This is a genomic window from Micromonospora sp. NPDC047812, assembly GCF_040704175.1.
Taxonomy (GTDB): Bacteria; Actinomycetota; Actinomycetes; order Mycobacteriales; family Micromonosporaceae; genus Micromonospora.
In genome coordinates, this window is record NZ_JBEYRY010000014.1 from 1 (window position 1) to 115,343 (window position 115,343).

Consider the following 115,343-nt stretch of genomic DNA (forward strand, 5'->3'; position numbering starts at 1 on the left):
GCCGCAACTCGTGCCGATCCGGGTGGACCTGGCCGCGCTACGTCGAGCCGGCGCCGATGGCGTGCCGCCGCTGTGGCGGACGTTGGCCGGCGGCTCCGCCCGCCGGACGGCGACCACAACCGACACGCCAGTGGACCTGACCACCAGGCTGGCCACTATGGGAGTCGAGGAACGCCAGCGGACAATCCTGGAACTGGTACGGACACAGGCCGCCGTCGTACTCGGCCATCCCGACCCAGCGACGATTGATCCGGACAGCGCATTCCGCGAACTCGGCTTCGACTCGCTGACCGCGGTGGAACTACGTAACCGACTGGCCACCGCGACCGGCCTGTCGTTGCCGGCCACGCTGGTCTTCGACCATCCCAGCACCGGAGCCTTGACCGATCATCTGGTGAACAAGCTGGCCTCCGCCGTGAGTGCCGGCAGCGACCGCAGTACCGGAGCCGAATCGGCCGGCTCGGGAGCCGTTCGAGTGTCGAACCTCGCGGAGATGTACATGCAGGCCGAGGTCGACGGCAGACACGACGAGTTCTTCGACGTGATCGGGCGATTGGCGAAGCTCCGCCAGACGTTCGGTGTGGACACGGCCGACGAGGCGGTCCGGCCTCCCACACGGGTCGCCACCGGCGACGGCAAGCCCAAGTTGTACCTCTTCACCCCATACGTAGCCCCGGCCAATTTCCAATATGCGCGGCTGGCGTTGGCCTTCCAAGGCACCCGTGACGTGTCGGTGTTGCACCCGCCCGGCTTCCATGCCGGTGAGAAACTGCCGGAGAACATCGAGGCGATGACTCTCGCGTACGTCGAGACAATCATCCGAGACAACGCGAACGGCGAAGAATTCGCACTGGGCGGCCACTCCAGCGGTGGGCTGATCGCCCACCGGGTTGCTGCCAAGCTGGCGCAGATGGGCGTGGCGCCAGCTGGCGTCATTCTGCTCGATGCGCCCTCGCAGGCGGACCTTCAAACCGTATCGGAGGACGGGCCGCTGTGGCGAAAGCAGATTTTTGAGGGACTCAGGCGGACTGGCGATGACGGCGATGACAGCTGGGTCTTCGCGATGGTCCATTACCTCTCCTTCCAGTGGTGGCCTGCGGAGCAAATCGAGATACCGACGCTCCAGGTCCGTGCATCCGAACGGATCAGCGGACCGGCAGACAATAACGACTGGATGTTCACCTGGAGCTACGCCACCACAGTCACGTTGGCAGATGTGCCAGGAAATCATGTACAAATAACCGACCAATACGCTTCGGTGAGCGCGTTGGCGGTCAATGACTGGCTCTCCCACTCGCCCGAGAAGCGCCCAGCGTTCGTAGACTACCGGGGGTCGAAGTAGATGTGGCCCTCCCGAGCTCAATCAATTCTAAGCGAGCTCAATGGGCTCAGCTTTGCTGAGCCACCGAATCCTGACTCGGGTGGGGGACCACCAACCCGTTCGAAGTTGACCCGGAAGGTCGCCTTGTGGGTCGAGGATCCGCAGGTGACAGAGATGATGTTGGTGAGCACCTCCCGCCGGGGTTTGACCCAGCGAGTGACTGACCTCGGGGTCCTTTCCGCGATTTGTCGGCCTCCGCCGGTGGGGGGCCTGTCTCGCCAAGAACTCCTAACTTTGGGTGCGTTGGAGTTGGCGCCAGCAGATGAGGGCGCAGGCGAGGCTGAGGAAGGCTTCGTGCATGTCGTCGCTGATCTCCCAGCGGATGCGGAGGCGGCGGAGCCAGTGCAGCCAGGCGATGGTGCGTTCCACGATCCATCGTTGGGTGCCGAGGCCGGAGCCGTGGGGCGTGCCGCGTCGGGCGATGACGGGGTGACGCCGCGGGCGCGGATCTGGTGGCGGTGGTCTGGATGGAGTCGTGCCTGTTCCCGCCGGTCAGCGTGACCGCGAGGGGGATGCCGCCGACGTCGGGGATGACGTGGTGTTTCGAGCCAGGCTTGCGGCGGTCGACCGGGCTCGGACCGGTTTTGGGCCGCCCTTGAGCGCCCGGATGTGGGAGCCGTCGATCACCGCCCTCGACAGGTCCAACTGGCCCGCGCCCCGCAGCCGGGCCAGGAGCACCTCGTGCAGCCGTTGCCACACCCCGGCGTTGTTCCAGTCCCGTAACCTGCGCCAGCAGGTCATCCCCGAGCCGAACCCAAGCTCTTGGGGTAGGTACTCCCATGGGATCGCGGTGTAGAGCACTAGCAGAATCCCGCAGAGCACCTTCCGGTCATCCAGCGGCTTACGCCCCGGATACCGACTCCGCCTCGGGGGCGGGGTGGCAGCAGCGGCGCGATCTCGGCCCACAACTCGTCCGAGACCATCCACGGCGGTTGCTCACCCCTCCTCACGTTCAGACGAAACGACCCTCACGTCCAGTCGGTTACGCCGAACATCATCAAGTTAGGACCTCTGGGGGTGTTTCCGGCGATCTTGGTTAGTAGTTTCAGCGGCGGGGAAGCGGTCGCTGAAGGTGATGGCGAAGGCTTTCAACGCGGGTTTCCAGCGCGGCCGAACCACCCGGGCGGTGTCAGTGCCGAGCCGGACGGCCATGCGCTGGGCCGGTCCCGTGGCGGGTTGACCACGAAGCTGCACCTGGGCTGCGAGCAGGGCCAGAAACCCCTCGCCATCGTGCTGACCGCCGGGCGCCGCACATCTACCAGCAGCGCCACGCCGTGGAGTGCGGCATCAACCGGCTCAAGCGCAACCGAGCCGTGGCCACCCGATTCGACAAGCTCGCCGTCCGCTACGAAGCCACAATCCACCTCGCCGCCATCAACGAGTGGCTGTTACCGACTTCGACACAGGCCCTAAATGGACCTACTCGACGGAGCCCACCCCTATGTCCCGGTACTCCCCGAGCCACCCCGTCGCGCGATGGTCGCCCCGCCAGGTGAACACGACGACGCCCAGGTCTCCGTCCCCGGGCGGGAAGGTAGTGCCCGCCGTGCCCCGGCGGATCGGCTCCGCGCGGTGGGTGCGGCCGGCCCAGACCGTCACCACCGCGCCGGAAGGACCGGTCGCGACGACGTCCCGGCCGGAGACCGCGATCGCGCATCCAGTGGCCCGCTCGTACAGCAGCTGCCGGTAGGCGCTCTCCGGCAACCGGCAGGCGCGAGGCGGCCTGCCGGGCGGCCAGTCCGGCGCAGTGTGGCCGTTGCCGACGGCCGCGTGCCAAAGCTCAGGCACCGCGTCGGCCAGATGCACGGGCGTGGCCATCAGCTCGCAGATCCACAGGAGCCTGCCCGCTCCGCGTGGCGGCCGGCAGCGCCGCCACCTGACCCGGCGGCCGAGGTCTCCGGCGACCACCGCGACCCACGGGTGGACCGTGCCGAGCAGGCCCTGGCTCGCGAGCCAGTGCAGGTACCGGGGAGCGTCCTCGAGGATGGGATAGATCGCGGCGTACGGCATGCCCGCGACAGTGGTGACGCTCTCGCCGAACAGCTCCGGCGCGTTCGCTACCGCGAGCAGGGCAGCCTGGGCCAGGTCGCCGCGCCGAGGCTCGGGCAGGTCGGTCGCTGCCGCCGCGGGCTCCGTCGGCGGGCCGGTCGGCCCGACGCCGGAGTTGATGATGCCGGCGACCGCGTTCCTGGCATCCTCGGGCACGGCGACCTGCGCGAGCTTGGGTACCAGCGTCGCGACAGTACGGATGAGCGCGCGCTCGGCCTCGGCGGCGCTGGCGGGTACCGGTAGGTCGTTCAACGTCCGGCGCAAGTGGTCGCATACCGTGGCCGGGACCATGAGCCGTGCGGTGAGCTGGCCGAGGTCGGTCGGGGCCAGGAGCGTTTCCTCGAGGTCACTCCCGGCGTCTGCCGGTGTGTCAGCGACCATGCCCGCGTCGGCGAGGAACTGGATGGCCTGCCGCAACGGACCGAGGCTGCGACGGCCCTGCTGGTGGGCCAGCGTCCGGACCCACCAGCGGTCAGCCGCTGTCCGCGAGGTCACCTCCTCCCGTACCACCTCACCGAGGACATGGTCGGGCAGGCTGGACTGGATCTGTGACCGCACCACGTATCCCTCGGTCAGCCGTGCCTGCCAGGCCGGCCGTTCGCCGTCGTCGACGATGAGGAACGCCCAACCTTGGTCCTCACCCGCGCCGACCCGTCCGGCGCGGCCGAACATCTGCTGGACGGTGGCCACGTCCAAGCCGTCCAGCCCGACCTGGGTGTCGCGGACGACGACAGCGCGCGCGGGCAGGTTGACCCCGGCGGCCACGGTCGGCGTGGCGACGAGGACGTCGAACTGCCGGGCGCGGAAGGCCGCCTCGGCGTCCCGCCGGTACGGCCAATCCTTGTAGTGCAGGCCCACGCCGGCCTGGCCGCACACCATGTGCACCTGCGCGGCATCGTCCGGCCTGACCCGGGTGGTGTCCACGCCCCGGCTGGCCGCGAGCAGCAGCGCGGTCCGGCGTACGTTGCGTTTGCTGCCACAGAACACCAGCACGCTGCCGCCGTCGTCGGTCACGAGGCGGCTTATCACGGTCGCCAGCCGGCTTCGGGCGGCTTCCGTCACGTTCCAGTCGGCGTGCGCCGCGACCGCGGGCAACTGCCAGGTCAGCCGGCTGGACCGCCACGTCAAGTGCAGCAGCCGGGCCCGCAGCCAGACCGCGATCTCCGCCGCGTTGCCGACCGTGGCCGACAACCCGACCACCCGGATCGGCGGCTGGGCGTCGCGCATCCGGGCCAGCATTGCCTCCAGCGTGGGACCACGAGCGGGATCGCCGAGCAGATGGATCTCGTCGACGATCAAGCAGTCGACCTCCGCCAGCGCCTCCCGCAGGGCCGAGCTGCGCGAGACGGCCTCGAACTTCTCAGTGGTCGCCAACCACAGATCGGCCTCCCGCATCCGGTCCGCGTCGACGGCGTACTCGCCGGAGAGGCGCTCGACCCGCACCCCCTTTGCCTTCCAGGCCTCCAGGTCGTGGTTGAGCTCATCGGTGAGCGAGCGTTGGGGTACCAGCCAGACCGCCTTCCGGCGCCGCAGGAGCACGCTCTTGAGCGCGGCGGCCATGCCCATCACCGTTTTGCCCGCTCCCGTGGGTGCGACGACGAGCAGGTTCTCGTCGCCGTCGAGGATGGCAGGAAGCACCTGTGCCTGGGCCGGGTTGAATGTCGGGTACGGGAAGAAAGGGGACAGGGTGGGCGGCAGCAGGCCGTTGGTGGCGACTGGGCCGGCATCCGGTGATGGTGCGCCGTCGTACGCCTGCCACATCAGCGCGAAGGCGTCCCGCGCGGCTACTGCGGCGGCGCCGCTCGCCCGGCTCGGCCGTCGGGTGGGGCCACGCAGCAGCGCACACGGGTAGGTGATCGACTGGAGCGACCGCTCAGACGGATCGTCTGGGAGGCGGCGGATGGCCTCGTCCTCGACGAGGTGCGGGACTCGCCGCACCTCGGCACCCTCGGCGGCGAGCTTGTCCGCCAGGACGGTGAACCGCGGATCAGCGGGGAGCAGGACGCGGACGTCGGTGCGGTCCGTGATGGGCGGCAGGGGCAGATCCGGGTCGGCGATCTTCATCCACAGCAACCCTCGGTCGCGAGGACCGGCCCGACTCGTCCCGCCCACCGTTGTTCGCCACGCCCTCACCGCCGTCGATCCGGACCGTCGAACACCCTACCGGTGGGCCCGCGGTCGGCCGGCCGGCGGGTGCTCGGCCGCCACTCTCGCCAGGCGGCCGCCCTGGGATCATCTCCTCCGATCACGGCCACCCGCACCTGGCAGCACGGAACGGTCGTCGAGGTTACGGCGGTCCGGTCGGCGAGCCTCGGCGGGTCCTCGATGCGGTTGAACCGCAACTTGTGCGTGGCGTCGGCCGCCGTGAACGTGGCGGTGTCGAAGGCCCTTTGATCGACAGCCGTAGCTTGCTCCCCGCGCGCCCTGCCCGAGCAGCTGTGAGCGATAACAGGACCGCAGCCGATCGCATCCGCAGGAGCGATCCGATCCGGCTCGCCGAGTGTTTCGTGAGGCAGCGGTGGCCGTATGGCTTGTTCGCCCTCAGGGATGGGTGCGTCTTGGGGCTTGGAGATTGATGATTCGCTACGTCTTGACGAAGGCGATGTTATCGCTCACTCTCGATGTCGAGGCTGAGTGCGGCCGTGGCTCACCGGGCGAGCCCTCGCTGGTCGATCTCGCGATCATGACGTCCCCCCAGGGCATGCGGACGTCGCCTCAGGACATCCGCTGGCGACAGCGACCGGACTGCCGGTGTCGGTGCCGTCCACCTCACTGACCGTCCGCGAGCCGCGCCCGCCGTTCCGGACCGGCTTCCCGAGCCAACTGGCACATCACCACCACCGGTATTGATGACTGGATAGGAACGCCATGACATCCAAGAGAACCCTGCTGTCGGCGATGGCCCTCGCCGTGGCGCTGACCGCAGGTATGACGGCGACGCTGGACTCCACGGCCAGTGCCGGGACCACCCTGAAAGCGTCCGCCGCCGAGAAGGGTCGCTACTTCGGCGCGGCCGTCGCGACGGGCAAGCTCTCCGACAGCCAGTACGTCGGCATCCTCAACCGCGAGTTCAACAGCGTCGTCGCCGAGAACGAGATGAAGTGGGACGCCACCGAGCCCCAACAGGGCCGGTTCAGCTACACCGGCGGCGATCGTCTCGTCAGTCACGCCCGGGCCAACGGCATGAGCGTGCGGGGTCACGCCCTGCTCTGGCACGCGCAGCAACCGGGTTGGGCGCAGAGCCTCTCCGGTAGCGCGTTGCGCAACGCCGCGATCAACCATGTCACCCAGGTGGCCACCCACTTCCGAGGCCAGATCCACTCCTGGGACGTGGTCAACGAGGCGTTCGCCGACGGTGGCGGCGGCGGACGGCGTGACTCCAACCTGCAGCGCACGGGCAACGACTGGATCGAGGCGGCGTTCCGCGCCGCCAGGGCGGCCGATCCCGGTGCGAAGTTGTGCTACAACGACTACAACACCGACGGCGTCAACGCGAAGTCGACCGGTGTCTACAACATGGTGCGGGACTTCAAGGCCCGGGGCGTGCCGATCGACTGCGTCGGTTTCCAGTCCCACCTGGGCACCTCGCTCCCGGGTGACTACCAGGCCAATCTGCAGCGCTTCGCCGACCTCGGAGTCGACGTGCAGATCACCGAGCTCGACGTCATGAAGGGCTCCAACCAGGCCAACATCTACGCCGCGGTCACGCGCGCCTGTCTGGCCGTCTCGCGCTGCAACGGCATCACCGTGTGGGGTGTGCGGGACAGCGACTCCTGGCGCGGCACCGACGACGCCCTGCTCTTCGATCGATCGGGCAACAAGAAGCCGGCGTACACCGCCGTTCTCAACGCCCTCAACGAAGGTGGCAACCCGCCCTCCACGCCGCCACCGGGCCTTCCGGTGGACACCAGCGCCTGGTATGTGCTGGTGAACCGGAACAGTGGCAAGGCGTTGGACGTGTACAACCTCGCGACCAATGACGGTGCACGGATCACGCAGTGGGCGCGGAACAACGGCAACCAGCAGCAGTGGCAGTTCGTGGACTCGGGTGGTGGCTACTACCGGTTGAAGTCCCGGCACTCCGGCAAGGTGTTGGACGTCTACAACTTCTCCACCTCCGACGCCGCGGCGATCGTGCAGTGGAGCGACGGCAACGGCACGAACCAGCAGTTCCGGCTCGCCGAATCGGCCGGAGGTTACGTGCGTGTGATCAACCGCAACAGCGGCAAGGCCGTGGAGGTGCAGGGCGCGTCCACCAGCGACGGGGCGAACGTCGTCCAGTACACCGACTGGGGCGGCAACAACCAGCAATGGCAACTGATCCGCATCGGTTAGCTGGTCTTCCGTTCGGTGGCGCGGACGGCATCCGTTCGCGCCACCGAACGCGGGCAACCGGCCAGGGACGTGCGCCGGTGGCCGCATCGCGCCCGTACGACGAACACCGTGCTGACGCCGGACGTCGGCACGCACACCAGGCCATCCGCGTGCGTTCCGCTCACGGGTGACCCCGACCAGAGGAGTGGACCATGAGTGCCATCGGTGCGGCTCGTCCCGCCCTTCCATCGAGACGTCGCTGGCGGTCAGGCCTGGCCGCAGCGGCTGCGGCGGTCATCGCGGCCGGCACGTTGGTGGCCGTGGACGCGGCCCCCGCGGCCGCGGCGACCGTGGACACCAGCGCCTGGTACGTCCTGGTGAACAGGAACAGCGGCAAGGCGCTGGACCTCTACGCCTCGGCCACCAACGACGGTGCGCGGATCAGCCAGTGGACGCGGAACGGCGGGGCGAACCAGCAGTGGCAGTTCCTGGACTCAGGTGGCGGCTACTACCGGCTGAAGTCCCGGCATTCCGGCAAGGTCCTCGATGTGCACAACTGGTCGACCGCCGACGGCGGAGCGATCGTGCAGTGGTCCGACACCAACGCGACGAACCAGCAGTTTCGGCTCGCGGACTCGGACGGCGGTCACGTCCGGCTGATCAGCCGGCACAGCGGCAAGGCCGTGGAGGTGCAGGGCGCCTCCACCGCCGACGGTGGGAACATCGTGCAGTACTCCGACTGGAACGGCGCCAACCAGCAGTGGCAGCTTGTCCGCGCGGGCAGCGACGATCCGCCGCCGGGAGGCACCGGGTGCGGTAGGGCCCCGACGCTGTCCAGCGGCACGCACACGATTCAGAGCAACGGCAAGAGCCGCTCCTTCATCCTGCGGGTGCCCGCCAACTACAACAGCAACAACCCCTACCGGCTGATCTTCGCGTTCCACTGGCGCGGCGGCACCATGCAGGAGATCTCCTCGGGCGGCACCAGTGGGACGGCATGGTCCTACTACGGGCAGCAGGAGCAGTCGAACAACAGCGCGATCCTGGTCGCGCCCCAGGGGATCGGCAACGGCTGGGGCAACGCCGGCGGTGAGGACGTCACCTTCGTCGACGACATGATCAAACGGATCGAGAGTGACCTCTGCGTCAACCCGAGGCAGCGGTTCGCCCTCGGCTTCAGTTGGGGCGGCGGCATGAGCTATGCGCTCGCCTGCGCGCGGGCCACTGTCTTCCGGGCGGTCGCGGTCATCTCCGGCGCCCAGATCAGCGGGTGTAGCGGTGGTACGCAGCCCATCGCGTACTTCGGGCTGCACGGCATCTCGGACAACGTCCTGAACATCTCGCAGGGACGTTCGTTGCGCGACACGTTCGTCCGGAACAACAGTTGCGCCGCCCAGAACCCGCCCGAGCCGGGGCCGGGCAGCCGTACGCACGTCACGACCGCCTACTCCGGTTGCAGGGCCGGCTACCCGGTCCAGTGGGCCGCGTTCGACAACGGTCACCTGCCCGGGCCGGTGGACGGGACGTACGCCGAGAGTGGCGTCACCACCTGGACCAAGGGTGAGATCTGGAGGTTCTTCGCGCAGTTCTCGTGACGCGGACGGGTCAGGCGGCGCCGGCTCCCGCGATGCGGGGGCCGGCACCGGCTGACCCCGGGTCGGTGGCGTACCTCCTGGGCCGCGTCGCGAGCGCGGCGGCCGTCGGCGCGCCGTGCGTCGGCGGCTCCGTGTACGCCTCCGTGGACTGCAACGGCCAGGCCAACCAGCAGTGGAATTCAACGCCAACGGCACGATCACAGGTGTGCAGTCGGGTCTCTGCCTGGACGCCAACGGCGCCGCGACGGCGAACGGCACGAAGCTCATCCTCTGGTCGTGCGACGGTGGCACCAACCAGCAGTGGCAGCTGCGAAGCTGACTTCCGAAACGTCGCGGCCGGTCAGCGCTGGGTGGTGACGGGGGACCGCCACCACCCAGCCCACCGTCGGTCCGCTCAGGCGCGCGACCACTGCATGCCGGTCGCCGAGGTGCACGTACGTTGCTCGAGCGCGGCGCCGAGAGCGGTGGAGCCGCCGATCACGCCCAGACACTTGTTGCTGTTGACGTTCACCAGTTCGTGGTAGCCGCTGCCGGTCGATCGCCAGGTGAACACCTGGTTCAGGCCCTCGTGGCAGGTGTACTGGACGATCCCGGCGCCGTCGGCCACCGAGGCGTTCAGGACGTCGACGCACTTGCCGCTGTTGACGCTCTGCAGCCGCACCGCCCCGTTGCCGGCGTCGAGGAAGCGCCACTGTTGCCAGGTCGAGCCGTTGCCGGTCCACTGACCGATCACGGCGAGGTTGTCGAGGTTGGGCTGCTGGACGTCGACGACCTGCCCACTGTTGCGGTTGGTGATCCGGTACGACGGCGAGGCGCCGCCGCCAAACTGCCACCAGTTCACGTTGAACAGGTTGCCGCTGCCGCCGGCGAAGCGCAGGTGGAGGTCGTGCGTACCGGTGGCTCCGCTCACGCCGCACGTGGTGTTCGTCCAGTTCTGCCAGCCGCCGGTGCCACCCACGGTGCAGGTGCCGACGAGCGGGCCGCTCGCACTGTCCAGCCGCACCTCGATGCGACCTCCGCTCGTGCCGGAGGCGACCCGGGCGGTGAAGGACGTGGCACCGGCGCCGAAGGCGACCCCCTTGACCTTGATGGTGTCGCCGTTGTCGATCCAGCCGACGTTCATGCCGCCCTCGCTGGACGCTTCGGTCTCGATGCCGGACCCCCAGGCGATCGTCTCGGCCTCCTGCCGGGTGTACGGGTTGAGCGTGCCGACCTGAGGAGGGCCCGCGGTGGTCATGTCGATCGTGGGAAAGGTGCCGTCGGTGTTGTAGGTGAACCGCTCCACCGCGACGGAGCGGGTGTAGCCGCCGCCGCCGGGCAGTGCGCCGTTGTGGTAGAAGAAGTACGACCCGCCGTTGAAGTCGATGACACCGGCGTGGTTGGTGAAGCTGCTGCCCTGTCGGGGCATGATGGTCCCGCGGTACGTCCAGGGTCCCGTGGGGCCGGGCGCGGTCGAGTAGGCGATGAACTCGGAGCAGCACTCCGCCGCGAAGACGTTGTAGTAGAGCCCGTTCCGCTTGTAGACCCAGGGGCCCTCCTCGTAGAGGGTCGGCCGGCTGGGGTTGCCGGTGCGGGTGCCGTACCCGGCGGTGCTGAGCGGGATCTGGGTCGCCCCGCCCGAGAACGAGATCATGTCGGGGTTGAGCCGCACGTACCACAGGTTCGGGTTGCCCCAGTACAGGTACGCCTGGCCGTCGTCGTCGACGAAGGCGTGCGGGTCGATCTCGCCGTTGCCGACGAGTGGTCGACCGAGCGCGTCCCGGAAGGGACCGGTGGGGCTGTCCGCCACCCCGACCCCGATGACCATCTGCCCGTTCGAGCGCTGGCGTACGGGCACGTACCAGTAGAACTTCCCGTTGCGGGCGACGACCTGGCCGGCCCAGGCGTTGGCGTCCGCCCAGGCGAAGGTCGCCAGGCTCATCGGTACGCCATGATCCGTCCAGTTGACCATGTCGGCGGACGAGTACACCCGCCACTCGCGCATCGTGAAGTAGGTGGAGCCGTCCTCGTCATGCCCGGTGTAGACGTACACCCGGCCGTTGTGCACCATCGGCGCAGGGTCAGCGGTGTAGATGTTCTGCACGAGCGGATTGTCGGCGCGCGCCGTACCCGGCAGCACAGCGACTGCGCAGGCGAGGCTCGCGATTGCGGCGACCACGCGCCGGAATCTCCGACGGGCCCGGCGCGGAACTCGTGGTTGCACGATGTACCCCCAGATTGTCGAGCTGTTTCCACTGGTCGGTGAGGCCGGCCGGGTGGGACGTGCCGTCCACCCGGCCGGCCTCAGGTCAGCGGCCGGAGGTCATACCCGGCTCCACCGCTGGTTGGCGTTGCCGTGGCAGGACCAGAGAATCACCGCCGTGCCGTTGGCCGTGCCGCCGTTGTTGACGTCGAGGCAGAGCGACGGGAAGCGGACGTTGCTGACCGTGCCGTTGCTGTTCAACGTCCACTGCTGGTTGGTGCCGCCGTTGCAGTCCCAGATCTGCGCCCGGGTGCCGTTGGCCGCGCTGGTCGGGACGTCCAGGCACTTGCCGAGGATCCGCAGCGTCTGGCCGTCCTGGCTGATCTGCTGGTTGGCGTTGCCGTGGCAGTCCCAGATCAGGGTGCCGGTGCCGTTGGCGGTGTTGGCGTTGTCGACGTCGAGGCAGCGCCCTGCCGACTCGCTGCGCAGCCGGAACGTGGTCGGGGGCGGCGGGTCGGTGGTGCCGCCGCCGCTGACCCGGAACACCACGGTGCCGTGTGCCGGGACGCTCGCGGAGATGCTCCCGGTGGTGGTGGAGGTGGTGTTGGTCCACGCGTCGCGCAGGGTGAACGAGCTGCCGGTCTTGCCGATCGCCGCCGCGGTGGTGGCGATCGTCGTGGTGGAGCTGCCCTGGTTGAACAGGGCGACCGCGACGTCACCGTCGGCCAGCCGCTTTGCCAGGATCCGCCGGGTGCCGTCGTTGGACACCTGGACCGCCTGGCGTCCGAGCGGGTCCTGGTTGATGGCGACCAGGTTCTGGTTCTTCAGGATCGCCAATGTCGCCGCGTTCGCCGAGCGCAGGTCGTTGCCCATCATGAGCGGCGCCGCCATGATCGACCAGAGCGCGAAGTGGCTGCGCATCTCCGTGTCGGTCATGCCGCCGTTGCCGACCTCCAGCATGTCCGGGTCGTTGAACCCGCCCGGTGCGGCGTAGCCGGCCAGCGGCACGTTGACGTCGACGATGTTCTGGATGCCCATCGGGTAGCCGTTGGTCTGGCCGGTGTTCCACGCGTTGGTGATGTCCTCGGTGGTGCGCCAGAGGTTCGCCACGTCGCTCCAGTTGCGCTGCGGCCCGGTCTTCTCGTGGATGCTGTTCGGGTTGATGCTGTAGACGATGGGTCGGCCGGTGGCGGCCAGCGCGTCGCGCATGATGCCGAACCGCGCCACCTGGTCGTTCATCGTCCCGGTCGGCGAACACCAGTCGTACTTCAGGTAGTCGACGCCCCAGGCGGCGAACTGCCGGGCGTCCTGGTACTCGTGGCCGAGGCTGCCGGTGGAGCCGGGGAAGGCGTCGAAGTACTGGGCGCAGGTCTGCTCCAGCGGCGCCTGGTAGAGGCCGAACAGCAGGCCCCGCGCGTGCAGGTAGTCCCCGAGCGCCTTCATCCCGCTCGGGAACCGCTCGGGGTGGGCCTGCAGGTTGCCCTGCGCGTCCCGGTTGGGGTTGAACCAGCAGTCGTCGACGACGACGTACTTGTACCCGAGGTCCCGCAGGCCGTTGGTCACGATCGAGTCGGCCATCTGACGGATGAGCGTTTCGTTGATGGAGCAGCCGAAGGTGTTCCAGGTGTTCCAGCCCATCGGCGGGGTGCGGGCGACTCCGTTGTTCAGCGCATGCGCCGGCTGCGGCGCGACGACACCGCCGGCGAAGGCGGTCGCGGCCGCCACCGCCAGGACGCCCAGGACAGCGGTCATCCATCTCCTGCGTCTGTACACGTTGTTCCTCCTTGGGAGCTCCGGCGTCGGCGGTCGGTAGCCGGTGCCGTGACTGATCGGTACGGCGGGGACGGTGGTGCCCGTCCGTACTCGCGGCAGGTTGCTGTGTGAGGGGCCGCCCGGCCACGCGCGAAGCCGAGGCGACGGTGCCCTGGTCGCGTCGGTCGCTCCGCTGTCGCCAGCCCGGCGGCTCCAGCCGCGCTGCCATTCTGGGATGACGGGACAATTGCAGAGATGTTATCGCTCACATCAATCTATGTAAATTGGTGACAGGCGATGTCCCTGGTGGATCGTCCCGCGATGACGGGCTGAGGCGGCTTCTCCGCAGATCACCATCACTGTGATCGCGAGTGCCGGATCGGGGTGCGGGGCCGGGCGCCCCGGGAAGCGGCGGCTCTGCCCGAGGTTATGCCTTGACTAAGGGCGTGTTATCGCTCACAGTCGATGGGTCGGATCGCTGGCCGGCTCGGCCCGCCAGACCGAAGATCATTCCCCTCGCGGGTCGTCCGGGCTGCGCCTCCTGGGCAGGGGCGCACCGACCTGTCAACGATCACGACGCGCCGCGGACCGGACCTGGGGACCACCTCTACCGCGCGCAACACGCCGACCCACCGGATCCAGGGTCCGACCTCGACGGGCACCATCGAGCTGGACTACTCCGCCATGCGCGACGGCGACCCGGCCGGCTTGGCGATGCCGCGCGACACCTCGGCCTGGACAGGCGTCAAGCGGGACGACGGGGCCACCCGCGTGGTCATGGCCAACGGCCTGACCATGGGCACCGGCAACCTCCAGCAACGTGTCGTCGCGCAGCAGTTCCACCGCGAGGTCCAGGCCCTCCAACAGCAGCCGCGGCGCGAGGCTGTGACGTACGTCCGTCGCCACGCCGTACGTCGAGCACGCGGGCGGATTTCGCGATCGCGATCGGCGCCTGTCCACGTCGCGACCCCCGCGTACCCCTGGAACGGGCCATCCGCGCGCGTCTCTGGCGGGACGCGCGCGGATGGCCCGTTCCCCACCGCTTCTAGATGAACCGCCAGCGCTGGTCGGCCGACCCGCTGTCATTGCCGAGCACGACCTGCGCGCCCTGGCTGCCGGAGCCGCCGCTGACGCCGAGGACCCGGCCGCCGTCGGCGCACTGGATGCGGAAGTAGGCGTTACCGCCGTAGCGCAGCCGCCACCGGTGGTCGGTTGCGCCGTTGTCGGCCCACTGCACGATCCGGGCGCCGGCCGCGGCGGAACCACCCTCCACGGCGAGCACCTTGCCGCTGTGCGAGTTTCGTAGGCGCAGGTACCCGGCGGTGTCGACGATCGCGGTCCACAGATGGTCGGCGGTGCCGTTGTCGCCCCACTGGATGACGAGGCCGCCGTCGGCGGTCGACATGTTCTGCACGCCGAGGACGAGCCCACTGGCGAGGTTCTGGATCCGGCGGGCGCCGTTGGGCAGGAAGCGCCACTGGTTGTCCAGCGTGCCGTTGTCCTGGTCCTGCACCGCCTGGGCACCCTGGCTGACGGAGCCGTCGATGATGGCGAGGAGCTTGCCGGTGTGCGTGTTGCGCAGCTTGTGCGTACCGTCGCCCACGTCGACGACCGACCAGGTGTGGTCGGCCGTGCCGTTGTCGGCCCACTGGAGGATCCGCGCGTTGTCGGCGGTGGACATGTTCTCCACCCCGAGGACCTTGCCGCTGTTGACGTTGCGGAGTCGGATCGCCGAGCCGTCGACCAGCAGCTGCCAGTCGTGGTCCGCCGTGCCGCTGTCACCCCACTGGAGGGCGAGCCCGCCGTCGGCCGTGGACATGTCGCGGATGCCGAGCACGAGACCACTGGCCGTGTTGGCCAGCCGGAAGCTCGCGACGGTGCCGTCGGCCGTCCCGCCAGCTCGCCAGTACACCGTGTAGTTGTGTCCGTGGGCGTCGTAGAACGGCCCGAGGTTGACGGTGACGCCGTTGGCGACTGCGGTGAAGGCCAGCGCGCTGCTGCTGGTGCGGGTGATCGAGCCGGTGGTCAGCGAGGGCAGGTCGCTCAGGGCGGTGTTGCCGTAGTTTCCGGAGAGCACCACCGGTCCGTAGGTGACCGCTTGGACCGCCGCGTTGTCGTTGGCGGCAACCATCATGACGCGCATCGGCAGTCGGACCGTGACCGTGTCGCCGGAGGCCCAGGATCGGGTGAGGTTGGCGTAGCTGCCCGGCGTCGCGGTGACGTTCTGCGGCGTGCCGTTGACACTGACGGTGGCTCCGCTCGTCCAGCCCGGGATCCGGATCCGCATCGTCCACGAACCGCCGACCGACCCGGTGACGGTCAGGGTGGTGGTGTCGCCGACCGGGTACGACGTGGTCTGGGTGACCGTGATCGCCCGCTGTGTCCAGATGAGGACCGATGGCATGAACAGGTTCACGGTCAGTGTGGTGTCGTTGTGGAAGTAGATCGAGTCCATCAGCGTGGTGTTGGTCTCCACGCCGGTGCCCTGACAGCACCAGAACGAGTTGTGGTCGGTGCTCCAGGTGCCGCCACCCCACGCCGGGCCGACGCCGCGACGGCCGCCCGGGTTGAGCGGGGTGAAGTAGGTGACGTGCCCGTGGCTGTCGGCCGGGTTCTGTTGGCCGATCATGTGGTTGAGCAGCGCACGCTCGTAGAAGTCGAAGTAGGCCGCCCGGTCCGGGTCGAGCAGCCACAGCTCCCGGGTCAGCTTGAGCATGTTGTACGTGTTGCAGGCCTCGCAGGTGTCCGCGCGCAGGTACCCGGCGATGGCGTCCGGTGCCCGGAAGTGTTCGGCCTGGCTGTTCCCGCCTATCACGTAGGTGTGCGCGTTGACGGTGATGTTCCAAGCGTTGCTGGCGATGTCCCGGTACCGGGTGGTGCCGGTGGCCTTGTACTCGCGGACGGCGCCGATCCACTTGGGTACCTGCGTGTTCGCGTGCAACCCGTTGAGCTGGTCGGAATTGGCGGCGAGCGGATTGAACACGGCGTTGTGGTCGAAGCGCTGGGCGGCGGTGAGCCAACGGGCGGTGCCGGTCTGCTGGTACAGGTCGGTCAGGACGGCGTTCATGCCGCCGAACTCGGTGCCCAGCATGGCTTGCATCTGGCTGGCGGTGAGCCGGCCGGTGCGCCAGTCGACCCATCCGGCGAGCGCCAGCAACACGTCGCGGGCCTCGGTGTTGCCGATGAGGCGCCAGACGTCGAGCAGCCCGGCGAGCGTCTTGTGGATGCAGTAGTACGGCACGTTGCCGTTGCTCAGCGTCCGTGCCTCGAGCGCGGTGAAGTCCGACTCGGGGAAGCCGGACAGGTAGCCGGCGTTGAAGCCGGCGGCGCCGTTGTTCGCCTGGCACTTCGCCAGCTCGGCCACCATCTGGTTGGCCCTGTCCCGGCAGGTGGTGTCCCCGAGGACCGCCCAGGCCTGGGCCCATGCGGTCAGGAGGTGCCCCTGCATGTGGGTGCGGAAGGGGAACGTCGGCGCGTCCCACCCCCCGTTGGGCGTGGCACCGGCGGTGGAGAGCCGGTGGTTGGCGCGGAAGTTGTAGAGCAACCGGTTGACATCCACGAAGCGTAGATAGTTGAGGGTGCGGTTCTGGTTGTCCTGCCAACGGCTCCCGGTCAGCCTGACCTGGCCCGGCTCGAACGCGTGGGCGGAGACACCGATGTCGGCGCGGGCCGGGGGCAGGGCGGCACTGGCGGCACCGGCGAGGGCGGGGCCGGCGGCGCTCGCGGCAGCGGCTCCGCCGGCTGCCTTCAGCAGGGTACGACGGTTGACGAAGGGGGCGGGCATGTCGGCCTCCGTTGGTGGTGGCGGGGCGGTGGGCTCGCGCGGCAGCGGGATCCTCACGAACAGATCCGGAAGGTGGCGTCCTGCCGCCTGCCCCGGCTCCTCGCGGCGGCATCCGGCGGTGTGCCCCTGGTGCGACGGCGAGGCCGATGGCGGGGTGGCCGCGCCGGCTGCACTGGGCGAAGCGCGTGCCAGGCGTCTCGTCTGCCGTGGGAGCGCATCGTGTGCGGTCCCCACGAGCACGGTCGGGCCGGCGGCACTCCGCCGATCCGTCAGCGGCAAGGCAATGGGTAAACTTCGATGTTATCGATAACATAGCGTCGGCCTCGGGCTCGCGCAAGACCTGGTAGTGCGCTGAGGCGCCGCACCCGGCCCCGTGGCGACGGTGAAGCACCTGAGCGCATCGCTGCCGGTGGCCTCTGCGGGGCCGGTGCGGAGGGCGTGTCGGATCGCCCGCTTCGCTGCCACGCCCGGGTGGCTGAGGTCGCGCCGACGGCGATGTGTTTCCGGATGCTTCAACGACCCACTGCGTTAGCGATAACAGTGACCTACAAACGACGGGTCGCGGGTCCTCGATCGCCGATGCGGCGACGACGTTCCGCTCACCTCACCGGGGTTCCCCGGCCGGCGTCGTCGTGTGCGACCGGAGCACCGTCCGGGCCAGGCTCGCCCGGTTCGACACGCCGAGCTTGCGGTAGATCCGGCCCAGGTGGGTGTCGACCGTACGGACGCTCAGGAAGAGCCCGTGTGCGACCTCCACACTGGTCATACCGCGGCTCACCAGCTCGGCGATCTGCCGTTCACGCTCGGTCAGCACGGCCAGCGGGTCGCCACCCGTCGTTGACGCGTCCGGGACCAGGCGGCTCTGCTGCCGGCGAACCCGTTCGACCAGACGGGCCGAACCACACTGTTCGGCGAGCGCGGCGGCCCGTCCGAGCCAGGCGCGGGCATCGTCGGTGCGGCCGGCGTCGACCAGTACGGTTCCCGCCGCCGCCATCGTCCGGCACAGGTCCAGGTCCAGTCCCCGACCGGCGAAGCATTCGACCGCCTGCTCAGCGGCGGCCAGCGCCGGGCCGGTTTCCCCGCGTGCGGAGTACAGCCGCATGCGGGCGCGCATCAGGAATCCCTGACGGCTGACGGAGAGGTTGCGTACCGAGGCCTGGGCCAGGTCGACCCACCGGCTCGCGTCACGCTTGTCACCCATCCGCAGCGCGGCCATGGACAGCGCCTCGTACCACCGGGACCGGTTCGGCGGGGCGATCCGTGGCATCTCCGGGCCGCCGAGAGCGTCGAGCATCAGCCGACGCCCGCGTTCCGGCTCCGCCACCTTGATCAGCAGGTCCGCGAGGAGGCAGCGCACGATCGCACCCTCGGCCGGCCCCTGGTCCCGGATCAGGGCGAGGGCCTGATCACCCAGGGCGATCACCGCGGCGGCCTCTCGGTCGAAGTCCCGCCAGTACCGTACGAGCGCGAGAAGCGCGGCGACCGCGGCCCAGGCCGTCGACGCGCCTTCCGGTTCGAGCAGTTCCGCAGCTTCCTCCAGGGTGCGGCCGGCCCGGTCGAGTAGTCCACGCTGTAACTCCACCGCCCCAAGCGAGGTCAGGATGGCGGGAAGGATGAACCATTGTCCGGTTCGGCGGGCCTCCTCGGCACCCCGGGACAGGTGCCGATGCGCCTCGGTGAACCGGTGCAGGGCTTCCTCCGTCGAGCCGACCAGGTAGAGGGCCGGCAGGTTGGTGACGACGCTGCTGTCGGGCGTGGTGTCCACCAGATCGGCCGCGATGTCGGCGGCCCGGTCCGCGGCGTCGCTGTCCGCGGCGAGCAGGTGCGCCATCGCCGTCTGGGCGACGGCGGCCGCCTCCCCGAGCCGGTCTCCGTGCTGCCGGGCGATGGTGGCGGCCTCGCGGGCGTTCAGGCGGGCGGCTTCCTGATCGAGCCGGTCGAGGGCGAGCGCCGCCAGTTCCGTGTGCATGGCCACGGCCGTCGAGGGAGTGGAGGGATGGGTGCCGTGCAGCGCGGCCAGCCCCTCCCGGATCAGGGCCGACGCCTCGGCGTGCCGGCCCTGGATCCGGCGTACCCGGACGGCGACCGCCATGGTCGAGGAGAAGTCCCGGCCAGGCAAGCGGATCACCCGGGGCAGGAGGGTGTGCACCAGTTGCTGCACGTCGCATCGACCGCCGCGCAGCAACTGGGCCCGCAGGGCCAGCACCTGCGCCTCGTACCAGCGGTCGTCGCCCTCGGGCAGCAGTTGCAGCGCGGCCTCCAACCACTCCAGCGCATCGGCCGGTGCGTCGTGCATGGTGCTCCGCGCCGCGTCGATCAGAACGGGCAACTGCTCAGGACGGCCCGTGTCGAGGGCCCGGGCGATGTGATGGGCGCGCTGGGTGACCGGAGCGCCGCGAGCCAGCAACTCGGCCTCCACGCGCCGGTGGGCGGCGAGGCGTTGGCTGGGGCCGATCTGCGCGTAGACGAACCGACGGACGACGTCGTGCCGGAACGCGAAGCGCGGCAGCAGCTGCACCGGGCGCATCAGGTCCAGGTCGGTGAGGGTGTCCAGGGCGGACAGTGTCTCCGTGACGTCCAGTCCGGCCACCGCGGCGAGCAGGTCCGCCGGACCGGGGGTACGCAGCACGGCGGCCGCCTGGGCGACCCGCAGTTCGCGGTCGGCGAGTTCGGCCAGCTCGCCGAGCAGGATGAGGTGTGCGTCGGTCATGGCCTCCGTGTCTGCGGCAGCCAGCAGTTGCAGGTAGAGCGGGTTGCCGTCACCCTCGGCGTGCAGTCGGGTCAGGTCCGGCCGGTCACCGAGCAGCTCGCGGGTCTGGCCGAGGTCCAGTGGACCTAGTCGGTGCTGGGTGAGCTGGCCGCGTGCGGCCGCCCGGGACAGCACCGCCGCCGCCCCACGGGACAGTTGCCGGTCCCGGTAGGCGAGGACCAGCAGCACCGGCGCCGTGGTGGTCAGTTCGATCAGCTGCTGCATCTGGTCCCGGTGGGCCGTGTCGAGCAGGTGCGCGTCGTCGAGCAGGACAAGGGTCGGGTCCGCTCCCACCACGACGGGCGGACCGGTGCCCGTCCGACCGGTGGCGGCGACCACCGTGAGGGTGCGCGCCCTGCCCTGCGCCGCGAGGGCGGAGATCAACGTGGTCTTGCCGATTCCCGGTTCTCCGGCGAGGGCGACGGCTGCGCCGGTTCCCGCGTGCAGGTCGTCGAGCTGACGACGGAGTGCGGCGAACTCCGTCCGGGGCAGCGGGTGACCGGTCATCCGACCGGACTTCGGTCGAGCTGGTACGAGCCGGTCGGCCGGGGTGGGCGTCATCGGACGGTGTCGCGGGACGGCCGCTGGCTGTGGGTGCGGAACCGCAACCCCAGTGTGATCAGAAAAGGCCGTTTATCTGGCATTACGGATCCTTAGGGGGAAGATCCTCTTTGGGGATGTCGAGTACACAAGGCGGACGCTTCATAGTCAACAGCCCACCGCACTCTTCGATCCGGCCAGATCTCGAGTTGATCGGTCCAGGTGTAGTTTCCCGGCGGAGGAAGGATTGCCGTCGATCTGGCGCTGGGGTAGAAAGCGTCGATGGAGACCGCGTCGATGTGGTCCTGACGCGTTTCGCGCTCATCGAGCCGGGGTCGGGGCCGTCCGGTGAGCCAACGGGTCGACTCCGCCAGCGGTCGGGGTGATCGGCGGTGCAACGCCCCGCACACATCCCTCCCGCCGCCCGGCACCATCCGGAGAAGTACGCAACCGGCTACGCAGCCGGCGCCTGCCACCGAGTACGTAACCGGACCGGTAGTTGTGCGGACGCCTCTCACGGACACGGCTGCGAGTGTCGGCAGACACGCGTCACCGACCTCCACCAGGAAGCGGTCACGGGGGAGAGGAGAGAGGATGATCGGCACCACGGTCGGCGAGACGCCGGCGCTGGGCGTACGCCGGGTCGGGCCCGTCACCCGAGCGCCCGAGGTCACCGTGGCGCCGTACGCGATGGTGCGGATCGCCGGTGTCACCCTCCCGGAACCGTCGGCCGTGAGCGAGGAGTTCCGGGGCGTCGCCGCCCGCCTGCTCGAGCTGACCGCACGCGCCGAGCGAATCGCCGCGGCGCTCGCCGACGTGCTGCACGAGCAGGTCGTCCGGGCCGGTTCCGACCAGCGTCGGGCGCTGCTGGCCCTGCGCCGCGACGTGCACAACGGGCGCAGCCCGTCGGTGGCGTCGCGCACCCGGCTGGCCGGCTGGACCGACCACCTGCCCGGCCTGGCGTCCTGGCTCGGCCTCCGCGACGACATCGACCGGCACACCGCGGAACTCGACGCCCTGCTCGCGCCGGCGCTCGCCGCCGACCGGGTTGCCCTGGCCGAGCTGTGCCGCGCCGAGGAGCTGTCCCGGGCCGTCGCGCTGACCAGCGCGGACCTGCTGCGGGCGCTGCACCGGGCGGCCGAGCAGGGCCCGGCACCCGACGACCGGGCCCGCAAGTCGGAGGCCACCGTGCTCCGGTACGCGATGCGGGCGGCCACCAGGACCGTGCCGCTGTCCTGGTTCACCCGGGTGGGTTGGGGCCGCTGGGACGGGCCGGTGCCGGACGCGACCGGCTCCCCGGAGGTGGTGGCGGTCGCCAACGCCGACCGGGCCACTCTGTCCGCCCTCGTCCACGCTGTGCTCCGGCACCCCGACCGTCGCGGCGATCTGCCCCACACGCTGGCGCCCGGCCTGTGGGTGGACGGGGCGGCGATCCGGCTGCGTCGGCAGACACAGGCCCCCGACGCGCCATCCGGGGTGCAACGGGAGGAGGCGCTGACGCTGCCGCTGACCCGGGCGCTGCGGCACCTGATGGGTCTGCTGGAGCCCGGCGGGGTGGCGACGCCGCACCAGCTCGCGGCGGAACTGGCCACCCGGCTGCCCCGTCCGGCGTCGCAGGCGTCCGCAGCGGCTCGGGCGTACCTGCACGCGCTCGTCGAACAGGGCGTGCTCCGCCCCGCGTACCCGGTGGACCCGCAGGCCGTCGACGGCCTCGCCGCGGTCGCCGACTGGCTGGCCGGGATCGGCCTGGCCGACGTGGCCGTGTTGCTGCGGGAGATCGATGCCAGGACCACCGCGTTCGCCGGTCTCGACGCGACCGAACGGCCGGCGGCCCTGGCCGGGCTACGCTCCCGCTGGGACGCGGCCTTCGCCCTGCTCGGCGCGGACCGCACGGGTCGTCCGCAACCCGTCACCGAGGACGTGACCCTGGTCCGCCCCGTGGGCCTGGGCCGGGCCCACGGCCGGGACCACCGGGGCACCCTCGCCGCGCTGACCCCGCTCTTCGAATTCTTCGACCAGCACGCGGTGGTCCGCCGCCTGGCCCGGGACCGCTTCGTCGCCCGCTACGGCGTGGGCGGCCGCTGCGGGTCGCCGACGGAGTTCGCCGAGGAGTACGGTGCGATCTGGCAGGCGACGCGCCTGGTCGGCGTCGACGGCGCCTTGGACCCGACGCTCGACCTCGCCCCCGGTGACGAGCTGCGCGAACTGGCCCGGCTCCGGGCCGATGTGGTGGCCGCGGTCACGACCGACGACGACGGGAACCTGACCGTCCCCGACGGGCTGCCCGACGCCGTCGCCCCCAGGCTGCCCCGTTGGCTCACCAGCCGACCCGGCTCGTACGCGGTCTTCGGACAGTCCTGCCACGACGGCGCGTCGTTCTGTGTCAACCACGTGTACGGCGGCTGGGGCCGGTTCACCAGCCGCTTCCTGCGGCAGCTCCCCCCGGAGGCCGAGACGGCCGTCGCCGCCCAGCTCCGGCGCCACCTCGGCGCCCGGGTGGCCCAGCTCCGCCCAGTCAACGGGTTCAATGGCAACCTGCATCCGCTGCTCGTCGGCGACGAGATCGCCGACGACCGCCGCCACGGAACCCTGGTTCCGGACGACCTGCACCTGGTCCACGACGTCGCCACCGATCAGGTCCGCCTGGTGGTCACCGCCACCGGTGAACCGTTGGACGTGATCTATCTCGGGTTCCTGGTGCCGCTGATGCTGCCGGAGCGCCTGACCAGCATGCTCACCGACGTGGGCACGGGATCGGTCGGACTGGGCGGGGCCATGGCGGCCCGACAGGTCCGCCGCACCCCGGTCGGCCCGGTCTGGTGCCGGCCCCGGCTGCGGTACCGGGAGGTGGTCCTCTCCCGGGCGGACTGGCGGCTCTCCGCGGACATCGTCGCCGCCTGGCGGGCCGAGCTGGACGCCCGGCCCGCTGAGGTGGGGCGTACCGCCGTGCGTTGGCGACACCTGCTCGGCCTGCCCGAGCACGTCTTCGTCAGCGCCGCCGCCATCGAGGGCGCGGAGGGGTTGACGGGGTTCATGTCCTACCTGGAACAGCCCCGTTCCCAGTACGTCGACCTCGCGAGCCCGCTGCACCTGCGTTGCCTGTCCCGGACCCTGGCCCGCTACCCGGACGGTGTCGTCCTGGAGGAGGCACTGCCCGCCCCCCGTCCCGGGCAGCCGGCGACGGAGGTCGTGATCGAGCTGTACCGTGCGGGCACCGATGGGTGACCACCGGTCGACGGCCGCCGCCGACGTCGTCTGCTACTACCACGAGCCGGAGAAGGTCCCGCTGCTGTACCACGCGGTCCTTCCCGCCGTCGCCAGGCTGAGTGGTCCGCAGCTGCGGCTGCACGTCGAACGGCACTGGCTGCACGGGCCGCACCTGCGGATCCGGGTGACCGGACCAGAGCCCACCGTACGCGTGGCCGCCGACGATCTCGCCGCCACGCTGCGCGCGTACCTGGCCACCCACCCCTCCCGGGGCGACGTCGACGACGCCGAGCTGCTGCGCCGCTGTGTCGCGGCGGGCCGGGCCGAACTGGTGCCCGGCCCCTATGAGCCGATCATGGCCGACAACACCGTCCTGGTCGGCCCGCCGGCCGACGGGCACGTCCGTGAGCTGCTCGGATCCGACGCCGCCGTGGCCTGCCGCGCGGAACTGCTGCGCGCCGGCCTCGACCCGGTCGCCACCACCGCCGCCGACCTGGTGGCTCACGGCAACACCTCCGCCCGGCGGGTCCGGCTCGCCCTCACCGCCATGGCCGTGCACGCGGCCGCGTACCCGGCCGGCTACGGCGCCGGCTACAACTCCTTCCTGTCCCACCTGGAGGACTTTCTGCACCTGCGGGATACCGACGGGCGGATCCGGGCCGGCTTCCACGCGACCTGGCAGCGGCAGAGCGACCGGATCGTCGAGGAGGTCGGGCGACTGGTGGCGCCGGACCGGCCCGGCCACACCCCGGTTGCCGAAGCCTGGCGGAGCTGGGAGCAGGTCGCGTGGCGGATCACCCGGGCGGCCCATGACCGAGGTGACATACCAGTGGTACCCGGCGACCAGTACGCCCGCCGGGCCCGCGCCCTGGGCGACCCCGCCACCGAGCGGCAGTGGGATGTCACCGTGCGGACCGAGTTCAGCCCCTACCACCGTGGGCTCAACCGGATGGACTTCCTGTCCAAGGCGGCGGTCCGCGACGACTTCGGCCCGTACCGGTTCGGCACCAACGTGCTGTACCTGCTCCTGGCGATCTGCGACATCACCCCCTCCGAGCGCTACCTCGCCGCCTACCTGTTCAGCGAGGCCGTTCAGCGGCTCACCGGAGTGACCTGGCAGGACGCGATGCGCGGGCACCTGCGCGCGTCGGAGGCGACCCCGTGACGGCCGTGGTGTCCGTGCCCGCCGCCGGTGCCACCGCGCCCGCCCTGCGGCTGCGGCCGGTCGTGCACGCCAGCCCCGTCGACGCCGGGATCCACGTCCTGCCGCGCCGGCTTCTGACCTGTCCGGAGGAGTTCCCATGCCCGTGACCGCCGCCCCCGTCCACCCTGGGCGGGGCTCCTTTCACAGCCTGCACTGCTATCTGCACTGGAGTGCGGAACACGTCGATGACTTCATCACCGGCACACTCACACCGCTCATGGAGGGACTGCGTCGGGACGGGACGATCGCCGACTGGTTCTTCATCCGCTACTTCGACGACGGCCCACACCTGAGGGTGCGGGCCCGGGGCGCCGAGGCGCACGAGCACCGCCGGTGGCAGGAGCAGTTGGTGGCCGCGGCCCGGGCCGCCGGCCATCCGCTGCTCGACCTCAGCACCGCCAGCCGTCCGGGGTGGCCGGGGCACGCACAGGCCCGGCAGGTCGACTACGAGCCGGAGACCGAGCGGTATGGCGGCCCGGCCGCGCTTCCGGTGGCGGAGACGGTGTTCGGCACCTCCAGCCGGATCGCCGCCGAGGTGGTCGCGCGTACCCCCGGACCGGGCCAGCGGATGGTGGCGGCCACCGACCTGGTCCTCGCCACCCTGATCGCCCTCGACCTGGACATGCTCGCCGCGGCCCGATGGCTGCGCCGCAGCGCGACCGCCTGGCGGTGGCACCCGGAGAGCACCACGCTGACCCCGGGCAAGGTGCAGGGGCCGGCGCTCGCCGCGGCCACCACGCAGGCCCGCTCGGTGGTACGGCGCTGGCACGAGATCACCGCCTCCGCGGCGGACGGCTCCCGGATCCGCGACCGGTGGGCCGCCCAGGTGCGCGCCGCCCGCGCCCAGCTGGAGAGCTCTGCCGGCGGCGGCGACCAGTGGGCCGGGGTGTGGGCGTCCCAACTGCACATGCTGCTCAACAGGTTGGGCATCCTGCCCGACGAGGAGCGCTCCCTCTACCACTTCCTCGCCGCCGCACTGCTGGCGCCGAACGGCCCCACCGACTTCTTCGACGACGGCACCGCCAGCCCCGACCGGCGGTACCTGGCGGCCAGCAGCTACGCCCCTGGCCGGATCGAGTGGCAGCGGCCGCGGACGTCGGACCGGACGCGGCACGGCGACCGGCGACGGTCCGGTCCGCCCCTGGCCCTTCCCCCCGCCGCGCCCGTGACGGCCGCGCTCGGCGACGCGCTCACCGCGCGGGCCAGCGGACGTGGCACGCTCTGCGGCCCGATGGACGCCGCGCACCTGGCCACTCTGCTGTGGACCGCCAGCGGGGCGAGTGATCGTGCCGGCAGGCCCGGGGTCCGCCGACCCTACCCGAGCGCCGGCGCCAGGTACGCGGTCCGGCTACGCGTGCTGGCCCGGGACGTGGCCGGCGTCCCGGCCCACCAGTACGACGTGGACGCCGAGTCCCGGCTCCTGCTGCCCGCCGGCCCGCTGCCCACCGACGCCGAGCTGGCCACCGCGTCGATGTGGTTCAGGGCCGGACCGGCGACGCAGCCGGCGGACACCCCGGCCAGCCAGGAACGGTTCGATCTGTCGGCGCTGCCGGCGCTGCTCGGGGTCTACGTCGACCTGCCCGTGCTGCGGGCCGCCTACGGCCTCCGGGCGCTGCGCTTCGGCTTGCTCGAGGCCGGTCACCTGGCCCAGAACCTGGCCCTCACGGCGGCGGCGACGGGACTCGGACTGGGCATGGTCGGTGGGTTCTACGACGACATCGCCCACGAACTGCTCCTCCTCGACGGGGTCGACGAGGTTCTCGCCTACCTGCTCCCGGTCGGCCGGCCGGTCGGGTGACCCCTGGCGGTCGGGCCCGCACGCCGGGCCCGACCCCCTTGGTCGGGCCCGGAAGGGGGACGGTCACGGGAAGGGATGCGGATGCAGTGCCAGGTCCTCGTAGCGGGGCCGCCCGGGCAGGCGGCCCAGCGCCGCCGGCACAGTCAGCAGCCGGGGCAGCCCCCGCGTCCGCCGGTTCTGGTGACCGAACGTCATCGGCAGGGTGCCGGGGACGACGACCTTGGCGGCGTGCAACCCGAGGGCCTGCCGCAGCTCGGGGATGCTCTGGTCGACGACGACCGGTTCCACCCCGGCCCGATGGTGCAGGTCCGCGCAGAGCGCGCCGAACAGGGCCGCGAGGTCCTCGACGGGGCCGGGCAGTCCCGGCCACACCTCCCGCCAGGGCCGGGTCCGCCCGGCCCCGAGCAGGAACTCGTAGCGCGGCCGTGCCTCGGGCAGGCAGTGCAGCATCATGTGGTCGTCCATCTGGCGGACCAAGGCGGCATCGTCGAGCATCGGCAGCAGCCGGTCGCGGTCCGCCCGCGCCGCATCCCCCTGCCACGCGTCGCGCACCTGGTGGACGTTGACGACCAGCTCCACCACGGCGGAGTGGATCGCCGAGAGGGGATCCAGGTGGGCGCCGGCCGCGAAGAACGCCGTCGGCGCCCCCGCGGCGGGCATCCGGTGCTGCGCCAGCGCGACGACCGCCGGCACGGCCAGGTCGGTGGTCGCGTCGAACAACCGTAGGTCGTAGTCGAGCAGGTCCAGATCGTCGGCGAGGTGCCCGACCAGGTCGAGTTCGTCGGGGAGCGCGACCTCCACCAGCGGCGTACGGGCGTACCAGGCCATCAGGAAGGCGTCCCGTTCGATCACCTCGAACAGGCCGTGCAGGGCCGCCTCCTCCAGACTGTTGCCGAGACCGCAGCCGTTGGAGGACTCCGACAGGAATGTCGCCGACGGGCGCTGCCCGAGGTCACCCCAGTACGCCGCGTGCTCCGGCACCGCCACGGACGTCGCCCGACTGGGCGACCACCCCGGCACCCACCACGTCGGCACGTCGGGGGCGTACGGGACGTGGTGAGAGCTGGGCAGGTCGGGCAGACCGAGGGCCGCGGGATCGACGGCGCGCTCCGGTCCCAGCTCCGCGAAGGGCGCCCAGTGCCGGGCGGCGGGCCCGTGGGGGGCGTACCCGGCCAGCCGTTCCACCGCTTCGAAGAGCGCCAACCGGTCAGCCTCCGCAGCGGTCGTCGCCCGGCCGAAGCCCGCCACGGTGACCGCCGGACCGGCGACCACCGCCGTGCTGACCGGTAGCCCGTACCCCTCGTGCCGGTGCAGCTGAACGACGTGGCCCAGCCGTGGCTCCAGCAGCGCCCGACGAAGTCCCGCCAGGTCGGTCGCCGGGTTTGGCCGGCGCAGCCGCAACGGGTCGGCCGGCGGCTGACCGCTGCCGGGGAGCGGCGTCCCAGGTGGAGCCGGGGGCTGCCGGCTGAGGCATCCTTCGCAGCGAACCCCCACCGGCGCCACCGGATGGGCGGACACGCTCCCGTCGGGCGGGACGACCCAGAGCCGCGCGGCGGCGGACTGCGGCTCGGCCAACGCCGACCGGACCACCGCGACGAGCACGGGCAGCAGGGCCGGCGTCGGCAGACCGCCGAGCCGCAGCTCGGAATCACCGTGCGGTGTCCGGCCGCCCGGCGCCGCCAGCCTGGCGGCCTCCAGGCAGCGCAGGCAGGTGGCAGTGTCGGCGCCGACCAGCGGACCCACCAGCGCCGTACCGCCGTCGAACCGGACGGGCAGGACGGTGCCGCCGGCCCCGGTGCCCCGGTCGGCCAGCCGGCTCAGCATCGCCGGACTCCACCGGGTCGACACCACCACCACCGGCCCGGAACCGGCCCACCCGTCGTCCCCGGCCAGCACCGGGTACGGCGACCCCGCCCCCCTCAGCGCCTCGGCGAGGTGGCCGGCCAGGTCGGGATCCGGCTGCCAGGGACCGTCCTGATCGTCCCCGGGCAACCGAGGGTCACCGGTCATCGCCGGCCCGCAGGACGACGAGCCCGACCGTACGCAGGGCGGCGGCCAGCGGAGCCGGCGGCGTCACCACGGTCGGCTCCGCGGGGGCGCCGACGAGGGTCCGCAGTGACCGCCGGAGGGCGGCCTCCCGTTCGGACCCGTCGGGCATGGGCGCGGTCGAGCCGCTCACCCGTGGCGACGCTCCGCAGGGGCCGTGCGAGTACGGCGGACCGGGCCGGTGTGCACGCCAGCGGACCGTGGCGACCGCGGCGAGAGCGGCGAAGGTGACCGCGTCGTGGGCCGTAGCCTCGATCGCCCAGCCGAGTTCCATCCACCCATCGGGGTCCGTCGTGCCCGGGCCGCGCACGACGGCCAGCTGCGCCCCGGGGGCGAGCCGGCGGACGTGAACTGTCGCCGGGACGCCGAGGCGGCGGGTCAGCGTACGCCACCAGCGGCGGGCTGCCGGCGCGTCGAACGCCGACGGGGGGACAGCCCCGCCCGACGTGACGCCGGCCGAGGCCACCGACCGGCGGGCGAGGCGGCGCAGCAGCACTCCCTCGGCATGGTTGCGGTCCACCCCGCAGGCCAGCACGGCGGCCCCTCCGGTGGACCCGCTGAGCAGCTCCACCGCTGCCAGCATGGCGTGCAACCTCGCCGTGGAGGTGTCCGGACCGTGCCCGGTGACGAGCGTCCCACCGGCCGGGCCGGGAACACCGCCGACCCGGCACCGGGCCAGTCCCACCGGCAGTTGTGGCAGATCGTCGAGCTCCACCGGCGGCAACACACCGAGTTCCGGGTCCGTGAGGGAGGTGGGTAGGCCCGCGTGGACGGTGTCGTCCCGCCGGTCGGGGGCGTCGACCGCCGGTGACCGTACGCCGGGCGGCCACGGATGGGCGGTGGCGCGCAGCGGGTCGCTCCGCACGACGAGCGCCGTCGGCGCGGCCGGGTCGGTCAGCTCGGCCAGCGCGCCGAGGAGCCGGTGCGCGGCGCAGGCGCCGGCCACCACGGCAACCGGCTCGCCGGGGGCCGTCGCCGCGCTGCCGAGTCCGAGCCGCTCGGCGATCAGGGCGGCCTGGGACCGCAGCTGCGTGCCCGGGCCGACGGGGGTGACGTAGCCGACCGTGGCGCTGGCCCCGGTCGCCACGGCACGCCCGTCGCCGGCGGCGAGGATGACGTGCCCGGCGTCGCGCGGTGGGTGGATGCGGGTCGCGACCCGCCGGACCCGGGCCCCGGCGGCGGTCAACGCCCCGATCGCGGCGGTGGCAGCGGGCCCCGCGCCCGCGACGGTCACCGATTCCCGGCAGATGCCGGTCCAGGACGCGGCGGGGTCGGCGGCGACCGAGGCCAGCCAGGTGGCGACGGCGGGGGGAGGAGCCGAATCCGGCCCACGGGCGTCGGCGGGGGCATGGGCACGCCCGGCGGTGGCCCAGTGCTCCGGCACCCGGACCAGCAGGTCGTGTTCCCGGAGCAGGTCGGCCAGCCGGTACAGGGCGCGGGCGACGGGCGGCCGTGGCGACAGGTCGTGCAGGTCGACTGTGGCCCGGCCGGACGCGAGGCGCCGGGTGAGCAGTTGCCAGAGCCGCCACAGTTGTGGCGCGTCGTCCAGGGTGAGGCTGGTGTCCCAGGACCGTAGGTGCAGCCCGCCGTCGATCCGGGTCGCCTGCACAATGGGGCGGAGTTGCCAGGAACTTGTCGACATCTGCTCGCCTCACCGGTCGGGGAACGGCTGGGGTCGTCGGAACGAGTCCGGGGATCGGAAAGGCGACTGTCGCCGGGCCCGGCGACAGTCGCCTCGTCACCCAGGCAGCACGGTTCGCGCTCCGCGACGCCTACCGCATCGGCTCGTCCGGGACGATTGAGCAGGAGCAGGACGCCGCGCACGCGCTGATCCGGGACGCCCCGGACTCGGGGATCGCGACGGTGTCGCGCATGACCGTCACGGTCAGGCCGCTGAGGTCGAGATCGTCGAGCTCGAACTCGTCGTCTTCTCGTTCGATCGGCATGTGGTCACCTCCCTTCGAGGTCGGATGAGGCCCGGGCCACGCCGGGATGGCAGAGATTCTTCCGGCGGCCGGTGCGGGGCGTCGTCAGTAGTTTTGCCGACATCACTACTTACCCACGCTCGGGGCCACCGCTGCCTGCCCGGCCGGGGTTCCGCCCCTGGGCGCCCCTCGGTGGGTGACGTGTCATCCGGCGCACGACGCCCGGACCTTCAGGGTGCCAGGGCGGGTCCTTGGCCGATCGCCGTAACGGACCCGGTAACGGCGAGGGCCCGCCGGGGGAGGAGTGGCCGACATGAGAGGGCATTGGGACGTGATGCGTGATGTCGTTCTATCCGGGTATGCGGATGTATCAAGCTGTTCCGGCATGGCGTGAGAATCGTTGCAAACCGGGGGTCAAGGGTCGTCGGTTCGATTCCGGCCGTCCCGACAGCAAAAGAGCAGGTCAAGGCCTCGATTCACCTTTTCGAGGCCCTCTTTGTGTTTCTATCGCACAGTTCATCACGTGCGCGCGTACTGCTGAATTCGGGCGCTGGAGTCACCCGAACAGCGGCTGACCAGGTCCGAAGTGGAGCGGCTTGTGGCGCTCAGGGCCTGACTTTGTGGCACGAGGGATCGTTGCGTTGCTGGTTGATGACGTTCCGGCGGGACGTACCGCCCGGGATGGGGATGCGCCGCAGGAGTCAGGCCAGACACCGACTGATCACGAGCGGTCATCGCGCCACCGCAGTCCACGTCCACCCATCTGCTCATCGTCGGTGCCGGGTCAGGTCCTCCTCGGACACGAACGCCGCCGTACGGGCGCACGGCGCCCGGCTCGGCATCGACGTCGAGCGCGTACCCCGCCACGCCGGGAAGCCACTCCAAACTGGCGCAACGACACCACCTAATCGGACCAACCTCTCCAAGCGAGATTTGATGCCATCTAAGCGACGCGGGCGGTTCCGACCGGCGGCGACGACCGCCCGAGCAGACCGGCCGGTACGGCGGGCGCCCGTCGGCCGCACCCTCGGCGTGGCCGAATTCACGGTCAGCAGTCGTTCGAACACGTGTTCTAATATGACCTCGTCCACCAGGCGGGATGTTCATGGCCGTTTCATCGACGGGAATCGCTGTCTAGGGATTTTTTGAGTAAAGTCTCTTTCCAGTCGGAAGCGGAAGGGCACTTCCCGGTTTCCGGGCGCGACATGACCGGGGGGAGTCAGGTGTTCATCAACGTGCTGGGGCCGATGGAGCTGACCGTGGGGGACACGGCGATCCCGATCGGCGGCGTCCGGCAACGCACCGTGCTCGCCACCCTCGTCATGCAGGTCAACCGGGTCGTCTCGACGGACCTGCTGGTGGACACGGTCTGGGGCGACGCACCGCCGCCCACCGCCCGTAACCAGGTGCAGACCGCGATCTCCATGGTCCGCAGGACGCTTGCCCGCTACGACCAGGGGACGATCCTGCGCACCCAGTCGCCGGGATACCTGCTCGACCTCACCGCCGACGACATCGACGCGATGCGCTTCGCCCGGCTCGCGGCCGAGGGGCGCGCCCTCGCCGTCGCGGGCCGGCACGCCCAGGCGGCCGGGCGGCTCCGCGCCGCGTTGGCCCTCTGGCGCGGCCCGGCTTTGGCCGGCCTGGCCGGCGGGGCGCTGACCGAGACGGCGGCCCGACTCGAGGAGCAGCGGCTGGCCGTGCTCGCCGAACGGATCCGGCTCGACCGGCAGCTCGGCCGGCACCACGAACTGGTGGGCGAGCTGCAGGAGCTGACCCGCCGCTATCCGCTGCGGGAGAACTTCCACGGTGAGTTGATGCTGGCGCTGTCCCAGTCCGGGCGGAAGGCCGAGGCGCTGGAGGCGTACCGGCGGGCCAGGTCCGTCCTGCTCGAGGAGCTCGGCCTGGAGCCGGGGGCGGAGCTGCGGCGGATCGAGCAGCGCATCCTGCGCACGCAGGATGCGTTGCCGCCGCGGCAGCTCCCCACCGACCTGCCGGACTTCACCGGGCGTGCCACCGAGATCGCGCAGGGCACACGGTTGCTCACCGCCGAGACCGACGGGGTGCCGGTCCTCGCGTTGACCGGGCTCTCCGGGGCCGGCAAGACCGCGCTCGCGGTCCGCGTCGCGCACCGGGTGAGCGCCAGCTTCCCCGACGGCCAGTTGTACGCGAGCCTGCGCGGCGAACCGGGTCGGGCGGTGACCGCCGAGGTCTCCGAGCACTTCCTGCGGGCGCTGGGCGTGCCGCCCGGCGACATCCCCGACGATCCACAGCGGCGCACCGCCGTCTACCGGTCGCGCCTGGCCGGTCGCCGGATCCTGGTGCTGCTCGACGACGTGGCGCAGGAGTCGCAACTGGCCGACCTGCTGCCCGGCTCCGCCGGCTGCGCGGTCGTCGTGACGAGCCGGGCGCGCCTGGGGCTCCTGCCCGCCCGGCACGTGGAGGTCGGGCCGCTCACGGCCGACGAGGCGCTCGCCATGCTGACCCGGATCATCGGCGTCGAACGGGTACGTAGCCAGCCCACTGCCGCGCACAGCATCGTCGCCCTCTCCGGGCAGATGCCGCTGGCGGTGCGCATCATCGGCGCGCGGCTCGCCGTACACCGGCACTGGCCGTTGTCCCGGATGGTCCGCCGGCTCAGCGAGGAGGGCCAGCGTCTCGACGAGCTGGAACACGCCGGGGTGAGCGTCCGGGCCGGGCTCGCGCTCGGCTACCGGCGACTGCCGGTCATGGCACGCCGGCTCCTGCGCCGGTTGGCCCTGGTCGAGCTGCCCGACGTGACCGTGCCGCTGTGCGCCGCGTTGCTCGACACCGGGCACGACGAGGCCGAGGAGGCGGCGGAGCGGCTGATCGAGGCGGGGCTGATCGAGGCGTATCTCGCCCCGGACGGGCTGTCGCGATATCTGCTGCACGACCTGACGCGGGTGTTCGCCGGTGAGCGGCTGCGCGCCGAGGAGGAACCGGGCGAGCGCGACGCGGCCCTGCGGAGGGCGGTCGACTTCACCGTCGCGCGGCGAGGGTGATCACCTGGGCGCGGTGGTCGGACAGCCCGCCGGGAGACCGCAGGTCGTAGCCGCCCACCCGCAGCGGCGCGCTGGTGAACGCCCAGTCCAGCCGCCACAGCGGCAGCCCCGCCGGCCACGAGGCCGGGTACGGCTGGTCGGCGGCGTCCCGCAGCCGCCGCGGCGCGCCGTCGAGGTCGGCCATCGCCGGGCTGGTGTTGAAGTCCCCGGCCACCACCACCGGCCGGGGGTTGGCGGAGATGTCGGCCCACAGCCCGGCGAGCTGCCGCCGCCGCTGCGGGTCGGCCGTCCTCGGCATCCGCCAGAAGTCCACCGACACCGGGTTGACCATCTTGAGCTGCACCGCGATGTGGACGTTGTAGAAGGACACCACCGAGCCGTCGACGCGCAGGTCCGTCCGCAGGGTCTTCGCCTCACGGAAGATCGTGTCGAAGTCGGTGGTGGCGTCGCCGGCCGCCGCCGGGTCGGGTGCCACCGGCGGCTGGGCGACCACCGGCAGGCGGGACAGCGTCACGAGTTCGCCGCGCCGCACCACGGTGTGGTCCGGGAACTCCGCGCGCAGCCGGTCCAGGTCGTCGATCGGCCGCTGACCGTCGAACGGCCGCGCCAGGTCCCAGCCGAGATACTCCTGCAACAGGTAGACGTCCGCGTCCTGCTCGTGCAGGTACCGGTAGAACCGGTCCGGATCCTTGTCCTGGGTCCAGAACTCGGTGTTCCACGACAGGATCCGGATGCCCGGCTGTTCGGGCTCGACCGCGAGCACGGGACGGAGTCCGCCGTACGGGAGCCCGAGCAGCAGGCCCAGCACGGCGAGCGCGGCGCCGGAGCGCCGCCGGGGCCGGACCACCACCGCCGCGACGACCAGCGCCAGCGGCACCACCACGAACAGCAGCGGCGGTAGCGCGGCGGGCACCAGCCACACCCACCAGCGACCGTTCAACGCCCAGTGTGTCAGCGCGAACGCCACCCAGAGCGCCGCCGCACCACGCACCACCCGCGACCCGCGACCCACCCGTGCTGGTGCTGGTGCGGAAGTCTCCATGCCCACCCCCGTGCCCGTCGTGTCGACCCGCACCCGCACGGGCCGCGACCGATCGCGCCGCGCCCGGTCGAGGGCGCCAGCGGACCCCGCGAGGCTATCGGAACGGCACCGCCGCTATCGCCGGTCGGGCGCGGCCGACAGCGACTCGACATCCGCGCTCGGTCCACTTGCCGCCATGAGCCCCACCGTCTCGGTGATCATCCCGAACCACAACTACGCCCGCACCCTGCGGAGGTGCCTGGAGTCCGTCTACGCGCAGACCCACCCCCCGGACGAGGTGATCGTGGTCGACGACCGCAGCACCGACGACTCGCGCGACATCGCCCGCGGCTTCCCGTGCCGCCTGATCGAGAACCCCGTCAACGGCGGGGTCTCGGTGTCGCGCAACGCCGGTGCCGCCGCCGCCACCGGTGACGTGCTCTTCTTCCTCGACTCCGACGAGGCACTGGCCCCGGATGCGCTCGCCAACGCGGTCGACATCCTCGACCGGCACCCCGAGATCGGGTGTGTGCACGGCCTGATCGCCCCCGAGCCGCTGATCGACGACGGGCCGGTCGAGTGGTACCGGACGCTGCACTCGTACTGGTGGCGACGGCGGGCCGTGGGGCTCGGGCAGACCGCGTTCTTCGCCCAGGCCGCGATCCGGCGCTCCGTCTTCGAGGCCGCCGGCCCGTTCGACGAGTCGCTGCGCGACTCCGAGGACCTGGAGTACAGCGAACGGTTGGCGCCGATCACCCGGATCCTGCTGACCGAGCGCATCGTCGCCGCACACGACGAGGTGTCCCGGCTGGGTCCGTTGCTCGCCGAGCAGTTCCGCCGGTCCCAGCTCCTGGCCCGGACCGTCTTCGGCGCGCGGCGCAAGGGCCGGGCGAGCCTCACCGCTAACCGGCCGCTGGGCATCCTCGCCGTCGCCGCGGCCACCGCGTCGACACCGCTCGCGGTGCTCCGGCCGCCGGTGGCCGCGCTGACCGCCCTGCTGCTGGCCGTCTTCGCGCTCGCGGATCCGGGGCAGCTACGCCTCGTCGCCCGCTACAAGGGCGCGCGCTTCGTGCCGTTCTTCCTCGGGGTCAGCCTGCTCGTGCACCTCGCGCTGCTGGCGGGCGCCGCGGTCGGTGTACTGCGTACCGTGCTGCGCCGGCGATGGCTCACCCCGCTGGTCGTCCTCGCCGCGCTGGCCGGGCTCGGCTTCGCGCTGCGCCGGGACGGGCCGGCCGCCCTGGCCGTCCTGGCCCGGCCCGACGCACTGCCGCTGTGCCTGGCCGCCGTCTCGGCGAACCTGGCCGGCCTGCTGATCGGCATGCTCGCGTGGCGGGTGCTGGTGCCCATCGGCGGGCTCACCGCCGGCCGCATCTTCTTCCTCGGTCAGCTCGGCAAGTATCTGCCCGGCCGGGTGTGGGGCGTGGTCACCCACGTCGACCTGGGGCGCCGCTCGGGGGTGCCGGCCGAGCGGATGGTCACCGCGTATGTGGTCAGCATCGCCCTGACGATCGTCTCCGGGGCGCTGGTGGGGCTGCTCGCCACGCCGGGCTGGTGGATCGCCGTGCCGGTCGCCGGCCTCGCCGTGTGTCTGGTCCGACCGCAGCTGCTCAACCGGGTGATCGCCCGCGTCGCCCGGCTGGCGAAGCGGTCGGTCACGCCCGTGCCGCCCGGCCGGATGCGGCTCGCGGTCAGTCTCGCCCTGCTGTCCTGGCTGGTCTCCGGCCTGCACCTGTGGGCCGTGGCGGTGCTCCTCGGCGCCGACCCCCGCTCCTCGGCGGCCGTGTCGATCGGGGCGTTCGCCCTGGCGACCGTCGCCGGCAGCCTCTCGATCATCGCACCCGACGGCTGGGGCGTACGCGAGGTCGCCATCAGCACCGCCCTCGCCACCGTGCTGCCCTGGTCGGCAGCCGGGATGGCGGCGGTGGCCAGCCGGCTGGTCTGCGTCCTGGTCGAGGTCACCGTCTCCCTGCTCGTCGTCACCCTGTCCCGCACCGTCCGCTCAGGAGATCACCATGTCCAGGCTGTTCACCCTTGACGAGGCCGAGGGCCTCGACACCGGCCGCGTCCACGACCTCTACCGCCGCCACGTCAACAAGAGTCAGGTCGCGCTGATGACCTCGTTCGGGTTCGGTCGCGAACTCGTCGAACGCGCCGAGGGGGCCTACCTCTGGCAGCGCGACGGCCGCCGGATCCTCGATCTGACCGGCGGGGTGGGCGTGCTCAACCACGGGCACAACCACCCGCGCATCCTCGACGTACGTCGCCGCTTCGCCGAGCGGCGCAGCATGGAGGTCCACAAGACGTACTTCTCGCCGTACCTCGCGGCGCTGTCCCACAACCTCGCCCAGGTGCTCCCCGGCGACCTGAACATGTCGTTCCTGCCGAACTCCGGCGCCGAGGCGGTCGAGGGTGCGGTGAAGCTCGCCTACAAGTACCACCGGGGCCGGCGCGGCACGGTGCTGCGGGCCGACAGCAGCTTCCACGGCAAGCTGCTCGGCTCGGGCGGCCTGACCGGGCAGAGCCACTACCCGTTCCCCACCATTCCCGGCATCGACACCTTCCGGTACGGCGACCTCGACTCCGTCCGGGCCGCGGTGCAGCGGCACCCCGACGACGTGTACGCGATCCTGATCGAGCCGTTCAGCGCCTCCACCCTGCGGAGCTGCTCCGAGGAGTTCCTGCGCGGCCTTCGCGAGTTGTGCACCCGGCACCAGATCGTGCTCGTCTTCGACGAGATCTACACCGGTTGGGGAAAGACCGGCACCCTCTTCTACTTCATGCGCTATCCGGACCTGGTTCCCGACGTCCTCACCACGTCCAAGTCGTTCGGCGGCGGCAAGTCGTCCATCTCCGCGTTCGTGGCGCGCGAACCCATCTACCGCCGGGCCTACGACAACCTCAACGACGCGGTGCTCCAGAGCACCAGCACCACCTACTACGGCTTCGGCGAGGAGTGCGCCACCGCCCTCGAAGCGATCAACATCGCCGTCGAGGACGACTACCCGGCGCGGGCCCGCCATCTGGAGGCGGTCCTCGCCCCCGGCCTGCGGCGGCTCGCCAAGCAACACCCGGACGCGGTCAGCGAGGTGACCGGCGCCGGCGCGCTGTGGGGCGTCTTCCTTGACGGCGGACCCCGGCTGCTGGACCTGCTCGCCAAGGTGGCCCCGGTCGGCATGGCCCGCGACCCGCAGTTCAAGACCAAGGTCGTCACCTGCGCCGTCGTCAACGCGCTCTACCAGGACCACGACATCTACTCGTACTACACGCTCAACGGTCGCAACCCGCTCGTGCTCGCCCCGAGCCTGGTGACCGACCCGGCGGACGTCGAACGCGCGATCGACGCCCTCGACCAGACCCTGCACCAGGGACTCGGCCGGCTGACCATCCGCTTCGTCAAGGAGAAGGTGAGTTCCCTGTGGTGAACCGGACGGTCGTGGTCACCGGCGCCGCTGGGATGCTCGGCTCGCACCTCGCCCGCCGGCTGCGCGCCGACGGCGACCTGGTACGCGCCGTGGACCTGCGCCCCGGGCCCGACATCGCCTTCGCCGGCGACGTGCGGGACGCCACCCTGATGCGCCGGGCGCTGGCGGGCGCGGACGCCGTCGTGCACTGCGCCTCGGCGCTGCCGAGCTATCCGGCGGCGCAGATCAGGTCCATCGTGGTGGACGGCACACGCACGGTGCTCGGCACCGCGGTGCGGGCGGGGGTGCCGCGCGTCGTGCACATCTCCTCGACCGCCGTCTACGGTCTGCCGCGCGTCGTGCCGACCACCGAGGAGCACCCCCGCGAGCCGGTCGACACGTACAGCGCGGCCAAGGCGGCGGCCGAGGAGATCGCCGACGAGCTGCGCGCGGGCGGGGCGTGCCTGCCGGTCCTGCGCCCCAAGACGTTCCTCGGCCCGGGCCGGATGGGCCTGTTCGCCATGCTGTTCGAGTGGGCCGAGGAGGGCCGGCACTTCCCGGTGCTGGGCCGGGGTGACGTACGCATCCAGATGCTCGCCCTGGCTGACCTGGTCGCGGCGGTCCGAACGGTGCTCGACGCGCCGCCGGAGGTCGCCAACGACACCTACAACATCGCCGCCGCCGAGTTCGGCACGCTGCGGGAGGACTTCCAGGCGGTGCTCGACGCGGCCGGCCACGGCCGGCGGGTCGTCCCGCTGCCCGGACGCCCCGCGCTCGCCGCGCTGCGCACGCTGGAGCGCGTGCGCCTGTCCCCGGTCTACGGCCGGCTGCTGAGCAAGCTCACCGCCGATTCGTACGTGAGCATCGACAAGGCCCGCGACCGGCTCGGCTTCCAACCCCTCCAGTCCAACCAGGACGCCATTCTCGACACGTACGCCTGGTGGCGCGAACAGCGCCGCCTCGGCGACCGGCCGGAGCGCAAGGAGTCGCACGATGCTGCCCACCAGAACGGACCCACCACCGGACGCACCAGCCGCGACCCCTGGAAGCAGGGCGTCCTCGCCGCTGCCAAGATCTTCTTCTAGGCCGCTCGGCGACCTCGTCCAGCTCCTGCGGCCCGGCCAGTGGCCCAAGAACCTCGTGGCGGTGCTGCCCCTGCTCGACGCCGACCTGTGGAGCTGGCCCCACCTGCGCTCGGTCGCCGCGGCGGTGCTCGGCTTCACGCTCGCGTCGGCCCTGGTGTACGTCCTCAACGACCTCGCCGACCGCGAACGCGACCGGGCCCATGCCCACAAGCGGCTGCGTCCGATCGCCTCTGGACGGGTCACACCCTGGCAGGCCGTGGTGCTCGCGCTGTTCCTGCTCGCCGGGCTGGCCCTGCTGGTCGCCACGGACGTCCGGTCGTGGTGGCCGCTGCTGACCTACCTGGTCGTCAACGTGGCCTACAGCTTCTTCCTCAAGCACGTGCCGCTGCTGGACCTGTTCGCGGTCGCGGTCGGGTTCGTGCTGCGCCTCGTGCAGGGCTACACCGCGGTCGACGCGCCGCCGTCGGGCTGGCTCACGCTCTGCGTACTGTCGGTCTGCCTGCTGCTCATCCTGGGCAAGCGGCGTCACGAGCTGCGGGTCGCCGGCATCGTTCACCGGCCGGCCCTGGTCGGCTACACCGAGCACCTGCTCGACCAGTTGCTCGGCCTCACCGCCGCGAGCGCACTCATCACCTACCAGCTCCACGCGTCGTCGGTCAGCCGCACCGCGCTGCTCACCGCTCCGTTCGCACTCTTCGCGCTGTTCCGCTACCTCCAGGTCGTCCTGGTGCACTCCGGCGGCGGCAGCCCCGTCCGGGTGCTGCTCCGCGACCGGGTGATGCTCGCCAACGCCGGGCTCTGGCTACTCGTCCTCGAAGGGGGAGGTCTGTATGGCTGAGACGCTTTCCGACGACCGCGTCACAGTGTCGGTCGTCGTGCCGATGTACAACGACAGTCGCACCATCGACCTCTGCCTCGCCTCGGTGCACGCCCAGTCGATGCCGGCACACGAGGTCATCGTGGTCGACGACGCCAGCACCGACACCAGCGCCGCCCGCGCCGCCCGGCACCCGTGCCTGCTGGTCCGCGCGGACGCCAACGGCGGGCCCGGGGCGTCCCGCAACCTGGGCGTACGCCACGCGACGGGTGAGATCATTTTCTTCCTCGACGCGGACGTGACCATGCATCCCGACGCGATCCGCAACGCGGTCCGGCTGCTGCGCGGCGACGAGGGCTACGGTGCGGTCTTCGGCGTACCCGACAAGGAGCCGCTGTTCCCCGAGGGGCTCGTCGGGCAGTACCGCATCCTGCAGTACCACTACTGGCGCAAGAGCGCGGAAGGGCTGGTCAGCGGCGGCTTCTACGCGCTCGGCGCGGTGACCCGCGAAGCGTTCGACCGGGCCGGCTGGTTCAACCCCGCGCTGCGGCAGACCGAGGAGATCGACCACGCGGAACGGCTGTCGCGGTCGTACCCGATGCTGTTGACCTCGCAGATCCGCGGCCGGTTGTCCGACGAGAGCCGGATGGTCCCCATCCTGCGCAAGGCGTTCCGGCGCAGCCGGCTCCGGGTGCCGTTCTACCTGCGGCGCGGCCGTGCCATGCAGGGCATGGAGACCGGCGGCCGGGCCGTCGCCGCGCTCCTGGCGGCATCGACGCTGCTGAGCGTGCCGGCTGCGGTCCTGTTTCCCCCGCTCGCCCTGCTGACCGCCGTCCTCCTCGGCGGCTTCGTCACGAGCGATCTCGGCCAGTACGTCTTCGTGCGGCGCGAGCGCGGCTGGGGCTTCGTCGTCTTCTTCACGGCCGCGCATCTGCTGATGAACACCGCCGTCGTCGCCGGCCTCGCCACCGGGCTGCTCGAATGGCTCCTGCGCCCCCGCTTCCGCAGCCTCTACCAGGAGGTCGTCCCATGACCACCACACAGGATCCGGGAGTCGTCGCGGCGGTCTTGACGCCGCCGGTGCCGGTGTCGCGCCGCCGGCGGGTCGCCCGCGCGCTACGCCTCGGCTACGGCTGGGTCGTCGTCGCCGCCGGCGCGCTCTTCCTGGTCTTCACCGTGACCCGCCGGGCGGCGACCGGGCGATGGCACTGGTCGATCCTGCTGGACTCGGCCCCGCCGGTGCTCCTGGTGCTGACCCCGCTGCTGCTGGCCGCCGCGGCGGCCGCCGCCTGCGGTCGTCGCCGGCGCTGGGCCGTGGCCCTCGCCGTGGCGGGCCTGCTCCCCGGCGTCGACCAGCTCGGCGTCTACCCGGCCGCCCTGCTGCGCGACACGCGACCGGTGCCGGCTGGCGCGGTCCACCTGTTCACCTGGAACACGAACTACTGGGGGATGAGCAACAAGGACCCTGAGGCGCAGTTCGCGTTTCTCCGTCGCCAGAACGCCGACATCTACCTGTTGCAGGAGCACGTGGTCTGGCTGCCCGGCAGCGCCGAGGCCGGCTACTTCCCGGTCGGCGACGACGACAAGCTCCGCGCCGAGTTCCCCGGCTACCACATCGCGCGCCGCAGCGAGCTGGTCACGATCTCGCGGTTCCCGATCGTGGCGCAGCCGCTGTTCGGTCCCGCGGCCCGGCAACCCGCCGGCACCCCCTTCGCCGAGGTCTTCGCGCGGGACAAGGTGCTGCGGACCGACCTGCGCATCGGCGAGCGGACGATCTCGGTCTACAACGTGCACGTCACCGTGCCGACCGCGATCGACCTCGACTTCCTGCACCCGCAGGTCGACCTCGACGAGTACTACCGGCGCAAGTTCACCTGGCGGCAGGAGGAGGTCGCGGCGGTCACCGAGGACGTGCGGCGCAACCCGAACCCGTCGATCGTCTCCGGCGACTTCAACGCCACCTCGGCGATGGGCACCCTCGACGGGCTGCGCGCCGTCACCCGCGACGCGTCCGACGAGGGGACCCAGGTGCTGCCCCTGAGCTGGCGCTTCGACGCGCCGATGAACTTCAGTTGGGACAGCCCGCTCGCCGGCCTGCCGCTGCCGTTCTGGCGCATCGACTGGACGTTCACCAGGGGAGCGGTCGACGTGCACCGCTACCGGTTGGTCTCCGCCGAGCAGCTCTCCGACCACCGCCCGCAGGACCTGTGGTTCTCGGTGCGATGACGGCTCGTCCGGCCCGGTGGGACCTCCGCCGGGCCGGACGCACGTCGTCCCGGACCCCGGTAGGGGCTCCGGCCGGGGGTCTGTGCCGAAGTGGCCGGGCGGTGCTGCGACCTGGCGCGGATGCGCCGCATGCGGGATCTGCGGAGTCTGCTCATCGGCGAGTAGCCGCAGCCAGGGACGCGCCGGGTCGCGGTCAGGCTCGGTAGGACAGCCGTCGACCAGGAACGACCGCCCCGGTACGGGAGCCTCGTCGTCGACCTGCCCTGCCGCGTCCCGCCGGGGCGTGCAGGCCATCCTCGTCCTGCACCAGGTCGCTGCCAACCGTACGCAGGATGAAAAGGGGCTCAGTGTCGCCCGCATGCTCATTGAGGTCTTTTCATCGTGATGGGCCTGGTCACGGTGGTCGGGGAAGGGTCTGTCGACACTCGATCTTCACCGTCTCGCCGGCAGCCACGGCTTTGAGCAGGCGACGTTCGGGCGGAAGGTCCGCCGGACCGCCCTCCAGGACAACATCCACGAGGTTGTCGTCTGCGAGATGACCCATCGCCATGCCCCTCCTCGACAGTTCGGGGGCGGATGACGTCCGGAAACAGGATCTCGACGCCTTGCCATTCGACGGTAATCAATCGGGGGGAACGGGCCCCACCCCTCACGGACCCCTATCGGGAAAGCCGGTGGCGGCCGCCCTCGCCGATCCACGTTGCTTACCCGGTGATTACCGGCTTGTTTAACGGCGGATCGTATGTTCGTCAGCGCGGCAACAGACGAGATCACCCCGCATCGCGGTCACCTGCGAACAGGAGTCAGCATGGCAACGTTGGGCCCCACCGTGTCGGCAGGCAAGGCCGACAGTCCGCCGTCGTTCCCGATGCGTCGCTCCGGGTGCCCCTTCAACCCGCCCCCGGAGTACGAGACGCTGCGCTCGACGGAACCGGTGTCCCGGGCCATGCTTCGCGACGGCAGCACCGTCTGGCTGGTCTCGCGGTACGCCGACGTCCAGGCCGCGCTCACCGACCCCCGGATCAGCAGCGACAGCACCATCCCGGGCGTTCCCCTGGCCGGCGGTATCGGGGTGGACCCGCAAGGACGGCGTTCGTCGTTCGTCCGGATGGACCCGCCCGAGCACGACGTGTACCGCAAACTGCTGGTGCCCGACTTCACGATGCGCAAGATCCGCACTCTGCGCCCGCGGATCCAGCGGATGGTGGACGATGCGCTGGACGTCATGCGGGACAGTGGCCAGCCCGCCGACCTCGTGAACCTGGTGGCGCTACGGGTGCCGTCGGTGCTCACCTGCGAACTTCTCGGCGTGCCGGAGTCCGAGCACCACTTCTTCCAGACCCGCGCGAATGTCCTGCTCGAGCGCAGCGTCCCGATGAACGAACTCCGGACCGCCGTGATCGAGATGCGCACCCGCATGCTCGCCCTGTTGGACGAGAAGCGCCGTAACCCGGGCGACGACATCCTCACCAAACTCGCGCATGCACCGGCCGAACTCGAGCTGGCGGATTCCGAGCTCGCCAGCGCGGCCCAGAGCGTGCTGAACGCATCGCACGAGTCGACCGCCAGCATGATCGCCCTCGGCACGCTGGTCCTGCTGGAACACCCCGGTACGCTCGCCGAACTGAAAGCCAACCCGGCCCTGTGGCCCAAGGCTGTCGAGGAGTTGCTCCGCTACCTCAGCGTCGGCGATCTGGTTCTGCCCCGGATCGCCAAGGAGGACGTCGAGATCGCGGGACAACGGATCGCGGCCGGTGAGGGTCTGTATCTCCTCGCCGCCTCGGCCAACCACGACAAGGAATTCTTCGAGGACCCGGACACCTTCGACATTCATCGCTCGACGCGCGGGCACATGGCGTACGGCTACGGCATCCACCAGTGCATCGGCCAGAACATCGCCAATGCGGAGCTGGAGATCGTCTTCGAGACCCTGTTCCGGCGGTTCCCCGACCTGCGCTGCGCCGTGCCGCTCGAGGAGCTGTCGTACAAGCACGAGAGCGCTTTCTTCGGCGTTTACGAATTGCCGGTCACCTGGTGAACCGGTGAGACGCAGCGGCCGGCCGGTCCCGGCCGGCCGCTGCGTCTCCCACGTACGGTCAGCGCGGTCCGGAGTCGACGCCGGTCGCGAAATCGATCACCTGGCGGACCACCTCCGGCGGGTCCAGACGTCGTCGTGACGCTGACCGCGGATCCGTAGGCCCGACGGGCGATGGGATCACCGTTACGGAGATGGGCCAGAGCGAGTAGGGCTTGCCGGCCGGCGTCGAGGCGCCGCCACCGGCCGCGGCGGCGGGTGCGTTCGGCGCGGATGAGGTCGGCCAGGTGGTTCAGGGTGCGGCTGGACAGCGCGACCGCGGACGGCTAAGACAGCCACAGCGAGGCTCCCGGTTGTGGCATCGGATTTTGGTCGACTGCTGTCTTACCGGGAGCCTCCTCCTATGTCGACAGACCCTTCCCCGACCCACCGTGACCAGACCCATCACGATGAAAAGCCCTCATTGGCGGCTGACTTCTCGGAGCCGTCATCGCAACGCTACCCTGTGCATAAGGCCGGGTGCGTCGAGCGGAGATTCGACACGCTAACCCCAAGAGCCGCTGACTCTGTGTGACCGGCATTTACCACGAACCCGCCGGAAAGGCGTGGACGATCGTCATGTCGACCATTCCGGCGAGGTTGGTCCTGTGGCAGTAAATGATGATCAGGGTGGTAATGCACTCGCGTCGTCGCGCACCTCGCCGCCAGCCCTCTGAGCAGGGATCGAGGGTGTTGCTTTGATCCACTGGCTGTGCGTAGGATCCCCTCCGGGAGGGCGATACACAGCAAAACAGATGCGGCACCCGACTGTTGATGGATGTGCAACCGAGTATCTGTCAGGTCGGACCTTGCCCATTCTGGCCATGGATGGGCGCAGGATCGATCAGCACACCCTTTGGTGAGCTGATTTTGGGCCGTTGTTCCGATCGTGCGAACGCTCGCCTGCCCGCACTGAGATCCGTCGGGTCAGCCTACCCTTTCTCAGGAGATTCTTCCAAGCGGAGGCTGGAGCCATTCATGTCTTTATCCGTCATCAAGCGGCAGGGATCGAAGGGCGCGTCGCGAGATGTCTCGCCGCTCGGTCCGCTGCGTGACGGTATCACTGAATCGCTGCCTACGCGCCCCGCGCACGGGACGACCCGCGTTTTTACGAACCACGTCTGGCCGCTTGCGGAGTGCCCGGCAGGGTGTGGCCACTGCAACCACCCGTCGCCGGTGTCGCCAACCAGCGCGACCAGGTGCCGCGTCGTTCGTGGTCCCGGACGGGTCCTGCGCCTATCGCGCTGTAGCTGTGGAAGTACGCGAAGCCAGTGCTCCCGCCAATTCTGGTGTCTCAATACGCAGGAGCCCCGCTATCCGCTCATCTCCTTGCCGTTGTGGGGGCCACGAAGGCGTTGCGAGCACTGGCCGGGGCAGCGCGCGGAGACGATGGACAACCGTGATCGGCTGCCGACGCGGATTCCGACGGATGATTCGGCCCGGCCGGCGCTGGATCATCCGGGCGGCTCGCGTCCTCGCCCCTGCCTACTCTTCGTTATCCCTCCTACCGCTGGTCGTTCGCCCTCCTTCCGCGACGGAGCGAGAACACAGCCCCCATCTCTGCCACAGGAGCGGCCGTGACCGAGCAACTTCGTGAGTTAGCCGAACGGATTTCAGGAGACGAACTGCTCCTTGAGCTGCCTACCGACCGACCGCGTACCCACGACTGTGGTAACCGCAGGGTGGACGAGCCGTTCGCGATCACCGGGATCATGGCCGGGGAGATCGACGAACTTGCGCGACGGATCGGGACCGACAGGGGCGTAGTGCTCCAGACCGCGTGGCGTCTCCTGCTGCACCGCTACAGCGGGCAGCGACGGTTCGCCATGCGCGTGACGTTTGCACCCGTCGGGTCGGCCGGAGCGGACCATCAGACGACGGAACCGGCCGCCGTCGTCGATTGTAGTGATCCTGGGCTACTAGGGTTCGACGCATTGGCGAGAGCAGACGATTCCGATCTCATGCGTCTCCTCGGTGGGCCGGCAGTGCAACCAGGCGACAGCGAGCGCCGATCCGCACCTCGCATTCAGACGGTACGTGCGGGGTTTGCCTGGTATGGCACGGGAGCAGCGGTCCCCAGCGGATCGTCGGAGCCTTCCGTCGCCGATGAGAGCACCGCCGCAGCGGAAATCAGCTTGACGGTCATTGAGGCCTCCGCCGGGCTCAAGGGTCGGCTCAGCTACGATCCTGAACTGTTCGAACGCGACACCGCTCGCCGCATGATCGCTCACCTGATGACGCTCCTGGGCAGCGCATACGCAGATCCGTGCACTCCCGCTCGGTTTCTTACGATCCTGACAAGCGACGAGGCTGCGAGGATCACCCGGCAGTGGGGCCGGGGCAGGGCAGTCGGCATGCCAGATCTGTGCCTTCACGAACTGTTCGAGAGACAGGCAGATCGGGTGCCCGGCACCGTCGCAATCTCGTGTGGCGACGCCAGGCTCACCTATGGCGATCTGGAACGACAGGCCAACCAACTGGCTCGACTACTCCGTCAGCGCGGGATCGGGCCGGAGTGCCGGGTGGGCGTTTTCATGAGGCGCGGTCCAGAGGTCATCGTCGCGATCCTGGCGATCCTCAAGGCTGGCGCAGCCTACGTACCACAGGATCGCGATCAGCCCGTGGAGCGGACGACGACCGCTCTTGCGGCCGCCGGTGTCAGCCTGACCGTCGTGGACGCCAGCACCGCTGGATCGTTGACGGCCACCGGTCTCCCCGTCCTGGATGTCGATCAGCAGGCCACCGAGCTGCGGACCCAACCGAGCGACCGACCGGAGTCGCCCGCCGCCCCCAGCAATCTGGCGTACGTAATCTTCACCTCCGGCTCCACCGGCACGCCGAAGGGCTCAATGATCGAGCACCGCAGCGCGGTGAACTACCTGCTGTGGGCTGATTCCGTGCTACCCACGGGCCATCGCCAGGGCACCCTGGTCCATACTCGCTTGAGCTTCGACTTCACGGTGCCGTGCATCTTCCTTCCCCTCATGAGGGGCACGGAAATGGTGTTGCTGCCCGACGGTGCGAGGGTCGACGAGGTAGTCGACGTGCTCACCAGCGACGCCGATTTCGACTTTGTCCGGCTCACCCCGTCGCACCTCGAAGTCCTCGACGGGCATCTTCGGTTACGCGGCGGGAGCCTGGCCACCAAGACGCTGTTTGTCGGCGGCGAACCGCTGCGCCTGGAGCTTGTCAGGTCCCTTGCGGCCCGGATATCGGGACTGACGGTGCTGAGCCAGTACGGCGCCACGGAGGTTACGGTAGGCGGTTGCTGTCTCGATGCGACCGCCGTTGCTGCCGCACGCGGTCGAGGGATCGCGCCCCTGGGTCGCCCCAACCCGAACATCGAGGTCTACGTGCTCGATGAGCACCTTCAGCCGGTCCCGTTCGGGGTCGTCGGCGAAGTGGTGTTCGGTGGTGCTGGAGTGGGCCGCGGCTACGTCGGGTCACCGGCTCTCACGGCTGAGCGTTTTGTGCCGGACAACCTCAGCGGCCGCTGTGGTGCCCGCCTGTACCGGACGGGGGACCTCGGACGATACCGAGCGGACGGAACGCTGGAGATCGTCGGTCGCCGGGACCGTCAGGTGAAGGTGAACGGGCATCGGATCGAGCTCGGCGAGGTGGAGCACGTACTGCACACCGACCCCGGGGTGGAGCGGGCCATCGCGGCCGTCGTTGGTCCTCCGGACGGGCAACGGCGCCTGGTGGCTTACGTGCAGCCTCGATCATTGTCGAAACCGGTCACTGCTCGACATCTCCAAGAGGTGTGTGCCGCTGCGCTGCCACCGTACATGGTGCCGACCAGCATCATCACTGTGGAGAGGATGCAGCTTACTCCCAATGGCAAACTCGACGTGCGGGCAGTTTCCAATCACGCCGAACGGATCAGTGGGAAGCCGTCTCTCAGTGCCGACGAGCAGCGGATTGCCCGGGCGTGGCAGACGGTGCTCGGGATCGACACGGTGAGGCCCGAAGACGACTTCTTCGGACTTGGCGGCGATTCTCTCTCGGCGATGCGTGTGGTCCATCTTCTCGAATCAGCGGAGCGTGTTCAGATCCGGTTGGATGACGTCTTTGCTCATCCCACCCTGTCGGCACTGGCGGCAAGGGCGAACAAGGTGGAAACTCTCGCCTCGACTGCCGTTGCCTCCGGTAATCTGGGGGGCCAGCCAGCAGGTGCCCTGTCCCCGACCCAACGCGGTCAGTGGCTCTTGCACCAGGTGCACCCCGAGTCGCCAATTTACAACGTCCCCTTGGCGTATGAACTCACGGGACAGATCGACGTGAGTGCGCTGGACCAGGCGTTGAACCTCCTGGTGGGTCGGCACGAGGTGTTGCGCACGTCTTTCCCGGACAGTGGTGGCGTCCCCTCCCTTCGGGTGCACCCCCACGTCAGCGTCGCTCTCGACGAGGTCGATGCGACGGGAAACGACCCCACGGTTCTAGAGGCGCAGATGCGTCTCGTGGCACGAACACCCTTCGACCTCGAGCGCGCACCTCTGCTGCGTGGCAGCTTGGTTCGGCTCTCCGCCGACCGACACATTCTTCTTCTCTGTCTGCACCACATCATCTGTGACGACTGGTCGATCGGCATCATCACCAACGAGTTGAGCGAGCTCTACGACAGCATCGTGGACTCACGGCCGGCACGCCTGCCAACGCTGGACATCGTGTACTCCGAGTTTGCGGCGTGGTACCAGCAGTGGCTTGGCGGGGAACGGCTCGAGCGGCAGCTGGACTACTGGCGCTCAGCCCTCACCGGCTACGTCCCCTTCGACCTGCCCACCGACAAGCCTCGCCCGAACAGCCGACCAGTAAGTGGTGCCCGGGTGGAGGTCGACCTGCCTGGTTCCCTCGTTGACCGGCTCCGCGCAATCGCCGAAGATAATGGCTGCACGCTCTTCATGGCGCTTGCGGCGGTGTTCCAGGAACTGCTGGCACGATACGCCGAACGGGATGATGTGGCGATAGTCGTGCCAGTCGCGGGCCGCCACCACCCCGGTACGGAGTCTCTCGTGGGGCTTCTGATCAACACGATCATCCTACGTGTCCACACCGGCGGTGCGCCGACCTTCGTGGAAATGATGAAACGGGTGAGGCAGTCGGCGCTCGGCGCCTTCAGCAACTCGGACGTTCCTTTCGTGCGGCTTGTGCAAGAACTCAAGCCCGCCCGCGACCGAAGTCGTCAGCCCTTCGCCCAGGTCTCATTTGCGCTTCAGTCGGTCACTCCTTCCCCCGTGAGTTTCGCGGGCATGGATGTTCGCCAGCTGTCCATCCATAACGAGACTGCCAAGCTGGATCTGATGGTCGAGGTGATTCCTGCTTCGCCGACACGCTGGTCGTTGCGCGCCGAATACGCCACCGAGATATTCGACCACGATTCGATACATGCCTTGGTTCTCCGCTTCCGTCAGTTGCTCGCCGCCGCAGCGGATGAACCGGAAGCGCAACTCTCCGTCGCGCAATTGGTTGAAGAAGGCCGTCCCTCGTAGACAGCCACCTGACTGGGCGACGCGGGTGGGAGCGCAGTGACCTTTTCCAAACACCGCGCTGTCGCCCCGTGTCGATTTCTTCACTTGCTGTGAGCGACTCGGTCCGGATGGGCGAGGCGCGAGACACCGGCGGCACAAGCATTGCCTCGTTGCTACTTGCGGGAGATCTCCGGGCCGATATGATCGAGGTTGAATGTCGGCGTCTCGCTTGCCGTGCGCTCAAGAGCGGGGAAAAGTTGTATGCCAATACTCACTTTCGGTAGTCCTCGAACGCGAGCCGAGCCACCTCTTCGACTGCCCGAGAGGCCCAGTGGGAGAGGATGACCCACCAGACTTGTCGGTCGAGCCTCGATATGTAGAAACCGGTCAGGAATGAAAAACGAGTACTGCCCCGATGGGCGAACCGTCATCCTGTGCGTCGCGGCCAGCGATTCCCATGTCGTCGCAAACCACCTCATCGCCTATCTGCTCAGGTCGCATGGCTTCAAAGTGGTGAACCTTGGAGCCTGCACCACAGTATCCGACATTTGCGATGCCCTCCGTCGGTGGCCAGAAGCGGAGGCGGTACTCGTTGGCAGCCTCAATGGGCACGCGCGGCAGGATCTTGCCGACCTACCAGAGGCGAAAGATCGCGGTGCGATCACCTGCCCGGTGATTGTTGGAGGAAACCTGTCCATCACCGGCGACGGCGACATCAGTAAAGATGCGGCCCTCTACGCTCTGGGCGTGGATCACATCCTTCGCGACCCGTCGACGATCCCGGCGGTGCTCGATCGGCTCCGAGTGGAACGACAAGGCGATCTGGCTGGCTTCCCGGCTTCGTCCCTGGTCGAGGAACCGAGTAATGGACGTCGATGAGATTCCATCGACTTCGGACTCGGTGGCCTTCGTCAAGGGACTGAAGAAGCCCGCTGTTGCCGACGTTCTCAGGGCAGCGCAGGCGCGGGGTCTTGTGGCGATTCAGCCGCGATGCGGGGTTGGCGGTCATGAGCAGATGCGCGCCCTGTTGCTCGCCCTCGAAGAAGGCGCCCATCCCGACATCCTAAGTCTGACGATCGACTCCTACACGCGGCTCAACCAGTTCGACACAGCGCAGTCGTCGTTACGCAACGCCCCTGAAGAACTGAACGGCTATCCGCTGGTGGCGCATGGTTGGCGGCGCGGACGCGACCTGAACCAGGTGGTCTCCGTCCCGCTCGAGGTGCGTCACGGTTCTCCACGGCCGCGCCGATTGTTCGAAACCGCAATTGCGTCAGGAATAACGTCGTTCGAGGGCGGCGGGATCTCATACAATCTGCCGTACTGCAAAGACGTGCCGCTGGCGGACTCGTTGGATGCGTACGCGGAGATCGATGCGAAGTGTGGTGAACTGGCCCAAGCGGGTGTGGTCGTCGACCGGGAGTTGTTCGGCAGCCTCACCGGCGTCCTCGTTCCGCCGTCGGTGAGTATCGCAATCAGCATATTGGAGGCGGTCATGGCCGCCCATGGCGGAGTGGCCTGCATATCCATTGCGTACCCGCAATCCGGGAATATGGTGCAGGATGTCGCTGCCTTACGCGCGATCCGGTCTCTTGCAACACGCTACCTGCCCTCGTCAGTCGACGTTTATCCGGTGCTGCACGAGTTTATGGGAGTCTTTCCGAGGAGCCGCGCGCGTGCTGAACAACTCATCTTCGCTGGCGCCCTGACCGCGAGGCTGGGCGGCGCCGCGAAGGTGGTCACCAAGACAATCCGGGAGGGATACAGCATCCCAGACGCCTCTGCGAACATCCACGGGATGCGACTTGCGCGGGTCGCGAACGCCCCTTTCGTCGACGTCATACGACTCGATGATGCCGCCCTGGCCGAAGAGCAGTACTGGATCGAGCGCGAGGTGAATGAGATCGTCGAGCCGTTGCTGGGGGCCACGGACCTTCCGCTGGCGATCGCCTCGGCATTCAGGCGTGGCTCTCTGGATATCCCTTTCAGCGCAAGCAGGCACGCGAGGTCAACCGTTGTGCCGTGTCGTGACCGCGCTGGCGCAGTGCGTTACCTCGATGCGGGAGACCTCCCATTTTCTGAAGATGTCAGGCGGCGGAACCGCCGCTTGATCGAAGATCGGTGGCTTACGTCCGACGACCATGAACGAATGCGACTGCTGATGGCAGACATCAACTACTTCCTCGAACCGCCAGGGCAGCAGGACTTCGACTTCGTGCCGACTGTGGTCGAATCGGCGACCCAGGGAACTGATCCGGAGGAGACGTATGCTGCATGACTGGTTCCTCCGGAGTGTCGAGAAGTATCCAGACGAACCTGCGCTGGTCGCCGACGGCCGGCAGTGGAGCTACGCCGAGGTCGACGAGGTCTCCCGCGGCATCGGCCATCGCCTGCTCGCCGAGGGCGTCGCCCGGCCGCGAGTCGGCTTGCTGGCCACGCGGACCGTCGAGACCTACGCGGCCTACATCGCGGGCCTGCGGATCGGCGGTGTCGTCGTGCCGCTCGATCCTTCCCATCCCGCAGACCGCCTGGCCACGATCGCCCGTTCGGCCGGCCTGGATTTCATCGCCGCCGACGACGACACGGCGGACGCCGCACTCCTGGACGCACTCCCGGCCCGCGTCGTGTTCATCGGGTCGCCTCCGGCATCACGCACCGCTGCGGGGCCGGCGTGGCGGGACAGCTGGCCTGAGTGGACGGGCAAACCTGACGACCTCGCCTACCTGCTGTTCACCTCGGGCTCGACAGGTCGGCCCAAGGGAGTGCCGATCAGGCACGGCAACGTGGACCCGTTCATCGAGTTCAACGTCGCCCGCTACGGGATGGGACCAGGCTGCCGGCACTCGCAGATGTTCAGCCTGACGTTCGACCTGTCGGTCTTCGACATGTTCGTCACCTGGGGCTCCGGAGCCGCTCTGGTAGTTCCGTCGGCCGACGACGTCTACGATCCGGTCGCATTCGTCAACAAGCATCGGTTGACGCACTGGTTCTGCGTGCCCTCTCTGGTCTCCATGGCTTCCCGGGCGCGGCTGCTGTCCCCGGGATGCATGCCGTCGCTGCGCTCCAGCCTGTTCTGCGGGGAGCAGCTCACGCTCAACCAGGCGCAGGCATGGGCCGAGGCGGCGCCGAACAGCGCCTTGGAGAATCTCTACGGACCGACCGAGCTCACGGTGGCGATGACGTCCTATCGCTTGCCGAGGGAACGCAGCGCCTGGCCGGCGACATCCAACGGAACCGTGCCGGTCGGCGCGGTGTATCCGCACCTGGACTTCCAGATCGACCCGGCATGCGGCGAGCTCCAGGTGCGGGGTTCCCAACGGTTCTACGGCTATCACGACGCCAAGGACAATGAGGGGAGGTTCGTCGAACCCGGACCTCACGGATCCACGGCCGACCGCCACGAGCCAGGGCCTGAGGCGTGGTACCGCACCGGCGACCGAGTCGTCCTCGAAGACGGCGTCCTCGTTCACCTGGGCCGCCTGGACCAGCAGGTCAAGATCCGTGGCTACCGGATTGAGCTGCATGAGATTGAGAGCACCCTACGGATGTGGGGAGGCGTCGATGACGCGATCGTCCACGCGGTCGAGCATCGCGACGGACAAGTCGAACTCGCTGCTGTTTGCACCGGTGACGCCCCGTCGAAGACCGAACTGCGCAAACGACTTCGTCCGCGCCTGCCCGACTACATGATACCTACCCGCATCGCTTACCTGGCCGCCCTTCCGGTGAACGACCGCGGCAAGACCGACCGGGCGGCCTGCGCGGAACTGCTGCAGAAGAGGTTCGCGCGCTGAGTCCGGGTGGCCTGGAGCATGGCGAGCGGAAGGCGATGACCTGAGCGGATGAGAAGGCAAGCGTTTCTCTGCGCAACGCCCAGGCCCGACTTGACGCCAGAGCCCCTACAGAGCCGTGACCGCCTCCGATCCCAGCGGCCTGGAGTGGAAGTGCCGCTGTTCGTGGCGGCATGAGTACCCCCTCGGTGAGCTGGTTTCCGCAGAGATCAGCCGATTGTTTCTGGTTACCTTCCCTACTTCGTCCTGTCGGAGAATTCAATGCCCCTAGATCGATTCGTGCGGGATTCGCTGGAAGCATCGGTGTGTGGCGTGTTCGCCGAGTATCTCGACGTCGAGACTCTCTCGGTGACGGACGACTTCTTCGAAGTCGGTGGTCATTCGATGCTTGCCGCTGAGGTGGTGGCGAGGATCAGCACCGAGTTCAACGTCAACCTCAGGCTTCGTGACTTCTTCCGCAATCCAACCGTCGCGCATGTTTGTGATCTCATCGCCGAACAGGACGGCGCCGTCCTGGGCGAGCGCTCGTGAGGACCGGCGCCCAATGAGGCTTTTTCATCGTGCTGGCGCTGGTCATGATGGGCACGGGAAGCCGGTATCGACACTAGGACGGGGCTCCCGTAGGGCAGCAGTCGGCCAGGACCCGATGCCTCCGCCGGGAGCCTCGCTGTGCTGTCTCACCCGTCCGCGGCCCGCGCTGTCCAGCCGCACGATGAACCACCTGGCCGACCTCATCCGCGTCGAGCGTGCCCGCGCCGCGGGCGGTGTGGCGCCCGGACACAGGCCGGCAGGCCCTGCTCACCCTGGCCCATCTCCGCTACGGTGACCCCATCGCCCGTCTGGCCTGCGGCTTCGAGATCAGCGTCACCACGGCGTGACGGTACGTCCGGGAAAGCACAAGCGCCACGGGTGAACGTCCAGGCCATCCTCGTCCTGCATCACGTCCAGACCAGCCGGCACCCACGAGGAAGCGCTCGATGTAGCAAAGCCCGTGGCACAGCCCGTGGTGGTCCGGACCGGTTCGCCGCGCGGGCCCGTCCGGGCTGACGTTCCGAACTCAGCCGACCGGCAACGATGGTGCGGGTGGGTGTCGCGGCACTCCGGGCGCGTTCGCCGCTACGACTTCCGTCGGCTCCCTGGGAGCGGGTCCTTCCACTCCATCGATACGTACCTCAGGGAGGCGACCCCTGCAGGTCACCCAACCCCTACATGGCACCCGGCCTGGTCTTCCTACCCCCACAGAGATCCCTATACGATCCTGGCCGATCGCCGCTTGCCGCGCCCGTTGGAGGCAGACCGTGCCCTGTTCCTGTCAGCCTGAACGGCCGACGCCGACCCGGTCCTGCCATGCCATGCCACGCCACCGCCGCGTCGCGACCGGGGCAGGGGGCGCCTGATGAACTCCCGCAGCCCGGTTGCCCTGCCCGACCCGGCCGCGGACTATCTGCGGGCGGTCGGGGCCGGGGAGTTGCCGGCCGACCTGCCCGCCAGTCACGCCGTCGGGGTACTGGGGCCAGCACTCGCGGCGCAGAGCTTCCAGCGCCCGATGTTCGTCCTGGAGCGCGAGATCGCTTCGTTCTACGCCGACTTCGAGGTGTTGCTCGACGTCGTCGGCAGGCTTCCCGATCTGCTCGCGGGCGGCAGCCTGGCCGAGTTCGGCGCGTTGACCGACGCGCCGGCGGCGATCCGCCCGATGCTCGTCGACACCGACATGCCACGCCTCGTCCGGTACGGCCGCGCCGACCTGATTCACGACGGCACCGGCTTCAAGGTGCTCGAGTTGGGCCTGTCCACCGCGGTCAACGGGGTCCGGCGGGCACCTCTGGGTGCCGCGATCCTGGCCGACCCACGATTCAGCCACTTCGCCGAGCGACACGGACTACGCCACCTCGATTCCGTCACCGGCCTGGTCGACCTGTTGGACGCGGCGGCACCGGAGCCTGACGCCGGAACCCCTGACGACCTCAGGGAGGTGCTGATGGTCGAAGCGACCGGGGCACTCGCGGAGTGGGCCGCCGCGTGGCAGCCGCTGGCCGAACGTATCGAGACGCGCCCCTTCCGGACCCGGCTGGCCGAGATCGCCGACCTGTCGAAACCCGATGGGACCGTCGCCGACGGTGTCGCCGGAGTCAGCGCGATCCTGCGGCTGTTCAGCCTGGAGGAACTCGCCGCGGAGCCGGACCCGCCGATCGCCTGGCGGCGGCTGCACCCGTCAGCGGGCAGCACCACGCCGCCGGTGGTCACCGTACCGGCGCACGACGTGTTCAACAGCAAGTCCTGTCTCGCCCTCGTGCATCTGCCCGCAGTGCAGAACGCGCTGACCGAGGCCGAACGCGCCGCGTTGCGCCGCATCCTGCCCCAGACGACCCGCCTCGACGCCCCGGCCGATCTGACCGGCCTGATGCACGAGCGGTCCGACAGCATCCTGAAACCGACCACGCTGGCCCGTGGTGAAGGCACGGTGGCCGGCTGGACGGTCGACGACACGACCTGGCGCGAGGCGCTCACCACGGCGGCCAGGAACGGCCGGTACATCGTGCAGCGGCGGGTCGTGCCCCGGGCCGAGCCGGGTTACGACGAGCAGGGCAGCACGGTGCGTGACTGGCACGCGGTGTGGGGAATGCACTACGGGCCGGCCGGGCTCACCGGTCTCACCTCGCGGCTGGTCAAGGAGGCGAGCGCCGTCATCCGTGGCACCGGCCGACCTGTCCTGCTCGCGCCGGTGTTCCTCAACTCCGGCACTCACTCATGAGTGACTATCGCGATGGGGTGGCCGTCGCTGGATGCTGACTTCCGCCGCTCTCTCCGGGCCGTCCGGTCAACCACGCCACGCTCGGCGCTGGAACGTTGTCGGTATGCAGGCCACCGGCCTGCTGGCCGACCGGTTCGGTGCCCGCCGCGCGGTGCCGGCCTGAGCCGGCCCGGGCACCGTCCGCGATTCGACGACGGCTGCGCACCGAGTTCTGGCCGGATCCCTGAGTCGGTGCTGGTGTCGAGGCGGCGTGCGACGTTGCGCGCGTAACGTGTGCCGCAGTCATGCAGCTGCCCTGGAGGTCGACGATGCGTCCGACGGCCCGTTCGTTCCGCACGCCCGAAGGCGTGACGCTCGGGGTCGAGCACTTCGGCGATGCGGCGGCGCCCCTCGTGCTGCTCGCGGGCGGCCCGACCATGCTCTCCTGGCCCGACGCGCTCTGCGAGACGCTCGCTCGCGGCGGACGTCACGTCGTGCGTTACGACCTGCGCGACTCCGGCGCGTCGACGACGGTCGACCCCGAGGCGCCGGCGTACACGCTGCGCGACCTCGCCGCCGACGCCGCCGCGCTCGCCCGCGGACTCGATGTCCGGCCGGCGCACCTCGCGGGCATCGGCGTCGGCGGGATGGTCGCCCAGGTCGCCGCGCTCGACCACCCGGAGGCGTTCTCGGCACTCACCCTCGCCGGGACGCGGCCCGTCGCACCGGGCCTGGTCGACGACGACCTGCCCGACCACGACGCGGCGACGATGGGCCGGCGGTTCGCGCTGCCGATGCCCGACTGGTCCGACCGTGCCGCCGTCGCGGAGTTCGCCAGCGCGGGCGCGGAGATCCTCGGCGACGACCCTGCCGCGGCGCGCGCGAAGGCCGAGCGCGTCTTCGACCGTACGCCGGGCACGGAGCCCGCGATCCAGATGGCCAACCAGATGGGCATGGTGTTCTCCAGGCTGGACTGCGAGCCGCGCTGGCGCGAGCGCCTGCCCGAACTCGCGGTACCGACGCTCGTGGTGCACGGTCGTCGCGACCCGTTCTTCCCGGTCGGCAACGGCGAGGCGCTCGCGCGCGAGATCCCCGGCGCGCGGCTGCTCGTGCTCGAACAGGCGGCGACCGCGATCCCCGACGCGGCCGCCGAGGAGGTCGCCGCGGCGATGCTCGCGCTGTAGCCGTCGTCACGCCGGTGCGGGTGGCAACGCGCTCTTGCTCATCGGGGTGGGGCCCGCTCTGGCGATGACGGGCGGAAGGCTGGCCCGCGGTGCGCGCAGGTCCTGATATTGAGCCCTGAGACCGCGCACCCGGCGGGATCTCCGGGCTCGCGGCGGTCGGCGCGGTGCTTTCCCGAACCGGCGGCGACGGTGTCTAGGCTCCGCGTCAGGGCTAGCGGGGTGCGACCGTCGGGGGAGGAACGTGGTGCGGGGGATCGAGTACTACGCGGAGCTGCTCGCGCAGCGGGACGTGCCGGGAGTCGCGCTGTGCGTCACGGTGGTCGCGGGGCTGACCGTGGACGAGGCGCTCGTTCGCTTCGACGGCTTTCCGGCCCGGCGCACCGCCACGCTGCAGGATCTCATGGAGGTATCACGCGCTGCGCCGTTCCCGTATCCACAGCTTGCCTGTGCGGTCGATGTCGACGGCCACGTCGTGCTGGTCGAGGAGAACGGCTACCACGGCGCGCAGGCGGAGGTGTTGCGACGCCTGTCCGCGGGGACCTCGGTGACGAGCGTGTACTGGAACGTCAACTTCTCCAACCGCCTGTCGTACGCCGAGAACGGTCGGCTGGTCGCCTCGGTCGACTGGGCGCGCCCCGGACACGGCGACGGCGACGACCCGGAGGAGCTGAAGCGGTACCTCGACGGGCTCGGTTTCGACGAGATCGGTGATCCGCGACCCAAGGCGTTGGCATTCCTGGAGCGCTGCGGCGGAGTCCGGATCACCCGCGAGCACCTGGTCGGGGCGCACCCGGCGTCCGTGCTCGTCCCGGCCGACCTGTTCGAGCCGCGTGGCGGGCTCGGCATTCTGATTCCGGGCGGCGTCGACCTGGTCAGACTGGTCGGCTTGCCGCCGACGCGCGAGTCGGTGCGATCGCCGCTGTTGCCGAAGGCGTACCGGGGTGCGGTCGAGGTGGCGGTCGACGGCCTGTTGCCGACGGAGGAGATGACGGTCGATCCGTCGGCGCTTCCCGACGCGGATCGCGAGCTGCGCCGCGCCGAACTGCTGAAGCTGGCGCGGCGGGGGTACCGGCGCGGTGTGGAGGATGCCTGGGCGTGGTACGAGGCGGACGGCGATGGCGCCGAGCCGGTGGGCGGTGGCATCGAGGACCTCATCGCGGAGCTGGCCACCGAGGAACCTGGGTACGGGCTCGTGCGCGTCACGTTCACCCACGCGGTGGCGCGCAGCCGGCTGCATCCGGATCCGTCGACCGCATTGAGCCAGGTACTGATCAACGCCGCGAAGGCCGACCCCGACGGTACGGCCGTGCGGCGCGAGCGGGCACTCGCCTACCTGTCCGGCTTCGCCGCCAGGTCCGGGGAGTAGCGGCCCCCTTGCCGCGATCCATTCACGAGCGTAGGAAGAACACCACGCTCCACCCACCATCGTCGGCCCCCGCATCGGACCACGTCCAGTGCCGAAGGAGATGCGCGTGACCACACCCAGACGGCTCCGTCTCGCCGTGTCCGTGCTGGTGACCGCCGGCGCCGTCCTGCTCGGCGCGGGCGCCGCCGCGGCGCCGCCCGCGACGCCCGCACCGGTCGGGCAGCAGGGCTGCGACCCGATCGACCCGACGGCCTGCCTGCTGCCGTTCCCGAACGACTACTTCACCGTGCCGGACCGGACCAGCCCGACCGGCAAGCGGGTGCGGTTCGCGGCCTCCGCGATGCCCGCCAACGCGCAGGCGGCCCCGATCGACCCGACGGAGTGGAACCGGCAGGACGGGTTCAGTCCCGGCTCGCCGATCCTGGTGCGCGTGCCCGGCCTCGACGCGGCGGCGACCGGGATCGCGCCGGTCACCGACATCGGCCGCTCGCTGGCGCCGGACGCGCCGATCGTGCTGCTCGACGCCCGCACCGGCAGGCGAACGCCGTACTGGGCCGAGCTGGACGCGCGGGCGGCCGGCCAGCCGGAGCGGCAGTTGCTGATCATCCGGCCGGCGGTGGCGCTGACCGAGGGCACCCGCTACGTCGTGGGCCTGCGCGGCCTGCGCGACGGCGACGGGGCGCTGATCCCCGCGCCGAAGGCGTTCACGGCGTACGTGACCGGTGCCGGCCTCGGCCACCGGGACCGTCGCGTCCCGCAGATGAAGCGGATCCTCGCCGACCTGACCCGGGCCGGCATCAAGCGGCACAGCCTCTACCTGGCCTGGGACTTCACCGTGGCCAGCCGGCACGGCCTGACCGGGCGGATGCTGGCGATCCGGGACGGCGCGTTCGCCGCGCTCCGCCGGGCCGCGCCGTCGTTCACCGTCACCCAGGTGACCGACTACCCGCCGGAGCAGGAGCCGCTGATCGCCCGGCAGGTGACCGGCACCATCGGCGTACCGTCGTATCTGACCGGCGACGGCGGGCCCGGCTCCCGGCTGCACTACGGGCCGGCCGGCGGCGACGGGACGCCACCGACGCCGGACGCCCTGCCCACGCCGTCCGGCGCGACGGTGGCGGCCGACTTCGTCTGCAACATCCCGCGCAGCGCCTCCGCCGCGAAGCCGGCGCACCTGTCGCTCTACGGCCACGGCCTGCTCGGCAAGCCGACCGAGATCAACGCCGGCAACGTCAGGACGATGTCGCACACGTACGACTTCACCTTCTGCGCCACCAGCTGGATCGGCATGGCCGCCGCCGACGTCCCCTACGTGGCCGGCGCCTTCACCGACCTCAGCGCCTTCCCCGCGGTGGTCGACCGGTTGCAGCAGAGCTATCTGAACTTCCTCTTCCTGGGGCGGACGATGATCCACCCGGGCGGGTTCGCCGCCCACCCCGCGTTCCGGGACGCCGCCGGACGGCCGCTGATCGACGTGGCCGGTGGGCTGCACTACGACGGCAACAGCCAGGGCGGCATCAACGGCGGCGCGCTCACCGCCATCGCCCAGGACTGGACCCGGTCGGTGCTCGGCGTGCCGGCGATGAACTACTCCACGCTGCTGCAACGCAGCGTGGCCTTCACCCCGTTCCAGACGATCATGGACGGTTACTACCCGGACAGGGTCGACCAGCAGCTGATTCTGGCGCTGCTGCAGATGTTGTGGGACCGGTCCGAGGCCAACGGGTACGCCCGGCACATGACCGACCGCCCGTTGCCGGGCACCCCGGCGCACCAGGTGCTGATGCACGTGGCCTTCGGCGACCAGCAGGTTTCCCCCGCCGCGGCGGAGGTCCAGGCGCGCACCATCGGCGCCCGCCTGCACACCCCCGCGCTCGCCGACGGCTGGTCACGGGACGTGCGGCCGTACTGGGGCATCGCGCCGATCCGCAGGTACCCGTACACCGGCTCGGCGATCGTGATCTGGAACAGCGGCGCGGCGTACGCGCCACCGCCGACCAACCTCGCCCCGGCCGGGCCGGAGTACGGCGAGGATTCGCACGAGTTCCCGCGCGCCCAGGCCGGCGCCCAGAAGCAGAAGGCGGTGTTCCTGCTCACCGGCAAGGTCATCGACGTCTGCGCGCGGACGCCGTGCCCGTGACGCGGTGACCGGTCACGCGGGGCGCCGCCGGCCGCAAGCAGATACGTGTCTGTGGATCAATGCCGACAGACCGCTGCCGGGCGGCGGGTCAGCGCCCTAGCGTCACCGGTGCCGGGCCCGTGGCGGATGGCCACCCGGGCCGGCTTCTAAGGAGGCACGGGTGCGAAGGCGTTACGGCATCATCTCGGCGGCTACCGCCATGCTCTGCGGGCTCACTCTGGCCGGCACGCCGGCACAGGCGAGCGCGACCACGCCGAACGGGATCCCCGCCGGGGCGGAGGCGACGTTCCACGGCCGGCCGATCGGGGACGCGGCGACCGCGCAGGCCCTGGCCGACGCGTACTGGACGCCGGAGCGGATGCGAGCCGCGACGCCGCTGGAACCGTTGGTGGGCGGGGAGGAGCTGGCCGGGGAGGCCGCGGACCGGCCGGGTCGGGTCGGCGAACCGCGCTCGGGCGCGGACCCCATCGGTCCGCGCGGCACCGGCACGGCGGTCCCCGGTGCCCCGGTCTCGGCCCGCAACGCCTCCGCCGGGGTGGGAACCCAGTCCGTCAATCCCTCACCCGGTGTCGGGCGGGTCTTCTTCACCGACGTCAACGGTGGGGACCACTTCTGCTCGGCCAGCGCGATCAACACGGCCAAGGCGAACCTGGTCTCCACCGCCGGGCACTGCCTGCACCCCGGCGACGGCTCCGACAACTGGTACACCAACTGGGTCTTCGCCCCGAACTACGCCGACGGCCCGTCCGCCTGGGGGCTGTGGAGCGCCCGGAGCATGACCTCCACCAAGGGCTGGGTCGACCACGACATCCTGTGGTGGGACTACGGTTTCGTCACCGTGTGGCCGCGCAACGGCAAACGACTGGTGGACGTCACCGGCGGGGAGGGCATCAGCTTCAACTACCCCCGCAGCGTCGCCGCCACCCTGCTCGGCTATCCCGGCGCCGCGCCCTTCGACGGCAGGTGGCAGCACTACTGCCAGAGCACGACGCAGGCCGCGGGAACGCAGCGGGTCAAGCTCGTGGACTGCCCGCTGAACGAGGGCACCAGCGGCGGGCCGTTCCTACGGGCCTGGAACAACTCGCAGGGCTTCGGGCACGTGAACTCGGTGGCCTCGTACAAGTTCTCCGGCAACATGTACGGCCCGTACTTCGACGAGGACGTCGCCGACCTCTTCGACTACGCGAAGGCCAAGAACTGACCGGCGTGGGCCGGGCCAGCTGCGCCGGGAGCTGAGGCGTCCGCCGTGGCGCCGGCTGCCACGGCGGCGCCGTCGAGCTCCTCGGCCGCCCAGGTGGTGGTGTCGATCACCCCTGGGCGGCCGACCCGGCCCGGCCGGTGCACGGCACCGCCCGTGACATGATGGCGCCCATGGGGAAACAGCAGGACGTCGGCGGACCCGACCGTCACAGTGGGTCAGGTGTCGCCGCGGACGGCACGACGGGTGGCGGCGTCGACGCGCGGCTCGCCGTCGCCCAGGACCCCGCCACGACACAGATGACCCTCATCGACCTGGCGTCCGATCCGTCGGCCGTGGTCCGTAAGGCGGTCGCGGCGCGCACCGACGCGCCCGCGCAGGCACTGCGACCGCTGGCCCGGGACCATGATCGTCATGTCCGGGAGGCCGTGGCGAGAAACCCCACGACCTCGATCGGCAATCTCCTGCTACTCGTCAAGGACGCCGACCGGTGGGTCCGCTGGGCGGTCGCCGGCAACCCGGCCTGCAACGAGTCGGTCCGCCGGGTGATGTCGGAGGCCCCCGACAAGGAGCTTCGCGGTCTCCTCGCGGAGACGCGCGACCTGGAGCCCGAGCTGGCCGCGCGGTTGGCCGACGACGTCTCTCCCGAGGTACGGGAACGACTCGCCACGCACACCCACGACCCCGACGTGATCACCGTCCTGATGGCCGACCGCACCGCGCGCGTACGCAAGGGGCTCGCCCGCAACCCGCGGACCACCGCCGCCCAGCGCAGCGCGCTCGCCCAGGATCCCGTGGTGGACGTCCGCGTCGCGCTGGTGCTCGCGGTCGAGCTGGACGACGCGGATCTGCGACGCCTGGTCGACGACCGCTCGGTGCAGGTGCGGATGGCGTTGGCGACGTCGGAGATGGTTCCGCCGCACATCCGGCAGGCGCTCGGCAACGATCCCGACGAGATGGTTGCCGGCGCGGCGCGGAACTTCCGCCCCGGGGCGGGCAACGCCGCGGTGGTACGGGCTCCGCGCATCGGCCACCGGGCCTCCGGAACCGGCCGAGGCCGACCGGGCGGCACCCGGCGCTGAGGCCGGCGCGAAGACCGGACTGCCGGGGCGTCATTCGCAGCGGTCCTCGCCGCCCCGCCCGTACGGCTCGCAGCAGTCCGGCCGGTGCCGGAACACGACCAGCGTGTGACCGTGGCGCTCCTCGCGGTCGCCGGTCCGCTCGTACAGGCAGGCACCCCACACCACCGTCTCGCCTTGGCCGTCGACCACCTGCCCGTCGCCAGGGCCGTGCCGCAGCAACACCCTCACACCGGCGACGCTACCCGCGCCCGCCGGGGTGACGTCAGGAGTTCCGGAACGAGGCGGGCGTTCCTGGGCGGCTGCGGACCCGCCCGCACCGCTCGCCGACCGGCATTCCCGCACGGTGCCCGTGACCGAAGCTCGCGTTCGGCGGAGGCGCCACCGGCACCCGGCCGTCCGGTGTTTGCTGTCCACATGAGCTTCCCGTCCTGCCGGCAGCGTCGGCGTCGGTCATCCCGGCGCCTGGTGGCACGACTGGACGCGGAGCGCTACATGCTGCTGATGCTGATCGGTTTCGGCGGCGCGGTCCTCGGCACCCGCGCGTTCCTGGCGCTGACCGGCTATCCGCAGGTCGGCGGCGGTACGTTGCACATCTCGCACGCCCTGTGGGGTGGCCTGTCGTTGTTCGTCGCCTCGCTCGTCCCGCTGCTCGTCGTCAACCGGGCCGCCCTGCTCTGGGCGGCGCTGCTGGCCGGGATCGGCGCAGGGCTCTTCATCGACGAGGTCGGCAAGTTCATCACCGCCGACAACGACTACTTCTTCCCGGCCGCCGCGCCCATCGCCTACGCGGCCTTTCTCGTCGCAGTGTGGCTGTACGTGCGCGCCCGGAGCAGGCGGGTCGAGGGCACGCGTGCGCAACTGCACGCCGCGCTGGAGCTGCTCGGCGAGGCCGTCGACGGGAGACTTGGTGAACGGGACCGGGCGCAGCTGCGGCGACGACTCGGCACCGCCGCCGCGAGTCCGGACGGCGACGAGCTGCGACCGCTGGCCGCGGCGCTGCTGGAGCTGACCGGGCCCGGGGTGCTGCCGCCGTACGAGCAGCGATCAGGGCGGATCTCCCGGATCGCGGTCGCCGTGCGGGCGTGGGTGGCCCGGTCGTTGACCCGGGGTCGGCTGCGCGGCGGACTGGTCGTGGCGCTCGGGCTACTGGGCTTCGCCGCCCTCAGCGACCTCACCACGATCGTCGCCGTCGCTCTCGACCTGCGTGACGGGACCACCGGTGGGGTGCTCAGCACCGCCAACGAGTTCGCCCGCATCGACATCCAGGACCGCCGCGGGGTGCTGCTCCTGCTCGTCCGGGCGCTGCTGGACGCCTGCGTGGGAACCGCGCTCGTCGTGGCCGCCGGGCTGCTGCTCCGTGGGGTGGCCCGCCGAGCCGTGGAGATCGCCCGGGCGGGTCTGGTCACCTCACTGAGCGTGGTGAACCTGCTGGTGTTCTACCTCGACCAGTTCGCCGCCGCCGTCAGCGCGCTCGGTCAGTTGGCGGTCCTGCTCGCGGTGCAGCACTACCAGCGGCTGGTCGACCAGCCGGCCGACGCCGACCGGTCCGGCGGCGCTGACGGTGACTGAACGTGAACGCCGCGCCGAACCTGACGTCGCCCGGGCCCACGCTGACGGCGGGCGTCCTCAGCGGACGGCGTCGCCCATCCGGGCGACGGCCTCGGTGAGGATCGCCGGCGAGGTGGCGAAGTTGAGCCGGACGAAGCCCGCCCCGCCGGTGCCGAAGACGTGCCCGGAGCTGAGGGCGACCCGCGCGTGGTCGAGGAACATCTTCGCCGGCCCGGCGAGGTCGCTGACCACGCCGAGGTCGTCGGCCGGCTGCTCCGTGTCGACGCCCAGCCCGGTGCAGTCCAGCCAGGCGAGGTAGGTGCCCTCGGGGCGGTGGTACGGGACGGACGGCAGGTGCTTCGCCAGCAGCGTCGCGAGCAGCGTGCGGTTGGCGTCGAGACCGTCGAGGAGGAGGTCGAGCCACGGCCCGCCCTCGCGGAACGCCACGGTGTGCGCGATGACGCCGAGGTGACTGGGCCCGTGGCTGACCTCTTCCGGCATGCGGCGGAGGTCGGGCGCGGCCTGCGGGCCGGCGACCGCGAGCGCCGCCTTGAGGCCGGCGAGGTTCCAGGCCTTCGAGGCGGAGGTCAGGGCGAACGCGTTCTCGGCGCCGGCCACCGTGAGGTACGGGGTGAAGTGTGCCCCCGGTAGCACCAGGGGGGCGTGGATCTCGTCGGAGATCACCCGTACGCCGTGCCGGTCGGCCAGCGCGGCGACGGTTTCGAGTTCGTCACGCCGGTGGACGACCCCGGTCGGGTTGTGCGGGTTGCACAGCAGGAACGCCGGCCGGCGGCCGTGGGCCCGCGCGCGGCGGAAGGCCTCGTCGAGGGCGGCGGGGTCCATACGCCGGTCGGACCCGAGCGGGGCCTCGACCACCTGCCGGTCGGCGTGGCTGACGAAGGCGTAGAAGGGCGGGTAGACGGGGGAGCAGACCACGACCGCGTCGCCGGGGTCGGTGACGAGCCGGAGAACCTCGACGATGCCCATCATCACGTCGGGCACGACCGAGGTGTGCGCGACGCGGAAGTCGGGCCAGCCCCAGCGCCGGGCGGCGAAGTCGCCGACCGCCTCGGCGTACGCCGTCCCGTACGAGTAGCCGGTGTCGCCGAGGTCGACCGCGCGGCGGAGCGCGTCGGCCACCGGGGGAGCGAGGGGCACGTCCATCTCCGCGACCCAGAGCGGGAGCACGTCGGGCGGGAACATGCGCCACTTCACGCTGGTGCGCTGCCGGAGTTCGTCCAGCGTGAGCAGGGTGAGCGGGTTCCGGGCCGCCGAGCCGTCGGCGGAGGGGCCAGGGCTTGCCATACCGCCCACCATAGGACCAGGCGCCGCCCTGGTTCCGCCCGCCCGGGCGCCCACGTCCGGCCCCCGACGCCGCTACCAGCGGTTACGGGCCTCCTCGGCCCAGCCGACCAGTCCGTCGAGGTCGACGCGCTCGCCGTCGTCGGCCGCCGCCCAGCCGGTGAAGTGCCCGAAGCACTGGTGCGTCTCGTTGGCGAGCACACCGAGGTTCGTCCTGGCGATCTTCTCGTGGAAGGGGTGGAACTCCACCGTCACCCGCTCACCGCTGATCCGCCACGGCCGCAACCAGTCGGCGCGGTCGTACTCCCAGCGCAGCTCGTCGCCGATCTTGTGCAGCCGGCCGTCGACGAAGAGGCCGTTCTCGGTCGAGCCGGTGCCGTCGGTCCACCGGCCGCCGAGCTGGATCGCCCGACCCGGGCCGCTGCCGGCGGCCCAGTTCCAGCGGATCGCGTACGGCCACCTGCCGCGACCGTGGTCGAGGACGGCGAACGAGTCCGCCTCGGCGACCGGATGCTCCACCCCGTCGATCCGCAGGGTGCCGTGCACCGGGCGGCCGAGGTCCTTGACGGTGTACTGGAACCGGCGGGTGCTCCAGGGCACCACCACGCCGAGCGACTCGTGACCCGCCGGCAGCGGCACCACGAGGTCCACCTCCAGGCCGGGGGCGGTGGCGCGGATGGCGGTGCCCGACGCCGCCTGGTCGATGTCGATCGAGAGCCCGCCGCCGCGTGCCCGCACCGCACCCGTCCCGCTGACCGGCGGGAAGAGCGTGCCCCGGGCGAAGGGGACCACCGCGTTCCTGTCGATCTCGGCCTTCGTCGCGCGGTCGAGCACGTAGAGGCTGTGCACGCCCGCGTAGTCCAGGGACGAGGCGACCAGGCCGACGATGTGGGTCGGCGTGACGACGCCCCAGTACTCCCAGCGCTTGTTGCGGCCCCAGCCACGCAGGTTCGCCCGGTGCAGCGGACGGCGGCTCCAGCCCACGGCGGCGGGATCGAGCCGCCCGCCCGCAAGGCACAGGTCGACCGGCTCGGTGATCTCGTTCTCGCGCGTCACGACGGGGAGGGTATCCGGCCCGGCTCCGGCGGGGACGCCGCCGGCCGTCGCCCGGTGGCGGCGGCGTGGCGGTCGAGGGCGCGCAGGAGGTTGCCGCCGAGGACGGCGTCGCGGTCCCCGGCCGACAGCCCGTCGAGGCCGGTCGGGTCGGCCGCCTGGGCGAAGGACACGTGGTCGAGGCTGGGGGAGAAGTCGGACCCCCAGTACAGGCGCCGTGGGCCGAAGCGGTCGAGGAGCAACTCGACGAACGGGCGGGCCGCCCGGTGCGGGAAGGCGTGTGCCGGGTGGCTCACCGCGTACAGGCCGGAGAGCTTGACCCCGACGTGGGGCAGCCGGGCGATCCGCGTCAGGGGAGCGAGGACGGCCTCCGCCGTCTCGCGGGTGGGCACCTCGGCGTGTTCCCCGGGCAGGCCGAGGTGGCTGAACAGCACGGTGCAGCCGTCCAGGGCGGCCAGGGCCGGGCCGAGCCGCGTGGTCGCCGCGGGGGTGGCGTTGAGGCTCACCACCGCCCCGGCGTCGTTCAGCGCCGGCGCCTCGTGCGTCGTCCAGGCGGCGAACGCCTCGGCGGCCGTCTCGTCGGGCAGGTACGCGGCGACGCCGACGAAGCCGGCGGACAGCCAGGTTCCGGTCCCGCCCGCGCCCGCCGGTCCGCCTGGTGGGACGTAGGCGACCGGTGCGATCCAGTCGTGCGCGGCGGCCAGGCGGGCGAGATGGTCGTTGTTGCCGGCGAAGCGCGGCTCGCCCTCGTAGCCGACCACGAGTGCCCGTTCGATGCCGTGCTCGCGACGTATGCCCTGGTAGACGGCCAGTTCGTCCCCGCCGGCGGGGGAGCGGCCGTAGCGGCCGGGGTAGCCGTCGGCGAACAGGTGCAGGTGGGCGTCAGCGCGTCGCATGGTCGGACCCTAACCCAAATCTCCGCAGGCCATTGACGTGGCGGCACCCCTGACTTAGGTTCTTGTCTCAATTAGGTCCGTAACTGAGGGCGCGAGCAAGGGGTGAACCGCGTGACGCTGGAAGGCGACAACGTTGATGAGCTGGTCCGGCTGCGGCGCCAGCTTCACCAACACCCTGAGCTGCGGTTCACTGAGCGAGACACAGCCGCCACCCTCGTGGAGCTGTTGCGGCCCCTGGGCCGGATCCGGACCGGAATTGCCGGCACCGGCCTGGCTCTGGAGATCGATGGAGCTGTGCCCGGACCCGAGGTTCTCCTTCGGGCCGATATGGACGCCTATCCCGTTCAGGACGCCAAGCAGGAGCCGTACGCCTCCCGCAACCCCGGCGTCTGCCACGCCTGCGGACACGACGTGCACATGACCGTCGCCTACGGAGTCGCCGCCCGGCTCGCCGCCGACCCACCGGCCCAGGGCGCGGTGACCCTGCTGTTCCAGCCCGCCGAGGAGATCCCCTTCGGAGCCGACTCCGGCGCCGCCGCGGTGCTCGCCGACGAGGCGTTCCGCGACCGCCGGTTCGCCGCGGTGCTCGGCCTGCACTGCTGGCCCGACCTGCCGGCGGGCACGCTCGGTGTCGACCGGAGCACCGCGATGGCGGCGAAGGACGCGTTCCGCGTCGAGCTGCTCGGGGTGGCCGCGCACGCCGCGACCCCGGCGCTGGGGCGCGACGCCATCCTGGGCCTCACCGCCATGGTCACCACCCTGCACGCCGCCGTGGCCCGGGCCCGCAACCCCGAGGAACTGGTCGCCTTCAACATCGGCACCATCTCCGGCGGGGCGAGCCAGAGCCAGGTCGCCGACTGCGCCGAGGCGACCGGCACCCTGCGTACCCACGACCCGGCCGTCCGGGAGCGGCTCAAGGCGGTGATCGAACGCGTCACCCGCCAGCAGGCCGCGGCGCTCGATCTCGGCGTGCGCTTCACCTGGGCCAACGAGATGCCCCCGGTGCGCAACGCCGCCGAGCTGGTCGCCCTCGCGCACGCCGAGCTGCCCGGGACCGTCGACGTCGTGGACCTGCCGGTGCCGCCCCTGACCACAGACGACTTCGCGCTGCTCGGCGCGCTCGGTCCGAGCCTCTACGTCAAGCTGGGCGTCACCGGCGAGCGCGGCGGAGCCCCGCTGCACTCCGGCGCGTTCGACGTCGACGAGCGGTGCCTGGGGACGGGGGTGGCCGCCCTGGAGCGGCTCACGCGGGCGGTCCTCGACGGTCGACTGCGGGCCGACGTCGCGCAGGGCGAGCCGGCGTCCGCCGGGGCGGTGGACGGATGAAAGACGGACCGCGGGTGGCGGTGATCGGCGGGGGCGCGTTCGGCGTCCGGCACGTGGCCGCCTACCAGGCCCTGGGTGTACGCATCAACGCGCTGGTCGACCCCGACGCGGTCACCCGGCAACGGGTGGCCGACCGCCACGGCATCCCGCACACCTATCCCACCGTCGCCGACCTGCTCGCCGCCGGCACGCCGGACGCCGCGTCCGTGTGCGTACCCGGCTCGGCGCACCGCGCCGTCGCCGTCGCCCTGATCGCCGCCGGGGTGCCCGTCCTGGTCGAGAAGCCGCTGGCCGCGACCGTCGCCGACGCCGCCGCCATCGTCGCCGCCGCCGAGGCGCACGGGGTGCTCTGCCAGCCGGGGCACATCCTGCGGTACAGCCCCGCCCACCGGGCGCTGCACGACGCCGTCCGTGACGGCCGGCTGGGTCAGGTGCTGGCCGTCTCCTCGCGCCGGGACCGCCCCCGCACCCTGACCCGGATCTTCCCCGAGGAACATCCCGCCCTGCTGACCGCCGTGCACGACATCGACCTGGCGTTGTGGTACGCGCAGTCGCCGGTGGTCGAGGTACGCGCGGCGGCCCGGACCCGCCCGGGATCGGCGACGCCGGTGCTGGTGTGGGCGGAGCTTCGACACGCCAACGGCGTCGTGTCGTCGGTCCGCAACAGCTACCTCCTGCCCGAACACACCCCCCACCACACCTTCGACCTGGTCGAGGTGTACGGCACCGACGGGGTCGGCCACGTCGACCTCGGGCACCCCACGCTGCTCGTGCAGGCCGAGCGGACGGAGGCACCCGACTGGCTGCTCTCCCCGGCCGACGGCGGTGGCGCGCTCGCCGCCGAGCTGCGGCACTTCCTGCGCCGGCTGGACGGCAGCGAGCCCACCCCGGTCGTTCCCCTCGCCGACGGGCTGCACGTGGTGCAGATCGCCGCCGCCGTCGTCGACAGCGCCACCGCCGACGGCGCCCCCCGCCGAGTTCCCCATCCCCCCTCGCTGACAGGAGCTTCTGCTGATGATCCGACGTAGATTGGCCGCCGGCGTCGTCGCCGCCGGCATGGCAGCCGCCGCGTTGCTCTCCGGGTGCGGAGGTGACGACGCCTCGGACGGCCCGGTCACGCTCAAGGTGCTGACCTGGGAGCCGGGCGGCACCGAGTACTGGAAGCAGGTCAAGACCAGCTTCGAGGCCAGCCACCCGGACATCAAGCTGGACATGCAGTCGGTGCCGTTCGACAAGTACCCCGAGGTGCAGGGCCCCTACATCACGTCCCAGTCGGGGCCGGACGTGATGGCCAACAACGCGGGCCTGGAGCTGTTCGACCGGCGCGGCGCGTACGTGCCGCTGGGCGACAAGGCCGCCGAGATCAACAAGGACCTCGTCACCTACAGCGGCGCCTGCGAGGGCTTCGACACCGCCAAGCCCTGCTACGGCGTGCCCTTCTCGTACCAGGGCAACGTCCTCTACTACAACAAGAGCATCCTGACCGCCGCCGGACTCGACCCCGAGAAGCCGCCGGCGACCTGGACCGAGTTCAGCGCCGCCTGCGAAGCGGTGAAGAAGGCCGGCAAGACCTGCCTGGCCCTGGGGCTGTCGGGCACCTTCCCCGCGTACTGGGACTTCCCCGAGATCGCCCGCAGCTACCTCAGCGAGGACGACATCCGCGGCCTGCTGGCCGGCACCCTGTCCTGGAAGGACCCGAAGCTGGTCGCGGTGCTGGAGAAGCTCGCCGAGATCACCACCAAGGGCTGGGCGAACAGCAACGCGCCGTCGATCACGATGCTCCCCGACGGCGCGGACATCTTCCAGCGTGGCGACGCCGCGTTCGCCGGGACGATCATCTCCGACGCGGTGAACTGGGAGGCGTTCGGCAAGGCCCTCGGCGACGACAAGCTCGGCGTCACCCGCTGGCCGGCAGCCGAACCCAGCGCCGCGCTGGCGCAGAAGTTCTCCGGCATCGAGGGCGCCGTCTACGGCGTGACGAAGTGGAGCGAGAAGAAGGACGCCGGACTGGAGTTCATCACCTGGCTCGCCGGCAAGGAGAACGGCGAGCTGTGGGTGAAGCACGCCAAGGGCCAGCCGCTGAACAAGAACGTCGACAAGGCGCTGCTGCCCTCCTCGCCGGCCTTCCAGAAGATCCAGGAGCTGGTCGCCGAGCCGACCCTGCACGCCGGGGTGATGCTCTCCGGACCCGAGGCCGACGCGCTGGCCCGCGGCTGGCAGCAGGTGAGCCTCGGTCAGCTCACCGTCGACAAGTGGGCCGAGCAGATGCAGCAGGCGCTGGAGCGCAGCCCCACCAAGAAGCAGGGCAACTAGCCGTACGGGGCGGGGCGGCGACGCCCCGCCCCGCCAGCCGGAGAAGGAAGCCAGATGACGATCTCCACCGCGCCGCTGCCGGAGCCGGTGGCCGCCGACAAGCCGACCCGACCCGCCCGGCGGCCCCCGCGCCCCGGTCGTGCCCGCGAGTGGTGGCTGGGCGCCCTGCTGGTGCTGCCCGCGCTGGTCCTGGCCGTGACGTTCAAGGTGGTGCCCCTGATCCGGGGAGTGATCACCAGCACCGAGTCGTCCAGCGGGTTCGGTGGCAGCTCGTTCGCCGGGGCCGACAACTACACCCGCATGCTCGGCGACCCGATGGTGCTCACCAGCTTCCGCAACGCGCTGCTGGTGGTGGCCACCCTGCCGGTGTGGATCGTGCTGCCGCTGGTGCTGGCGCTGCTGATCCACCAGCGTTCGCCGGGCTGGAAGTTCTTCCGGGCCGTCTACTTCGTCCCGTACACCATCGCCCCGATCGTCGTCGGGATCATGTTCCGGCAGATCCTCGCCCCCGACGGGCCCCTGAACGCCCTGCTGCGTACGGTCGGCCTCGAACCACTGGCGCTCGAGTGGCTCAACGGCCGCCACAGCGCGCTGTTCGCACTGGTCGCGGTCGCGCTGTGGAGCTTGTTCGGCCTGGGCGTGATGACGTACCTGGCCGGGCTGGCCACCATCCCCGAGGAGACCCTCGAAGCGGCCTACCTCGACGGCGCCGGGTTCTGGCGGCGCCTGCTCTCCGTGGTGGTGCCGATGCTGCGGCCCACCGTGGCGTACTGGAGCGTGCTGTGCGCCTCGGGCGTCCTGATCTGGCTCTTCCCGCTGATCTACGCGCTGACCCAGGGCGGGCCGGGCGACGCCACGATGCTGCCGGAGTACCTGGTCTTCCTGACCACCTTCCAGTTCCTCGACCGCGGCTACGGCTCCGCCATCGGCATCGCGCTGTTCGTCTTCGTCGCCGTGCTCTCGATCTTCAGCGTGCGGCACATGTTCACAGAGGGGACCAGGAAGCCGCGATGAACCAGCGCCAATTCGCCCGCGCCGGGCGCTACCTGCTCACGTTCGCGCTGGTCGTCGTCGCGGTCGCGGCGGTCTACCCGCTGCTGTTCACGGTGGTCAGCTCGCTGAAGACGCAGACGGGCTTCGCACAGGACCCGCTGGGCCTGCCGAGCGGGATCACCCTCGACAACTACCTCGAGGCGTTCCGCCGGATGGACATGCCCCGACTGCTGTTCAACTCGCTGATCACCACCGTGGGCGGGCTGGTGCTGTCGGTGCTCGCCGCACTGCTGGTCGCGTACGCGGTGACGAAGCTGCGCTTCCGCGGCGGCAAGGTGGTCTTCCTGCTGATCATCATCACCCTGACCATCCCCGGTCAGGCGATCATCTACCCGCTCTACCAGACCGTGCTGGACCTGGGCATGTCCGGCGAGTACCAGGGGCTGATCCTGGCGTACGCGGCGTTCGGGCTGCCGCTGGGCACCTACCAGCTCGCCGGCTACTTCCAGCAGGTGCCCGACGAACTGATCGAGGCCGCCCGGGTCGACGGCGCGGGCCACTTCACCATCCTGTTCCGGCTGCTGGCGCCGATCGCCGCGCCGGCACTCGCGGCGCTGGCCATCTTCAACTTCGTCTGGATGTGGAACGACCTGCTGCTGCCCCTGGTCATCATGGGCGGTTCGGACAGCAAGACCCTGATGGTCGGCGTCTCCCTGCTCAGCGGCCAGTACGACGTGTCGGTGCCGCTGGTCAGCGCCGGCCTGATCGTCGCCCTGCTGCCGGTGCTGATCATCTACCTGGTCTTCCAGCGTCAGCTCGTCTCCGGCGCGCTCGCCGGCTCCGGCAAGTGAGCCCGCCGGCAGAGAGCCCCGGTTCCGGCGGCCCCGGTTCCGGCGTGCCCGGTTCCGGCGTGCCCGGTTCCGGCGGCACCGGGCCGGCGGCCGATCCCGGGGCCTCGGGGCCCGGGGCGCAGCTGTGCCACCTCTACCGGCTGCGCCCGGGCGCCGAGGGGGAGTACGAGCGCCGGCACGCCGAGATCTGGCCGGAGATGTCGGCGCTGCTGGACGAGGCCGGCGTCTACGACTACCACATCTACCGGCACGGACTGCTGCTGATCTGCGTGCTGCGGACCCGCGACGGCTACCCGCGGGCGCGGCGGGTCACCGGGGCCTCCGCCGTGCAGGCGCGGTGGACGCGGTCACTGGCGCACCTGTTCGCCGAGATCGCCGACGCCGACGGCGAGCCGCTGTGGGCCCACCCGGTCTTCCACCACGCGGGCCGGCCGCCACCGGCGTGAGAGTGGCGGTCCGTACGACGGTTGCCCGGCGGGCTCGCCCGCCGGGCAACCGTCGCGTGTGCTCAGACCGCGTACGCGACGGAGCCGTCCGCGCGCAGCGGGATGCGGTGCAGGGGCCGGCCCGTCAGGTCCAGGGGCGTGGCGCCGGTGAGGTCCAGGGTCACGCCGAGCCCGGGCTCCTCGGGCACCGGCAGGAACCCGCCCTCGCGCCGCACGCAGGCCCGCGCCGGTCCGTCGGCCAGCTGGTCGTCGAGGGGGGAGTACTCCTGCACCACGAAGTTGGGGATGGCGGTGTCCAGGTGCACCGAGGCCATCGTCAGCAGCGGGCCGAGGCAGTTGTGGCTGACCACGGCGGCGTGGTGCGCCTCGGCCAGCGCCGCGATCTTGCGGGCGTGACTGATGCCGCCGGCCAGGCCCAGGTCGGGACGGACGTACTGGGCGCCGCCCTGGGCGAGCAGCTCCTTGAACTCCCAGATGGTGTGCAGCCGTTCCCCGTTGGCCATGGGCACGCCGAGCGCCCGGCGGGCGACGTCGGCCTGGCTGCTGACGCTGTCGATCTGGATGGGGTCCTCCACCAGCAACGGCAGGTGCCGGGCCAGCGCGGGCACGACCGCCTCCGCCTGCAACGGGGTGAGCTTGCGGTGCAGCTCGACGAGCAGGTCCACGTCGGGGCCGACGGTGTCGCGGACGGCGGCCGTGGTGGCCTCGGTGGACGTGACCAGCCGGGCCAGCGACAGGTCGGCGTAGTCGGCCGGCAGCGGGTCGAACTTGACCGCGGTGAAGCCGTCGGCCACGGCCGCCGCGGCCTGCGCCGCCAGCGCCTCCGCGCCGGTGCCCGGCAGCAGCAGGTGCAGGCGGATCCGCTCGCGTACCCGGCCGCCCAGCAGTTGCCAGACCGGGACGCCGAGGCGCTTGCCGAGCAGGTCCCACAGGGCGATGTCCACCGCGGCGACGGCGGCGGAGAGCACCGAACCCCGGAACGGGCCCATCCGGTAGAGGTGGTGCCAGTGGTGCTCGATGCGGCCGGGGTCGGCGCCGAGCAGATGGGGACGGAACGCCTCCACCACGGCGTGCACCGCGGCGGGGTAGCCCCAGCAGGCGGACTGCCCGACGCCGACCAGCCCGTCCGATGTGTGCAGCTGGACGAAGTGCGCGTCGCCCAGCACCACCGAGTCGACGGCGGTGATCTCCATACCTGCCCCCAAAATTAGAGACCAATAACGGCCAGAAACTTGCTACTGCACTCTTCCATAGCCTCGCGGGGCTGGTCTAGGCTTCGGAACGAACGAGCCGCAATAAGGCTCTAACTGCTTTTGGGGGTGTGATGGGTCTGCCGGACGACTATCGGCTCATGGCCCGGATCCGCCGGTTCGAGGAGCGGCTGGCCGCCCTCAAGGACGACGGCGAGATCCCGGGTTCGATCCACCTGTGCAACGGCCAGGAGGCGATCCCGGTCGGCGCCTGCCGGGCGCTACGCGACGGCGACCACGTGACCGCCACCTACCGGGGCCACGGCTGGGCGGTCGCCCGGGGCGTGGACATGGTCGGGCTCTTCGCCGAGATGATGGGGCGCGACTCCGCCCTCTGCGGCGGCCGGGCCGCCTCGCCGTACCTGTCCGACCCGAGCCGCTGGTTCGTCGGGGAGAACTCCATTGTCGGCGCCGGGGTGCCGGTCGCCGCCGGCGCCGCGCTCACCGCGCAACGCACCGGCAGCGGCGCGGTCTCGCTGGTCAGCATCGGTGACGGCGCGATGAACCAGGGCAACGTCCACGAGGGGATCAACCTCGCCGCCGTGCTGGACCTGCCGCTGGTGCTGGTCGTGGAGAACAACGTCTACTCCGAGATGTCCCGCATCGAGGACATGGTCCGCGTCCGCCAGCTCGCCGAGCGCGCCGCCGGGTACGGCATCCCCGGCCGGGTCGTCGACGGCAACGACGCCGACGCCGTGGCCGAGGCCGTCACCGAGGCCGTCACCCGGGCCCGCGAGGGCGCCGGACCCTCCATCGTGGAGGCCATGACCGAACGGCTGGTCGGCCACTACAGCGGCGACGTGCAGCACTACCGGCCGGCCGGCGAGATCGCCGCCGCCCGCGGACGCGAGCCCCTGGCCCGGATCCGGCAGGCCGCCGACCCCGCGCTCACCGCCCGGCTCGACGCCATCGACGCCGAGGTGGCCGCCGAGGTCGAGGCCGCCGTCACCGCCGCCCGCGCCGTGCCGTTCCCGGACCCGGCGACCGCCAAGGAGCACGTCCATGTCTGAGTCCCTGCGCTACATCCAGGCCGTCAACGCCGCGCTCACCTGGGCCCTCGACAGCCGCGACGACACCGTCTACTTCGGTGAGGACGTCGCCCTGCCCGGTGGGCCGTTCGGCGCCACGAAGGGGCTGCACAAGCGGTTCGGCTCCGCCCGTATCTTCGACACCCCGATCTCCGAGACCGGCTTCCTCGGCATGGCCCTCGGGGCGGCGATGACCGGCCTGCGCCCGATCGCCGAGATCATGTACGCCGACTTCTCGTTCGTGGCGATGGACCAGTTCGTCAACCAGATCTCCACCGTCCACTACTCCAGCAAGGGCCGGTGGAAGGCCCCGCTGGTGATCCGGATGCAGCAGGGCTACTCACCCGGGGCCTGTGCCCAGCACTCCCACTCGCCGGAGGCGTACTTCGCGCACACCCCCGGCCTGCGGGTCGCGCTGCCGGCCACCCCCGACGACGCGTACCAGATGCTGCGCACCGCCGTGGTCAGCGACAATCCCGTGGTCGTCGCCGAGGCGCGGATGCTCTACCCGACGCGCGGACCCGTGCGCACCGACGCCCCGGTCGAACCCGTCGGCGGTGCCCGCGTGGTCCGGCCGGGCGACGACGTCACCGTGGTCGCCTGGTCCCGGATGGTCGGCGCCGCCCTCGACGCGGCGGGTGAGCTGGCCGAGGAGGGCATCGAGGCCGAGGTGATCGACCTGCGCTGGCTCAACCCGCTCGACTTCGACACGGTCGCCGCCTCGGTGGCGCGCACCGGCCGGCTGGTCGTCGCCCACGAGGCGAACCTGACCGGCGGGTTCGGCGCGGAGATCGCCGCCCGGGCCGCCGCCGAGTGCTTCGCCGACCTGCGCGCCCCGGTCGCCCGGGTGGCCACCCCGGACGTGCCGATGCCCGCCGCCCCGGCCCTGCAGGCCGCGGTGGTGCCCGAGGCCGCCGACGTGGTGGCGGCGGTACGCCGGACGGTCCGTCCGTGACCGTCGACGCCCCGCCGGCCGGGCTGCTGGCCGGCCGGCGGGTGGTCGTCGTCGGCGGCGCCTCCGGAATCGGCCTGGCCACCGTCCGGGCCGCGGCCGACGCGGGCGCGTCGGTGGCCGTGCTGGACGCCGACGGCGACGGCGCGGCCAGAGCCGCCGGGCAGGCCCGCCGCGGCGGGGCGAGGGCCTGCGCCCGGCAGGTCGACGTGACCGTCGAGGCCGAGGTCGCCGCCGCTCTCGACGCCGCCGCCGCCGAACTCGGCGGGATCGACGCCGTGCTGCACGTGGCGGGCGTCATGCGCGGGCAGGGCCTGGACGTCCGGGAGGTCAGCGCCGAGCTCTGGGCCCACGTGATCGCCGTCAACCTGACCGGTCCGTTCCTCGTCGCCAAGCACGCCGTGCGACACCTCACCGGCCACCCGGGTGTGCTCGTGCTCGTCGGATCCAAGGCGGGCGTCCAGAACGGATCCGGGTCGGTACCCTACGGCGCGAGCAAGGGAGGGCTGCACGGCCTGGCGCTCACCCTGGCCCGACAACTCCGTCCGCACGGGATCCGTGTGCACGCGCTCTGCCCCGGCGACATCGACACGCCGCTGATGCGCAGGTCGTTGGCCGAGGCACGGGCCAACGGCGCGGACGGGGACCGGGTCGCGGAGATCGAGGCCGCCCTTGGTCGGCCGGAGGACGTCGCGTCCACGCTGGTCCTGCTGGCATCGCCGGTCAGCGACGGTGTCGTGGGCACCGTCCACACCGGTTGAGCAGCCGACCCGAGGGCGGCGACGACGTGGAGGCAACAAGGTGATCGGCATCATCGGACCGGAGGACTCGATCCGGCTCGTGCAGGAGGTCTCCGCCGGCGAGGGACGCGCCGGGGACCTCACAGCCCGCGCCTACACCCGACCCGAGCAGGCGCCCGAGCTGGCCCGCGAACTCGACGAACTGTGCCAGGTGCTGCTGTTCACCGGGCGCATCCCGCACGCCTTCGCGGCCTCGGCCGGAGGGCTGCGCGCCGAGATCGACTACATGCCGCACGCCGGCATCGACCTCTACCGCACGCTGTCGCGGATGCTGCTGGCCAACGGTGGACGGCTGCCGACGGTCAGCGTGGACACCATCGAGGCCGACACCGTCCGGGAGACCTACCACGACATCGAGCTGACCCCGCCCACCGAGATCCTGCCCATCGCCGACTCCTCCGGCCTGCTCTTCTCCGGCCTCGACGAGATCGTCGCCTTCCACCGCGAACGGTACGCCTCCGGCGCCGTCGAGGCGTGCCTGACCTGCCTCGGCGCGGTCCACCGGGACCTGCGCGAGAGCGGCGTGCCGGTCTGGCGTGTCGAACACACCCGCGCGTCGGTCCGCGACGCCCTGCGCCGGGCCTGGCTCGCCGCGGAGATCCGGCAGTCCCGGGCCACCCAGATCGCGGTGATGATGATCGAGGTGGCCGAGCAGGCCGGTCGCGGGCACGACCCGTACCAGGTGGAACGGCAGCGGCTGCGGCTGCGCGAGGCGCTGCTGGAACACGCCGAGCGGATGCGGGGCAGGCTGAGCACGATCGACGACCGGACGCTGCTGATCACCACCACCCGGGGCACCGTGGAGAGCGCCATCGCCCGGCAGCGCTCCGGCCACGCGACGCTGCTCACCCTGCGCGGCGTCGACGTCGAACACACCGTCGGCTTCGGCGCCGGCACCACCATCGCCGCCGCCGAGGACAACGCCCGCAAGGCGCTGGCGCTCGGCCGTGCCAGCGGCGACACCCACGTGGTCTTCCCCGACGGGGAGATCTACTCCAGCCGCGAGAGCCCGGTGAAGCAGCGGCTGCGCGAGACCGCCTCCGGGGTGCTGCGCATCTCCGAGCAACTGCGGCTCGGGCCGTTGTCGACCCGCCGGCTGCTGGAGGCGCTGCACCAGACGGACCCGAACGAGGTGACCGCGCGGGGCCTGGCCGACGCGTACGGGGTGGAGGTCCGCTCGGCCCGCCGGCTGCTCAACTCCCTGCGCGCCGCGGGCTACGCCGAGGAGATCGGCGTGCACGTCAGCACCGGCGCGGGCCGGCCGCAGACCGTCTACCGGGTGGAGATGCAGCGGCTGTTCGACGAGATCGGCGGTGGCGTGTGAGGTTCGAACCGACCTTCCTGGTCACCGCCACGTTCGCCGCCGACGCCGCCGTCCGGCGCGAACCCCACCGGCAGGCGCACCTCGCCCGCGTCGAGTCCCTGCTCGCCGACGGCACCGCCCTGCTCGCCGGGGCCCGGGCCGACCTCGGCGCCTCCGTCCTCGTCCTGCGGGCCGCCGACGCCGGCGCCGCCCGCGACCTGTGCGAACAGGATCCCTACTGGCGGCACGGGGTCTGGACGGCCATCGAGGTGGCCGACTACCTGGCCGCCATCCCGCCACCCCATGGGAGGTCATGATGTCGCAGTACCGTCAGATCACCGGAATCCGGGTGCGGGGCGCCGCGTCCGCGCCGTACGCCGCCCAGCTGCTGACCGAGGCATGGGGGGAGAACCCCGAGGGGGTCACGGTCGACCTCGACGTCGACCCGGCGCTTCCCGAGGGCGGCTACCGCATCGAGGTGCCCGGACAGGGCGACATCCGGCTCACCGGCGACCCCTTCGCCGGCCTGATCTACGCCGCCCGGGAGCTGACCGACCTGGCCACACCGGCCGGTCTGCCCCTGGGCGTGCGCAGCGGCGCGCCCGGGCTGCCGCTGCGGACACTGTGGACCTGGGACCACTCCACCAACTGGGACCTGCGCCAGCTCGGCCAGCAGGAGATCGGCGCGCTCAACCCGTACGCCAAGGGCGCCGACGCCTTCGGCGCCGACTACCGCCGGCTGGTCGACTTCTGCAGCCGCGAGCGGATCGGCGGCATCGTGGTCTACGGGCTGCTGCGCGACGCCCACGGCGGCGTCGAGGCGGCCCGCGAGCTGTGCGAGTACGCCAACGCCCGGGGCGTACGCATCATCGCCGGCATCGGCGTCAACGCCTACGGCGGCATCTACTTCGACGGCCGGCACCGCTACAACCTCGCCACCTGGCTGCGCCAGCGGCCCGACCTGGGCGCCGAGCTGCCGAAGAAGGTCGGCTTCGACATCGACGACTTCGGCGACCTGCACTTCCCGGCCAGCGAGTACATGATGGCCGCCTGCCCCTCGCAACCGGACAACCTCGCCTGGCACCGCGACGCCGTCGACTGGCTGCTGGACACCCTGCCCGTCGGAGGGATCAACTTCGAGACCGGCGACTACGGCAGCTGCGCCTGCCAGCGCTGCGCGGCCCGCACCGGAGGCGAGCGCACCTCCTGGTCGTACGAGGCGATGCGTTCGGTCTACCCGACGCTGCTGGAGACGGCCCGCCGCACCGGCCCGGCGGGCGTCCCGCTGCGGCACCTGGTCGAGGTCTACTGGGACAACATCTTCGACCTCGGCGCGCAGAAGCCGCTGGCCGACCTGCCCGACGACGTGGCCTACCAGTACTGCGTCAACCGGGGCTTCTGGTACGAGAACCGGCACCGGCTCACCGCCGCACACGTCGACCGGCTCCCGCACACCACCAACGTGCTGCGCACCCACGCCGGCTCCCAGTGGAACCGGCAGCGGCACTCCTGGGTGCCGGACATGTACGCCGACATGGGTGTCCGGGCCGGCGGCGCCGGGATGCGCGGGCTGACGATCTTCGCCGAGGCGTCGGCGTACCACCCGACCAACGAGATCAGCTACCTGGCGTACGCCCGCTTCACCTGGAATCCCGACCTGGCCTGGGCGGACTTCTGGCGCGACGAGGTGGCTCCCCGCTTCGGCGGCGCGGCGGAGGCCGAGGCGTTCCGTGACGGGGCGGCCGTGCTGGACGACGACTCGGCGACGGCGGGTGCCCTCGCGGCGGTGCGGGGGGACGCCCTGGCGATGGTCGCCGCGACCGGTGGCGAGGTGCAGCGCCGCTGGCTGTGGCTGGCCGAGCGGGCCAGCCGCCACGCCCACTCCGCCCGCTGATCCCGCCACGGCCCCGCCGGCGGAACCGGCTCGGCCGGCCGTCCCGCGGTGGGCAGGGCCCGGTGCAGCTGCTCGCGGCCCTGCCCGCAAGACGGAACCGGCGCGGCCGGGGGACCTGACCGGTACGCCAGGCGGCCCCGCTGTGACGCCAACGGCCGCTCCGTCGCTGTAAAGAGCGAGCCGATGACGGTCGGCTGCCGGCGGGTGTCCCGTTCCGTCGAATGTGAAAACCACCCCAACCTTTCTCGCAAACGTTGCGATCGGTCGAAGACGATGGTTGACTGCTCCATCGTGTCAGAACGCGTGAAAACCGATAGGTCGGGAACTTCGTGAAACACGACGTAATGACAACGCCGCATCCCGAAGGCCGACGTCGGGTGACCTGGCGGCAGCGGATGGCTCGCTTGCTGGATCCGACGGTCGCGCAGCGGGCGGTCGCGCGGGAGGAGCCGCCGTCACCACGGCAACCGTCGTCCACCCCGGAGCAGGCCGAGAACCTGTGGCCGGCGATCTGCGAGCAGTTCGCGTTGCGCATCCTCGCCTCGGCCTACCAGATGGGCAGTCACCTCGAGGCCGTGGAGGTTGACGAACAGGATCCGGAGCGGCTCGAGAGGCTCTACCGCATCGACCACGCGAACACCCGCATCCGCCGCCACGCGGAGAACCTGCAGGTCCTCCTGGGCCGACGCGTCGAGGACGCCAACCCGCAGAAGGTCGCGTTGGTGGACGTGATCCGGGCCGCGAGCTCGGCGGTCGAACACTACCCCCGCATCCGGGTCGGACACGTGGTGAGCCTCGGGATCGTGGAGTTCGCCGCCGACGACGTGATCCGGGTGCTCACCGAACTGTTGGACAACGCGACCCGCTTCTCGCCGCCCACCTCCTCCGTGATCGTCTCCGGGTACGTCACGGAGGCCGGTGGCGTGCTGCTCCGTCTCGAGGACGCCGGCGTCGGCGTCAAGCCCGACCAGCTCGGGGCGCTCAACGCCATGCTCGCCGGCAACGCGTCCGCCCCGGCAGCGGTCAACCCCGCGGCGCACCTGGGCCTCGTCGTCGTCTCGCACCTGGCCCGCGCCCACCAACTGCGGGTGACCCTAACCAACCGGCCCTCGGGCGGCACCACCGCGACGGTGCTGGTTCCCGGGGCGCTGCTGTGCGAGATGACGCCCGCGGCCCGGCCGGGACCCCCGCCGTCCCCACCCTTCGAGACGCAGCGCCCCGTGCCGACCGATCGGCCGTCGGCGCAGGACGGCGGCCGCCGAGGAGTGGCGCAGGCACCGGCCGCCGACGCCCGTGCGCAGACGCCGACGTCGCGCCTGACGCTCGTGCACGGCCAGCCGACGGGGGACAGCCGCGGCCCCGCCCCACGTCAGCCGGCTGCCAGCGGCAGCGGCCTTCCCCGACGCGTACGCGCGAGCGTGCGCGCGGACGGGCCGCCGGGCGGCGGAAGCCGGTCGCCGGGGCCCGAAGCGCCACCGCCGCGGGCGTCCTCGTCGGACCGCGACAGCTGGCCGGACGAGACAGCGGCCTTCGCGGCCGGAATCGCCGACGCGCAGGCACCTACGAGCACGCAACCCCAAGGACAACTGCCATGAACTACCCGAACAGCGGCAGCGGCGGACCACAGGCCGGCCACCCGGGCCATCAGGACTTCGCGTGGCTGGTGAGCCAGTTCGCCGACGAGGTACCCGGCGTCACCCACGCACTGATCGTGTCCCTCGACGGTCTGCAGCTCGCGGCCTCCCGCGGGATCTCTCGGGACCTGGGGGACCAGCTCGCCGCGTTGACCGCCGGACTGCTCAGCATGGCCGACCGCAGCGCCGACCTGCTCGACCTCGGCGCATCGGAGTACCTGACGGTCCGACTGCCGCGCGGACACCTGATGTTCATGCGGGTCGGCGAGTCGGCGGGGCTGACCGTGGCCGCCGCCGCCGGCTGCGACCTGCGGGTCGTCTCCTACCACATGGCGCAGTTCGTGGGAGCCGTCGGGCACGTGCTCACCCCGCAGTTCCGCAACGAGCTGCACCGCCTCACCGCCAGCCAGCCACCCCGCTAGTGTCCGGAGCCGAGGGAGTGAACGTGCCCACCACGTACTGGAAGGTGCGGCCCTACGTCTTGACCGGGGGGCGCACCCGCACCCGGCAGCCCTTGCTGGTGCACACCCTGGTGTCGGTGCCGTACTACGACGCCGTCTTCGCCTCCGGTCTGCTGCCGGAGGCGCGAACGCTGTACGAGCAGGCCAGGAGCATGCAGTCCGTTGCCGAACTGTCGGCGGTGTGCGGCACGTCGTTGGGTGTGACCCGCGTGGTGATCGACGATCTCGCCGCCACCGACCGGCTGCGGATCCACGCCGACCCCTACACCTCCCCATTCGACGACCGCCTTCTGGAGAGACTGCGCGATGGCCTTCGCCAGCTTGCCTGACAACCCCCTGGTGACCTCCGCGAAGATCGTCATCGCTGGCGGCTTCGGGGTCGGCAAGACGACCTGCGTCCGGTCCATCTCGGAGATCCCCCCGATCAACACCGAGGCGTGGATGACGGCGGCGAGCGAGACCGTGGACCGGCTGGACCCGGGAATCGACAAGACGACCACCACAGTGGCGATGGACTTCGGGCGGCTGACGATCGGCCCGGACCTGGTGCTGTACCTGTTCGGCACGCCTGGCCAGCCACGGTTCTGGCCGATGTGGGACGACCTCTGCCGAGGGGCGGTCGGAGCGCTGGTCCTGGCCGACACGCGGAACCTGGAGGCCTCGTTCGCGGCGGTGAACTACTTCGAGCAGGACAGCGACGTGCCGTTCGTGGTCTGCGTCAACCTGTTCGACGGCGCGCTGACGCACCATCTCGAGGACGTCCGCGAAGCCCTCACGCTCCCCGCCGAGGTTCCGCTGATCACCTGCGACGCGCGCGAACCGTCGTCGGTCGCCAGGGCGCTGCTGGCGGTCGTCGAACACACCATGGCACGCACCACCGGCCCGGTCCCGGGCGCGCTCGCGGTCCGGTAGCTCACATCGCTGGAGGCATCACATGCGCAGAGTTCTTATCGTGGGAGCTGGTCAGTCGGGGCTGCAACTCGGCCTGAGCCTGCTCGCCGAAGGGTACGACGTGACCATCATGTCGGCGCGTACGCCCGACGAGATCCGTCGTGGCTGGGTGATGAGCACGCAGGCCATGTTCTCCGCCGCCCTGGACACCGAACGCCAGTACGGGCTGAATCTCTGGCAGGAGCAGTCGCCGCGCATCGAAGGGCTGCACGTGTCCCTGTCAGCCCCGCCCGGCCAACGCGCCCTGCGCATCCCCTGCCCCTTGGACCGCTACGCGCAGAGCACCGACCAGCGGCTGAAGATGGCTGCCTGGCTGGAGCTGTTCGAGCAGCGCGGCGGCACCGTCCACTACCAGGGGGTGACGACCGCCGACCTGGACGGGCTGACCCGGCTCGGCCGCTACGACCTGACCATCGTCGCCGCGGGTAAGGGCGACCTCGTGGGCGTCTTCGACCGGGACCCGCAACGGTCGGTGTACACCGCGCCGCAGCGAGGGCTCGCCGTCGCCTACGTGCACGGCATGACGCCGGACCCGCTGTGGCCGGTGCCGCACGTCAGCTTCAACGCGGTGCCGGGGCTGGGGGAGCTGTTCGTCATCCCCGGGCTGACCCTGTCCGGGCCATGCGAGATCCTCTTCTGGGAGGCCGTGCCCGACGGCCCGCTCGACCTGTGGAAGGAGCGGCGTGATCCGGCGGAGCATCTCAAGCTGACCCTTGAGCTGGTGCGGCAGTACACGCCCTGGATCCACGAGCGGTGTGCCGACGTCGAGCTGACGGACGGGCGGGCCACCCTGTCGGGCCGGTACACGCCGACCGTCCGCCGCCCGGTGGCGAAGCTGCCCTCGGGCGGACTCGTGCTGGGTATGGCGGACGTCGTGGTCGCCAACGATCCCATCACCGGTCAAGGCAGCAACACCGCGGCGAAGTGCGCCTCCTCGTACCTGGGGTCCATCCTGGAGCGCGGGGACCAGCCGTTCGACGGAGAGTGGATGACCCAGACCTTCGAGCGGTTCTGGGAGGGCGCCGGGCAGGCGGTCACCGCCTGGACCAACGCGATGCTCCAGCCGCTGCCGCCGCACGTGCAGCAGATCCTCGGCGCGGCGTCCACCAATCCGACGATCGCCCGCCGCTTCGCCAACGGGTTCTCCGACCCGAACGACTTCCAGGACTGGTTCATGACACCCGACGCCGCGGAACGCTACCTGGCCCTCGTGGCCACCAGCTGACCCGGCCAGCTCTCGGGACCACCCCCTCGGCGCGGGCCTGCCGTGCCCGCCGAGGGGTCACGGCGCCGACGTCGGGCCCGCGGCGTCGGCCTTTGGGACCAGCACGGCGGTGGTCATGCGGCCGAGGAAGGCCCGGGCATCGAGGTCCAGGGCGATGTCCTGGTCGCCTCCGTGACTGATGCCGCCGAGCCGGTTGACCTCGATGTACCAGGGGGACAGGCCGTCGCGCACGCCGTCGGGGCACATACAGGTGCCGCCCAGGTGCTCGGAGTGGAAGACGTCGTACATGTCCGACACCTCGACGTAGTCGTCGTCGTCCTGCGGGAAGTCCACCGGTGCCACGCCGGCGTTCGGGTCGTCCCGGGGCACCAGCCACAGGGACCCGTACACGCCGTACTTCTCCATCAGGTGCGTGGCGTCGATCTCGCCGTCGGCGAGCCGCGGGGCGGCGACGGGACGGGCCACGCGCGGCGCGCTCAGCTCGGCCTCGGTCAGCCACACCATGGCGAGCAGGGACGCGACGCCGTCGTCGGCGATCTGCACCTGCGGGTGGGGCCGTGCCCGGGCCAGCTCGGCCCAGAACGGGTGCTCCGGCTGGGCGACGTCGACGCGTTCCCCGGCGAGGACCGCCGCGACCTCCGGCGCCGGCTCCCGGAAGTAGAGTTCGTCCTGCCACTGGAACACCGCGACGGCGACCAGATCGGGCCCGCGCCGCCGGTACGCCTCGGGCAGCCGCAGCGTGAAGCAGTGCATCATCGGCTGACCGGTGCGCGGGGACCGGGGCCAGGTCCGCACGTCGATGCCCGGCCCGGCCGGACCGGCCCACCCTCCGGGCAGGCGGCGCCGGTCACCGGCGGTGTCCGGGACCTCGTCGTCGGTCCAGATGTCGAAGGCTTCCAGCGTCACGCGGCGAAGGCTACCCGGCACGGCCGACAAAGATCGTCCACGTGGAACCCGCTACCCGGTCGCGGACGGGTGGCAGGAACACCTCGCCCGCGACTCCGTCGGGGTGGTTCGTCGACGCGGTCAGGCTGCCCAACTGTCCGGTCAGCACGCCGGAGACCGTCGCGCCGGCGCAGGCCGGGAAGGTGAGGGTGGCGCCGAGCCGGGCGGCGCTCAGGACCGGATCCTTCAGATTCGTCCGGCACCGTATCGGTCGTACGCCGGCGGGTTCGCCGCCCCGGTGGGTCAGTCGCCCCAGGCGTTGGAGTCCAGGAGCATGTCCCAGGTCAGGTAGGGCAGCTCGGGGTGGCGCTGGTGCAGGATCTCGCCGGGAAGGGTGGCGGCCGGTGCCTTGCGGGGATTGGCGAGTGCCTGCGCGACGATCGCGTCGGTGACGGCCCGGGCGCCGCCGAGGCGGGGAAGGAGCCGGTGGACGCGGTCGGCGTACCCGGGTGGCACCGGGCTGTTGGTACCCATGAGGTCGATGCTGATTCCGGTCTGGGCGATGCCGATCTCCGGCGGTCGGCGCCGCTGGAAGACGGGTGAGTCGCGGAAGCTGCGCGTGGTGTGCATGGCGATGGCGTCCCACACGGTGTCGACCCGGTGGTCGGTGACACCCCGCCGTTCGAGGAACCGGGCGGCGAAGTCGGCGCCGTCCATCTCGAACCGCTGGTCGGAGTTGGCGTGTGCCGTGAGGCCCATGTCGTGCAGGGCGCAGATCAGGAACACGACCTCCTCGTCGTAGTCGCGGCCGGGCCGCCGGCCGGTTAGCGCGGCGGCCTCGCGGGCGAACAGGAAGCTGCGCAGGCTGTGGTTGCGCAGGTAGGCCTCCTGCGCCTCGCCGATCAGCCGGGCCGCCTCGCGGGCCAGCCGGGTCGAGGGAAGGGACAGGTCGTCGTCCGGCACGGCGTGGGAGGCGGCCGGGGCGGCGGCGGGCACCAGTCCGGTGAGCATGCCGGTGCCGGCGGCCAGGCCGGCGCCGAGGGCGGTTCGCCGCGAGAGGGAAGGCGTCACGGGTACCTCATCTTTCGGGTGTCGGGTGCGTGGACCGGAAGCGTTGGCGGTACGCGGCCGGGGTGATGCCGATGCCGCGCAGGAACGCGCGGCGCATGCTGTCGTCCGAGCCGAAGCCGCAGGCGCGGGCGATGCGGGCCACTCCGTCGTGGGTGGCTTCGAGCAGGGTCTTCGCGGCCTCGACCCGGACCTGCTCGACGTACCGGGTGGGGGTCGTCCCGACCGTGGTGCGGAACAGGCGGGTGAGGTGCCGTTCGCTGACCGACGCGTGCGCCGCCATCGTGGCGAGCGTGTGCGGGGCGGCCGGGTCGGCGGCGACGGCGTCCAGCACGCGGCGCAGCGCACTGCCGGGAACGGCCGTGGTGTTGCCGCGGACGGTGAACTGGGACTGGCCGCCGGGGCGGTGCAGGAAGACCACGAGGTACTTGGCGGTGGTGCGGGCGCGCTCCGGCCCGTGGTCCTCCTCGACCAGCGTCAACGTCAGGTCGATGCCCGCGGTAACGCCGGCCGAGGTGAACAGCGGACCGTCCCGCACGTAGAGGGCGTCGGGCCGGACCCGGACCGCCGGATACCGCGCCGCGAGGTCGGCGCAGGCCGCCCAGTGCGTGGTGGCCCGGCGGCCGTCGAGCAGGCGCGCCGCCGCGAGCAGGAACGCGCCGGTGCAGATGGCCGCGGTACGGCGGGCGAGCCCGCTGAGGCGGGGGAGCTCGGCGACGAGGGCCGGGGGCGGCTGCGCCGTGGCGAGGGCGTAGCCGGGCACCAGGAGCGTGTCGAAGCGGTGCCGCACCTGGTGCACGGGCAACTCCACGTCGAGGGGCACGCCCACGTCGGTGCGCACCGCGCGACCGTCCACCGAGGCCAGCCGGACCCGGTAGCCGCCGCTGCCGTGCAACACCTGAACGGGCCCCGCCACGTCGAGCAGCACGACGCCGTCGTGCACCACCACGACCACCTCGCGGCTCCCGGGGATCTCCACACCGGAAGTCTTGTCACCCTGTCCCGGGAGCCACAAGGACGGCCGCACCGCACATCCGGCCATCCGCGCCCCCGCCCACGGGCCCCGGGGACCGTACGGCCGCACTGCGCTCTTGCGTCGAGGCCCCTGGACAGGTATACATTCAGGATCGTAAATAGTTAACTTTCTTTAGAGTTGGAGGTGGGCGCATTGCGAACACCGTTCAGCAAGCTCCTCGTCGGCGGTGCGGTCGGTCTGCTGGCCGCGGCGACGGCGCTGATCGTGGCCCCCGCCGCACATTCCTCCGTCGGGCCGGACGAGGCGTGTCGGCCGGACGGGCTGTACCGGACGCCAGGCGTGGCGGTGCCGTACTGCACCGTCTACGACACCGAGGGCCGGGAGAAGCTGGGGGCCGACCACTCCCGGCGCATCATCGGCTACTTCACCAGCTGGCGCACCGGACGCAACGGCGCCCCGGCGTACCTGGCCAACCAGATCCCCTGGGACAAGGTCACCCACATCAACTACGCCTTCGCCCACGTCGACGCCGCCAACAAGATCTCGGTCGGCAACCCGAAGGCGGCGGACAACCCGGCCACCAACATGACCTGGCCGGGCGTCGCGGGCGCCGAGATGGATCCGCAGTACGCCTACACCGGGCACTTCAACCTGCTCAACAGGTACAAGAAGCAGAACCCGAACGTGCGTACGCTGATCAGCGTCGGCGGCTGGGCCGAGACCGGCGGCTACCTCGACGACAACGGCGACCGGGTCGACGCCGGCGGCTTCTACCGGATGACCACCACCGGCAGCAACACCGTCAACACCGCCGGCATCGCCACCTTCGCCGACTCCGTGGTCACCTTCCTGCGCACCTACGGCTTCGACGGGGTGGACATCGACTACGAGTACCCGACCTCCAACAACAAGGCCGGCAACCCGCTCGACTTCGCCCAGGCCGACGCCAAGCGGGCCGGGCTCAACGCCTCCTACCAGGTGCTGATGAAGACGCTGCGGGAGAAGCTCGACGCGGCCGCCGCCACGGACGGCAAGCACTACCTGCTCACGGTGGCCGCACCCGCCTCGGGATGGCTGCTGCGGGGGATGGAGTCCTCGCAGGCGCTCCAGTACCTGGACTACGTCAACATCATGTCGTACGACCTGCACGGGGCCTGGAACCACCATGTCGGCCCGAACGCCGCCCTCTTCGACAACGGCGACGACGCCGAGCTAGCCGCCGGCGGTGTCTACGGCGCGTACGGCAACATCGGCTACCTCAACACCGACTGGGCCTACCACCACTTCCGGGGGGCGCTGCCCAGCGGGCGGGTCAACATCGGCGTGCCGTACTACACGCGCGGCTGGCAGGGCGTGACCGGCGGCACCAACGGGCTGTGGGGCCGCGCCGCCCTGCCGGACCAGAGCAAGTGTCCGCCGGGCACCGGCACCTCGATCGGCTCCACCACCCCCTGCGGCAACGGCGCGGTCGGCATCGACAACCTCTGGCACGACCTGGACGACGCCGGCGGGGAGATGCCCGCCGGAGCCAACCCGATGTGGCACGCCAAGAACCTGGAGCGCGGCATCACCCCGGACTACCTGTCCGCATACGGCCTCACGCCGGCCACCGACCCGACCGACCGGATCAGCGGCAGCTACGCCCGCCACTACTCCGCCGCGCTGGTCGCGCCCTGGCTGTGGAACGCGCAGAAGGGCGTGTTCCTCTCCACGGAGGACGAGCAGTCCCTCGGCGCGAAGGCGGACTACGTGGTGGACAAGGGCATCGGCGGCGTGATGATCTGGGAACTCGCTGGCGACTACGTCTACGACCAGGCCAAGGGCCAGTACGGGATGGGCGAGACGCTCACCAGCCTGCTCTACGACAAGTTCCGCACGGCGCCCCCGTACGGTGCCCGTCGCGCCGCCGTCACCCTGCCGGCCCGGACCATCGACGTGACCGCCACGGTGGGGGGCTTCGCTCTCGGCGACAACAACTACCCGATCAACCCCGAACTGCGGCTCACCAACAACACCGGCGGCCCGATCCCGGCCGGGGCGCAGCTCGAGTTCGACTACCCGACCACCACGCCGACCCTCACCCAGCAGTCCGGCTGGGCCCTGACCACCGTGTCCACGGGCCACACCGGCAGCAACGTGGGCGGGCTCAGGGGCGACCACAACCGGGTGCGGCTCACCGTACCGGCCGCCATCGCCCCGGGCGCCTACGCGGAGGTGACCCTCAACTACCAGCTGCCGATCGCCGGACCGGCCAACTTCACCCTCTCCTTCGGCGGGCAGACGTACTCGCTGGCCAGTGACCACGCCCGCGGGGCCGTGCCGGTCGAGCCGACGCCCAGCCCGAGCGGCTCCACCCCGCCGGGCGGCGGGACCTGCGCCGCGCCGGCCTGGTCGGCGGGCACCGCGTACTCCGGCGGCGCGCGGGTGTCCCACGCCGGGCGTACCTGGAGTGCGAAGTGGTGGACCCAGGGCGACACCCCGGGCAGCGCCGCCGTCTGGGCCGACGAGGGGGCCTGCGCCGCCTCGCCGCCGCCGACCACCTCGCCGACGGCGGGCCCCACCGTCTCCCCGACGGTCGGCCCGACCCCCACCGGCGGTGCCTGCACGGCGCCGGCCTGGGCGGCGGGTACCGCCTACGCCGGCGGGGCGGTGGTCTCCCACGACCGCCACCGGTGGACCGCGAGGTGGTGGACCCAGGGTGACGTGCCGGGAGCCGACGCCCAGGGCGTCTGGACCGACAACGGTCCCTGCTGAACCCGCGGGCGGGGTCGCCGGTGAGCGGCGGCCCCGCCCGAGCGGCGACCGTGGGCCTCTGGGGACGGTCCGCGGCCGTCCTGCCTCATCCCGATCAGCCGCCGGGTCGCCGCGTGTCCTCGGCGCGTCGACGCCCGGCGAGGTGCAGCAGGCCTGCCGGCGTGGCGCGGAACCCGCACCGCTCGAGGTAGAAGGTCTCCAGGTGGGCCTCGAAGTCGACGTGCAGCCACTCGCAGCCCGCGGCCGCGGCGTCGTCGACCGCCGCCCGAACCAGGCCCGTGCCGATTCCCCGGTGCTGCCATCCCGGGTCCACCGCCGTGTCGAGCAGGAATGCGTGCGCCCCACCGTCCCAGCAGACCTGGACGAAGCCCACCAGGCGGCCGGCGTCGAAGGCACCCACCCACGTCAGCGCGTACCGCTCCAGCCGATCGGCCCACGGCGTCACCTGCCCGCCCCCGTCACCGAACGCCCGGGCATGAAGAGCGCTGAGCTCCACGTCGTCGACAGGGAAGCGCGACACCATCTCGATCGACACGCTGGCACACTACCGGCACGTCCGTGCCGAGGCCGAGCGGCGGCGCGTCGTGAGGTGGCCGGGCGCTGGGCCTGGCCCGACTGGCCCCACGGCGGGCCCCCGGGCCGACGCCGGCGGGTGCGCGGCGGCGTGGCGAGGGGCCCTGGCCAGGGCGCCCGGTCCTCGCCCTGGAGACGGCCGGCCTCCTGCCGGCCGTCAGCCGGCCGGCGGTTCGGCGGCGGTGACCAGCCGGGCGGAGGCGGTCTCGGCGAGCGCGGTGCGGAGGATGTCGAGCAGCGGGCCGTCGGGGTGGTCGATCCAGTGCTGGATGGCGACGCGCAGGGACGCCAGCAGGGTCGCCGCCAGGACCCGGGACCGCAGCTCCCGGTCGGGACCGGTCAACCGGTGGGCGACGTCGTCGGCGAGTTCGCGCTCGATGGCGGTGTAGGCCGCGATCTGGTGCGCGACGAGGCCCGGGTGTCCGCGTAGCTGGCGGCGGTGCAGCAGCCAGGAGGGCGGGGCGTTGCCGTACGCCTCGACGGCGAGGCGTTCGGCGGCCCCGCTCAGCACTGCCCACGGCGGCGCGTCGGCCGGCTGCCGGCGGACCAGCTCCAGCAGCCGGCGCAGCCGTACGGCGTCGCCGTGGAAGACCGCCTCCTCCTTGCTGGAGAAGTAGTTGGAGAACGTCCGGCGGGAGACGTTCGCGGCGTCGGCGATGGCCTCCACGGTGACCCGGTCGAGCCCGTGCTCGGTGGCGAGGCGCAGGGCCGCCTCGTGCAGGGCGAGGCGGGTGGCCGCCTTCTTGCGCTCCCGCAGGCCGGTGTTCTCCTCCATGGGCGACAGCCTACGGGGCGGTGACTCAGTTCTCGTCGCGCAAACTTGCACTTTGGGCAAGATCGGCAGATGCTTGTGTGCGGCAACCATCTGCGACAAAGGGAGGCGGCGTGGAATCTGCCGGCCGCGAACTCGGGGCGAGGCTTTCCGAGCTGGTCAGGAGCGTGCGGTTGATCAAACGGCACCGGGCCGACGTCCGGCCGGCCGTGCCCGTCGGCCTCGCCGGCCTCCTCATGCAGATCGAGAAGCTGCCCGCCGACTGCCACGCCCGCGAGTTGGCGGCCCGCAGCGGGCTCGACCCGTCGACCGTCAGCCGCGCCGTCGCCTCGCTCGTCAGCCACGGCCTGGTCGAGCGGCGCGCCGACCCCGCCGACAAGCGGGCCAGCCTGCTGACCGTCACCCCGGCCGGGCGGGCCGCCCTGACCGACACCTACGACTGGTACGGCCGGATCCTCGACACCGCGCTCGCCGACTGGACCCCCGCGGAGGTGGCGGCGTTCGCCACCGCGCTCGGCCGGTTCACCCGAGACATCGAGACCGTCCTCGGACACCACGACACCCTGGAGGCCGCGCGATGAGCGCACCCACCACCACGGCCGGCGACGCGCCGATGACACACCGGCAGACGCTGGAGGCCCTCAGCGGCCTGCTGCTGGTGCTGTTCGTCGCGATGCTCAGCGGCACCGTCGTCTCGACGGCGCTGCCCAACATCATCGGCGCGTTGAACGGGTCGCAGACCCAGTACACCTGGGTGGTCACCGCCACCCTGCTCACCGCGACCGCGACCACCCCGATCTGGGGCAAGCTCGCCGACCTGTTCAACAAGAAGCTCCTGGTCCAGGTCGCCATCGTCGTCTTCCTGGTCGGCTCGGTGATCGCCGGCTTCGCCCAGACGGCCGGCCAGCTCATCGCCGCCCGCGCGTTCCAGGGCATCGGCGTCGGCGGCCTCCAGGCCCTCGTCCAGGTCGCCATCGCCGCGATGATCCCGCCCCGGGAGCGCGGCCGGTACAACGGCTACCTCGGTGGCGTCATGGCGGTGGCGACGGTCGGCGGCCCGCTGCTGGGCGGGCTCATCGTCGACACGTCCTGGCTCGGCTGGCGCTGGTGCTTCTTCGTCGGGGTCCCCGTCGCCGCCATCGCGCTGGTCCTCCTCCAGTTCACCCTGCGCCTGCCGACGGTCCGTCGCGAGAACGTGAAGATCGACTACCTGGGCGCGGCGCTGATCGCCGCCGGCGTCAGCGTGCTGCTCATCTGGATCTCCTTCGTCGACGACTCGTTCGCCTGGGCCTCCTGGCAGACCGCCGCCATGGTGGGCGGTGCCGTCGCACTGCTCGCTCTGGCCGTCTGGGTGGAGTCCCGGGCCGACGAGCCGGTCGTCCCGCTGGAGCTCGTCCGCCAGCGGACCACCTTCCTGGCCATCCTGGGCAGCCTGGCGGTCGGCATGGCGATGTTCGGCGGCGCCGTCTTCCTCGGCCAGTACTTCCAGATCGGCCGCGGCTACAGCCCGACCGAGGCCGGGCTGCTCACCATCCCGATGATGGCCGGCGTCCTCGGATCGTCCATCATCGCCGGACGGCTGATCACGAAGACCGGGAAGATCAAGCCGTACATCGTGTTCGGCGCGATCGTGCTCGTCATCGGGTTCGGCCTGCTCGGCACCATCGACCACGAGACCTCGCTCCTGCTGGTCGGTGCGGCCATGTTCATCGTCGGTGTCGGGGTCGGCATGACGATGCAGAACCTCGTCCTCGCCGTGCAGAACACCGTCTCGCTCCGCGACATCGGCGCGGCCAGTTCGACCGTCGCGTTCTTCCGGTCGCTCGGCGGCACGATCGGCGTCTCCGTGCTCGGCGCGGTCCTCGCCCGGCGGGTGACCGACCAGATCACCACCGACCTCTCCGCCGCCGGCATCCCCACCTCCGGCAGCGCGGCGGGCGGCAGCCTGAACCTCGACGCCATGCCCGGCGCGGTCCAGCAGATCGTCCGCGCGGCGTACGGGGACGCCACCGGCCACATCTTCCTCATCTCCGCCGCGATCGCCGTCGTCGGCATCATCGCCGCGGTCCTGCTGAAGCCCGTCGGTCTGCGCAGCAGCCTGGACCTGCCCGACCCCGCCAGGTCGACGGCCGTGGCCGCCGACGCCGTCGACGGTGCTCCGGCCTTCGACCAGGTGACGGTGGACGCCGCCGATCGGAAGGCGCCGGCACGCCGCTGACGCGGAACCGACGACGGCGGGGCCGGCACCATCCTCGGACGGTGTCGGCCCCGCCGTCGTCGGGCAGCCCGCGACCGGTCGGCGACGATCGGAAGCCAGCGTGTCCCTGTGGTGGACACCTGCCGGCGGCATTCGCGGAGACGGTCTCGCGCTGGCGGTCGACGTCGGCGGCACGGACTGAGGACGGCTCGCCCCGCGGGGGAGACGACGGTGGGGAGGGACGGTGTCCCGTCCCTCCCCACCGTCGACGGTGCCGCTCAGGACAGGAACTTGTCCAGGGCGGCCTCGATGCTGCCGGAGTCCGGCGCCGCGTACGACTTCATGGTGCTCTTGTTGTACGAGATGAAGCTCGGGCAGCGCGCCGCCGGGGCGGTGACGGTGCCGCCGTCGCCGATCTTCTCGCCGGTCTTCGCGGCGTAGAAGGTCAGGGTGTAGCGCGACGAGATGTAGTCGATGGTGACCTGCTTGCCCGCGCTGTCCTTGTACTGGCACTTCTTCGGCGCGCCCTCGCTGCCCTCCACGAACTTCAGGCAGCCGACCACCGACACCGTCTCGAAGTCGGCGCTCTTGGCGTAGTACGGCTTGTCCGAGGAGACCGACTTCGACGACCAGAAGGTCGGCCGGTCGGGGTTGTTCGAGAACGTGTACGCCTTGGCGCCGGACGGGCCGCTGTAGGGGGCGGCGTTCAGGATCTGGCCACCCTCGCAGACGTTGGACAGGTCGCTGGAGTAGCGGGCGGTCACCGCGTTGTTGCTCGGCTCCTGCGTCTCCTGCTGCCCCGGGGTGGGGGAGGCGTCCGTGCCCGGCGTGCCGCTGGCACCGGCGTCGGGGGTGGGACTGGAGCTGGCGACCGTGACGGGCTCCTCGTCGTCACCGTTGACGAGGACGAGGCCGATCCCGGCACCGCAGATGGCGAGGACGAGGACCACCGCGCCGGCGACCAGCCCGATGATCAGGCCCTTGTTCGACTTCTTCGGCGGCGGGAAGGGAGCGCCGAACTGCGGCGCCTGCGCTGGCTGCCCGTATCCCGGGTACCCGCCCTGCTGCGGGGCCGGCGGCCCGCTCCAGGGGGTGACGTTCGGGTCCGGCTGCTGCCCTCCGTACGGAGGGTAACTGTCGCTCATGTGAAGCCCTTATCGCTGTCGACGTGTGCCCAGGCACGGGATCAGGGTTCAGGGTAGTGAGCGCCGCAAACCCGCGACGATGGCGGCTGAACCCGAGGGGAGGCACAGTTCGGCACGACGGCGCCGCGTGTGACCCTGCGTACGAGTTACGGGTCAGTACGTGGCGAGTTGCCCGGACATCCGGGGGTCGTGGACGGCGCGGATCCGGGCCGCCGGAAGGGAATTCCGTTGTGTGGCCCCGGGCGCGGGCCGACGGGGCCGCCGGCTCAGGGGGTGTGACTGAGATCACCGAGTTGCGAGCCGAGATGTAGCCGACATTCGGCTAGGAAGGCCGCAGATGCCGGTCGCCGGGTTCGTCCCGGCACCGGTCGGCCCGGGCGCCTGCGCGGGGCACCCGGGCCGATCGCGCCGGTGGGCGTGGCCGGTGTCAGGTGGCCGTGCAGGTCACCGTCCCCGCCGCGGCGCCCCCGGCGGTGCTGCCGAGGAAGCCGAAGGTGGCCTGCGCGGCGGGGGCGAGTGCGCCGTTCCAGTCCACGTGGCGGGCGGTGACCTCGGCCCCCTCCTGCGTCAGCCGGGTGTTCCAGGACTGGCTGACCCGCTGGCCGTCGGCGAACGCGAAGCGGACCGTCCATCCGGAGATCGGCGCGGCGCCGGAGTTGCGCACCGTCACCTCGCCCTGGAAGCCGCCCTGCCACTGGCTGACCACGCGGTAGCTCGCCGCACAGCCGGCGGCCGGACCGGTGGGCGTCGGCGTCGGGCTGGCGGTGGGGGTCGGGCTGCCGGTGGGCGTCGGGGTGACGCCGCCCAGCGCCGCGGCCAGGGCCGGGTACCAGCGGTCGGCCATCTTCTGGTCGCCGGCCGCGTTCGGGTGCACGCCGTCGTAGGTGTCGGTGGCCGTGCTGAACCCGGTCCACTGGTCGACCACCGTCACGGGCGAGGCGGGGGTGGTGGTCGCCGCCGCCCAGCCGTCGATCGCGTCGTTGAGGGCCGTCACCCGCTGGCCGCACTCCGGGCACGAAGGCGGCGCCATGGGGATGATCTTCGCGACGAGGACCCTCATCGCCGGGTTGCTGGCCCGCATCTGCTCCACCAGCCTGCCGTACGCGGCGAGGATCGTGGCGGGCGGGATGTTGCTCCACACGTCGTTGGTGCCGAAGTGCATCAGGACGATGTCGGGCCGGGTGGCGGCGAGCCAGCCCGGCAGCAGGTTCTGGTTGGCCACGGTGGTCACCAGGTAGCCGCCGTGTCCCTCGTTGTCGCCGTCGTGGGGCTGGCCGCAGCCCTGCGGGCCGAGCGTCCCGACGAAGTCGACGTCGGTGTGGCCGGTGGACTGGAGGCGGTTCCAGAGCACGGAGCGCCAGCAGCCGGGCGAGCCGGTGATCGAGTCGCCCAGCGGCATCACCCGCACCGGTGCGGCGGCCGCCGGCCGGGCGGGGGCGGGGGAGGCGAGCCCGGCGGCGAGGGCGAGGGGGACCGCCGCCAGCGCGGCGAGCAGGGCGTGGAGCAGGGGCCTTCGGAGCATGGTGGAGGAACTCCTGTCACAGGTCGAGGTGCGGTGTGTGACGGCCCGGTTCTCCCCCGACAGTCAACCAGCAAAGTCGACGCATCTCAATGGAATGCCGTTTCACGCAAGGCATTCACGACCACTTTCTCTCAACATCGTCCTCATATCGTGAACATCAACAAAATTCACGATCATGAATGTGGCGGCTAAGGTTTGCTCATCGTCCAGACCGCCTGTCGGGTGCGCCACGAGCCACCCGGGGGCCACCACAGTAGGAGGACCGGGAGATGACACTCCCTCGCACTCATCGGCGAACCCTCGCCGCTGCGGCCAGCGTGTTCGCCAGCGCCGCCATGGTCACCACCATGATCGGCGCGCCGGCGGCGGCCTCGGCCACCGGCGAGATCCTCAGCGCCGGTGGCGCGACCGCCGTGGCCGACAGCTACATCGTGGTACTCAAGGACACCAGCGTCGGCGGTCGCGCCGGCACCCGGCAGGGCGAGGTGAAGAGCACGGCGGGCTCCCTCGCCGCCCGCTTCGGCGGCAGCGTCGGCCACGTCTACGGTGACGCGCTCAACGGCTTCGAGGTGAAGCTGTCCGAGCGGGCCGCCAAGCGCCTCGCGGCGCACCCCGCCGTCGACTACGTCGAGCAGAACCACACCGTGACGATGACGGCCACCCAGAACAACCCGCCGTGGGGCCTGGACCGCATCGACCAGCGGAACCTCCCGCTGAGCCGCACCTACACCTACAACAGCAGCGGCTCCGGCGTGACGGCGTACATCATCGACACCGGCATCCGGACCACCCACGTGGACTTCGCCGGTCAGGCCGTCGACGGCTACGACGCGATCGACAACGCGCTGCCGGCCGCCGACTGCAACGGCCACGGCACCCACGTCGCGGGCACCGTCGGCGGCAACACCTACGGCGTGGCGAAGGACGTCCGACTGGTGGCCGTCCGCGTGCTGAACTGCCAGGGCAGCGGCACCTGGGCGCAGGTCATCGCCGGCATCAACTGGGTGACCTCGAACCACCAGGCGGGCCAGCCGGCGGTGGCGAACATGAGCCTGGGCGGCTCCACCAACGCCTCCCTGAACACCGCGGTGGCGAACTCGATCGCCGACGGCATCACCTACGCGGTGGCCTCCGGCAACTCGAACGCCAACGCCTGCAACTTCTCGCCGGCCTCCGTGCCGACGGCGCTGACCGTCAACGCGTCGCAGAGCAACGACGCCCGCGCGTCGTTCTCCAACTGGGGTACCTGCACCGACCTGTTCGCGCCCGGCGTGGGCGTGCTGTCGGCCTGGTCCACCAGCGACACCGCCACCTCGTCCATCAGCGGCACGTCGATGGCCTCGCCGCACGTCGCGGGGGCGGCCGCCCGGGTGCTCAGCGTCAACCCGAGCTGGACGCCCGCCCAGGTCCACTCGTACATCGTCAGCCAGGCCACGCCCAACGTGATCACCAACCCCGGCACCGGCTCGCCGAACCGGCTGCTCTACCTGGCCCCCACCTTCTGATCGAACAGTCGGCACACCGGCCCCGGGGCGTGGACGCCCCGGGGCCGGCGCGCGTGCGAAGAGGTCGACGGGCGTCCATGTTGCGGGGGAGCCCGAGGCGCGCCTAAGCTGCCGTCAGTGGGAGCGCTCCCGCGCCCGTGGGCAGGGATCTGTCGCGAGCCTCCCGGCCGGACGATCCGCCTGCGGGCCGCCGGCGTACGAACTGCCGTACCCGTCCGGGCGGACGTGGCGTCCCGCCGCCCTGCGCTGCCGGCACCCCCACCACCGATCGGAAGCGAAGGCACCCGCATGAAGCTCCCACCGCGCCCGTCCCGGCGCACCCTGGTCATGGCCGGCGCGGTCGCCGCGCTGACCGTCGCGGCGTCGGCCGCCGTCCCGGCCGCCGACGCCCAGGCCGCCACCGGCTGCGCCGTCACCTACACCACCAGCAGCTGGTCCGGTGGCTTCACCGCCAACATCACGATCAAGAACCTGGGCGACGCGGTCGACGGGTGGACGCTCGGCTTCGCCTTCCCCGACGCCGGCCAGCGGGTCGGCCAGGGCTGGTCGGCGACCTGGAGCCAGGCCGGCACCGCCGTCACCGCGCGCAGCGTGAGCTGGAACGGCGCGCTGGCGACCGGCGCGTCGACAGCCATCGGGTTCAACGGCACGTGGAGCGCCGCCAACCCCGCGCCGACGGCCTTCACCCTCAACGGCACCGCCTGCACCGGCGCGACCACGCCGACCACCCCGCCGGCCCCCACCACGCCGCCGCCCACGACCCCGCCACCGACCACCCCGCCGCCCACGACCCCGCCGCCGGGCGGTCAGACCCCGGTCGCGATCAACGGCCAGCTACGGGTGTGCGGGATCAACCTGTGCAACCAGTACGGCCGGCCGATCCAGCTGCGGGGCATGAGCACCCACGGCATCCAGTGGTTCGCCCGCTGCTACAACGACGCCTCCCTCGACGCGCTGGCCGACGACTGGCGGGCCGACCTGCTGCGGATCGCCATGTACGTCCAGGAGGACGGCTACGAGACCGACCCGGCCGGCTTCACCAACCGGGTCAACGCCCTGGTCGACGAGGCCGAGCAGCGCGGCATGTACGCGCTGATCGACTTCCACACCCTGACGCCGGGCGACCCGATGCACAACCTCGACCGGGCCAAGACCTTCTTCGCCGCCGTCTCCGCCCGCAACGCCGCCAAGAAGAACGTCATCTACGAGATCGCCAACGAGCCCAACGGCGTCAGCTGGGCGACCATCAAGAGCTACGCCGAGCAGGTCATCCCGGTGATCCGTGCCAACGACCCGGACGCGGTGGTCGTGGTCGGCACCCGCGGCTGGTCCTCGCTGGGCGTCTCGGACGGCTCCAACGCCAACGAGATCATCAACAACCCGGTGAACGCCACCAACGTGATGTACACGTTCCACTTCTACGCCGCGTCCCACCGGGACAACTACCGGGCCGAGGTGGAGCGGGCCGCCGCCCGGCTGCCGCTGTTCGTCACCGAGTTCGGCACGGTGGACTACACCGGTGACGGCGGGGTCGACGTCGCCAGCAGCAACGCCTGGCTCGACCTGCTGGACCGGCTGAAGATCAGCTACGCGAACTGGACCTATTCGGACAAGGCCGAGGGCAGCGCCGCGCTGCGGCCGGGCACCTGTGCCGGGAGCACCTACACCGGCCCGGGCGTGCTCACGGAGTCGGGCGCCCTGATGCGTGACCGCATCCGTACGCCGGACAACTTCCCCACCGCCTGATCCCCGCTCCCGCGCGAGGCCCCGCCGCACCCGGCGGGGCCTCGCCGTGCTCGTCCCGAACGGGGGCGCCGGCCGGCGGAGGAGCCACCCGCGGGAGCCTGTCGAGCTGATGTCGTAGACGATTCGCCGCCCGGTGCCCCGGTCGCCCGGAAACCGCCCGATGTCACAGACGACTCAGCTCGACAGCGTCGCGCGACCCTTCCGCCGCGGACCGGCGCGGCGAGCACCACCGCAGCGCGGAGCGCGGAGCCACCCGTCACCGGGCCGGCGGACGCGTGACCGGCCGCAGCCGACCGGTCGCACCGCGCCTCAGGCGGGTACGGCGTGGTCCGACTCGAACCGCTCCCGGGTCAGAAACGCCAACTGGGCCCGCTTGTCGGGCATGTCGATCTCGTCGGCGAAGGTGAACCCCTCCCGCCGCAGCCGGTCGAGCGCGCGCTCGTTGCGGACGTCGGGCTCGACGACGATCCGCAGCCGGGTCGGGTCGGCGAACAGGTAGCGGGCGAGGGCGGGGCCGATGGCGGTCGTGAGGCCCTTCGGCGGGCGCCTCCCGGGAGCGAGCAGCAGGTGCATCCCGACGTCGCCGGGCCGCACGGTGTAGCGCTCGCCGACCGGGTCCGCCTCCGGCTGGTAGGTCTGGAACAGGCCGATCGGCGCGTCGTCGAGCATGATGAGGTACGCGTGGTGGGTGTCGAGGCTGTCGACGAACTCGTAGATCTCCCGCACCTCGTCGACCGAGTGCGAACCCATGCCCCAGAACGCCGCCCGGGGCTCGGTCACCCAACCGTGCACCAGCTCCGCGTGGGCCTTCGGGTCCAGCGCGACGAGCGACAGCTTGCCGAAGCCGGGGATGTTCTCCTGATATGTCACGGTGCCGCGTCTCCTGGTTCTGGGGTGAGTTCTCGCCAGTCGGTGACCACCGGAACCAGCTCGCCGCCGGCCCACAGTGGCAGTTGGTCGTCGAAGTGCGGGTCGCCGGGGCGCCCGGACGCGCCGAAGGGGACGATCCAGCGGCTCTGCGCGCGGTCGGTCAGGTCCCACACGTAGCGGGCCACCGGGCCTCGCCAGCACGCGTCGGACACGCCGGGCACGCTCGACGTGGCCAGCACGCAGTCGGCGTCGCCGGCCAGCGCGACCCGCTCGCGCATGCCGCGTACCGCCTCGTCGACGGCCGCCGCCACGCCGAGGTGGACGGGGTGCAGCACGTGCCGCCGGCCCCACGGCCCCGGCGGGTCGCCCGCCGCGACGTCCTCGAGCGCCCCGGCCGCCACGGGGCCGATCTCGCCGCCGAGGCGGTGCAGCCCGGTGGCCACCCCGTCCAGGGCGTGGCCGATGCGCGACAGCGGGTCGGTCCACGGCGCGAACAGGCCGTCGAACGCGCTCGGGGCGTCGCGCAGCGGGCGCAGGCACGGGTGGTCGTACAGCCGGCGGGCCAGGGCCGCGCGCCAGGCGGCCCAGGCGCCGGCGTCGGCGCTGTCGGCCCGCATGTCCCCGTCCCACGTGGTCAGCCGGTGCCGCAGGCGGCGGGCCGGTTCGCTGAGCCCGCCGGGGTCGACCCGGTCGAGCACGCCGCGCAGCGTCCCGGCCTCCAGCCGGGTGTCCATGTGTACGGCCTCCGCCCGGGCGCCGTCGGCGAGCAGGGCGCGGATGCGGCGGGCCCGGTGCGGCGGGGCGAAGCCGGTGCCGAGGTCCGTCACGTCGGGGCGGCGGTCGTTGGCGCAGACCGCGAACCCGTCGACGGCGGTGCGGCGTGGCTCGGCGTAGCCGCCGTGCCACCGGTACCGGGGATCGTCGCCGGGCACCGGCTCTCGGCGGCACCGGTCGTCGCGCAGCGGGACGAGCCCGGCGACCAGCTGGTGGACCGTTCCGCGCCGGTCGGCGACCAGGACGCTGTTGACCGGCTCGACCCAGTCGCGCAGCGCGTCGGCGACGTCGTCGGCGCTGCGGGCCCGCAGCAGCGGCAGCAGCGCGTCGAAGCCCAGACGCTGCTCGACCCGGCTCGGGGTACGCAGGCTGATCGCCTCGCCGGTGGCCCGGTCGTGGTCGACGACCGGTCCACGCGGCGTCTCGATCACCTCGACGGACTCCGGTTCGCCGCCGCGGACCTCGATCCGCTCGACGTGCCGGTGCGCCGGCGCCCAGCCGTCCGCCTCGCGGACGAGGACCCGGTCGCCGTCGCGGCGCAGTTGTTCGCGGTAGAGGTCCTGGTAGTCGGCCATGGCGTTGGTGACGGCCCAGGCGACCTCGCCGGCGTGTCCGAAGTGGGGGAGGCCGGGGACCCCGGGGAATGCGAAGCCGAACACGTCGAACTCGGGGCAGGCGAGGCGCACCTGCTGGTAGATGCCGGGCAGTTCGAGGATGCGGTGCGGGTCGCCGGCGACGACCGGCGCCCGTCCGGTGCCGGGATCGCCGGGCACGGCCCAGGCGTTGCTGCCCGATCCGCCGGGGCCCTCGACGGCGAACAGGTCGGTCGCGGACGGGCCGAGGGTGGCGGCGACGTGGGCGTGCCACAGCTTGTTGGGGAAGGTGGAGAAGAGCACGTGCTGGACGAGGAAGACCCCCAGCGGCGACCACGGCCGCCACCGGCCCGGGGCGCAGCCGGCCGACGCGAACTCGGGTGCCGCGGCGGCGCCCTCGGCGAGCCCCTCGTTGACCCCGTCGACGTACGCGCCGACCCACCGCCGGGTGGCGGGGGCGAGCCGCTCGAAGCAGCGCCGGGCGGTGTCGTCGAGGCGGGCCCGGCGGGCGAAGAGGTCCCAGCCCAGCTCGGTGGGGCCGACGTGCTCGGCGAGCCGGCCCTCGGAGCGCCACCGTTCCACTTCGATCTGCCAGGCCCGGTCGAGGGCGGCGACCCGACCCTGCAACCGGGCGAGGCCGTCGACGCTGTCGGCGCGCAGGTGCGGGACACCCCACCGGTCGCGATGGATGCCGGTCATCGTCGCGCCGGGCGGATGGGGTGTCGTGCCGCCTGCCACAGGAATGTCAACTTAGGCTACCCTCCCCTAACTGAGGCAGACCTTACCTGGAGGGGTGCGTGAAGCGAAACTGGGAAGCCCTGGTGCTCAAGGCGATGGGCGGTCGCGACTTCCGACTGACCGTGCTCGGCACCGAGTCCGTCGGCGAGCACTACCGCCGACTGCGCATGGACGGCGGCGGGCTGCTGGAGGCGTGCGGCGTACACCCCACCATGTGGGTGCGGCTGTGGTTCGACAACGACGGCAAGCCGCACCAGCGCGCGTACACCCTCGTCGACCCCGACCCGGAGACCGGGCGGTTCGATCTGGAGTTCGCCATCCACGACGGATGCGCCGCCCGTTGGGCCGCCGCCGCCCAGGCCGGCGACACCATCGAGGCCACCGTGCAGGGCACCGCGTTCAACCTGCCGGACCCCGCCCCGCGGCACCTGTACCTGGTGGGCGACGCCGCCTCGCTGCCGGCGGTGAACAGCCTGCTCGCGGCGGCCCCCGACACCCCGGCGACGGTCTGGCTGGAGTACGCCCACGAGGGCGAGAAGGAACTGGCGCCGCGCGCCCAGGCCAAGCACCAGGTCACCTGGGTGCCGCGCCGCGACGAGGGCCAGCACCTGGTCGAGACCGTCTGCGCGGCCCTGCCCGCCGCCGAGGACGCCCACTACTGGGTGGCCTGCGAGGCGGCCAGCACGCGCGGCATCACCAAGCACGTACGGCGGACGCTGGGCGTCGGCAAGCACCAGCTCACCTCGCTGGCCTACTGGAGCGCCAGGTGAGGGGTCGGCTCGGCACGCTGACCGCGCTCTACGTCACGCAGTACCTCGGCATCGGCTTCATCACCGTCGGGCTGACCGCCATCCTGCGCGACGGCGGCACCTCCCTGGACACGCTGGCGCTGTTGCAGTTCGTCGGTCTGGTCTGGCCGATCAAGTTCCTCTGGGCGCCCATCCTCGACCGGTACGGCTCCCGCCACCGTGGCCACTACCGGTCCTGGCTGCTGGTGCTCCAGGGCGGCCTGGTGCTCGCCCTGCTGGCCCTGCTGCCGTTCGACCGCCCGGCCGGACAGCTCGGCCCGGTCGTCGCGATCTGCGTCGCGTACGTGTTCCTCTCCGCGACGCAGGACATCGCCGTCGACGCCGTCGCCGTCCGGCTGCTCTCCGAGCGGTCGCGGGGGACCGGCAACGGCATCCAGGTCGCCGCGAGCTACGTCGGCAACCTGCTCGGCGGCGGCGCCTGCGTGATCGTCTACGACCGGTTCGGCTGGGTGCCCGCGATCCTGCTGCTCGCCGTGCTGACCGCCGTCGGCCTGCTGGTGGTGTGGCGGTTCCGCGAGCCGGACCGCACCGACCGCGTCGCCAGCGCCGGCCAGGCCTACCGGGCACTGCTGTCCGTGCTCGGGCAGCCCGGCTGCCGCCGGTGGACCTTCGGCGTGGTGCCGCTGGTCTACATCGGTGCGGGCGCGACGTACGCCCTGGTGACGCCGGCCCTGGTGGACGCGGACTGGTCGCTGGGGCGCATCGGCGTGGTGACCGGCGTGGTGACCAGCCTGCCGGCCATCGTGGCCGGTCTGGTCGCCGGGGCCGCGATCGGCCGGTTCGGGCGCGCCCGCGTGCTCGTCGCCGGGGGAGTGGCCCTCGCGCTGTCCACGGCGATGCTGCTGCCGTTGATGAACGGCCGGGCCCCGCTCGCCGGGACTGTCGCCGCCCTCTGCTGCTTCATGGCCGCCTACACGGTCGCCAACGTCGTGCTCTACACGGTCAACATGGACTACTCCCGGCCCGGCACGGGCGGCACGGACTTCACGGTGCTGTCGTCGTTCGGATTGGTCTGCTCGTTCGTGGCGGCCTCCCTCGCGCTGGCCGCGGCCGAGGTGTTCGGCTATCCCGCGGTCGCGGTGGCCTCCGTCGTGCTGGTGGCGCTCGGCGTCGCGCTGGGCCTCGGGCACCAGCGGCGATTCCCGCCCCGATCCGTTGTGGCGCCGGGCGAGCGGGAGCTGACGAAGGTGCCGGGCTGAGTGATATCGCTCAATGTGGGCAACGATGTTGACACATCCTTAGGTTAGGGTAACCTAAGCTCGCTCGATCACCGAGTGCGGGCGGATGGTGACGTCCCGCCATCTCGCCCCACCGTCCATTTCCGACCGCTGAGGACCCGCATGAGCCTGCCCGGATCCACCGTCCAGGTGCCTTCGACCGGGGTGACCCCCGCTTCCGACGGCGCCCGCGCCCACCTCTTCACCGCCGGCACGGTCGAGGACTACCGGCGCGTGCTGGCCGAGGGGATCGGCCGGGTCGCGACCCGGATGGCCGAGGTGGACCGGCCGTTCACCGGCGTGACACCGGACGAGCTGGTGCCGCGCATCGCCGGCATCGACCTGGACCGGCCGCTGGGCGACAGCGGCGCCGCGCTCGACGAGCTGCACGACGTCTACCTGCGCGACGCCGTCTACTTCCACCACCCCCGCTACCTGGCGCACCTCAACTGCCCGGTGGTGATCCCGGCGCTGCTCGCGGAGGCGGTGCTCAGCGCCGTCAACTCCTCGCTGGACACCTGGGACCAGAGCGCAGGCGGCACCCTGATCGAGCGCCGCCTCGTCGACTGGACCGCCGACCGGATCGGCCTGGGGCCGGCCGCCGACGGCATCTTCACCAGCGGCGGCACCCAGTCCAATCTCCAGGCGATGCTGCTGGCCCGCGAGGAGACCTGCGCGAACCTCGTCGGCCGGGCGACCGAGCGGCAGTCCCGCCCGGAGTTGCTGTCGCGGCTGCGCATCATCACCTCGGCGGCCGGCCACTTCAGCGTGCAGAAGGCGGCCAAGCTGCTCGGCCTCGGCGCCGACGCGGTGGTCACCGTGCCCACCGACGCCGACCGGCGGATGCGCACCGCCGACCTGGCCCGGGAGATCGCCCGGTGCCGGGAGGAGGGGCTGGTGGTGATGGCCGTCGTCGCCACCGCCGGCACCACCGACTTCGGCACCATCGACCCGCTGCCGCAGGTCGCCGACATCTGCGCCGCCGCCGGAGTCTGGCTGCACGTCGACGCCGCGTACGGGTGCGGGCTGCTGGTGTCGCCGACCCGGCGGCACCTGCTCGACGGCATCGAGCGGGCCGACTCGGTCACCGTCGACTACCACAAGTCGTTCTTCCAGCCGGTCAGCTCCAGCGCGCTGCTGGTGCGCGACCGGCGCGTGCTGCGGCACGCCACCTGGCACGCCGACTACCTCAACCCGGCGCGGATGGTCGAGCAGCGCATCCCCAACCAGGTCGACAAGAGCATCCAGACCACCCGCCGCTTCGACGCCCTCAAGCTCTGGCTGACCCTGCGGATCATGGGGCCGGACGCGGTCGGCGAACTCTTCGACGAGGTGGTCGACCGCGCCGCCGCCGCGTGGCAGCTGCTCACCGAGGACCCCCGCTTCGAGGTGGTGACCCGCTCGCAGCTGAGCACCGTGGTCTTCCGCTACCTGCCGGCCGCCGCCGGTCGGGAGGTCGTCGACGACGCCAACCTGTACGCCCGCGAGGCGCTGGCGGCCTCCGGCGCCGGCCTCGTCGCCGGGACCAAGGTCGACGGCGCGCACTACCTCAAGTTCACCCTGCTCAACCCCGAGACCACGATGGACGACATCGCCCACGTCCTCGACCTCATCGCCGAACACGCCGGCTGGTACGCCCAGACCAGGTCCACCGCCGAGCTGTCCTGCCCCGTCGGCTGACGATCCACCCCCCGCCCTGGAGAACCGCATGTCGACGCACGACTTCATCGCCGTCGGGCTGGGCCCGTACAACCTGGGCCTGGCCTGCCTGACCGAGCCGATCGACGAACTCGACGGGCTCTTCCTGGAGGCGCGGGACGCCTTCAGCTGGCATCCCGGGATGCTGCTGGAGTCGACCCGGCTCCAGACCCCGTTCATCGCCGACCTGGTCACGCTCGCCGACCCGACCTCGCCGTACTCCTTCCTGAGCTACCTCAAGGAATCCGGGCGGCTGTACCCGTTCTACATCCGGGAGAGCTTCTTCCCGCTGCGCAGCGAGTACGACGACTACTGCCGCTGGGCCGCCGGCAAGCTGCGCGGCGTCCGGTTCGGCCAGCAGGTCACCGCCGTCGGGTTCGACCCGGCCGACGAGCACTACACCGTGCGGGTCACGGTGACGGCCACCGGGGAGTCGGTCACGTACCGGGCCCGGCACCTGGTGCTCGGCACCGGCACCCCGCCGTACGTGCCGGAGGCCTGCGAGGGGCTCGGCGGCGACGTGATCCACAACTCGCGGTACCTGGAGCACCGGGCGGCGCTGCGCGCGAAGCGGAGCATCACCGTCGTCGGCAGCGGGCAGAGCGCGGCGGAGATCTACCACGACCTGCTCGGCGACATCGACGCGTACGGCTACCAGCTCAACTGGGTGACCCGGTCGCCCCGGTTCTTCCCCCTCGAATACACCAAGCTCACCCTCGAGATGACCTCGCCGGACTACGTGGACTACTTCCACGCCCTGCCGGAGCCCACCCGCTACCGGCTGGAGTCCGAGCAGAAGGGGCTGTTCAAGGGCATCAACGCCGACCTGATCAACGAGATCTACGACCTGCTCTACGCCAAGAGCATCCCCGGCCCGGTCCGCACCCGGCTGCTCACCAACACCGCGCTGACCAGCGCCACTCACGACGAGTCCAACGGGACGTACACCCTGGGCCTGCGCCACGTCGAGCAGGAGCGCGACTTCACGCTGGACACCGAGGGGCTGGTGCTGGCCACCGGCTACCACTACCGGGTGCCGGAGTTCCTGGAGCCGGTGCGCGACCGGATCCGCTGGGACGCGCACGGGCGCTTCGACGTGGCCCGCAACTACAGCATCGACCACACCGGACGGGGCATCTTCCTGCAGAACGCCGGCACCCACACGCACAGCGTCACCTCGCCCGACCTGGGCATGGGCCCGTACCGCAACTCGTGGATCATCCGGGAGCTGCTGGGCCGCGAGCACTACCCGATCGAGAAGGGCATCGCCTTCCAGGAGTTCGGCGCGCCGGCCGGGGCCACGTCGTGACCGAGGTGGTCCACCGCCGCGTCGACGACCGGCTCGGCGAGTTCGCCCTGCGTACGCTCGACCCGGACACCGACGCGCCGCTGCTGCACCGCTGGGTTACCCACCCCAAGGCGGCGTTCTGGCTCATGCAGGACGCCGACGTGGCCCGGGTCGCCGAGGAGTACCGGCGGATCGCCGCGCACCCGCACCACGACGCGTTCCTCGGCCTGCACGAGGGCCGGCCGGCCTTCCTCGCCGAGCGGTACGACCCCGCCCACGTCGAACTCGTCGGCCTGTACGACGCGGCGGACGGCGACGTCGGCATGCACTTCCTCTGCGCGCCCGCCGACGCCCCCGTGCACGGCTTCACCCTGGCGGTGATCACCACCGTGATGGCGTGGCTCTTCGCCGACCCGGCGACCCGGCGGGTCGTCGTGGAGCCCGACGTGCGCAACACGGCGGTGCACGCGCTCAACGCGGCCGTCGGCTTCACCGTGCTCGGCCCGATCCGCAAGCCCGAGAAGGACGCGCTGCTCAGCGTCTGCACCCGTGACCAGTTCCATGCCGCAACCCGAGGAGACGTGCCCGCGTGAACCCGCTCGCATCCGTGGCCCACCTGACGCCCGCGAACTGGGCGCACGCCAACCGGCTGCTGGTCCGCAAGGCGCTGGCCGAGTTCGCCCACGAGCGGCTCCTCGCGCCCGAGCCCGTGCCCGCCGACGAGCCCGCTCCCGCCGGCCCGGCCGCCGGGGAGCGGCGCTACCAGGTGCGCGGCGACGACGGCGAGGTCGTCTACCGGTTCACCGCGAGCCTGCTGGCCCTGGACCACTGGCGCATCGACGCCGACAGCATCACCCGCCACCGCGGCGAGGCCGAGCTGCCGCTGGACGCCCTGGAGTTCTGCCTCGACCTGCGCGGGGCGCTCGGGCTCAGCGACCAGATCCTCCCCGTCTACCTGGAGGAGATCAGCTCCACGCTGGCCAGCACCGCGTACAAGCTGGACAAGCCGGCCGTCAGTGCCGCCGAGCTCGCCGACGCGGACTTCCAGGCCATCGAGACCCAGATGACCGAGGGCCACCCGGGCTTCGTCGCGAACAACGGCCGCATCGGCTTCGGCATCGACGAATACCACGGGTACGCCCCGGAGGCCGGCCGCCCGCTGCGGCTGCTCTGGGTGGCCGGGCACCGCGACCGGACGAGCTTCAGCTGCGCCGCCGACCTCGACTACGACACCCTGATCCGCGCCGAGCTCGACGAGGAGACCCGCGCCGGGTTCGCCGACACCCTGACGGGGCTCGGCCTCGACCCGGCCGACTACCTGTTCATTCCGGTGCACCCGTGGCAGTGGTGGAACAGGATCTCCGTCACGTTCGCCGCCGAGGTGGCGCAGCGCCGGCTGGTGTGCCTCGGTCCCGGCCCCGACGAATACCTCGCCCAGCAGTCCATCCGCACCTTCTTCAACGTCACCGACCCGTCCCGGCACTACGTCAAGACCGCGCTGTCCGTGCTGAACATGGGCTTCATGCGCGGGCTGTCCGCCGCGTACATGGCGGCCACCCCCGCCATCAACGAGTGGCTCGCCGACCTGATCGACGGCGACGAGATCCTCAAGCGCACCGGGCTGACGATCATCCGCGAGCGGGCCGCCGTCGGGTACCGGCACCTGGAGTACGAGGCGGCCACCGACCGGTACTCCCCGTACCGGAAGATGCTGGCGGCCCTGTGGCGGGAGAGCCCGGTGCCCGCGCTGGAGCCGGGCCGGCGACTGGCCACCATGGCGTCCCTGCTGCACACCGACCGCGAGGGCCGCTCGTTCGCCGCCGCGCTCATCGCCCGGTCGGGTCTGGCGCCGCAGGAGTGGCTGCGCCGCTACCTCGACGCCTACCTCACCCCGCTGCTGCACAGCTTCTACGCCCACGACCTGGCGTTCATGCCGCACGGCGAGAACGTCATCCTCGTCCTGGACGGCGGGACGGTCGAGCGGGCGATCTTCAAGGACATCGCCGAGGAGATCGTGGTGATGGACCCGGACGCCGACCTGCCCCCGCTGGTCGAACGGATCAGGGCCGACGTGCCGGAGGACATGAAGCTGCTGTCCATCTTCACCGACGTCTTCGACGGCTTCCTGCGCTACCTCAGCGCCATCCTCGTCACCGAGGGCGTCCTGGACGAGGAGGACTTCTGGCGGACGGTCGCCGGGTGCGCCGCCGACTACGCCGACAGCGTGCCGCACCTGGCCGAGCGGCTGCGGCGCTACGACCTGTTCGCCCCGGAGTTCGCGCTGTCCTGCCTCAACCGGCTCCAGCTGCGCAACAACCAGCAGATGGTCGACCTCGCCGACCCGTCGGCCGCGCTGCAACTCGTCGGCACCCTGGCCAACCCGATCGCCCGCTTCGCCCCGGCCGCCCGATGACGACCACGACGCTCGCGCCCCCCACCGGGGCGCCGGCCGCCGACGCGGACGGCCGGGTGCGGGGCCGGTGGCTGATCCTCGCCGTGCTCTGCCTCGCCCAGGTCACCGTGGTGCTCGACAACACGGTGCTGACCGTGGCGATCCCGGTGCTCACGACCGAGCTGGCCGCCAGCACCGCCGACGTGCAGTGGATGATCAACGCGTACGCGCTGGTCCAGTGCGGACTGCTGCTCACCGCGGGCAGCGCCGCCGACCGGTACGGCCGTCGCCGGATGCTGCTCGCCGGCCTCGTGCTGTTCGGGCTCGGCTCGCTGGCCGCCGGGCTCGCCCAGTCCAGCGGGCAGTTGATCGCGGCCCGCGCCGGCATGGGTGTCGGCGGCGCGCTGCTGGTCACCGCCACCCTCGCGGTAGCGATGCAGGTCTTCGACGACGCCGAACGGTCCCGGGCGATCGGGCTCTGGGCGGCGGCGAGCGCGCTGGGGTTCGCGGCCGGGCCGCCCTTCGGCGGGCTCGTCCTCGCCCACCTGCCGTGGGGGGCGATCTTCCTGGTCAACGTCCCGATCGTGCTGGTCTGCCTGGTCGCGGCCCGGGCGCTGGTACCCGAGTCGCGCCAGCCTGCCGGCGGCCGGCTCGACGTGGGCGGGGTGCTGCTCTCCACGGCCGGCCTGACCGGGGTCGTCTACGCGATCATCGCCGGGCCGGAGCACGGCTGGGGGGCCACCCCGGTGCTCGGCGCGGCGGTCGCCGGGGTGCTCCTGCTCGCCGCCTTCGTGGCCTGGGAACGCCGGGTCGCCGACCCCATGCTGGACATGCACTTCTTCCGCAACCCCCGCTTCGTGGGCGCGGTCTCCGGCGTCGTCCTGATCACCTTCGGCGCCACCGGCGCGCTGTTCCTGCTCACCCAGCACCTGCAGTTCGTACGCGGCTACCCGGCCTGGGAGGCGGGGCTGCGGATGATGCCGTTCGCGCTCTCCATCGTCCTGCTCAACGTGGGCGGGGTCGCCGCACGGGTGATCCGCCGGATCGGGCTGGCGTACTCGATCGCCCTCGGCATGACGCTGCTCGCCGCCGGTCTCGCCCTGATCACCCACGCCCCGTCGGACGGCTACGGGGTGCTGCTGTCGGGCCTGCTGGTGATGGGCGCCGGCTGCGCTGTGGCCAACCCGGCCATCGTCGAGGCCGTGATGAGCGCGATCCCGCCGGAGAAGGCCGGGGCCGGCGCGGGCGTGGACGGCACCATGACGGAGGTCGGCAGCAGCCTCGGCATCGCCGTCCTGGGCGCGATCCTCAACGCCCGGTTCGCCGCCCTGCTGCCCGCCGCCGTGGCCGGCGCCGGATCGTTCCCCGCCGCGCTGGCCGCCGCGCGGAGCGAGCCGGAGCGCGCGCTCGTCTCCGACGCGTTCCGCTCCGCCCTGGAGACCGGCCAGACGGTCGGCGCCGTGGCCGTCTTCGCGGGCGGCTGCGTCGCCGCCGCGCTGCTGCGCCGCGCCGAGCGGGCCGGCTGACCCGGGGGCGGTCCGGTCCCGCCCGCCGCTGCCCGACTCCGCCCGCCGCCGGGCGGCGCCGGTTTGCCTCGGGCGGACGGTACCGCCGCCGGCCCCCGGGACGACCGGCCCGAGCGGGTGGGCGGCTCAGCTCCGGCGGAGCGTGCGCAGCGCGCCGGCCCAGGCGACCACCTCGTCGAGCATGGTGCCCAGGGCCTGCTCGTGGTGCGCCGCCGGCCGGAAGTCTCGGAAGTTGACGAAGTCCGTCGTCAGCGAGAGCGCGACCTGGGACCGGACGTCGGCCACGCCGAGCTGCCCGAGCACCAGCCGCAGGTGCTCCGCCGCCCGGGTGCCGCCGTGCACGCCGTAGCTGACCAGGCCGGCGGACGCGTGCTGCCACTCCTTGAACAGGAAGTCCACGGCGTCCTTCAGCGCGCCCGGGATCGAGTGGTTGTACTCCGGGGTAACGAAGACGAAACCGTCGAACCCGGCGACGGTCGACGCCCAGCGGCGTACGGCGGGGCGCCTAGACGGCGCCATCGACGGCGGCAGCACCTCGTCGAAGTGCGGCAGGTCGTAGTCGGCGATGTCGACCAGCTCGACCGTCGCGTCGCCCCGCTTGGCGGCGACGTCGGTCACCCAGCGGGCCACGGCGTCGGCCTTGCGCCCGGGCCGCGTGCTGCCGACGATGACACCGATCCTGACCATGCTGATCTCCTTCTACGGGGTGGGGATGGGAAGCGCGGGGGTCGGCGTGCCGGTCAGGTCACGGGCCAGCTCCACCGCGCCGTGCAGGGACGACAGCGCACCCAGGGCGGCGGCCCGCACCGGTGGCGCCGGCCGTCCGGGACGGCCGGCGGACCGGGCCCGCTCGGCGACGAGTGGCACCAGGCCGGGCAGGCCGGCGGCGAACCCGCCGCCCACGATCGCCAGCGCCGGGTCCAGCAGCTCGCCGAGGCTGACCACCGCCGCCGCCAGCGCCCGGCAGCTCGCGTCGACCGCCTCCACCGCCCACGGTCGGCGCTCGTCGAGTCCCGCCCGCAGGTCGTCGAAGCTCACCTCGCCGCCGCGGCCGGCGCCCGCCCGGCGCAGGGTGGCCGGGCCGGACGCGATCGACTGGAGGCAGCCGCGCCGGCCGCAGTCGCAGCGCTCGCCGTCGAGGGCGACGACCATGTGACCGATCTCGGCGGAGGAGCGGCCGGGCACCGACCGCCCCGCCAGCACCACGCCGCCGCCGATCCCGGTGCCGACGCCCAGGTAGACCACGTCGTCGCGGCCGGCGTGCCGGGCCTCGGCCAGCGCGGCGAGGTCACCGTCGTCGGCGACGGCCGTCGCCGCGTCGGGGAAGAGGCGGCGCAGCGCGCCGGCGAGGTCCAGCCCCGCCCAACCGGGCCGCCCGGGCCAGGTGGTGACGGTGCCCGCCGGGTCCGTGGTCGCCGGCATCGCCACCCCGACGGCACCCACCGGTCCCCACGCCTCGCGCAGCCGGTCCACCTCGGCGGCCAGCGCGGCCAGGTCCGCGGTCGGGTCGGCGCCGCGCGGCCAGCGGAAGACCCGGTCGTACGCCGGCCGGCCGGGCGCCTCCGCGCGCAGGGCCACCTTCGTGCCGCCGACGTCGACGCCGAGCACGCCGTCGCTCCGCTGCGGACCGGACACGCGCTCGCCTCAGCCCTGCCGCACGTGCAGGAACACGAGCGCCAGGGCGGCCAGGGCGAAGATCACCGGCGTCAGGGTCATCGCGGCCGGGTCCTTCGCGCGGGCGTGGTAGACGACCGCGCCCACCATCTGCAGGGCCAGACCGATCGCCGCCGCGATGCCCAGCGGCGCCCAGAGCAGACCGAGCAGCAGCCCGGCGACCGCGGCGAGTTCCAGCACCCCGAGCAGGCGCGTCAGGCCGGGCGAGACGCCGAGGTGGTCCATCCGCTCGCGCATCTGCGCCTGCCCGGTGAGCTTCGGCACGGCGGTGCCCAGGAACACCGCGGCGAGGATGAGGGTCAGGACGAGGATGGGAATGTGCACGTGATGTCCTTCGGGAAGAGTTGGAACGTGCGGACGACCGTACCGCTGGCGCATCGACGCCGATGGGGCCGGACGGTGAGGTGCCGGGTCGTCACCGGACGGTCGCGACGAGGGCGCGGGCGGCCAGGCGGTAACCCAGCGACCCGAGCCCGACGATGACGCCGCTGGCCAGCGGGGCGATCACCGAGTCGTGCCGGAAGCTCTCCCTGGCCCAGACGTTGGACAGGTGCACCTCGACGAAGGGACGGGGATAGTTGGCCAGCGCGTCGCGCAGGCTCCAGCCCGCGATCATCAGGGCGCCCGGGTTGACGATGGCGCCCACGGTGTCGTAGTTGTCCTGGATGGCGCGGATCAGGGCGCCCTCGCAGTCGTGCTGCTCGGCCACCACCCGCCAGCCCCGCCCCGTGATCTCCTCGCCGACCGCGCGTTCGATGTCGTCCAGGGTGTCGGTGCCGTAGATCTCCGGCTCCCGTCGGCCGAGGATGCCCAGGTTCGGGCCGTTCAGCAGCAGCACGCTCGACACGCTTCACCTCGCGGGGCGCGGCCCTGTCCCGACAAGGCCCGATGACTGGTCCACCGCAGTCTTACTACGCCTGCGGCGCCGGGCGAACCGGCGATGGCCGTGGCGCGGCGGACTAAGGGGTGGCTAGGGGCTGTTAGGGGCGGTGACCGCGCGTCCGCTTCGGTTACCGTCCTCCCTGCCGAAGCGACGCCGCCGGCTCCAACGGATGCGTCACCTACCTCGAACCGGCCATCGGCGCCCCGGTGCGCCCGGACCGCGTACCGGCGGTCCCCGGTCGTCCCGCCCGATGGTCCGGCGAAGCCCCTGGTCTGCCCGAGTTGGGAAGTGGGAAGTCATGAGTGGTCAGCCCTCGACGGTGTCCGAGTTCCCGGAGTGGCCGCAGTTCGGCGACGAGGAGCGCGCCGGACTGATCCGC

At 71.5% G+C, this 115,343-nt stretch carries 85 protein-coding genes and 6 pseudogenes (1 of these 91 running past the window's edge); 61 read left to right on the forward strand and 30 right to left on the reverse strand.

The features are described from left to right. A partial coding sequence (locus AB0883_RS28535; RefSeq protein WP_366644392.1) for a thioesterase domain-containing protein occupies positions 1-1,342 on the forward strand: 1,342 nt, incomplete at its 5' end. Positions 1,343-1,609: 267 nt separating this feature from the next. Here the strand turns inward: AB0883_RS28535 and AB0883_RS28540 are convergent. Further along, a pseudogene (locus AB0883_RS28540) lies at positions 1,610-2,304 on the reverse strand (IS5 family transposase). Between the two features lie 196 nt (positions 2,305-2,500). On the opposite strand from AB0883_RS28540, the pseudogene AB0883_RS28545 reads away from it, so the two are divergent. Continuing rightward, positions 2,501-2,769: pseudogene (locus tag AB0883_RS28545) on the forward strand (hypothetical protein); the annotation flags it as partial. A 31-nt stretch (positions 2,770-2,800) separates the two neighbouring features. On the opposite strand, the gene AB0883_RS28550 reads toward AB0883_RS28545, so the two are convergent. Beyond that, on the reverse strand, positions 2,801-5,494 hold the full coding sequence (locus AB0883_RS28550; protein WP_366644393.1) for a DEAD/DEAH box helicase: 2,694 nt from the start codon (positions 5,492-5,494) through the stop codon (positions 2,801-2,803). 834 nt (positions 5,495-6,328) lie between these two features. Between AB0883_RS28550 and AB0883_RS28555 the strand changes: the two genes are divergently transcribed. From AB0883_RS28555 to AB0883_RS28565, 3 genes and pseudogenes are all read left to right on the forward strand, one after another. Further along, a complete protein-coding gene (locus AB0883_RS28555; RefSeq protein WP_366644479.1) occupies positions 6,329-7,765 on the forward strand; it encodes an endo-1,4-beta-xylanase in 1,437 nt (478 codons plus the stop codon). A 191-nt stretch (positions 7,766-7,956) separates the two neighbouring features. After that, entirely contained in the window at positions 7,957-9,339 is a 1,383-nt protein-coding gene (locus AB0883_RS28560) for an RICIN domain-containing protein (RefSeq protein WP_366644394.1), read from the forward strand. A 146-nt stretch (positions 9,340-9,485) separates the two neighbouring features. Then, positions 9,486-9,658: pseudogene (locus tag AB0883_RS28565) on the forward strand (ricin-type beta-trefoil lectin domain protein); the annotation flags it as partial. 75 nt (positions 9,659-9,733) lie between these two features. On the opposite strand, the gene AB0883_RS28570 reads toward AB0883_RS28565, so the two are convergent. Together AB0883_RS28570 and AB0883_RS28575 are read right to left on the reverse strand one after the other, a co-directional pair. After that, complete coding sequence (locus AB0883_RS28570) at positions 9,734-11,422, reverse strand: family 43 glycosylhydrolase (RefSeq protein WP_366644395.1); 1,689 nt, start codon at positions 11,420-11,422, stop codon at positions 9,734-9,736. 219 nt (positions 11,423-11,641) lie between these two features. Then, positions 11,642-13,273 (reverse strand): ricin-type beta-trefoil lectin domain protein, encoded by a 1,632-nt coding sequence (locus tag AB0883_RS28575; RefSeq protein ID WP_366644396.1) that lies wholly within the window; start codon positions 13,271-13,273, stop codon positions 11,642-11,644. Between the two features lie 612 nt (positions 13,274-13,885). On the opposite strand from AB0883_RS28575, the pseudogene AB0883_RS28580 reads away from it, so the two are divergent. Beyond that, positions 13,886-14,077, forward strand: a pseudogene (locus AB0883_RS28580) (xylosidase); the annotation flags it as partial. A gap of 241 nt (positions 14,078-14,318) precedes the next feature. Here the strand turns inward: AB0883_RS28580 and AB0883_RS28585 are convergent. Together AB0883_RS28585 and AB0883_RS28590 are read right to left on the reverse strand one after the other, a co-directional pair. Then, positions 14,319-17,057 (reverse strand): beta-L-arabinofuranosidase domain-containing protein, encoded by a 2,739-nt coding sequence (locus AB0883_RS28585; protein ID WP_366644397.1) that lies wholly within the window; start codon positions 17,055-17,057, stop codon positions 14,319-14,321. A 604-nt stretch (positions 17,058-17,661) separates the two neighbouring features. Beyond that, positions 17,662-20,313: a LuxR C-terminal-related transcriptional regulator gene (locus AB0883_RS28590; RefSeq protein ID WP_366644398.1), complete on the reverse strand. Its 2,652-nt coding sequence runs from the start codon at positions 20,311-20,313 to the stop codon at positions 17,662-17,664. A 627-nt stretch (positions 20,314-20,940) separates the two neighbouring features. Between AB0883_RS28590 and AB0883_RS28595 the strand changes: the two genes are divergently transcribed. Genes AB0883_RS28595 through AB0883_RS28610 form a run of 4 tightly spaced genes read left to right on the forward strand, consistent with a single transcriptional unit; the run spans position 20,941 to position 26,555 of the window. Then, a complete protein-coding gene (locus AB0883_RS28595; RefSeq protein ID WP_366644399.1) occupies positions 20,941-23,571 on the forward strand; it encodes a lantibiotic dehydratase in 2,631 nt (876 codons plus the stop codon). Next, positions 23,564-24,718 carry a hypothetical protein gene (locus AB0883_RS28600; RefSeq protein ID WP_366644400.1) on the forward strand — a complete coding sequence of 385 codons (1,155 nt, stop codon included), beginning with the start codon at positions 23,564-23,566 and terminating at the stop codon, positions 24,716-24,718. The genes AB0883_RS28595 and AB0883_RS28600 overlap by 8 nt, the downstream gene beginning before the upstream one ends. After that, positions 24,715-24,864, forward strand: a complete 150-nt coding sequence (locus tag AB0883_RS28605) for a hypothetical protein (RefSeq protein WP_366644401.1) — start codon at positions 24,715-24,717, stop codon at positions 24,862-24,864. The genes AB0883_RS28600 and AB0883_RS28605 overlap by 4 nt, the downstream gene beginning before the upstream one ends. Then, entirely contained in the window at positions 24,855-26,555 is a 1,701-nt protein-coding gene (locus AB0883_RS28610; RefSeq protein ID WP_366644402.1) for a thiopeptide-type bacteriocin biosynthesis protein, read from the forward strand. Before AB0883_RS28605 ends, AB0883_RS28610 begins: the two co-directional genes overlap by 10 nt. A gap of 63 nt (positions 26,556-26,618) precedes the next feature. Here the strand turns inward: AB0883_RS28610 and AB0883_RS28615 are convergent, their stop codons facing one another. The 3 genes from AB0883_RS28615 to AB0883_RS28625 form a co-directional block, all read right to left on the reverse strand. After that, entirely contained in the window at positions 26,619-28,547 is a 1,929-nt protein-coding gene (locus tag AB0883_RS28615; RefSeq protein WP_366644403.1) for a YcaO-like family protein, read from the reverse strand. Positions 28,548-28,554: 7 nt separating this feature from the next. Then, a complete protein-coding gene (locus AB0883_RS28620) occupies positions 28,555-30,243 on the reverse strand; it encodes a hypothetical protein (protein ID WP_366644404.1) in 1,689 nt (562 codons plus the stop codon). 130 nt (positions 30,244-30,373) lie between these two features. Next, the gene (locus AB0883_RS28625; RefSeq protein WP_366644405.1) at positions 30,374-30,547 is read right to left on the reverse strand and encodes a thiazolylpeptide-type bacteriocin; all 174 of its coding nucleotides are present in this window, start codon (positions 30,545-30,547) and stop codon (positions 30,374-30,376) included. A 1,184-nt stretch (positions 30,548-31,731) separates the two neighbouring features. Here AB0883_RS28625 and AB0883_RS28630 point away from each other — a divergent pair. After that, on the forward strand, positions 31,732-33,549 hold the full coding sequence (locus tag AB0883_RS28630) for a BTAD domain-containing putative transcriptional regulator (protein WP_366644406.1): 1,818 nt from the start codon (positions 31,732-31,734) through the stop codon (positions 33,547-33,549). Here AB0883_RS28630 and AB0883_RS28635 read toward each other — a convergent pair. Next, the gene (locus AB0883_RS28635; protein ID WP_366644407.1) at positions 33,527-34,543 is read right to left on the reverse strand and encodes an endonuclease/exonuclease/phosphatase family protein; all 1,017 of its coding nucleotides are present in this window, start codon (positions 34,541-34,543) and stop codon (positions 33,527-33,529) included. The two genes, AB0883_RS28630 and AB0883_RS28635, sit on opposite strands and share 23 nt — an antisense overlap. Before the next feature lie 223 nt (positions 34,544-34,766). Here AB0883_RS28635 and AB0883_RS28640 point away from each other — a divergent pair, with 223 nt between their 5' ends. From AB0883_RS28640 to AB0883_RS28665, 6 genes are all read left to right on the forward strand, one after another. After that, the gene (locus AB0883_RS28640) at positions 34,767-36,605 is read left to right on the forward strand and encodes a glycosyltransferase (protein WP_366644408.1); all 1,839 of its coding nucleotides are present in this window, start codon (positions 34,767-34,769) and stop codon (positions 36,603-36,605) included. Between the two features lie 76 nt (positions 36,606-36,681). Next, positions 36,682-37,992 (forward strand): aspartate aminotransferase family protein, encoded by a 1,311-nt coding sequence (locus AB0883_RS28645; RefSeq protein ID WP_366644480.1) that lies wholly within the window; start codon positions 36,682-36,684, stop codon positions 37,990-37,992. Continuing rightward, complete coding sequence (locus tag AB0883_RS28650) at positions 37,986-39,056, forward strand: NAD-dependent epimerase/dehydratase family protein (RefSeq protein WP_366644409.1); 1,071 nt, start codon at positions 37,986-37,988, stop codon at positions 39,054-39,056. Before AB0883_RS28645 ends, AB0883_RS28650 begins: the two co-directional genes overlap by 7 nt. A gap of 55 nt (positions 39,057-39,111) precedes the next feature. Further along, a complete protein-coding gene (locus tag AB0883_RS28655) occupies positions 39,112-39,894 on the forward strand; it encodes a UbiA prenyltransferase family protein (protein WP_366644410.1) in 783 nt (260 codons plus the stop codon). Further along, a complete protein-coding gene (locus AB0883_RS28660) occupies positions 39,887-40,906 on the forward strand; it encodes a glycosyltransferase family 2 protein (RefSeq protein ID WP_366644411.1) in 1,020 nt (339 codons plus the stop codon). Before AB0883_RS28655 ends, AB0883_RS28660 begins: the two co-directional genes overlap by 8 nt. Further along, a complete protein-coding gene (locus tag AB0883_RS28665; protein ID WP_366644412.1) occupies positions 40,903-42,099 on the forward strand; it encodes an endonuclease/exonuclease/phosphatase family protein in 1,197 nt (398 codons plus the stop codon). The genes AB0883_RS28660 and AB0883_RS28665 overlap by 4 nt, the downstream gene beginning before the upstream one ends. A gap of 394 nt (positions 42,100-42,493) precedes the next feature. Here AB0883_RS28665 and AB0883_RS28670 read toward each other — a convergent pair whose 3' ends face one another. Continuing rightward, complete coding sequence (locus AB0883_RS28670) at positions 42,494-42,649, reverse strand: DUF5988 family protein (RefSeq protein ID WP_366644413.1); 156 nt, start codon at positions 42,647-42,649, stop codon at positions 42,494-42,496. Between the two features lie 258 nt (positions 42,650-42,907). Here AB0883_RS28670 and AB0883_RS28675 point away from each other — a divergent pair, with 258 nt between their 5' ends. Continuing rightward, positions 42,908-44,137: a cytochrome P450 gene (locus tag AB0883_RS28675; protein ID WP_366644414.1), complete on the forward strand. Its 1,230-nt coding sequence runs from the start codon at positions 42,908-42,910 to the stop codon at positions 44,135-44,137. Between the two features lie 176 nt (positions 44,138-44,313). Here AB0883_RS28675 and AB0883_RS28680 read toward each other — a convergent pair. Next, positions 44,314-44,445, reverse strand: a pseudogene (locus AB0883_RS28680) (IS5/IS1182 family transposase); the annotation flags it as partial. Between the two features lie 1,305 nt (positions 44,446-45,750). On the opposite strand from AB0883_RS28680, the gene AB0883_RS28685 reads away from it, so the two are divergent. The 12 genes and pseudogenes from AB0883_RS28685 (at position 45,751) to AB0883_RS28740 (ending at position 63,133) form a co-directional block, all read left to right on the forward strand. Next, positions 45,751-49,662: an amino acid adenylation domain-containing protein gene (locus tag AB0883_RS28685; protein WP_366644415.1), complete on the forward strand. Its 3,912-nt coding sequence runs from the start codon at positions 45,751-45,753 to the stop codon at positions 49,660-49,662. Between the two features lie 372 nt (positions 49,663-50,034). Next, positions 50,035-50,520 carry a cobalamin-dependent protein gene (locus tag AB0883_RS28690; RefSeq protein WP_366644416.1) on the forward strand — a complete coding sequence of 162 codons (486 nt, stop codon included), beginning with the start codon at positions 50,035-50,037 and terminating at the stop codon, positions 50,518-50,520. Then, positions 50,507-51,919 (forward strand): methylaspartate mutase, encoded by a 1,413-nt coding sequence (locus AB0883_RS28695; RefSeq protein ID WP_366644417.1) that lies wholly within the window; start codon positions 50,507-50,509, stop codon positions 51,917-51,919. Before AB0883_RS28690 ends, AB0883_RS28695 begins: the two co-directional genes overlap by 14 nt. Then, positions 51,909-53,435, forward strand: a complete 1,527-nt coding sequence (locus AB0883_RS28700) for an AMP-binding protein (RefSeq protein ID WP_366644418.1) — start codon at positions 51,909-51,911, stop codon at positions 53,433-53,435. The genes AB0883_RS28695 and AB0883_RS28700 overlap by 11 nt, the downstream gene beginning before the upstream one ends. A gap of 276 nt (positions 53,436-53,711) precedes the next feature. Further along, the gene (locus AB0883_RS28705; protein ID WP_366644419.1) at positions 53,712-53,963 is read left to right on the forward strand and encodes a phosphopantetheine-binding protein; all 252 of its coding nucleotides are present in this window, start codon (positions 53,712-53,714) and stop codon (positions 53,961-53,963) included. Between the two features lie 115 nt (positions 53,964-54,078). Then, a pseudogene (locus tag AB0883_RS28710) lies at positions 54,079-54,307 on the forward strand (transposase family protein); the annotation flags it as partial. A 521-nt stretch (positions 54,308-54,828) separates the two neighbouring features. After that, positions 54,829-56,184: a hypothetical protein gene (locus tag AB0883_RS28715; protein WP_366644420.1), complete on the forward strand. Its 1,356-nt coding sequence runs from the start codon at positions 54,829-54,831 to the stop codon at positions 56,182-56,184. Between the two features lie 284 nt (positions 56,185-56,468). After that, on the forward strand, positions 56,469-57,347 hold the full coding sequence (locus AB0883_RS28720) for an alpha/beta hydrolase (RefSeq protein ID WP_366644421.1): 879 nt from the start codon (positions 56,469-56,471) through the stop codon (positions 57,345-57,347). Positions 57,348-57,636: 289 nt separating this feature from the next. Further along, entirely contained in the window at positions 57,637-58,713 is a 1,077-nt protein-coding gene (locus AB0883_RS28725) for a DUF6461 domain-containing protein (protein ID WP_366644422.1), read from the forward strand. A 100-nt stretch (positions 58,714-58,813) separates the two neighbouring features. Continuing rightward, positions 58,814-60,853 carry a hypothetical protein gene (locus AB0883_RS28730; RefSeq protein ID WP_366644423.1) on the forward strand — a complete coding sequence of 680 codons (2,040 nt, stop codon included), beginning with the start codon at positions 58,814-58,816 and terminating at the stop codon, positions 60,851-60,853. Between the two features lie 160 nt (positions 60,854-61,013). After that, positions 61,014-62,054 (forward strand): hypothetical protein, encoded by a 1,041-nt coding sequence (locus AB0883_RS28735; RefSeq protein WP_366644424.1) that lies wholly within the window; start codon positions 61,014-61,016, stop codon positions 62,052-62,054. Between the two features lie 170 nt (positions 62,055-62,224). After that, the gene (locus AB0883_RS28740) at positions 62,225-63,133 is read left to right on the forward strand and encodes a hypothetical protein (protein WP_366644425.1); all 909 of its coding nucleotides are present in this window, start codon (positions 62,225-62,227) and stop codon (positions 63,131-63,133) included. A 30-nt stretch (positions 63,134-63,163) separates the two neighbouring features. Here the strand turns inward: AB0883_RS28740 and AB0883_RS28745 are convergent, their stop codons facing one another. Beyond that, on the reverse strand, positions 63,164-63,361 hold the full coding sequence (locus tag AB0883_RS28745) for a hypothetical protein (RefSeq protein ID WP_121397741.1): 198 nt from the start codon (positions 63,359-63,361) through the stop codon (positions 63,164-63,166). A gap of 237 nt (positions 63,362-63,598) precedes the next feature. Here AB0883_RS28745 and AB0883_RS28750 point away from each other — a divergent pair, with 237 nt between their 5' ends. Further along, positions 63,599-64,702 carry a hypothetical protein gene (locus tag AB0883_RS28750; protein ID WP_366644426.1) on the forward strand — a complete coding sequence of 368 codons (1,104 nt, stop codon included), beginning with the start codon at positions 63,599-63,601 and terminating at the stop codon, positions 64,700-64,702. A 57-nt stretch (positions 64,703-64,759) separates the two neighbouring features. Here the strand turns inward: AB0883_RS28750 and AB0883_RS28755 are convergent, their stop codons facing one another. The 3 genes from AB0883_RS28755 to AB0883_RS28765 form a co-directional block, all read right to left on the reverse strand. Then, complete coding sequence (locus AB0883_RS28755; RefSeq protein WP_366644427.1) at positions 64,760-65,986, reverse strand: MalY/PatB family protein; 1,227 nt, start codon at positions 65,984-65,986, stop codon at positions 64,760-64,762. Positions 65,987-66,058: 72 nt separating this feature from the next. Next, positions 66,059-67,039 (reverse strand): DUF2804 domain-containing protein, encoded by a 981-nt coding sequence (locus tag AB0883_RS28760; RefSeq protein WP_366644428.1) that lies wholly within the window; start codon positions 67,037-67,039, stop codon positions 66,059-66,061. Then, positions 67,036-67,932, reverse strand: coding sequence for an amidohydrolase family protein (locus tag AB0883_RS28765; RefSeq protein WP_366644429.1), 897 nt, complete (start codon positions 67,930-67,932; stop codon positions 67,036-67,038). The genes AB0883_RS28760 and AB0883_RS28765 overlap by 4 nt, the downstream gene beginning before the upstream one ends. 111 nt (positions 67,933-68,043) lie before the next feature. Here AB0883_RS28765 and AB0883_RS28770 point away from each other — a divergent pair, with 111 nt between their 5' ends. The 6 genes from AB0883_RS28770 to AB0883_RS28795 are packed head-to-tail and all read left to right on the forward strand — an operon-like array spanning position 68,044 to position 73,861. Further along, a complete protein-coding gene (locus AB0883_RS28770; protein WP_366644430.1) occupies positions 68,044-69,258 on the forward strand; it encodes a M20 family metallopeptidase in 1,215 nt (404 codons plus the stop codon). Further along, entirely contained in the window at positions 69,255-70,286 is a 1,032-nt protein-coding gene (locus AB0883_RS28775) for a Gfo/Idh/MocA family oxidoreductase (RefSeq protein WP_366644431.1), read from the forward strand. Before AB0883_RS28770 ends, AB0883_RS28775 begins: the two co-directional genes overlap by 4 nt. Next, positions 70,273-71,571 (forward strand): ABC transporter substrate-binding protein, encoded by a 1,299-nt coding sequence (locus AB0883_RS28780; RefSeq protein ID WP_366644432.1) that lies wholly within the window; start codon positions 70,273-70,275, stop codon positions 71,569-71,571. Before AB0883_RS28775 ends, AB0883_RS28780 begins: the two co-directional genes overlap by 14 nt. A 54-nt stretch (positions 71,572-71,625) precedes the next feature. Further along, the gene (locus AB0883_RS28785) at positions 71,626-72,585 is read left to right on the forward strand and encodes a sugar ABC transporter permease (RefSeq protein ID WP_366644433.1); all 960 of its coding nucleotides are present in this window, start codon (positions 71,626-71,628) and stop codon (positions 72,583-72,585) included. Continuing rightward, positions 72,582-73,415, forward strand: a complete 834-nt coding sequence (locus AB0883_RS28790) for a carbohydrate ABC transporter permease (RefSeq protein ID WP_366644434.1) — start codon at positions 72,582-72,584, stop codon at positions 73,413-73,415. The genes AB0883_RS28785 and AB0883_RS28790 overlap by 4 nt, the downstream gene beginning before the upstream one ends. Before the next feature lie 44 nt (positions 73,416-73,459). Further along, positions 73,460-73,861 (forward strand): L-rhamnose mutarotase, encoded by a 402-nt coding sequence (locus AB0883_RS28795; RefSeq protein ID WP_366644435.1) that lies wholly within the window; start codon positions 73,460-73,462, stop codon positions 73,859-73,861. 62 nt (positions 73,862-73,923) lie between these two features. Here the strand turns inward: AB0883_RS28795 and AB0883_RS28800 are convergent, their stop codons facing one another. Beyond that, positions 73,924-75,054, reverse strand: a complete 1,131-nt coding sequence (locus tag AB0883_RS28800) for a mandelate racemase/muconate lactonizing enzyme family protein (RefSeq protein WP_366644436.1) — start codon at positions 75,052-75,054, stop codon at positions 73,924-73,926. 158 nt (positions 75,055-75,212) lie between these two features. Here AB0883_RS28800 and AB0883_RS28805 point away from each other — a divergent pair, with 158 nt between their 5' ends. The 11 genes from AB0883_RS28805 (at position 75,213) to AB0883_RS28855 (ending at position 85,359) form a co-directional block, all read left to right on the forward strand. Continuing rightward, positions 75,213-76,121, forward strand: coding sequence for a thiamine pyrophosphate-dependent dehydrogenase E1 component subunit alpha (locus AB0883_RS28805; protein ID WP_366644437.1), 909 nt, complete (start codon positions 75,213-75,215; stop codon positions 76,119-76,121). Beyond that, a complete protein-coding gene (locus AB0883_RS28810) occupies positions 76,114-77,094 on the forward strand; it encodes a transketolase C-terminal domain-containing protein (RefSeq protein WP_366644438.1) in 981 nt (326 codons plus the stop codon). Before AB0883_RS28805 ends, AB0883_RS28810 begins: the two co-directional genes overlap by 8 nt. Continuing rightward, on the forward strand, positions 77,091-77,852 hold the full coding sequence (locus AB0883_RS28815) for an SDR family oxidoreductase (protein ID WP_366644439.1): 762 nt from the start codon (positions 77,091-77,093) through the stop codon (positions 77,850-77,852). The genes AB0883_RS28810 and AB0883_RS28815 overlap by 4 nt, the downstream gene beginning before the upstream one ends. 40 nt (positions 77,853-77,892) lie before the next feature. Further along, a complete protein-coding gene (locus tag AB0883_RS28820) occupies positions 77,893-79,215 on the forward strand; it encodes a hypothetical protein (protein WP_366644440.1) in 1,323 nt (440 codons plus the stop codon). Then, positions 79,212-79,511 (forward strand): YciI family protein, encoded by a 300-nt coding sequence (locus tag AB0883_RS28825; protein WP_366644441.1) that lies wholly within the window; start codon positions 79,212-79,214, stop codon positions 79,509-79,511. The genes AB0883_RS28820 and AB0883_RS28825 overlap by 4 nt, the downstream gene beginning before the upstream one ends. Then, complete coding sequence (locus AB0883_RS28830; RefSeq protein WP_366644442.1) at positions 79,511-81,088, forward strand: hypothetical protein; 1,578 nt, start codon at positions 79,511-79,513, stop codon at positions 81,086-81,088. The genes AB0883_RS28825 and AB0883_RS28830 overlap by 1 nt, the downstream gene beginning before the upstream one ends. 404 nt (positions 81,089-81,492) lie before the next feature. Then, a complete protein-coding gene (locus AB0883_RS28835; RefSeq protein ID WP_366644443.1) occupies positions 81,493-82,683 on the forward strand; it encodes an ATP-binding protein in 1,191 nt (396 codons plus the stop codon). After that, positions 82,680-83,144 carry a roadblock/LC7 domain-containing protein gene (locus tag AB0883_RS28840; protein ID WP_366644444.1) on the forward strand — a complete coding sequence of 155 codons (465 nt, stop codon included), beginning with the start codon at positions 82,680-82,682 and terminating at the stop codon, positions 83,142-83,144. Before AB0883_RS28835 ends, AB0883_RS28840 begins: the two co-directional genes overlap by 4 nt. A gap of 23 nt (positions 83,145-83,167) precedes the next feature. Beyond that, positions 83,168-83,512 (forward strand): DUF742 domain-containing protein, encoded by a 345-nt coding sequence (locus tag AB0883_RS28845; RefSeq protein WP_366644445.1) that lies wholly within the window; start codon positions 83,168-83,170, stop codon positions 83,510-83,512. Further along, positions 83,490-84,095, forward strand: coding sequence for an ATP/GTP-binding protein (locus AB0883_RS28850; protein WP_366644446.1), 606 nt, complete (start codon positions 83,490-83,492; stop codon positions 84,093-84,095). The genes AB0883_RS28845 and AB0883_RS28850 overlap by 23 nt, the downstream gene beginning before the upstream one ends. 22 nt (positions 84,096-84,117) lie before the next feature. Next, positions 84,118-85,359 (forward strand): styrene monooxygenase/indole monooxygenase family protein, encoded by a 1,242-nt coding sequence (locus AB0883_RS28855; protein ID WP_366644447.1) that lies wholly within the window; start codon positions 84,118-84,120, stop codon positions 85,357-85,359. A 57-nt stretch (positions 85,360-85,416) separates the two neighbouring features. Here AB0883_RS28855 and AB0883_RS28860 read toward each other — a convergent pair whose 3' ends face one another. The 3 genes from AB0883_RS28860 to AB0883_RS28870 all read right to left on the reverse strand — a co-directional run bounded on the left by AB0883_RS28860 (position 85,417) and on the right by AB0883_RS28870 (position 88,291). Beyond that, the gene (locus tag AB0883_RS28860; protein WP_366644448.1) at positions 85,417-86,265 is read right to left on the reverse strand and encodes a hypothetical protein; all 849 of its coding nucleotides are present in this window, start codon (positions 86,263-86,265) and stop codon (positions 85,417-85,419) included. A 282-nt stretch (positions 86,266-86,547) separates the two neighbouring features. After that, entirely contained in the window at positions 86,548-87,315 is a 768-nt protein-coding gene (locus AB0883_RS28865; protein WP_366644449.1) for an HD domain-containing protein, read from the reverse strand. Between the two features lie 7 nt (positions 87,316-87,322). Beyond that, the gene (locus AB0883_RS28870; protein WP_366644450.1) at positions 87,323-88,291 is read right to left on the reverse strand and encodes a DJ-1/PfpI family protein; all 969 of its coding nucleotides are present in this window, start codon (positions 88,289-88,291) and stop codon (positions 87,323-87,325) included. 189 nt (positions 88,292-88,480) lie between these two features. Here AB0883_RS28870 and AB0883_RS28875 point away from each other — a divergent pair, with 189 nt between their 5' ends. After that, positions 88,481-91,042 carry a glycosyl hydrolase family 18 protein gene (locus tag AB0883_RS28875; RefSeq protein WP_366644451.1) on the forward strand — a complete coding sequence of 854 codons (2,562 nt, stop codon included), beginning with the start codon at positions 88,481-88,483 and terminating at the stop codon, positions 91,040-91,042. A 94-nt stretch (positions 91,043-91,136) separates the two neighbouring features. Here the strand turns inward: AB0883_RS28875 and AB0883_RS28880 are convergent, their stop codons facing one another. Beyond that, a complete protein-coding gene (locus tag AB0883_RS28880) occupies positions 91,137-91,577 on the reverse strand; it encodes a GNAT family N-acetyltransferase (protein ID WP_366644452.1) in 441 nt (146 codons plus the stop codon). Positions 91,578-91,772: 195 nt separating this feature from the next. After that, the gene (locus AB0883_RS28885) at positions 91,773-92,390 is read right to left on the reverse strand and encodes a TetR family transcriptional regulator (protein ID WP_366644453.1); all 618 of its coding nucleotides are present in this window, start codon (positions 92,388-92,390) and stop codon (positions 91,773-91,775) included. Between the two features lie 110 nt (positions 92,391-92,500). Here AB0883_RS28885 and AB0883_RS28890 point away from each other — a divergent pair, with 110 nt between their 5' ends. Together AB0883_RS28890 and AB0883_RS28895 are read left to right on the forward strand one after the other, a co-directional pair. Continuing rightward, a complete protein-coding gene (locus AB0883_RS28890; RefSeq protein WP_366644454.1) occupies positions 92,501-92,968 on the forward strand; it encodes a MarR family transcriptional regulator in 468 nt (155 codons plus the stop codon). Further along, positions 92,965-94,605: an MDR family MFS transporter gene (locus AB0883_RS28895; RefSeq protein ID WP_366644455.1), complete on the forward strand. Its 1,641-nt coding sequence runs from the start codon at positions 92,965-92,967 to the stop codon at positions 94,603-94,605. The genes AB0883_RS28890 and AB0883_RS28895 overlap by 4 nt, the downstream gene beginning before the upstream one ends. 257 nt (positions 94,606-94,862) lie before the next feature. Here AB0883_RS28895 and AB0883_RS28900 read toward each other — a convergent pair whose 3' ends face one another. After that, a complete protein-coding gene (locus tag AB0883_RS28900) occupies positions 94,863-95,729 on the reverse strand; it encodes a hypothetical protein (protein WP_366644456.1) in 867 nt (288 codons plus the stop codon). A gap of 427 nt (positions 95,730-96,156) precedes the next feature. Further along, the gene (locus AB0883_RS28905; RefSeq protein WP_366644457.1) at positions 96,157-97,251 is read right to left on the reverse strand and encodes a cellulose binding domain-containing protein; all 1,095 of its coding nucleotides are present in this window, start codon (positions 97,249-97,251) and stop codon (positions 96,157-96,159) included. Between the two features lie 269 nt (positions 97,252-97,520). Here AB0883_RS28905 and AB0883_RS28910 point away from each other — a divergent pair, with 269 nt between their 5' ends. Together AB0883_RS28910 and AB0883_RS28915 are read left to right on the forward strand one after the other, a co-directional pair. Continuing rightward, the gene (locus AB0883_RS28910) at positions 97,521-98,756 is read left to right on the forward strand and encodes a S8 family peptidase (protein WP_366644458.1); all 1,236 of its coding nucleotides are present in this window, start codon (positions 97,521-97,523) and stop codon (positions 98,754-98,756) included. A gap of 288 nt (positions 98,757-99,044) precedes the next feature. Beyond that, entirely contained in the window at positions 99,045-100,502 is a 1,458-nt protein-coding gene (locus tag AB0883_RS28915; protein WP_366644459.1) for a cellulase family glycosylhydrolase, read from the forward strand. A 309-nt stretch (positions 100,503-100,811) separates the two neighbouring features. On the opposite strand, the gene AB0883_RS28920 is transcribed toward AB0883_RS28915, so the two are convergent. Beyond that, positions 100,812-101,372, reverse strand: a complete 561-nt coding sequence (locus AB0883_RS28920) for a GNAT family N-acetyltransferase (protein WP_366644460.1) — start codon at positions 101,370-101,372, stop codon at positions 100,812-100,814. Next, positions 101,369-103,438, reverse strand: coding sequence for a penicillin acylase family protein (locus AB0883_RS28925; protein ID WP_366644461.1), 2,070 nt, complete (start codon positions 103,436-103,438; stop codon positions 101,369-101,371). Before AB0883_RS28925 ends, AB0883_RS28920 begins: the two co-directional genes overlap by 4 nt. A gap of 98 nt (positions 103,439-103,536) precedes the next feature. Here AB0883_RS28925 and AB0883_RS28930 point away from each other — a divergent pair, with 98 nt between their 5' ends. The 7 genes from AB0883_RS28930 to AB0883_RS28960 all read left to right on the forward strand — a co-directional run bounded on the left by AB0883_RS28930 (position 103,537) and on the right by AB0883_RS28960 (position 112,407). Next, positions 103,537-104,247 (forward strand): siderophore-interacting protein, encoded by a 711-nt coding sequence (locus tag AB0883_RS28930; protein WP_366644462.1) that lies wholly within the window; start codon positions 103,537-103,539, stop codon positions 104,245-104,247. Continuing rightward, positions 104,244-105,485 (forward strand): MFS transporter, encoded by a 1,242-nt coding sequence (locus AB0883_RS28935; RefSeq protein WP_366644463.1) that lies wholly within the window; start codon positions 104,244-104,246, stop codon positions 105,483-105,485. Before AB0883_RS28930 ends, AB0883_RS28935 begins: the two co-directional genes overlap by 4 nt. A gap of 141 nt (positions 105,486-105,626) precedes the next feature. Continuing rightward, the gene (locus tag AB0883_RS28940) at positions 105,627-107,183 is read left to right on the forward strand and encodes an aspartate aminotransferase family protein (protein ID WP_366644464.1); all 1,557 of its coding nucleotides are present in this window, start codon (positions 105,627-105,629) and stop codon (positions 107,181-107,183) included. Positions 107,184-107,211: 28 nt separating this feature from the next. After that, complete coding sequence (locus tag AB0883_RS28945) at positions 107,212-108,510, forward strand: lysine N(6)-hydroxylase/L-ornithine N(5)-oxygenase family protein (protein ID WP_366644465.1); 1,299 nt, start codon at positions 107,212-107,214, stop codon at positions 108,508-108,510. Between the two features lie 5 nt (positions 108,511-108,515). Continuing rightward, positions 108,516-109,082 (forward strand): GNAT family N-acetyltransferase, encoded by a 567-nt coding sequence (locus AB0883_RS28950; RefSeq protein ID WP_366644481.1) that lies wholly within the window; start codon positions 108,516-108,518, stop codon positions 109,080-109,082. Then, the gene (locus AB0883_RS28955; protein WP_366644466.1) at positions 109,079-110,902 is read left to right on the forward strand and encodes an IucA/IucC family siderophore biosynthesis protein; all 1,824 of its coding nucleotides are present in this window, start codon (positions 109,079-109,081) and stop codon (positions 110,900-110,902) included. Before AB0883_RS28950 ends, AB0883_RS28955 begins: the two co-directional genes overlap by 4 nt. Further along, positions 110,899-112,407 (forward strand): MFS transporter, encoded by a 1,509-nt coding sequence (locus AB0883_RS28960; protein WP_366644467.1) that lies wholly within the window; start codon positions 110,899-110,901, stop codon positions 112,405-112,407. Before AB0883_RS28955 ends, AB0883_RS28960 begins: the two co-directional genes overlap by 4 nt. A gap of 126 nt (positions 112,408-112,533) precedes the next feature. On the opposite strand, the gene AB0883_RS28965 is transcribed toward AB0883_RS28960, so the two are convergent. The 4 genes from AB0883_RS28965 to AB0883_RS28980 all read right to left on the reverse strand — a co-directional run bounded on the left by AB0883_RS28965 (position 112,534) and on the right by AB0883_RS28980 (position 114,928). Continuing rightward, complete coding sequence (locus AB0883_RS28965; protein WP_366644468.1) at positions 112,534-113,094, reverse strand: NAD(P)H-dependent oxidoreductase; 561 nt, start codon at positions 113,092-113,094, stop codon at positions 112,534-112,536. A gap of 12 nt (positions 113,095-113,106) precedes the next feature. After that, the gene (locus tag AB0883_RS28970) at positions 113,107-114,042 is read right to left on the reverse strand and encodes an ROK family protein (RefSeq protein WP_366644469.1); all 936 of its coding nucleotides are present in this window, start codon (positions 114,040-114,042) and stop codon (positions 113,107-113,109) included. Positions 114,043-114,051: 9 nt separating this feature from the next. Next, positions 114,052-114,405, reverse strand: a complete 354-nt coding sequence (locus AB0883_RS28975; protein ID WP_366644470.1) for a DoxX family protein — start codon at positions 114,403-114,405, stop codon at positions 114,052-114,054. A 91-nt stretch (positions 114,406-114,496) separates the two neighbouring features. Further along, positions 114,497-114,928, reverse strand: a complete 432-nt coding sequence (locus AB0883_RS28980) for a type II 3-dehydroquinate dehydratase (protein ID WP_366644471.1) — start codon at positions 114,926-114,928, stop codon at positions 114,497-114,499. A 334-nt stretch (positions 114,929-115,262) separates the two neighbouring features. Between AB0883_RS28980 and AB0883_RS28985 the strand changes: the two genes are divergently transcribed. Further along, positions 115,263-115,343 carry the beginning of a DegT/DnrJ/EryC1/StrS family aminotransferase gene (locus tag AB0883_RS28985; RefSeq protein WP_366644472.1) on the forward strand. Its footprint extends 1,083 nt past the window's final position, so only the first 81 of its 1,164 coding nucleotides appear in the window; its start codon is at positions 115,263-115,265; its stop codon lies off the right edge, out of view.

Bases quoted from the DNA above. Each gene is read 5' to 3' on its own strand.
- AB0883_RS28550 (WP_366644393.1), bottom strand. From the start codon at position 5,494: ATGAAGATCGCCGACCCGGATCTGCCCCTGCCGCCCATCACGGACCGC.
- AB0883_RS28555 (WP_366644479.1), top strand. From the start codon at position 6,329: ATGGCCCTCGCCGTGGCGCTGACCGCAGGTATGACGGCGACGCTGGAC.
- AB0883_RS28560 (WP_366644394.1), top strand. From the start codon at position 7,957: ATGAGTGCCATCGGTGCGGCTCGTCCCGCCCTTCCATCGAGACGTCGC.
- AB0883_RS28575 (WP_366644396.1), bottom strand. From the start codon at position 13,273: ATGACCGCTGTCCTGGGCGTCCTGGCGGTGGCGGCCGCGACCGCCTTC.
- AB0883_RS28585 (WP_366644397.1), bottom strand. From the start codon at position 17,057: ATGCCCGCCCCCTTCGTCAACCGTCGTACCCTGCTGAAGGCAGCCGGC.
- AB0883_RS28590 (WP_366644398.1), bottom strand. From the start codon at position 20,313: ATGACCGGTCACCCGCTGCCCCGGACGGAGTTCGCCGCACTCCGTCGT.
- AB0883_RS28595 (WP_366644399.1), top strand. From the start codon at position 20,941: ATGATCGGCACCACGGTCGGCGAGACGCCGGCGCTGGGCGTACGCCGG.
- AB0883_RS28600 (WP_366644400.1), top strand. From the start codon at position 23,564: ATGGGTGACCACCGGTCGACGGCCGCCGCCGACGTCGTCTGCTACTAC.
- AB0883_RS28610 (WP_366644402.1), top strand. From the start codon at position 24,855: ATGCCCGTGACCGCCGCCCCCGTCCACCCTGGGCGGGGCTCCTTTCAC.
- AB0883_RS28620 (WP_366644404.1), bottom strand. From the start codon at position 30,243: ATGTCGACAAGTTCCTGGCAACTCCGCCCCATTGTGCAGGCGACCCGG.
- AB0883_RS28625 (WP_366644405.1), bottom strand. From the start codon at position 30,547: ATGCCGATCGAACGAGAAGACGACGAGTTCGAGCTCGACGATCTCGAC.
- AB0883_RS28630 (WP_366644406.1), top strand. From the start codon at position 31,732: ATGACCGGGGGGAGTCAGGTGTTCATCAACGTGCTGGGGCCGATGGAG.
- AB0883_RS28640 (WP_366644408.1), top strand. From the start codon at position 34,767: ATGAGCCCCACCGTCTCGGTGATCATCCCGAACCACAACTACGCCCGC.
- AB0883_RS28645 (WP_366644480.1), top strand. From the start codon at position 36,682: ATGACCTCGTTCGGGTTCGGTCGCGAACTCGTCGAACGCGCCGAGGGG.
- AB0883_RS28660 (WP_366644411.1), top strand. From the start codon at position 39,887: ATGGCTGAGACGCTTTCCGACGACCGCGTCACAGTGTCGGTCGTCGTG.
- AB0883_RS28665 (WP_366644412.1), top strand. From the start codon at position 40,903: ATGACCACCACACAGGATCCGGGAGTCGTCGCGGCGGTCTTGACGCCG.
- AB0883_RS28670 (WP_366644413.1), bottom strand. From the start codon at position 42,649: ATGGCGATGGGTCATCTCGCAGACGACAACCTCGTGGATGTTGTCCTG.
- AB0883_RS28675 (WP_366644414.1), top strand. From the start codon at position 42,908: ATGGCAACGTTGGGCCCCACCGTGTCGGCAGGCAAGGCCGACAGTCCG.
- AB0883_RS28690 (WP_366644416.1), top strand. From the start codon at position 50,035: ATGAAAAACGAGTACTGCCCCGATGGGCGAACCGTCATCCTGTGCGTC.
- AB0883_RS28695 (WP_366644417.1), top strand. From the start codon at position 50,507: ATGGACGTCGATGAGATTCCATCGACTTCGGACTCGGTGGCCTTCGTC.
- AB0883_RS28700 (WP_366644418.1), top strand. From the start codon at position 51,909: ATGCTGCATGACTGGTTCCTCCGGAGTGTCGAGAAGTATCCAGACGAA.
- AB0883_RS28715 (WP_366644420.1), top strand. From the start codon at position 54,829: ATGAACTCCCGCAGCCCGGTTGCCCTGCCCGACCCGGCCGCGGACTAT.
- AB0883_RS28720 (WP_366644421.1), top strand. From the start codon at position 56,469: ATGCAGCTGCCCTGGAGGTCGACGATGCGTCCGACGGCCCGTTCGTTC.
- AB0883_RS28730 (WP_366644423.1), top strand. From the start codon at position 58,814: ATGCGCGTGACCACACCCAGACGGCTCCGTCTCGCCGTGTCCGTGCTG.
- AB0883_RS28740 (WP_366644425.1), top strand. From the start codon at position 62,225: ATGGGGAAACAGCAGGACGTCGGCGGACCCGACCGTCACAGTGGGTCA.
- AB0883_RS28755 (WP_366644427.1), bottom strand. From the start codon at position 65,986: ATGGCAAGCCCTGGCCCCTCCGCCGACGGCTCGGCGGCCCGGAACCCG.
- AB0883_RS28765 (WP_366644429.1), bottom strand. From the start codon at position 67,932: ATGCGACGCGCTGACGCCCACCTGCACCTGTTCGCCGACGGCTACCCC.
- AB0883_RS28775 (WP_366644431.1), top strand. From the start codon at position 69,255: ATGAAAGACGGACCGCGGGTGGCGGTGATCGGCGGGGGCGCGTTCGGC.
- AB0883_RS28780 (WP_366644432.1), top strand. From the start codon at position 70,273: ATGATCCGACGTAGATTGGCCGCCGGCGTCGTCGCCGCCGGCATGGCA.
- AB0883_RS28785 (WP_366644433.1), top strand. From the start codon at position 71,626: ATGACGATCTCCACCGCGCCGCTGCCGGAGCCGGTGGCCGCCGACAAG.
- AB0883_RS28790 (WP_366644434.1), top strand. From the start codon at position 72,582: ATGAACCAGCGCCAATTCGCCCGCGCCGGGCGCTACCTGCTCACGTTC.
- AB0883_RS28800 (WP_366644436.1), bottom strand. From the start codon at position 75,054: ATGGAGATCACCGCCGTCGACTCGGTGGTGCTGGGCGACGCGCACTTC.
- AB0883_RS28805 (WP_366644437.1), top strand. From the start codon at position 75,213: ATGGCCCGGATCCGCCGGTTCGAGGAGCGGCTGGCCGCCCTCAAGGAC.
- AB0883_RS28810 (WP_366644438.1), top strand. From the start codon at position 76,114: ATGTCTGAGTCCCTGCGCTACATCCAGGCCGTCAACGCCGCGCTCACC.
- AB0883_RS28830 (WP_366644442.1), top strand. From the start codon at position 79,511: ATGTCGCAGTACCGTCAGATCACCGGAATCCGGGTGCGGGGCGCCGCG.
- AB0883_RS28840 (WP_366644444.1), top strand. From the start codon at position 82,680: ATGAACTACCCGAACAGCGGCAGCGGCGGACCACAGGCCGGCCACCCG.
- AB0883_RS28850 (WP_366644446.1), top strand. From the start codon at position 83,490: ATGGCCTTCGCCAGCTTGCCTGACAACCCCCTGGTGACCTCCGCGAAG.
- AB0883_RS28855 (WP_366644447.1), top strand. From the start codon at position 84,118: ATGCGCAGAGTTCTTATCGTGGGAGCTGGTCAGTCGGGGCTGCAACTC.
- AB0883_RS28885 (WP_366644453.1), bottom strand. From the start codon at position 92,390: ATGGAGGAGAACACCGGCCTGCGGGAGCGCAAGAAGGCGGCCACCCGC.
- AB0883_RS28895 (WP_366644455.1), top strand. From the start codon at position 92,965: ATGAGCGCACCCACCACCACGGCCGGCGACGCGCCGATGACACACCGG.
- AB0883_RS28900 (WP_366644456.1), bottom strand. From the start codon at position 95,729: ATGAGCGACAGTTACCCTCCGTACGGAGGGCAGCAGCCGGACCCGAAC.
- AB0883_RS28905 (WP_366644457.1), bottom strand. From the start codon at position 97,251: ATGCTCCGAAGGCCCCTGCTCCACGCCCTGCTCGCCGCGCTGGCGGCG.
- AB0883_RS28910 (WP_366644458.1), top strand. From the start codon at position 97,521: ATGACACTCCCTCGCACTCATCGGCGAACCCTCGCCGCTGCGGCCAGC.
- AB0883_RS28915 (WP_366644459.1), top strand. From the start codon at position 99,045: ATGAAGCTCCCACCGCGCCCGTCCCGGCGCACCCTGGTCATGGCCGGC.
- AB0883_RS28925 (WP_366644461.1), bottom strand. From the start codon at position 103,438: ATGACCGGCATCCATCGCGACCGGTGGGGTGTCCCGCACCTGCGCGCC.
- AB0883_RS28940 (WP_366644464.1), top strand. From the start codon at position 105,627: ATGAGCCTGCCCGGATCCACCGTCCAGGTGCCTTCGACCGGGGTGACC.
- AB0883_RS28945 (WP_366644465.1), top strand. From the start codon at position 107,212: ATGTCGACGCACGACTTCATCGCCGTCGGGCTGGGCCCGTACAACCTG.
- AB0883_RS28960 (WP_366644467.1), top strand. From the start codon at position 110,899: ATGACGACCACGACGCTCGCGCCCCCCACCGGGGCGCCGGCCGCCGAC.
- AB0883_RS28965 (WP_366644468.1), bottom strand. From the start codon at position 113,094: ATGGTCAGGATCGGTGTCATCGTCGGCAGCACGCGGCCCGGGCGCAAG.